The 113,459-nt window shown below is 62.7% G+C and carries 105 protein-coding genes, 1 tRNA gene and 1 other RNA gene (1 of these 107 running past the window's edge); 34 read left to right on the forward strand and 73 right to left on the reverse strand.

Going from position 1 to position 113,459, the window contains the following annotated elements; translation table 11 throughout:
* Window positions 1-111: 111 nt before the first annotated feature.
* A complete protein-coding gene (locus NKH37_RS13665) occupies window positions 112-573 on the reverse strand; it encodes a MerR family transcriptional regulator (protein WP_023719513.1) in 462 nt (153 codons plus the stop codon).
* A gap of 550 nt (window positions 574-1,123) precedes the next feature.
* Between NKH37_RS13665 and NKH37_RS13670 the strand changes: the two genes are divergently transcribed.
* The 4 genes from NKH37_RS13670 to NKH37_RS13685 all read left to right on the forward strand — a co-directional run bounded on the left by NKH37_RS13670 (window position 1,124) and on the right by NKH37_RS13685 (window position 8,248).
* The gene (locus tag NKH37_RS13670) at window positions 1,124-4,978 is read left to right on the forward strand and encodes a peptidoglycan-binding protein (protein WP_353005266.1); all 3,855 of its coding nucleotides are present in this window, start codon (window positions 1,124-1,126) and stop codon (window positions 4,976-4,978) included.
* Window positions 4,979-5,169: 191 nt separating this feature from the next.
* Entirely contained in the window at window positions 5,170-6,093 is a 924-nt protein-coding gene (locus NKH37_RS13675) for a sulfite exporter TauE/SafE family protein (protein WP_023719515.1), read from the forward strand.
* Window positions 6,093-6,884 (forward strand): TIGR02186 family protein, encoded by a 792-nt coding sequence (locus NKH37_RS13680; protein WP_023719516.1) that lies wholly within the window; start codon window positions 6,093-6,095, stop codon window positions 6,882-6,884. The genes NKH37_RS13675 and NKH37_RS13680 overlap by 1 nt, the downstream gene beginning before the upstream one ends.
* A 107-nt stretch (window positions 6,885-6,991) precedes the next feature.
* Window positions 6,992-8,248, forward strand: a complete 1,257-nt coding sequence (locus NKH37_RS13685) for an Hsp70 family protein (RefSeq protein WP_353005267.1) — start codon at window positions 6,992-6,994, stop codon at window positions 8,246-8,248.
* Between the two features lie 5 nt (window positions 8,249-8,253).
* Here the strand turns inward: NKH37_RS13685 and NKH37_RS13690 are convergent, their stop codons facing one another.
* The gene (locus NKH37_RS13690) at window positions 8,254-9,156 is read right to left on the reverse strand and encodes a LysR substrate-binding domain-containing protein (RefSeq protein WP_353005268.1); all 903 of its coding nucleotides are present in this window, start codon (window positions 9,154-9,156) and stop codon (window positions 8,254-8,256) included.
* A gap of 281 nt (window positions 9,157-9,437) precedes the next feature.
* Here NKH37_RS13690 and NKH37_RS13695 point away from each other — a divergent pair, with 281 nt between their 5' ends.
* From NKH37_RS13695 to NKH37_RS13705, 3 genes are read left to right on the forward strand one after another with little or no spacing between them, the layout of a single operon-like run.
* Complete coding sequence (locus tag NKH37_RS13695) at window positions 9,438-12,368, forward strand: molybdopterin oxidoreductase family protein (protein WP_353005269.1); 2,931 nt, start codon at window positions 9,438-9,440, stop codon at window positions 12,366-12,368.
* The gene (locus tag NKH37_RS13700) at window positions 12,365-13,099 is read left to right on the forward strand and encodes a 4Fe-4S dicluster domain-containing protein (protein WP_353005270.1); all 735 of its coding nucleotides are present in this window, start codon (window positions 12,365-12,367) and stop codon (window positions 13,097-13,099) included. Before NKH37_RS13695 ends, NKH37_RS13700 begins: the two co-directional genes overlap by 4 nt.
* Window positions 13,100-13,110: 11 nt before the next feature.
* Window positions 13,111-14,046: a dimethyl sulfoxide reductase anchor subunit family protein gene (locus tag NKH37_RS13705; RefSeq protein WP_353005271.1), complete on the forward strand. Its 936-nt coding sequence runs from the start codon at window positions 13,111-13,113 to the stop codon at window positions 14,044-14,046.
* A gap of 6 nt (window positions 14,047-14,052) precedes the next feature.
* Here the strand turns inward: NKH37_RS13705 and pdeM are convergent, their stop codons facing one another.
* The 5 genes from pdeM to NKH37_RS13730 all read right to left on the reverse strand — a co-directional run bounded on the left by pdeM (window position 14,053) and on the right by NKH37_RS13730 (window position 20,034).
* Complete coding sequence (gene pdeM, locus NKH37_RS13710) at window positions 14,053-14,751, reverse strand: ligase-associated DNA damage response endonuclease PdeM (protein WP_502895892.1); 699 nt, start codon at window positions 14,749-14,751, stop codon at window positions 14,053-14,055.
* A gap of 14 nt (window positions 14,752-14,765) precedes the next feature.
* Window positions 14,766-17,288 (reverse strand): ligase-associated DNA damage response DEXH box helicase, encoded by a 2,523-nt coding sequence (locus tag NKH37_RS13715; protein ID WP_353041088.1) that lies wholly within the window; start codon window positions 17,286-17,288, stop codon window positions 14,766-14,768.
* A gap of 67 nt (window positions 17,289-17,355) precedes the next feature.
* Window positions 17,356-18,216, reverse strand: coding sequence for a C40 family peptidase (locus NKH37_RS13720; protein WP_353005273.1), 861 nt, complete (start codon window positions 18,214-18,216; stop codon window positions 17,356-17,358).
* Window positions 18,217-18,246: 30 nt separating this feature from the next.
* Window positions 18,247-18,597, reverse strand: a complete 351-nt coding sequence (locus NKH37_RS13725; protein WP_023719526.1) for a MarR family winged helix-turn-helix transcriptional regulator — start codon at window positions 18,595-18,597, stop codon at window positions 18,247-18,249.
* Between the two features lie 69 nt (window positions 18,598-18,666).
* A complete protein-coding gene (locus NKH37_RS13730; RefSeq protein ID WP_353005274.1) occupies window positions 18,667-20,034 on the reverse strand; it encodes a leucyl aminopeptidase family protein in 1,368 nt (455 codons plus the stop codon).
* A 122-nt stretch (window positions 20,035-20,156) separates the two neighbouring features.
* Between NKH37_RS13730 and NKH37_RS13735 the strand changes: the two genes are divergently transcribed.
* Window positions 20,157-20,978 (forward strand): tetratricopeptide repeat protein, encoded by an 822-nt coding sequence (locus NKH37_RS13735; protein ID WP_023719528.1) that lies wholly within the window; start codon window positions 20,157-20,159, stop codon window positions 20,976-20,978.
* Between the two features lie 116 nt (window positions 20,979-21,094).
* Here NKH37_RS13735 and NKH37_RS13740 read toward each other — a convergent pair whose 3' ends face one another.
* The 9 genes from NKH37_RS13740 to NKH37_RS13780 all read right to left on the reverse strand — a co-directional run bounded on the left by NKH37_RS13740 (window position 21,095) and on the right by NKH37_RS13780 (window position 30,162).
* Entirely contained in the window at window positions 21,095-22,111 is a 1,017-nt protein-coding gene (locus NKH37_RS13740; RefSeq protein WP_352483228.1) for a type II secretion system F family protein, read from the reverse strand.
* Between the two features lie 11 nt (window positions 22,112-22,122).
* The gene (locus NKH37_RS13745; RefSeq protein WP_023719530.1) at window positions 22,123-23,136 is read right to left on the reverse strand and encodes a type II secretion system F family protein; all 1,014 of its coding nucleotides are present in this window, start codon (window positions 23,134-23,136) and stop codon (window positions 22,123-22,125) included.
* A 29-nt stretch (window positions 23,137-23,165) separates the two neighbouring features.
* Window positions 23,166-24,674 carry a TadA family conjugal transfer-associated ATPase gene (locus tag NKH37_RS13750; protein WP_023719531.1) on the reverse strand — a complete coding sequence of 503 codons (1,509 nt, stop codon included), beginning with the start codon at window positions 24,672-24,674 and terminating at the stop codon, window positions 23,166-23,168.
* A gap of 29 nt (window positions 24,675-24,703) precedes the next feature.
* Window positions 24,704-25,987: a CpaE/TadZ family protein gene (locus NKH37_RS13755; RefSeq protein WP_023719532.1), complete on the reverse strand. Its 1,284-nt coding sequence runs from the start codon at window positions 25,985-25,987 to the stop codon at window positions 24,704-24,706.
* Between the two features lie 54 nt (window positions 25,988-26,041).
* The gene (locus NKH37_RS13760) at window positions 26,042-26,776 is read right to left on the reverse strand and encodes a CpaD family pilus assembly protein (RefSeq protein ID WP_023719533.1); all 735 of its coding nucleotides are present in this window, start codon (window positions 26,774-26,776) and stop codon (window positions 26,042-26,044) included.
* A gap of 14 nt (window positions 26,777-26,790) precedes the next feature.
* On the reverse strand, window positions 26,791-28,317 hold the full coding sequence (locus NKH37_RS13765; protein ID WP_352493779.1) for a type II and III secretion system protein family protein: 1,527 nt from the start codon (window positions 28,315-28,317) through the stop codon (window positions 26,791-26,793).
* A complete protein-coding gene (cpaB, locus tag NKH37_RS13770; protein ID WP_023719535.1) occupies window positions 28,314-29,129 on the reverse strand; it encodes a Flp pilus assembly protein CpaB in 816 nt (271 codons plus the stop codon). The genes NKH37_RS13765 and cpaB overlap by 4 nt, the downstream gene beginning before the upstream one ends.
* 191 nt (window positions 29,130-29,320) lie before the next feature.
* Window positions 29,321-29,839 carry an A24 family peptidase gene (locus NKH37_RS13775; protein WP_353005276.1) on the reverse strand — a complete coding sequence of 173 codons (519 nt, stop codon included), beginning with the start codon at window positions 29,837-29,839 and terminating at the stop codon, window positions 29,321-29,323.
* Between the two features lie 149 nt (window positions 29,840-29,988).
* A complete protein-coding gene (locus NKH37_RS13780) occupies window positions 29,989-30,162 on the reverse strand; it encodes a Flp family type IVb pilin (protein ID WP_023719537.1) in 174 nt (57 codons plus the stop codon).
* A gap of 345 nt (window positions 30,163-30,507) precedes the next feature.
* On the opposite strand from NKH37_RS13780, the gene NKH37_RS13785 reads away from it, so the two are divergent.
* From NKH37_RS13785 to NKH37_RS13795, 3 genes are all read left to right on the forward strand, one after another.
* Window positions 30,508-30,930 carry a pilus assembly protein N-terminal domain-containing protein gene (locus tag NKH37_RS13785; protein ID WP_023719538.1) on the forward strand — a complete coding sequence of 141 codons (423 nt, stop codon included), beginning with the start codon at window positions 30,508-30,510 and terminating at the stop codon, window positions 30,928-30,930.
* A 150-nt stretch (window positions 30,931-31,080) separates the two neighbouring features.
* Window positions 31,081-31,641 carry a TadE/TadG family type IV pilus assembly protein gene (locus NKH37_RS13790; RefSeq protein ID WP_031194173.1) on the forward strand — a complete coding sequence of 187 codons (561 nt, stop codon included), beginning with the start codon at window positions 31,081-31,083 and terminating at the stop codon, window positions 31,639-31,641.
* Window positions 31,642-31,671: 30 nt separating this feature from the next.
* Window positions 31,672-32,292, forward strand: a complete 621-nt coding sequence (locus NKH37_RS13795; protein WP_023719540.1) for a TadE/TadG family type IV pilus assembly protein — start codon at window positions 31,672-31,674, stop codon at window positions 32,290-32,292.
* Window positions 32,293-32,320: 28 nt separating this feature from the next.
* Here NKH37_RS13795 and NKH37_RS13800 read toward each other — a convergent pair whose 3' ends face one another.
* The gene (locus tag NKH37_RS13800; protein ID WP_353005277.1) at window positions 32,321-33,247 is read right to left on the reverse strand and encodes a phosphate/phosphite/phosphonate ABC transporter substrate-binding protein; all 927 of its coding nucleotides are present in this window, start codon (window positions 33,245-33,247) and stop codon (window positions 32,321-32,323) included.
* Window positions 33,248-33,406: 159 nt separating this feature from the next.
* Between NKH37_RS13800 and NKH37_RS13805 the strand changes: the two genes are divergently transcribed.
* The 9 genes from NKH37_RS13805 to NKH37_RS13845 all read left to right on the forward strand — a co-directional run bounded on the left by NKH37_RS13805 (window position 33,407) and on the right by NKH37_RS13845 (window position 42,956).
* A complete protein-coding gene (locus NKH37_RS13805; protein ID WP_023719542.1) occupies window positions 33,407-34,648 on the forward strand; it encodes a phosphopentomutase in 1,242 nt (413 codons plus the stop codon).
* On the forward strand, window positions 34,641-35,531 hold the full coding sequence (mutM, locus tag NKH37_RS13810) for a bifunctional DNA-formamidopyrimidine glycosylase/DNA-(apurinic or apyrimidinic site) lyase (protein ID WP_352493778.1): 891 nt from the start codon (window positions 34,641-34,643) through the stop codon (window positions 35,529-35,531). The genes NKH37_RS13805 and mutM overlap by 8 nt, the downstream gene beginning before the upstream one ends.
* Before the next feature lie 23 nt (window positions 35,532-35,554).
* Complete coding sequence (locus tag NKH37_RS13815; protein WP_023719544.1) at window positions 35,555-36,328, forward strand: enoyl-CoA hydratase; 774 nt, start codon at window positions 35,555-35,557, stop codon at window positions 36,326-36,328.
* Window positions 36,329-36,488: 160 nt separating this feature from the next.
* On the forward strand, window positions 36,489-36,755 hold the full coding sequence (rpsT, locus tag NKH37_RS13820; RefSeq protein ID WP_023676922.1) for a 30S ribosomal protein S20: 267 nt from the start codon (window positions 36,489-36,491) through the stop codon (window positions 36,753-36,755).
* A gap of 838 nt (window positions 36,756-37,593) precedes the next feature.
* Complete coding sequence (dnaA, locus tag NKH37_RS13825; protein ID WP_031194174.1) at window positions 37,594-39,141, forward strand: chromosomal replication initiator protein DnaA; 1,548 nt, start codon at window positions 37,594-37,596, stop codon at window positions 39,139-39,141.
* 199 nt (window positions 39,142-39,340) lie between these two features.
* On the forward strand, window positions 39,341-40,459 hold the full coding sequence (gene dnaN, locus NKH37_RS13830) for a DNA polymerase III subunit beta (protein WP_023719546.1): 1,119 nt from the start codon (window positions 39,341-39,343) through the stop codon (window positions 40,457-40,459).
* Between the two features lie 25 nt (window positions 40,460-40,484).
* Entirely contained in the window at window positions 40,485-41,633 is a 1,149-nt protein-coding gene (recF, locus tag NKH37_RS13835) for a DNA replication/repair protein RecF (protein WP_352493777.1), read from the forward strand.
* A 76-nt stretch (window positions 41,634-41,709) separates the two neighbouring features.
* Window positions 41,710-42,471 carry a molybdopterin-synthase adenylyltransferase MoeB gene (locus tag NKH37_RS13840; protein ID WP_352641448.1) on the forward strand — a complete coding sequence of 254 codons (762 nt, stop codon included), beginning with the start codon at window positions 41,710-41,712 and terminating at the stop codon, window positions 42,469-42,471.
* Window positions 42,468-42,956, forward strand: coding sequence for a GNAT family N-acetyltransferase (locus NKH37_RS13845; protein WP_352549140.1), 489 nt, complete (start codon window positions 42,468-42,470; stop codon window positions 42,954-42,956). Before NKH37_RS13840 ends, NKH37_RS13845 begins: the two co-directional genes overlap by 4 nt.
* Before the next feature lie 64 nt (window positions 42,957-43,020).
* Here NKH37_RS13845 and NKH37_RS13850 read toward each other — a convergent pair whose 3' ends face one another.
* A complete protein-coding gene (locus tag NKH37_RS13850) occupies window positions 43,021-44,022 on the reverse strand; it encodes a 2-hydroxyacid dehydrogenase (protein WP_352470076.1) in 1,002 nt (333 codons plus the stop codon).
* Between the two features lie 157 nt (window positions 44,023-44,179).
* Between NKH37_RS13850 and NKH37_RS13855 the strand changes: the two genes are divergently transcribed.
* The gene (locus tag NKH37_RS13855) at window positions 44,180-44,737 is read left to right on the forward strand and encodes an SH3 domain-containing protein (protein ID WP_023719551.1); all 558 of its coding nucleotides are present in this window, start codon (window positions 44,180-44,182) and stop codon (window positions 44,735-44,737) included.
* Window positions 44,738-44,819: 82 nt separating this feature from the next.
* Here the strand turns inward: NKH37_RS13855 and NKH37_RS13860 are convergent, their stop codons facing one another.
* Both NKH37_RS13860 and irrA read right to left on the reverse strand, forming a co-directional pair.
* The gene (locus NKH37_RS13860) at window positions 44,820-45,179 is read right to left on the reverse strand and encodes a DUF4260 domain-containing protein (RefSeq protein WP_352846966.1); all 360 of its coding nucleotides are present in this window, start codon (window positions 45,177-45,179) and stop codon (window positions 44,820-44,822) included.
* Window positions 45,180-45,189: 10 nt separating this feature from the next.
* Window positions 45,190-45,621 carry an iron response transcriptional regulator IrrA gene (gene irrA, locus NKH37_RS13865; RefSeq protein WP_023676913.1) on the reverse strand — a complete coding sequence of 144 codons (432 nt, stop codon included), beginning with the start codon at window positions 45,619-45,621 and terminating at the stop codon, window positions 45,190-45,192.
* 240 nt (window positions 45,622-45,861) lie between these two features.
* On the opposite strand from irrA, the gene fabA reads away from it, so the two are divergent.
* From fabA to fabI, 3 genes are all read left to right on the forward strand, one after another.
* Window positions 45,862-46,380 carry a 3-hydroxyacyl-[acyl-carrier-protein] dehydratase FabA gene (gene fabA / locus NKH37_RS13870; protein WP_352483234.1) on the forward strand — a complete coding sequence of 173 codons (519 nt, stop codon included), beginning with the start codon at window positions 45,862-45,864 and terminating at the stop codon, window positions 46,378-46,380.
* A 121-nt stretch (window positions 46,381-46,501) separates the two neighbouring features.
* Complete coding sequence (gene fabB, locus NKH37_RS13875; protein WP_023719554.1) at window positions 46,502-47,722, forward strand: beta-ketoacyl-ACP synthase I; 1,221 nt, start codon at window positions 46,502-46,504, stop codon at window positions 47,720-47,722.
* A gap of 13 nt (window positions 47,723-47,735) precedes the next feature.
* The gene (gene fabI / locus NKH37_RS13880; RefSeq protein ID WP_023719555.1) at window positions 47,736-48,548 is read left to right on the forward strand and encodes an enoyl-ACP reductase FabI; all 813 of its coding nucleotides are present in this window, start codon (window positions 47,736-47,738) and stop codon (window positions 48,546-48,548) included.
* Window positions 48,549-48,584: 36 nt separating this feature from the next.
* Here the strand turns inward: fabI and NKH37_RS13885 are convergent, their stop codons facing one another.
* The 10 genes from NKH37_RS13885 to rimP form a co-directional block, all read right to left on the reverse strand.
* A complete protein-coding gene (locus NKH37_RS13885; protein ID WP_352846969.1) occupies window positions 48,585-49,598 on the reverse strand; it encodes a class I SAM-dependent methyltransferase in 1,014 nt (337 codons plus the stop codon).
* Window positions 49,599-49,702: 104 nt separating this feature from the next.
* Complete coding sequence (gene pnp, locus NKH37_RS13890) at window positions 49,703-51,850, reverse strand: polyribonucleotide nucleotidyltransferase (RefSeq protein WP_023719557.1); 2,148 nt, start codon at window positions 51,848-51,850, stop codon at window positions 49,703-49,705.
* 409 nt (window positions 51,851-52,259) lie between these two features.
* The gene (gene rpsO, locus NKH37_RS13895) at window positions 52,260-52,571 is read right to left on the reverse strand and encodes a 30S ribosomal protein S15 (protein ID WP_280940423.1); all 312 of its coding nucleotides are present in this window, start codon (window positions 52,569-52,571) and stop codon (window positions 52,260-52,262) included.
* Between the two features lie 140 nt (window positions 52,572-52,711).
* Window positions 52,712-53,806, reverse strand: a complete 1,095-nt coding sequence (gene corA, locus NKH37_RS13900; protein ID WP_023719558.1) for a magnesium/cobalt transporter CorA — start codon at window positions 53,804-53,806, stop codon at window positions 52,712-52,714.
* A gap of 146 nt (window positions 53,807-53,952) precedes the next feature.
* The gene (gene truB, locus NKH37_RS13905; RefSeq protein ID WP_352846973.1) at window positions 53,953-54,912 is read right to left on the reverse strand and encodes a tRNA pseudouridine(55) synthase TruB; all 960 of its coding nucleotides are present in this window, start codon (window positions 54,910-54,912) and stop codon (window positions 53,953-53,955) included.
* Complete coding sequence (gene rbfA / locus NKH37_RS13910) at window positions 54,912-55,337, reverse strand: 30S ribosome-binding factor RbfA (RefSeq protein WP_292653998.1); 426 nt, start codon at window positions 55,335-55,337, stop codon at window positions 54,912-54,914. Before rbfA ends, truB begins: the two co-directional genes overlap by 1 nt.
* Before the next feature lie 124 nt (window positions 55,338-55,461).
* Entirely contained in the window at window positions 55,462-58,029 is a 2,568-nt protein-coding gene (infB, locus tag NKH37_RS13915; RefSeq protein ID WP_023719561.1) for a translation initiation factor IF-2, read from the reverse strand.
* Window positions 58,026-58,676, reverse strand: a complete 651-nt coding sequence (locus tag NKH37_RS13920) for an RNA-binding protein (protein ID WP_023719562.1) — start codon at window positions 58,674-58,676, stop codon at window positions 58,026-58,028. Before NKH37_RS13920 ends, infB begins: the two co-directional genes overlap by 4 nt.
* A gap of 38 nt (window positions 58,677-58,714) precedes the next feature.
* Window positions 58,715-60,310, reverse strand: coding sequence for a transcription termination factor NusA (nusA, locus tag NKH37_RS13925; protein WP_023719563.1), 1,596 nt, complete (start codon window positions 60,308-60,310; stop codon window positions 58,715-58,717).
* Between the two features lie 46 nt (window positions 60,311-60,356).
* Window positions 60,357-60,989 carry a ribosome maturation factor RimP gene (rimP, locus tag NKH37_RS13930; protein WP_353005280.1) on the reverse strand — a complete coding sequence of 211 codons (633 nt, stop codon included), beginning with the start codon at window positions 60,987-60,989 and terminating at the stop codon, window positions 60,357-60,359.
* A gap of 283 nt (window positions 60,990-61,272) precedes the next feature.
* Between rimP and NKH37_RS13935 the strand changes: the two genes are divergently transcribed.
* Window positions 61,273-61,437, forward strand: coding sequence for a hypothetical protein (locus NKH37_RS13935; protein ID WP_023719565.1), 165 nt, complete (start codon window positions 61,273-61,275; stop codon window positions 61,435-61,437).
* Between the two features lie 46 nt (window positions 61,438-61,483).
* On the opposite strand, the gene trmB is transcribed toward NKH37_RS13935, so the two are convergent.
* From trmB to NKH37_RS14025, 18 genes are all read right to left on the reverse strand, one after another.
* Window positions 61,484-62,185 (reverse strand): tRNA (guanine(46)-N(7))-methyltransferase TrmB, encoded by a 702-nt coding sequence (gene trmB, locus NKH37_RS13940; protein ID WP_353005282.1) that lies wholly within the window; start codon window positions 62,183-62,185, stop codon window positions 61,484-61,486.
* Between the two features lie 11 nt (window positions 62,186-62,196).
* A complete protein-coding gene (gene metK, locus NKH37_RS13945) occupies window positions 62,197-63,486 on the reverse strand; it encodes a methionine adenosyltransferase (protein ID WP_352908610.1) in 1,290 nt (429 codons plus the stop codon).
* Between the two features lie 300 nt (window positions 63,487-63,786).
* Window positions 63,787-64,206 carry a helix-turn-helix domain-containing protein gene (locus tag NKH37_RS13950; RefSeq protein ID WP_352493770.1) on the reverse strand — a complete coding sequence of 140 codons (420 nt, stop codon included), beginning with the start codon at window positions 64,204-64,206 and terminating at the stop codon, window positions 63,787-63,789.
* A 137-nt stretch (window positions 64,207-64,343) separates the two neighbouring features.
* Window positions 64,344-65,930 (reverse strand): apolipoprotein N-acyltransferase, encoded by a 1,587-nt coding sequence (gene lnt / locus NKH37_RS13955; protein WP_353005283.1) that lies wholly within the window; start codon window positions 65,928-65,930, stop codon window positions 64,344-64,346.
* A 93-nt stretch (window positions 65,931-66,023) separates the two neighbouring features.
* Complete coding sequence (locus NKH37_RS13960; protein WP_352846975.1) at window positions 66,024-66,494, reverse strand: VOC family protein; 471 nt, start codon at window positions 66,492-66,494, stop codon at window positions 66,024-66,026.
* A 17-nt stretch (window positions 66,495-66,511) separates the two neighbouring features.
* Window positions 66,512-67,585, reverse strand: a complete 1,074-nt coding sequence (locus tag NKH37_RS13965; RefSeq protein WP_352483241.1) for a hemolysin family protein — start codon at window positions 67,583-67,585, stop codon at window positions 66,512-66,514.
* A gap of 28 nt (window positions 67,586-67,613) precedes the next feature.
* Window positions 67,614-68,111: an rRNA maturation RNase YbeY gene (gene ybeY, locus NKH37_RS13970; RefSeq protein WP_352483242.1), complete on the reverse strand. Its 498-nt coding sequence runs from the start codon at window positions 68,109-68,111 to the stop codon at window positions 67,614-67,616.
* 17 nt (window positions 68,112-68,128) lie between these two features.
* Window positions 68,129-69,121 (reverse strand): PhoH family protein, encoded by a 993-nt coding sequence (locus tag NKH37_RS13975; protein WP_502895897.1) that lies wholly within the window; start codon window positions 69,119-69,121, stop codon window positions 68,129-68,131.
* A gap of 83 nt (window positions 69,122-69,204) precedes the next feature.
* Window positions 69,205-70,614, reverse strand: a complete 1,410-nt coding sequence (gene miaB, locus NKH37_RS13980; RefSeq protein WP_353005285.1) for a tRNA (N6-isopentenyl adenosine(37)-C2)-methylthiotransferase MiaB — start codon at window positions 70,612-70,614, stop codon at window positions 69,205-69,207.
* 63 nt (window positions 70,615-70,677) lie between these two features.
* Entirely contained in the window at window positions 70,678-71,478 is an 801-nt protein-coding gene (gene olsA / locus NKH37_RS13985) for a lyso-ornithine lipid O-acyltransferase (RefSeq protein WP_023719575.1), read from the reverse strand.
* Window positions 71,479-71,499: 21 nt separating this feature from the next.
* Window positions 71,500-71,994: a ribosomal protein S18-alanine N-acetyltransferase gene (gene rimI / locus NKH37_RS13990; RefSeq protein WP_023719576.1), complete on the reverse strand. Its 495-nt coding sequence runs from the start codon at window positions 71,992-71,994 to the stop codon at window positions 71,500-71,502.
* Window positions 71,994-72,671: a tRNA (adenosine(37)-N6)-threonylcarbamoyltransferase complex dimerization subunit type 1 TsaB gene (tsaB, locus tag NKH37_RS13995; protein ID WP_023719577.1), complete on the reverse strand. Its 678-nt coding sequence runs from the start codon at window positions 72,669-72,671 to the stop codon at window positions 71,994-71,996. Before tsaB ends, rimI begins: the two co-directional genes overlap by 1 nt.
* A 160-nt stretch (window positions 72,672-72,831) precedes the next feature.
* Window positions 72,832-73,938 (reverse strand): DUF1513 domain-containing protein, encoded by a 1,107-nt coding sequence (locus NKH37_RS14000; protein ID WP_353041090.1) that lies wholly within the window; start codon window positions 73,936-73,938, stop codon window positions 72,832-72,834.
* Between the two features lie 2 nt (window positions 73,939-73,940).
* The gene (locus NKH37_RS14005) at window positions 73,941-75,017 is read right to left on the reverse strand and encodes an imelysin family protein (protein ID WP_353005287.1); all 1,077 of its coding nucleotides are present in this window, start codon (window positions 75,015-75,017) and stop codon (window positions 73,941-73,943) included.
* The gene (locus NKH37_RS14010) at window positions 75,017-76,540 is read right to left on the reverse strand and encodes a di-heme oxidoreductase family protein (protein ID WP_502895898.1); all 1,524 of its coding nucleotides are present in this window, start codon (window positions 76,538-76,540) and stop codon (window positions 75,017-75,019) included. Before NKH37_RS14010 ends, NKH37_RS14005 begins: the two co-directional genes overlap by 1 nt.
* A gap of 96 nt (window positions 76,541-76,636) precedes the next feature.
* Window positions 76,637-77,122: a bacterioferritin gene (gene bfr, locus NKH37_RS14015; protein WP_023719581.1), complete on the reverse strand. Its 486-nt coding sequence runs from the start codon at window positions 77,120-77,122 to the stop codon at window positions 76,637-76,639.
* Complete coding sequence (locus tag NKH37_RS14020; protein ID WP_254816251.1) at window positions 77,088-77,399, reverse strand: (2Fe-2S)-binding protein; 312 nt, start codon at window positions 77,397-77,399, stop codon at window positions 77,088-77,090. Before NKH37_RS14020 ends, bfr begins: the two co-directional genes overlap by 35 nt.
* A 55-nt stretch (window positions 77,400-77,454) precedes the next feature.
* Window positions 77,455-78,747 (reverse strand): imelysin family protein, encoded by a 1,293-nt coding sequence (locus NKH37_RS14025; protein WP_502895899.1) that lies wholly within the window; start codon window positions 78,745-78,747, stop codon window positions 77,455-77,457.
* A gap of 423 nt (window positions 78,748-79,170) precedes the next feature.
* Between NKH37_RS14025 and NKH37_RS14030 the strand changes: the two genes are divergently transcribed.
* A complete protein-coding gene (locus NKH37_RS14030) occupies window positions 79,171-80,424 on the forward strand; it encodes an NAD(P)/FAD-dependent oxidoreductase (protein WP_353005289.1) in 1,254 nt (417 codons plus the stop codon).
* 1 nt (window position 80,425) lies between these two features.
* On the opposite strand, the gene NKH37_RS14035 is transcribed toward NKH37_RS14030, so the two are convergent.
* The 12 genes from NKH37_RS14035 to ffs form a co-directional block, all read right to left on the reverse strand.
* A complete protein-coding gene (locus NKH37_RS14035) occupies window positions 80,426-81,703 on the reverse strand; it encodes a 4-aminobutyrate--2-oxoglutarate transaminase (protein WP_353005290.1) in 1,278 nt (425 codons plus the stop codon).
* A gap of 142 nt (window positions 81,704-81,845) precedes the next feature.
* The gene (locus NKH37_RS14040; protein WP_352483249.1) at window positions 81,846-82,595 is read right to left on the reverse strand and encodes an ABC transporter ATP-binding protein; all 750 of its coding nucleotides are present in this window, start codon (window positions 82,593-82,595) and stop codon (window positions 81,846-81,848) included.
* Window positions 82,592-83,425 (reverse strand): ABC transporter ATP-binding protein, encoded by an 834-nt coding sequence (locus NKH37_RS14045; protein WP_353041092.1) that lies wholly within the window; start codon window positions 83,423-83,425, stop codon window positions 82,592-82,594. Before NKH37_RS14045 ends, NKH37_RS14040 begins: the two co-directional genes overlap by 4 nt.
* Entirely contained in the window at window positions 83,422-84,342 is a 921-nt protein-coding gene (gene nikC / locus NKH37_RS14050; RefSeq protein ID WP_292653972.1) for a nickel transporter permease, read from the reverse strand. Before nikC ends, NKH37_RS14045 begins: the two co-directional genes overlap by 4 nt.
* A gap of 30 nt (window positions 84,343-84,372) precedes the next feature.
* Window positions 84,373-85,440: an ABC transporter permease gene (locus tag NKH37_RS14055; protein ID WP_352483252.1), complete on the reverse strand. Its 1,068-nt coding sequence runs from the start codon at window positions 85,438-85,440 to the stop codon at window positions 84,373-84,375.
* 18 nt (window positions 85,441-85,458) lie between these two features.
* Window positions 85,459-87,102: an ABC transporter substrate-binding protein gene (locus NKH37_RS14060; RefSeq protein ID WP_353005292.1), complete on the reverse strand. Its 1,644-nt coding sequence runs from the start codon at window positions 87,100-87,102 to the stop codon at window positions 85,459-85,461.
* 201 nt (window positions 87,103-87,303) lie between these two features.
* Window positions 87,304-88,581, reverse strand: a complete 1,278-nt coding sequence (locus NKH37_RS14065) for a lytic murein transglycosylase (protein ID WP_353005293.1) — start codon at window positions 88,579-88,581, stop codon at window positions 87,304-87,306.
* Window positions 88,582-88,778: 197 nt separating this feature from the next.
* Window positions 88,779-89,384: a recombination mediator RecR gene (gene recR, locus NKH37_RS14070; RefSeq protein ID WP_023719591.1), complete on the reverse strand. Its 606-nt coding sequence runs from the start codon at window positions 89,382-89,384 to the stop codon at window positions 88,779-88,781.
* A gap of 382 nt (window positions 89,385-89,766) precedes the next feature.
* Window positions 89,767-90,720 carry a cell wall hydrolase gene (locus NKH37_RS14075; RefSeq protein WP_023719592.1) on the reverse strand — a complete coding sequence of 318 codons (954 nt, stop codon included), beginning with the start codon at window positions 90,718-90,720 and terminating at the stop codon, window positions 89,767-89,769.
* Between the two features lie 185 nt (window positions 90,721-90,905).
* On the reverse strand, window positions 90,906-91,229 hold the full coding sequence (locus NKH37_RS14080; RefSeq protein ID WP_023719593.1) for a YbaB/EbfC family nucleoid-associated protein: 324 nt from the start codon (window positions 91,227-91,229) through the stop codon (window positions 90,906-90,908).
* A gap of 32 nt (window positions 91,230-91,261) precedes the next feature.
* On the reverse strand, window positions 91,262-93,103 hold the full coding sequence (locus tag NKH37_RS14085) for a DNA polymerase III subunit gamma/tau (protein ID WP_352815777.1): 1,842 nt from the start codon (window positions 93,101-93,103) through the stop codon (window positions 91,262-91,264).
* Between the two features lie 104 nt (window positions 93,104-93,207).
* Window positions 93,208-93,304, reverse strand: an RNA gene (gene ffs, locus NKH37_RS14090) — signal recognition particle sRNA small type.
* A 355-nt stretch (window positions 93,305-93,659) separates the two neighbouring features.
* Between ffs and NKH37_RS14095 the strand changes: the two genes are divergently transcribed.
* From NKH37_RS14095 to NKH37_RS14105, 3 genes are read left to right on the forward strand one after another with little or no spacing between them, the layout of a single operon-like run.
* A complete protein-coding gene (locus NKH37_RS14095) occupies window positions 93,660-94,079 on the forward strand; it encodes an HIT family protein (RefSeq protein WP_023676868.1) in 420 nt (139 codons plus the stop codon).
* Between the two features lie 38 nt (window positions 94,080-94,117).
* Window positions 94,118-95,059: an NAD(+) diphosphatase gene (nudC, locus tag NKH37_RS14100; protein ID WP_352918008.1), complete on the forward strand. Its 942-nt coding sequence runs from the start codon at window positions 94,118-94,120 to the stop codon at window positions 95,057-95,059.
* 25 nt (window positions 95,060-95,084) lie between these two features.
* Window positions 95,085-95,387: a Dabb family protein gene (locus NKH37_RS14105; protein WP_352483257.1), complete on the forward strand. Its 303-nt coding sequence runs from the start codon at window positions 95,085-95,087 to the stop codon at window positions 95,385-95,387.
* Window positions 95,388-95,412: 25 nt separating this feature from the next.
* On the opposite strand, the gene NKH37_RS14110 is transcribed toward NKH37_RS14105, so the two are convergent.
* The 9 genes from NKH37_RS14110 to NKH37_RS14150 form a co-directional block, all read right to left on the reverse strand.
* Window positions 95,413-96,354, reverse strand: coding sequence for a 2-hydroxyacid dehydrogenase (locus NKH37_RS14110; RefSeq protein ID WP_352493750.1), 942 nt, complete (start codon window positions 96,352-96,354; stop codon window positions 95,413-95,415).
* A gap of 95 nt (window positions 96,355-96,449) precedes the next feature.
* On the reverse strand, window positions 96,450-98,078 hold the full coding sequence (locus NKH37_RS14115) for an ABC transporter ATP-binding protein (RefSeq protein WP_352918006.1): 1,629 nt from the start codon (window positions 98,076-98,078) through the stop codon (window positions 96,450-96,452).
* A complete protein-coding gene (locus tag NKH37_RS14120; protein ID WP_352918004.1) occupies window positions 98,075-98,329 on the reverse strand; it encodes a hypothetical protein in 255 nt (84 codons plus the stop codon). Before NKH37_RS14120 ends, NKH37_RS14115 begins: the two co-directional genes overlap by 4 nt.
* Window positions 98,329-98,562: a hypothetical protein gene (locus tag NKH37_RS14125; RefSeq protein WP_352493748.1), complete on the reverse strand. Its 234-nt coding sequence runs from the start codon at window positions 98,560-98,562 to the stop codon at window positions 98,329-98,331. Before NKH37_RS14125 ends, NKH37_RS14120 begins: the two co-directional genes overlap by 1 nt.
* Window positions 98,563-98,682: 120 nt before the next feature.
* A complete protein-coding gene (locus NKH37_RS14130; protein WP_352640535.1) occupies window positions 98,683-99,822 on the reverse strand; it encodes an ABC transporter permease in 1,140 nt (379 codons plus the stop codon).
* Window positions 99,822-100,916, reverse strand: coding sequence for a microcin C ABC transporter permease YejB (locus NKH37_RS14135; protein ID WP_352488119.1), 1,095 nt, complete (start codon window positions 100,914-100,916; stop codon window positions 99,822-99,824). The genes NKH37_RS14130 and NKH37_RS14135 overlap by 1 nt, the downstream gene beginning before the upstream one ends.
* Before the next feature lie 30 nt (window positions 100,917-100,946).
* The gene (locus tag NKH37_RS14140; RefSeq protein ID WP_352791800.1) at window positions 100,947-102,815 is read right to left on the reverse strand and encodes an extracellular solute-binding protein; all 1,869 of its coding nucleotides are present in this window, start codon (window positions 102,813-102,815) and stop codon (window positions 100,947-100,949) included.
* Window positions 102,815-104,698, reverse strand: a complete 1,884-nt coding sequence (locus NKH37_RS14145; RefSeq protein WP_353041095.1) for an extracellular solute-binding protein — start codon at window positions 104,696-104,698, stop codon at window positions 102,815-102,817. The genes NKH37_RS14140 and NKH37_RS14145 overlap by 1 nt, the downstream gene beginning before the upstream one ends.
* Window positions 104,699-104,873: 175 nt before the next feature.
* Window positions 104,874-105,527 (reverse strand): c-type cytochrome, encoded by a 654-nt coding sequence (locus tag NKH37_RS14150; protein WP_352483264.1) that lies wholly within the window; start codon window positions 105,525-105,527, stop codon window positions 104,874-104,876.
* Window positions 105,528-105,719: 192 nt separating this feature from the next.
* Between NKH37_RS14150 and NKH37_RS14155 the strand changes: the two genes are divergently transcribed.
* Together NKH37_RS14155 and NKH37_RS14160 are read left to right on the forward strand one after the other, a co-directional pair.
* Window positions 105,720-106,448 (forward strand): 3-deoxy-manno-octulosonate cytidylyltransferase, encoded by a 729-nt coding sequence (locus NKH37_RS14155; RefSeq protein WP_352493745.1) that lies wholly within the window; start codon window positions 105,720-105,722, stop codon window positions 106,446-106,448.
* Window positions 106,449-106,481: 33 nt separating this feature from the next.
* Window positions 106,482-107,345, forward strand: a complete 864-nt coding sequence (locus tag NKH37_RS14160) for a prephenate dehydratase (RefSeq protein ID WP_352548789.1) — start codon at window positions 106,482-106,484, stop codon at window positions 107,343-107,345.
* Window positions 107,346-107,352: 7 nt separating this feature from the next.
* Here NKH37_RS14160 and NKH37_RS14165 read toward each other — a convergent pair whose 3' ends face one another.
* Together NKH37_RS14165 and NKH37_RS14170 are read right to left on the reverse strand one after the other, a co-directional pair.
* Window positions 107,353-107,709: a hypothetical protein gene (locus NKH37_RS14165; RefSeq protein WP_352548791.1), complete on the reverse strand. Its 357-nt coding sequence runs from the start codon at window positions 107,707-107,709 to the stop codon at window positions 107,353-107,355.
* A 55-nt stretch (window positions 107,710-107,764) separates the two neighbouring features.
* Window positions 107,765-108,709: a class I SAM-dependent methyltransferase gene (locus NKH37_RS14170; RefSeq protein ID WP_353005295.1), complete on the reverse strand. Its 945-nt coding sequence runs from the start codon at window positions 108,707-108,709 to the stop codon at window positions 107,765-107,767.
* A gap of 108 nt (window positions 108,710-108,817) precedes the next feature.
* Between NKH37_RS14170 and NKH37_RS14175 the strand changes: the two genes are divergently transcribed.
* Both NKH37_RS14175 and NKH37_RS14180 read left to right on the forward strand, forming a co-directional pair.
* On the forward strand, window positions 108,818-109,828 hold the full coding sequence (locus NKH37_RS14175; protein ID WP_352857398.1) for a ligase-associated DNA damage response exonuclease: 1,011 nt from the start codon (window positions 108,818-108,820) through the stop codon (window positions 109,826-109,828).
* Window positions 109,829-110,054: 226 nt separating this feature from the next.
* Window positions 110,055-111,656: a cisplatin damage response ATP-dependent DNA ligase gene (locus NKH37_RS14180; protein WP_352548794.1), complete on the forward strand. Its 1,602-nt coding sequence runs from the start codon at window positions 110,055-110,057 to the stop codon at window positions 111,654-111,656.
* Between the two features lies 1 nt (window position 111,657).
* Here the strand turns inward: NKH37_RS14180 and NKH37_RS14185 are convergent, their stop codons facing one another.
* A complete protein-coding gene (locus NKH37_RS14185) occupies window positions 111,658-112,827 on the reverse strand; it encodes a hypothetical protein (protein ID WP_353005296.1) in 1,170 nt (389 codons plus the stop codon).
* Between the two features lie 382 nt (window positions 112,828-113,209).
* Here NKH37_RS14185 and NKH37_RS14190 point away from each other — a divergent pair.
* Window positions 113,210-113,285: transfer RNA gene (locus NKH37_RS14190), tRNA-Thr, on the forward strand.
* Between the two features lie 34 nt (window positions 113,286-113,319).
* Here the strand turns inward: NKH37_RS14190 and NKH37_RS14195 are convergent.
* Window positions 113,320-113,459, reverse strand: the end of a protein-coding gene (locus tag NKH37_RS14195) for a LysE family translocator (RefSeq protein ID WP_353005297.1). The gene runs 487 nt beyond the window's last position; the window shows 140 of its 627 coding nt (coding positions 488-627); the start codon falls outside the window, past its right edge; its stop codon occupies window positions 113,320-113,322.

Consider the following 113,459-nt stretch of genomic DNA (forward strand, 5'->3'; position numbering starts at 1 on the left):
AATATTACCCCCCCCCCCCCCACCCCCCCACCGCCCCCCGCCCCAACCCCCCCCCCCCCCCGCCCCCCCCCCCCCCCCGGTTCTCATTCGTCAGAAATCGGCAGGTTTAGTTTAGCTCGCCACGCTGGCCTGCGGCGCCGAGCGCTCGATCAGCATTTGCCGGACGGTCGACATCGAGGCACTCAGTTCGCTGATGGCGTCATCGATCAACGCCCGCTGCTTCTGCAGGCGGGCAAGCTGCTTCTCCGACTTGTCGAGCGCCAACCGCAACTGCTTGGTGTTGGAGCCGTTCGGATCGTAGAGGTCCATCATCTGCTTGACGTCACGCAGCGAGAACCCGACCTTGCGGCCGAGCAAGATCAGTTTCAGCCGGGCCCTGTCGCGGCGTGTATAGAGACGGGTTGAGCCGTCACGCTGCGGGTTGAGTAGACCCTTGTCCTCATAGAAACGCAGCGTGCGCAGCGTCACTCCGTATTTCTTGGCCATTTCGCCGATGCGGACAAGCTCTTCACCGGCTTCGCTCGACATATCGTTGGTATTGGCCGCGGCTTGGCCGGGCGAAATAAGTTTCATGGTCACTGGCTTTCCCCGTCTGGTGGCGTCGCGGTCGCGGACCTTGCGTCGCCTGAGTGAAAGCGGGGGCGTGCTTCCACTCGTGGTTTCAACAAACAAATCACAAACGGCGTAATCCGCTCGTTTACGTTTACGTCAATGCTATATCGATAGCCGCCTTACGACGCAAGAGCGTTCTGGGCTTGGAACTTTATGCCGCAGCGCCGGTGGATAACCTAAAAAGTCGTGGCCGATTTCGGGAGCGATCATGCGGCTGATCAAAATTCTACAGCGTCTTTTGTGCGTCCAAAAAGACACCCGGCGCCGTCCGCAGCCAGTCGACAAAGTTGCAACTTCTTAAGCTTGGTTAACGCGTTGTTTACCACGTTGGTGCGAAATGTGCGCATGTCGGTTACCCGTGTTTATCCTGTATTGAATTTTTCACGGTTTTTCGGAGCGCGGTGAGACCCGGGAAGCTCGTCTTCCACTGCAACAAGCCAAGCAGTCGCCTTCGTCCCGGCAGGACTTTGGGAACCTGGTGAAAGCCAGCAATTCTGAAACGGGCGCATTGATGAACAGCAAGCGGTCCTACCTCGATACACTCAACGCCGGCAGGCAGCGCAGGCCGCACACGACGCTTGAAGAGCTCAACCGTTCCCTGGAAACGCTGGAGCAGCGACTGGAGCGGACGCGCGAGGAGACTGCAAGCCATCCCGGTCCACGCCGACCAGCGGCAGAACCGCGCTATCCTAGTGCCCAACCCTATGGCCAGCAGCGCCGGTACGAGGACCCACGCGACGCGCAGCGGCCGAAAGGTCCAGCGGCGGCCGTCGACCAGAACTACCAGGCGATCGCCCGCGATATCGACCGGGTGCGCGGCCAGGAGGACGGCGTCGCCCTAGCCGGCAAGATCGCTGGCGAATTGCGCGGCCTGCGCGAAGAGCTTCGCCAGCAGATGACCTCCGGCCTGCAACGCGAGTTCGACGCACTGCGCAAGAATATCGAGCGAGCCTACCAGTCAAATGGCGGCGGCAAGGGCAGCGCCGAACTCGGCGTCGAATTCGAGCGGCTTTCCGGCGCCATCCAGACGCTGGCCGAAAAAAGCGACGACAGAAGCGTCAATATGTTGCGGCTCGAGCTTGAGCAGGTCAAGGCAGCTCTCGATACGCTGGCGCGCGAGGAGAGCGTGCAGGCAGTGGGCCGCCGCTGGGACGATTTCGACCGCCGCTGGAGCGCCTTCGAGGACCGCGTCGACGCCGATCAGCGCAAGCGCTCCGACGCGCCCGGCCTGGCGGCGCTGACCGAGCGGCTCGAACAGATCAGCAATGCCGTCAGCAATCTGCCGGAATCGCTGTCGCTGCGCTCGCTGGAGGAAAAGGTCCGCATGCTTGCCGGAGCGGTCGACCATTTCGCCCGCCAGCAGGACAATCGCGGCAGCGACACATTCAGTCAGATCGACGAGCGGCTCGACGAGATTTCCCGCGCGATCGTCGCCTCGACGGTTGCCGCGCAAGCCAATTCGTTCGACCCCGAGCCCTTCGAACGCATCGAGAAGCGGATCGATTCACTGGCCCAGCAAATCGAAGAAGTGTCGCAGGATCGTCCGGGCCGGGAGGTCATCGACCGTCTCAACACATTGTCGAGCCGCGTGGATGAGCTGGCCGGCCGAGCCAATCTGCCGGAACAAGCTATGGAGCGCCTTGCCAGGCAAGTCGCGCTTATCGCCGACAAGATCGACCATGCACCTTCCATGCCCGACGCCGACTACATCTTCCAGGGGCTCGAGCAGCGCTTCGATGTGCTGTCCAGCATGATGGAACGTCGCCAGGGCGACGCCATCGAACAAGGCAACATGCTGTTTCGCGACCTTGAGCGCCGGTTGGACGAAGTCGCCGACAGGCTGGATCAGCGCATGCCGCAGGTCGACAGCGCCGGCATCATGGATGCCATCGACGCCCGCTTCACCGCGCTGGCCAAGCGGATGGAGACGCGCGTTCCAGATCCCGCCAGCGAGGCGGCGATCCGCGGCCTGGAGAGCCGGCTCGAAGACATTTCAAGCCGGCTGGATTCGTCCGCGGCACAGGTCGCCAGCATCGACCCGGCGTTGATCCGCAGCCTCGAAGCGCAGGTCGCGGGCCTGACGGCGCATCTTTCCAAGCCCGGCACGCCGCTGCCGGAATTCGACGACATCAGCCCGCGCCTCAACGAGATCGAGAAGTCGCTGGCCGGAACCCGCGATTCCATCCTCGGCGCGGCGCGCGAGGCGGCCGAGAGCGCCGTCCGCTCGCTGGCCGGATCAAGCGCCAACACGGCGGCCGTTACCGGCCTCGCCCAGGACCTGAAGACGCTCGAGGCGCTGACGCGCCGTTCGGACGAGCGCAATTCAAGGACGTTCGAGGCTATCCACGACACGCTGCTCAAGATTGTTGACAGGCTAGGTTCACTGGAGACCGGCGAACCGGCAAGCGCAGAGTTGAGCAAACGCTTCGGCCGGGCATCCAAGATCTCGGTGCAGGACGCACCGTCGATGGACATCGACCAGCCGCTGCCGTTAACGGGCAACATGGCCGATCTGGACGGTCGCACCGCGGCGCTCGTGCGCGACGAGCCAGGTCCGCGTACGCCGGCCGAGGCGGCCGCGGCAGCCGCCCTGGCGGCCCTCGGTTCAGACACGACGCATGAAAAAACCGAGCAGGGCGGCGGCAGGAAATCGATGTTAGGCGGGCTGGCGCGCGCCTTGAAGGGCAAGAAGGAGGCCGAGATGCCGCCGCTTGCCGGCTCGGCGTCGAGCGTCGAAATACCGAGCGTCGATCTCGACGAGCCGCTCGACCCCAAGGTCGCCAATCGGCCATTGGAACCCGGCTCCGGCGCCCCCGACCTCAGCGCCATCATGAAACGTGTGCGCGACGAGCGCGGGCAGCCGGCCCGCGAAGGCGGCGCCGAAGCGGCGAAATCGGACTTCATCGCGGCAGCCAGACGGGCTGCGCAAGCGGCGGCCGCCGAGGCGGACGCCCTTAAGCGCCAGTCGACGATGAAAGGCCCGGTCAAGGCGCTCAGGATAGGCGACCTGCTCAAGGCGCGGCGCAAGCCGATCCTGATGGGGGCAATTGCCATCATGCTGGCGCTTGCCGGCCTGCAACTGGGCAAAGCCTTCTTCCCCGATCCGGTCGAAGTCGCCAACAATGACGCGGCGCCGGCTGTGGCCGCACAGCCGGTGGAGACTGCATTGGCCAGCGTTGCCAGCGAACCGAAGGCGGACGCGCAGACGGCAGCGCAGGATAGCGCGCCGTCCTCCATCGTCAGGCAGGCAGAGCCGTCCGCAGCGACGACCAAGGACGACACGGCGGCGCAAACCGGCCCCGCCACACCGGCAACCGAGGCATCGACAGCCCCCGCGGCAGCCCCTGACATGGCGGCGCCAGACGCCACGGCCGCAGTGCCCGCACCGGCAGCGGCGACGGCCAGCGACGCCGAGCCAATGGCTGCCGCGCCTGCTACCACCACAGCTGCGACGCAGGACACGACGGGCACGGTGCCGCCGGCAGATGCTGCCGCGGCAAGCGTTGCCAAGATCGAGGTTCCGGCCGGTGTCGGTCCGGCCGCCCTGCGCGATGCAGCGGCCGGCGGCGACGCCAAGGCACTGTTCGAGATCGGCTCGCGCTACGCCGAGTCGCGCGGCGTCAAGGAAGACATGGCAGCGGCGGCCAAATGGTACGAGAAAGCTGCCGATCTCGGTTTCGCACCGGCAGAATACCGCATCGGCAATTTCTACGAGAAGGGCATCGGCGTCGCACGCGACATCAAAAAAGCGAAGACCTGGTACCAGCTTGCCGCAGAGCAGGGCAACGCCAGCGCCATGCACAATCTGGCCGTGCTGTTTGCGATGGCGGCGGATGGCGTGACCGACAATGAATCGGCAGCGCGCTGGTTCCAGGCGGCGGCGGACCTCGGCGTCAAGGACAGCCAGTTCAATCTCGGCATCCTTGCGGCGAAGGGCGTCGGCATGAAGCAGAACCTCGAGGAGAGCTACAAATGGTTCGCGCTCGTCGCCAAGACCGGCGACAAGGATGCGGCGGCCAAGCGCGACGAGATCGCCAAAGCCCTGAGACCCGAGCAGCTGGAGCGTACGCGTGCCGCGGCCGAGCTGTGGAAGGCCAAGCCGCTCGATCCAGCCGCCAATTCGGCCGACATTCCTGAATCGTGGCAGGACGGCACACCGCAGACGACGGCCGGCATCGACATGAAGAAAGCGGTCCAGAACATCCAGCGCATCCTCAACAAGAACGGCTACGAGGCCGGCAATCCCGACGGCATGATGGGCCGGAAAACCAAGAACGCGATCATGGCCTTCCAGACCGACAACGACATGAAGGCAACCGGCGCGATCGACGAAAAGCTGGTCAAGGCGTTGCTCGCGCGCAAATAACGGCGGATGCGTCGTTTCCGCGACGCCCTTGCCACAGATTTCCCTGTTAACTGATTGAGTTGTTTTTTGTTTCGGCGGTGCGACGAAGTTTGACTTCACCGCCCGGCCGGCGCAAGAACGAGATAGCCTTCTGACGCAAAATGCCCGCAACGGTTGCATTCGCCAGGAGGCAAACTGATCGAGACTGACGGGTGGGCATCTATCTCCCGATCGCGGAAATTTCCGTTAACGTCTTCGTGCTGCTGGCCATGGGCGCAGCGGTGGGTTTCCTGTCGGGCATGTTCGGCGTGGGCGGCGGCTTTCTCATCACGCCGCTGCTGATCTTCTACAACATACCGCCCGCGATTGCGGTCGCCACCGGCGCCAACCAGGTCATCGCTTCCTCCTTCTCCGGCGCCCTGTCGCACATGAAGCGCGGCACGCTCGACTTCAAGCTCGGCGGCGTGCTTTTGGCCGGCGGCATCGTCGGCTCGACCGGCGGCATCTATGTCTTTGCGTTCCTGCGCCGACTCGGCCAGCTCGATCTGTTCATCTCGCTGCTCTACGTCGTGCTGCTCGGCACTGTCGGCGGGCTGATGCTGGTCGAGAGTATCAATGCGCTGCGCGTCACCCGCAGCGGCGCCGCACCGGTGTTGAAGAAATCCGGCCAGCACAACTGGATCCACCGCCTGCCGCTGAAGATGCGGTTCAGGGCCTCGAAGCTCTTCGTCAGCGTCATTCCGGTGCTTGGGCTGGGCGCGGCGATTGGCTTCCTATCGTCGATCATGGGCGTCGGCGGCGGCTTCATCATGGTGCCGGCCCTGATCTACCTTTTGAAAGTGCCGACCAACGTCGTCATCGGCACCTCGCTGTTCCAGATCATCTTCACCTCGGCTTACACCACGCTGGTCCACGCCACCACCAACCAGACGGTCGACGTCATGCTCGCCTTCCTGTTGATGGCAGGCGGCGTCGCCGGCGCACAATATGGCGCCAAGGCCGGTCAGAGGCTGCGGGGCGAACAACTCAGGGCGCTGCTGGCGCTGCTTGTGCTGGCGGTCGCCATCCGGCTCGCCATCGATCTTTTCGTCACGCCTCCCAATCTCTATTCGCTGTCCGGCGTGGGCCTGAGCTGATGGCTGGCTTGAGGACGCTCGCGGCCGCCGCCTTGCTGTCGCTGCTGGCCGCGGCGTCAGCGGCGAAGGCACAGACGCCACTAACCGAAAACATCCAGATCGGCCTTTCCACCGACAATGTCTCGATTACCGCCGGCTTTTCCGGCGCCGACCTGACCATCTTCGGATCGCTGGAAAATGCCGATCCGCTTGTCGCACGGCAAGGGCGCTACGACGTGATCGTTGTGCTGGAAGGCCCGGCCCGACCGGTCGTCGTGCGCCGCAAGGACCGGGTGCTCGGCGTCTGGGTCAATCTGGAGTCGGAGACCTTCGAAAACGTACCTGTCTCCTATTCTGTGGCGACGACGCGGCCGCTGCAGGACGTCACCGATCCGAACAGCTACAAGCAGCTGTCGCTTGGCGCCTCCAACCTCTATTTGCAGCCGGCCGACGCCGAGGACAGCCCGGCGACAATCGAGGAGTTCACCGCCGCGCTGCGCGAGCGCAAGGCGGCAACAGGCCTCTACAGCGAGAATGTCGGCGGTGTGCAGTTCCTGTCGCAGAACCTGTTCCGCGCCACCGTCAGGCTCGCTCCCAACGTTCCGGTCGGCACCCACAAGGCGCGCGCCTTCCTGTTCAAGAGCGGCCTGTTCATCAAGGAAAGCTCCGCCCAGCTCGAAATCCGCAAGTCCGGTTTCGAACAGTCGATCTTCCGCGTCGCCCACGACTACTCCTTCCTCTACGGTGTCTTTGCCGTATCGCTGGCCATGCTGACAGGCTGGCTCGGAAGACTGGTCTTCAGGAAAGACTGAACTCTCGTAAAAGTGGTTTCCCTTTCCGAGGGTATGGGCTAGACCGCGATCCCCGGTCCGACCGGGCACGAGCTGCTGCTCCCCAAATCAGAATATAGGAACGCACGATGCGACCAGCATTTGCCGGTATCGACTTCGGCACTTCGAATTCCACCGTGAGCGTGGTCAGGAACGGGCAGCCGCGGCTGGTGGCCTTGGAAGACGGCCAAGTCACTCTGCCCAGTGCGGTGTTCTTCAATTTCGAGGACAACCGCACCTATTTCGGGCGACGCGCCATCGCCAACTATACGGACAGTATCGAAGGCCGCCTGATGCGCTCGCTGAAGAGCGTTCTCGGCAGCTCGCTCGCTCACGAAAAGACGCGCATCAAGGCGCGCTCGATCGGCTTCATGGAAATTGTCAGCCTATTTGTCGGCCACCTGAAAAAGAAGCTCGAAGAAAACGCCTTCGACACAGTCGAAAGCGTCGTAATCGGACGGCCGGTACAGTTCGTAGACGACGACGCCGGGGCCGACGCCGAGGCCGAGCACGAACTCGAAAATGCCGCTCGCGCTCAGGGCTTCAAGCACATCGCCTTCCAATTCGAGCCGATCGCGGCGGCACTCGACTACGAACAGAAGGTGACGCGCGAGGAACTGGCGCTGATCATCGACATGGGCGGCGGCACGTCCGATTTCTCGATTGTGCGGGTCTCGCCCGAGCGCGCCCGCTCGCTCGACCGCAAAGACGATATCCTGGCCAGCCGCGGCATCCACATCGGCGGCACCGACTTCGATCGGCTGCTGAGCATCGCCCATGTGATGCCTCAGCTCGGCTATCTGACGTCAACCAAGGACGGCAAGCGCAATCTGCCGGCGAGCTACTTCATCGACCTGGCGACATGGCAGCGCATCAACCTGGTCTACACCGCAAGGGCGATGACGCATCTGCGCCAGATCCGCTACGAGGCGGAGCGCGCAGACCTGGTCGAGCGCTTCATCCATATCGTCGAGCATCGTTACGGCCACGCGCTGGCGGCGCTGGTCGAAAGGGCCAAGATCGAGCTGACGGACCGATCGTCGGCCGATATTGAGGTCGCGCTACCGGAGGTGAGGTTCACGGCAGAGATCACGCGCGAAGGTCTCGAAGCCACTATCGCTCGGGATATTGAGCGCGTTGCAGGTACCGTCGAGCAGACCGTCCGCGACGCGCAGGTGAAGCCCTCCGACATCACGGCGGTGTTCCTGACCGGCGGATCGACCGCGATCCCGCTGGCCAGGCAGCAGATCCTGGCTCTGGTGCCGCAGGCGTCGGTTATCGAAGGCGATGTGTTCGGCTCAGTCGGGCTTGGGCTGGCGCTCGACGCACAGCGGAAATTCGCCTGATCGGCTTAAAGCGGCGCGGCTCTCTCAGCTTTGCCGCCGAGATGCGCCTTGAGCGCCATCTGGGCCAGGCTTGGCTGCCGGTCACGATGCGTGATCATTGCAAATTCGCGCTTCGGCAGATCGATCGGCACGGAACGCAGGCTGCCTTCGGCGAGCGCGCGCGCGACGACGAGTTCCGAAATGATGGTGGCGCCGGCGCCGGCCTCGACTGCTTGGCGAATAGCCTCATTGCTCGGCAATACCAGGAATATCTGTAGGTCCGCGAACGAAATCCCGTCGCGTCGGGCAAGGTCCTCCAGCGCCTCGCGCGTGCCCGACCCGCCTTCGCGAATGATCCAGCGAAGCCCGCCAAGGTCGGGATGTCCAGGCGAAACTTCCGCGATCTCAGGGTGCGAGCGCGCCACGACCAGCATTATGCGATCGATATCGACCTTAGCACGCCGCAAAATGTCGGATTCGGTGCGCCCCTCGACTAGGCCAAAATCGGCTGCGCCATCAAGTACATTGGTCTCGACCTGCCTGGTGTTGCCAATGCTCACGCTCAGCCTGACGGCAGGATAGGCTTCGTGGAAAGAAGCGAGCCGGCGCGGCAGCCAATAACTGGCGATGGTCTGGCTGGCAGCGATCGAGAGACTGCCTGATATCGTCTGCGAGACATGCTCCAGCACATTGTTGGCGGCCGCAGCCCGCTCGAGGACCGCCTTGGCCTCGGGCAAGAATCGGCGTCCGGTCTCGGCGAGCTCGATATTGCGGCCCACTCGGTTGAACAACTGGACGCCGTGTTGCTGTTCGAGCGAGCGGATGGCGGCGGACGCGGCCGACTGTGAGATGCCTAACAACTCGGCCGCTTTGGTCATGTGCGCCCGTTCGGCGACGGCGACGAAGATCCGCAATTGGTCCAGAGTCATGCCAGCATTGAGAAGCAACTCCTATTGGAATTACAAGAACAAGTTGTTAGACAGATCGATTGCTTTGTTCTAAATTTTGGCCCGAAATCGGAAAAAAGTCGCGCCAGGACAGTCGAGGGTAGAAATTTGGTGAGGCTGTTCAAATCCGTGTTCACGCACTGGTCCCGCAGCCTGCGGTGGCGGTTCGTCGGTGAACGCTATCGTCCGGAACAGCATTACATGCGCGGCCCAGGCCCGAAGACGAGAGCCAAGGCCGCGGAACGCAAAAACATCGCCGGATCATGACCAACAAACCGCTACGCGGCGCCAACTCAGCACCATCCCAACGGCCGCTTGCCGATACGCGCGCGCCCGCCGAAGGTGACGGCGTCGATACTTCGCCTGATGTCTCCGACAGCATTGCCAAGACCACCTGCTATATGTGCGCCTGCCGCTGCGGCATCGACGTCCACATCAAAGACGGCAAAGTCCGCTACATCAACGGCAACAAGGACCATCCGGTCAACCGCGGCGTGTTGTGCGGCAAGGGCAGCGCCGGCATCATGCAGCACTACAGCCCGGCCCGGCTGAAGAAGCCGCTGCTGCGCACCGGCCCGCGCGGCTCGGGTGAGTTCCGCGAGATCGAGTGGGAGGAAGCTTTGTCGATCGCGACGAAGCGGCTTTCGAATATCCGCCGAACCGATCCGAAGAAACTCGCCTTCTTCACCGGGCGCGACCAGTCGCAATCGCTGACCGGCTGGTGGGCGAGCCAGTTCGGCACGCCGAACTTTGCCGCCCATGGCGGCTTCTGCTCGGTCAATATGGCGGGCGGCGGCCTCTACACGATCGGGGGCTCGTTCTGGGAGTTCGGCGAGCCCGACTGGGACAACACCAAATACTTCATGCTGTTCGGGGTTGCCGAGGATCATGATTCCAATCCGATCAAGATCGGTCTCGGCAAGCTCAAGGCACGCGGCGCCAAGGTGGTCTCGATCAATCCCTGCCGCACCGGCTACAACGCGATTGCCGACGACTGGATCGGCATCCGGCCCGGCACCGACGGCCTGTTCGTGTTTGCACTCATCCACGAATTGCTGAAGGCCGGCCGTGTCGATCTCGACTACCTCTTGCGCTACACCAACGCCCATCTTTTCGTCATTCAAGAGCCTGGTGCTGCCGATGATGGGCTGTTCATGCGCGACGGCGACGGCAATCCGCTGGCTTGGGACAGGGTGGCGAAGATGCCAGTCAATGCCAGTGACGCCGGCGCGAAGCCCGCACTGACCGGCAGCTTTCTCGTCGACGGCCGCCGTTGCGTGCCGGTCTTCCAACTCGTCGCCGACCGCTATCTGGACGAGAGCTATTCACCCGAGGCGGTCACTGACCGGTGCGGCATCTCCGCCGACACCATCCGCAGGATCGCCGCCGAACTCGCTCATGTCGCCTTCGAACAGCAAATCGAATTGCCGGTGGCCTGGACGGACTGGGCTGGCCGCCGGCACGAGACCATCAAGGGCCGGCCGGTGTCGATGCATGCGATGCGCGGCATCTCGGCCCATTCGAACGGTTTTCACTCTTGCCGCGCCATCCATCTGCTTCAGGTGCTTCTCGGCACCGTGGACGTGCCGGGCGGCTTTCGCTTCAAACCGCCTTATCCGCGGTCTGCACCGCCGGGGCCGAAGCCCGCCGGCAAGAATGTGAAGCCGATGACGCCACTGGACGGCATGCCGCTCGGCTTCGTCTGCGGACCGGAGGATCTGCTGATCGACGAAGGCGGCAAACCGATCCGTATCGACAAGGCCTACTCCTGGGACGCGCCGCTGGCCGCACACGGGCTCATGCACACGGTTATCCGCAATGCCTGGGCCGGCGATCCCTACACGATCGACACTCTGTTCATGTACATGTCCAACATGGCTTGGAACTCGTCGATGAACACCGTCGAGACGATGGCCATGCTGACCGATATTGATGCGTCGGGTGAGTACAGGATCCCGTTCATCATCTACTCCGACGCTTATTATTCCGAGACCGTACCTTTTGCCGATCTGGTGCTGCCGGACACGACCTATCTCGAGCGTCATGACTGTATCAGTTTGCTCGATCGGCCGATCAGCCACGCCGACGGGCCGGGCGACGCCATCCGCCATCCCGTCGTCGAGCCGGATCGCGACGTCAGGCCGTTCCAGACGGTGCTGATCGAACTCGGCGCGCGGCTCAGCCTGCCCGGCTTCGTCGACGACGATGGTTCCGCCAAATACCGCGACTATGCCGACTACATCGTCAATCACGAGCGCACGCCAGGTGTCGGTCCGCTCGCCGGCTGGCGCGGCAAGGACGGGGCCTCGGTCGGCAAGGGCGACGTCAATCCCGACCAGTTGCAGCGCTACATCGATAATGGCGGCTTCTGGCACCAGGATTTCGCCGCCGATCAGCGCTACTACAAGATGGCCAACCGCTCCTATCTCGAATTCGCCGAGAGCATGGGCTTCATCCCGAAGGCCGAGCCGATCGTCTTCCAACTCTATTCCGAGCCGATGCAGCGCTTTCGCCTTGCGGCGCGCGGCCATGGCGGGGTGCTGCCGCCGGAGGCGGAGCGCAGCCGTATCGAGACCTATATGGATCCGCTGCCGTTCTGGTACGCGCCCTTCGAAGAGGCTGCAGTCGATAGCCAAGCCTATCCGCTCCACGCGCTGACGCAGCGGCCGATGCACATGTACCATTCCTGGGGCGCGCAGAATGCGTGGCTAAGGCAGATCACCAGCCAGAACCGGCTGTTCGTGCATAATCGGACCGCCGCCGGCCTCGGGCTTGTCGATGACGACTGGGTGTGGATCGAGAGCATCAACGGCAAGGTCAAAGGACAGATCAAGCTGGTCGACGGCGTCAACGCCGATACGGTGTGGACCTGGAATGCGATCGGCAAACGGCGCGGCAGCTGGGGGCTCAAGGATGACGCGGCCGAATCCAATCGCGGCTTCCTGCTCAACCACATCATCGGCGACCAGACCTCCGCCGATACCAGCGGCAAACGCTATTCGAATTCCGATCCGGTGACCGGCCAGGCGGCGTGGTTCGACCTGCGCGTGCGCATCGTCAAATGCGCGGCCGAGGAAGCTGGCTTCACCGAGCCGCAATTCGAGCGGTTCCGGCAGCCGCCACACTTCGAGCCCTCGCCCGACAAGCTCAGTTTCGGCGCCGAATTCCGTCGGGAAAGAGAAGCTGCCAAATGACTTGCCTTCCCGCCCATACCGACAAGAAGCTCGGCCTTGTCATCGATCTCGACACCTGCGTCGGCTGCCAAGCCTGCGTTACCGCCTGCAAAGAATGGAACACCGGCGGCCATATGGCGCCGCTAACCGACATCGACCCCTATGGCGGCAATGCCGACGGCGTGTGGTTCAACCGCGTGCACAGTTATGAGCACATCACGGAGATGGGTGGGCGCACGGTCAACTTCCCGCGCTCCTGCCTGCATTGCGAGACACCGGCCTGCGTCACCGTCTGCCCGACCGGCGCCTCCTACAAACGGGCGTCGGACGGCATCGTGCTAGTCGACGAGGACAAATGCATCGGCTGCAAATTATGCAGCTGGGCCTGCCCCTACGGCGCGCGCGAATTCGACACTGATGTCGGCGTGATGAAGAAATGTACGCTGTGCGTCGACCGCATCTACAACGACAATCTGGCGGAAGAAGATCGCGTGCCGGCCTGCGTTGCCGCCTGCCCGACCAGCGCGCGGCATTTCGGCGATCTGGGCGATCCGGCATCGGCGGTGTCGCAACTGGTGGCCGAGCGCGGCGGTGTCGACCTAATGCCGGAGATGGGCTACAGGCCGACCAACAAATATCTGCCGCCACGCGCCCACACCACCCGCGCCGCATCGGTGCCGGCACAGGCGCTCCAGCCGGTGCGAGCCGAAGGCGGTTTCCTTGGCTGGGTCGACCGCATGCTTTCGAACTGACCCGCGCCTTCATGCATCCAGCCTTCTCCGTCGTCTTTTTCACCACCGCCACGGGCGCCGGTTACGGCCTGCTCGCGCTGCTTGGCGTGTTGGCCGGACAGGGCTTTATCCCGCCCGATTTCTGGCTTGGCCTCACCGGCATGGGGCTGTCGCTCGGCCTGATCTCGGCAGGCCTGCTGTCCTCGGCCGGCCATCTCGGCCGGCCCGAACGCGCCTGGCGTGCCTTCTCGCAATGGCGTAGCTCATGGCTGTCGCGCGAAGGCGTTGCCTCGGTCGCCACCTTCGTGCCGGCGGGACTGTTCGGTATTGGCTGGGTGGTCCTCGGCCGTACGAGCGGCTGGGTGGCTGTCGCCGGGCTGCTGGCTGCCATCGGCGCGGTCGCAACCGTCTGCACCACCGGCATGATCTACGCGTCGTTGAAGCCGATCGCCCAATGGCACAGCCGCTTCACCCTGCTCGGCTATCTGATCTTTTCGGCGATGACCGGCAGCGTACTGCTCAACGCCCTGCTGCAGGGATTTGCGGCAGGCTCGAATATGCTTCTGGCGGCTGCCCTGTTGCTGACCGCGCTCGGCTGGGGTTTAAAGCTGGCGACGTGGCGATACAATGATAGGCTGGAGATCCCGACCAATGCCAACACTGCAACCGGGCTTTCCGGCGGCACGGTGCGGTCGATGGAATGGCCGCATACCGAGGAAAACTATCTGCTCAAGGAAATGGGCTTTCGCATCGCACGCAAGCACAGCGCAAAGCTGCGGCTGATCACCCAGGCTCTGGCCTTTGCCTTGCCCGCTTTGCTGCTGATTGCGGCGTTTGCCTTGCCGTGGCCCTTTGCGGCGGCTTCGTCGATACTCTCCGCAATCGCCCAACTCGCCGGCATGCTGGTGGAGCGCTGGCTGTTCTTCGCCGAGGCCAAGCACACTGTTACCCTCTATTACGGACGATAGGGCAGCTCAGCCCGGCCTGAGCATCGAGTGGGAAATCGCGAAGATGCGCTCAGTGCCAAGCATATAGGCCATCAGCGTTTCGCGGCGGAACAGCCCGGCATAGGCGCGGTCAAGGAGATTGAGCGAACCGGTGTAGGCGCCGAAGGCCGGCATGATCATGCGGCCGCCATCGCCGGCAAAGCAGCGCCGCCGCACCGAACGGCCTTGCTGGACGATGCGGGCGCAAGGATGCAGATGGCCTGATATCTCGCCCTCCACCCTTACCGCCGAAGGCTCGTGCCGGAAGAGCAGAGAGCCGATGGCCAGCTCGCGCACGGTGTCGCCCGGCAGGTCGGCCGGTGCTTCCGGGTCATGATTGCCGGCGACCCAGAACCAGTCGCGCCCAACCATCAGCCCTTCCAGCCTTTCGCGAAAGCTTGCGTGCATGCGCGCGGCGCCGCCGCCATCGTGAAAACTGTCGCCCAGGCTGATGACGATCGCAGGCTGATAATCGGCAATCACCGTCTGCAGCCGGAGCAGCGTGGCGCCGGTATCGTAAGGCGGAACCAGCGTGCCGCGCCTGGCCAGTGAGGAGCCTTTTTCCAGATGCAGGTCGGATACGGCCAGAAGCCGGAATTCGGGAAAATAGAGCACGCCGCGGCGGTCGCAGATCGCGCGTTCGCCAGCGATACGGACGGCGCCCGTATCCGCCAGAGTCGCAGCCATTGCCAGCGCCACAGTCATTTCGTCCCCATGGCCTCCTCGACCAGCGTGGCTGCATCCATCAGCAGCGTCTCATCGGCCTCGCCGTGCACCGGCATCTTGCCGATCTCAAGCATGATCGGCACGGCGAGCGGCGATATCTGCTCGAGATTCTTATGCATGATTCGACCCTGGACGCGCGAGAGCATCTCGGCAAGTCTGCTGACATCCAGCAGACCGGTCGCGGCATCGGCCCGCGTCGCCTGCAAAAGGATGTGGTCGGGCTCATGGCTGCGCAGCACGTCGTAGATGAGGTCGGTCGACACGGTCACCTGGCGGCCGCTCTTCTCCTGCCCCGGGTGGCGTTTCTCGATCAATCCCGAGATCAGCGCGCAATTGCGAAAGGTGCGCTTCAGCAGCCAACTGCCGGCGAGCCAGGCTTCGAGGTCGTCGCCCAGCATGTCCTGATCGAAGAGCTGAGCCAGCGACGGTTTCTTCGCCCTGAACATGTGGCCCATATCGGCCAGCGACCATATGGCAAGCGCATAATCGGTGGCGACGAAGCCGAGCGGCCTGGCTCCCGCCCTGTCGAGGCGGCGGGTGAGCAGCATGCCTAGGGTCTGGTGCGCCAGCCTGCCCTCGAACGGATAGGCCACCAGGTAGTAGCGGTTGCCGCGCGGAAAGGTCTCGATCAGCAGATCGTCGCGTTTCGGCAGCACCGACTTGTCGGCCTGGAAACGTAGCCAGTCGGCGACCTGCTCCGGCAGCTTCTTCCAGCGCTGCGGATCGTCCAACATGGCGCGGACCTGTTCGGCGAGGTACGTCGAAAGCGGGAATTTGCCGCCGCCATAGTACGGCACCTTGGCGTCGCTGCCCGGCGCGTTCGAGACGAAGCACTCATTCTCGCGGATGCCTTCGAAGCGCAGCACCTTGCCGGCGAACATGAAGGTGTCGCCATGCGTCAGCGTTTCGAGGAACGCCCCCTCGATCTTGCCAAGAACCCGGCCGCCACGCGAAGCCGCGCCTCTGCTGCCGGCCTGGACGTAGCGGACGTTAAGCGCCGGCACTTCAATGATGGTGCCGACATTCAGCCGGTATTGCTGGGCGACGCGAGGATTGGACACCCGCCACAGCCCGTCCTTGTTGAGACGAATACGGGCGTAGCGTTCGTAGTTCTTCAGCGCATAGCCGCCAGTGGCGACGAAATCGATGACGCGATCGAATGTCGGCCGGTCGAGATCGGCATAGGGTGCTGCCGTCCGCACTTCCTCGAACAGCGCATCGGCCTGGAACGGCGCACCGCAGGCGCAGCCCAGCACGTGCTGCGCCAGCACGTCGAGCCCGCCATTGACCAGTGGCGGCGTATCCTGGGCGCCAAGATAATTGGCGTCGAGCGCCGCCCTGCATTCGAGCACCTCGAAGCGGTTGGCCGGGATCAGGATCGCCTTCGACGGCTCGTCCATACGGTGGTTGGCGCGGCCGATACGCTGTGCCAGCCGGCTGGCACCCTTCGGGGCGCCGACATGGACGACCAGGTCGACGTCGCCCCAGTCGATGCCGAGGTCGAGCGTCGAGGTGGCGACGATGGCACGCAAGGCGTTCTCGCCCATCGCTTTCTCGACGCGCCGGCGCTGGGCGACGTCGAGCGAGCCATGGTGTAGCGCGATCGGCAAGGTGTCCTCGTTGACCCGCCACAACTCCTGGAACAGCAGCTCCGCCTGGCTGCGCGTGTTGACGAACAGCAGGGTTGTCTTGTGGCGCTTGATCTCGTTGTAGATCTCCGGCGTTGCGTAGCGGGCCGAATGTCCCGCCCACGGCACGCGCTCCTCCGAATCGAGAATGGAGATCTCGGGCTTGGCGCCGCCAATGACGACGATCAGTTCGGCCATCGGCCCCGGTGGATTCTGGCTGACCAGCCAGCGCCGCAATTCGTCGGGCTCGGCGACCGTCGCCGACAGGCCGATCATCTGCAGGGCGGGCACAAACGAGCGCAGCCGGGCCAGGCCAAGCGACAGGAGGTGCCCACGCTTCGAGGTCACCAGCGAATGCAGTTCGTCGAGTACGACATAGCGCAGGTCCTCGAAGAAGCGCCTGGCGTCGGGCGCGGCAATCAGCAGCGCCAATTGCTCGGGCGTGGTCAGCAGAATGTCGGGCGGCGCCAGCTTCTGCCGCTGGCGCTTGTGTGCGGGCGTATCGCCGGTGCGCGTCTCGACAGTAACCGGCAGCCCGATCTCTTCGACGGGTTTGCCGAGATTGCGCTCGATGTCGACGGCCAGCGCCTTCAACGGCGAGATGTACAGCGTGTGGATGCCGCGATGCGCCTGCCCTGGCCTTCTCCTTGGCCGGCCGGCCAGTTCGGTCAGCGATGGCAAGAACCCGGCCAGCGTCTTGCCGGCGCCGGTCGGGGCGATCAGCAATACCGACTGCCCGCCCTGAGCCTTGGCCAGCAATTCGATCTGATGGGCGCGCGGCGACCAGCCTTTTTCCGCAAACCATTTGACGAATGGCTCGGGCAGGACGACGGCGGCTTTCTGTTCGGCAAGGCGCGGCTGCTCTGTCACGCGTCAGAGGTAGCGCGGCGGCGCGCGATCGCCAAGCAGAATCAGAACAAAAGGTGATCGATTCGCGTTACGGCCGGCGAAACCCCGTCGGATCGCCATAGAGATAGCCGATACGGGCGATCGCTTCGCTCAGTCCTTCACGCGATACCAGCATGGTGTGGCCATTGGCGTGGATCATCGTCTCGGCGTCGGTCATGATAGCGACGTGGCCTTTCCAGAACACCAGGTCGCCGCGCTGAAGCCCGGAAAAGTCCGGCCCCGGAACGAGCGGCTCGCCGATGGTTGCCGCCTGCATGTCGGAATCGCGCAGCATCTGCCTGCCGGCCATGCGCATCGCCAATTGCACGAGACCGGAACAGTCGATGCCGAAGCCCGAGGCGCCGCCCCACAAATAAGGCGTGCCGAGAAAGCTCTCGGCAACAGCAACGTAGTCGGCGGCCGCCTCGGCGACAGGCCTGAGATGACCCGAGATGACCGCTTGACCGGACGGCAACAGCGCATAATGCGTGCCGCGTGTTTCGGCTGAGCCCGTCACCGTCACCAATGATCCCATCGACAATTGCCCGCTCACCGGAAAGCGCAAGTCGGGTCCTGGATAGAGAAAGGTGCGCGGCACCGAAACGATATGGGTCGGCGCATGGTCCCGAGCGCCCAACGCCGTGTCGGCGACATAGCCGACATAGCCGTCGCATTCGCCCTGGATCCAGGCCCAGCCTTCTGCGTCCTCGAAGACGAGAATGTCATCGCCGAACAGAAGCTGTGTGTTGACACCGGCATTCGGCCGTGGCGCCTTGCGGATGTCGGCCACGGAAGCGGTGATGCGAGCCGGCCGGCCGGCGACGAACCGGTCGGCGGCGACCTCGCCTCTCAGCCTGGCATCGGCGAGATCGGAGCGGAAGGCATGGAGGCGGGCATCCCTGGCGGTCAAATCGGCAACTCGTTCAAATGGACAATTTGGTCAAATCGGCAGCTCTTGGGCTCTGGCAATGATAACATCGCCGAAGCGTTCGACAAAGAGCGCACCTTCGACTGTGCGCCTGACCAGCACGTTGCGCTTGTCGAGCTCGTCGCGGTGGCGCGACACCAACTTCAGCGCCCCCATCGTGTCGAGCGCACGGGTGATCACCGGCTTGGTGACATTGAGGCGGGCAGCCAGACCGCGCACCGTGTGCGGCGGCGGATCGAGATAGATGGTGAACAGGATCGCCGTCTGGCGCATGGTGAGATCGGGTGCGTCGTCGCGCACCTGCGACAGCACCACCTGCTGCCACAGTCGCAAGGCCTGACTTGGACGCATGATAATCGACATCCGTCCAGCATGACGGAAAATTGTTTCGGTTCCGTTTCAGTCAACACCTTCGTCGGCTATGCCGAGACATCATCCGCCGAAGCGGTTCGAAATGACACGCTCCAGCGCCCGGATGCCTTGCGCCTCGCCGCCGGCAAGGCCGTGCGGGCGGTCCGACGGGTTCCAGGCGAAGATGTCGAAATGCGCCCAGCTGGCGGTCTTTTGGACGAAGCGCTTCAGGAATAGCGCCGCGGTGATCGAGCCGGCGAGACCATCCGACGTGACGTTGTTGATATCGGCAATTTTCGACGCCAGCTTGGCGTCATAGGGCTTCCACAACGGCATGCGCCATAGCGGATCCTCGACCGCAACGGAGGCGTCCGCCAGCTCGGATGCAAGCGCCTCGTCACCGGTGTAGAAGGGCGGCAGGTCGGGGCCGAGCGCAACACGGGCAGCGCCTGTCAGTGTTGCCATATCGACCAGCATCTGCGGCTCCTCGTCGTCGGCCAAGGCTAAGGCGTCGGCGAGGACCAGCCGCCCTTCAGCGTCGGTGTTGCCGATTTCGACGGTGATGCCTTTGCGGCTCACCAGCACATCGCCTGGACGGAAGGCGTTGCCGGCTATCGAATTCTCGACAGCGGGGATGAGCACGCGCAGCCGGACCTTCAGCCCGGCGGCCATGATCATGGAAGCGAGGCCCAGCACGTTGGCAGCGCCGCCCATGTCCTTCTTCATCAAAAGCATGCCCGAGGACGGCTTGATGTCGAGGCCGCCTGTGTCGAAGCAGACGCCCTTGCCGACCAGCGTTATCTTGGGGGCATTCTTCGGCCCCCAAATCATGTCGATCAGGCGCGGCGCGTCGGCCGAAGCGCGACCGACGGCATGAATCATCGGAAAGTTGGCGGCGAGAAGATCGTCGCCCTTGGTCACCGATATTTCAGCCTTGTGCGTCGCGGCCAAGGTCCGGGCGGCATTCTCCAGCTGGCCGGGACCCATATCGCTGGTCGGCGTGTTGACCAGGTCGCGTGCCAGGAAAACGCCATCGGCGATGCGTCTGACGCGAGCGGCGTCGGCGCCGGACGGCAGCGCGAAGCGAAGCGTCCTGCCGGGCTTCTTGCCATAGCGGGTGAAGACATAGCCGCCGAGTGCCAGCGCGAGTGCCGTAAGCTCCGGCTTGGCCGGTGCGGACGCAAGACGCCACTCGCCTTCGGGCAAGGCTCTCGCCAGTGCCCCGACGGCCATTGCACCCTCGGCGTCGCCGGTGCCGAACAGGGCTCCGGCAATCGCACCGTTGTCGCCAGGCACAACCAGCGTCCTGCCGGCCTCGCCGGAAAAGCCGTTGGCCTTGGCCCAGGCGACTGAGGATGGCTCAAGGCCCGCCGCCGCCTGCGCATCCTTCGCCACCAGATGGACCGGCAGCGCATTGCTCAATTTTTTCTCGACGAGTTCAACAGGCATTCGCTGGTCTCCGGCTTCTGAGTCGGCATTTCTTAACTCTCCGTTAGGGTTAACAGAATATTTCTGCGGGAGGGAAGATGACCACGCAAATGGTCACGCGCATGAACGGAGCCCTGGTGCCGATGCCGACCGACCGCAGGATGAACGCCAGCGCAAATAGGCTGATCACCACGGCGTTGATGATGGTGCTTGCCGCAAGCGTCGCTGGCTGCGGAACCAGCAAATTGACGACTGGCTCGATTTCTCGCCCAAGCGGCAAGCCGCTGGAAACAATGTCGGCGGGCGAACTGCACAACGCCACGATGGCGCTCGGGCAGTCCTACTCGAAAAGCCCCAACGACAAGCGGATCGCGACAAACTATGCCGCGGCGCTGCAGATGGACGGTGACGCCGACCAGTCGCTTGCGGTGATGCGCAAGCTGGCGATTGCCTTGCCGAAGGACCGCGACGTGCTCGCCGCCTATGGCAAGGCGCTTGCCGCCAACGGACAGTTCGAGCCAGCTCTCGATGCCGTGCGCCGCGCGCAGACGCCCGAATATCCTGACTGGAAACTTGTATCGGCGGAAGCTGCCATTCTCGACCAGCTCGGCCAAAAGGACGAGGCGCGTCAAGACTATCGCAAGGCGCTGGACCTCAAGCCGAACGAACCGTCGATCCTTTCCAATCTCGGCATGTCGTATGTGCTGGAAGGCGATTTGCGCACGGCCGAAACCTATATGCGCTCGGCCGCCCAGCAGCCGAATGCCGACAGTCGCGTCCGCCAGAACCTAGCGCTGGTCGTCGGTCTGCAAGGACGTTTCGACGAGGCCGAGAAGATCGCCTCACAAGAGCTGTCGCCGGAACAGGCGCAGGCCAACGTCGCTTACCTTCGCCAGATGCTGGCGCAGCAGAATGCCTGGAGCCAGCTCAAGGAGCAGGACAAGGCAAAGCCTGCCACCAACTGACCGCTTCGAGCGCCGAACCGGCGCGAGAATTCCGCAACATGTCAAACGCAAGGAGCCGCGCGACACCGGCAGCGCGGCTTTGAATCGTAGCAGCGTTTGTGGCGACGCCGCTTGGGCTACTGGCTGCTCGATTTCGGCTGGTCGCCAAAGATGCCGCGCTGACTCACCTGGATGCCGGCGGGACCCAGAATGATGGCGAACAGCACCGGCAGGAAGAACAGGATCATCGGCACGGTAAGCTTCGGCGGCAGCGCGGCCGCCTTCTTCTCGGCGGCATTCATGCGCATGTCGCGGCTCTCAGCGGCAAGCACGCGCAGCGCATGCGCCACGGGCGTACCGTAGCGCTCGGCCTGAACCAACGCCTGGGACACCGACCTGACGGATTCGAGGCCAGTGCGGCTTGCAAGGTTCTCGTACGCCTGCTTGCGCTCCTGCAGATAGGAAAGTTCGGCATTGGTCAGGATGAATTCTTCCGCCAATGCCACCGATTGCGCGCCGATCTCGTCGGCGACCTTGCGAAGCGCTGCTTCCACCGACATGCCGGACTCGACGCATATCAGCAACAGGTCGAGCGCGTCCGGCCACGCCATCTGAATCGACTGCTTGCGCTTGGTCGCACGGTTGTTGACGTAGAGCACCGGCGCGTAGAACCCCGCATAGGCAACCACGATGCAGACGAACAGCTTCACGAAAAGCGGCTGCTCGGGCAGTCCTCCAAGCACGAACAGATATATGGCCGCCAATGCAAAGCCGATGAAGGGCAGGACGAGGCGGAAAAAAAGGAAGCGCGTCAGCGGATTTTGGCCGCGAAAACCCGCCACTTTCAATTTCTGCAAGGTACCTTCGTCCGCCAGCGCACGCCTGAGATCCAGGCGATCGACAATATTGCGCATGCCGACCGACTGCTCTTCGCGCAGGCCCTTGCGGCGGCGGTCGGCTTCGACTGCCAGCCGCGCGCGCTGTTTGGCGCGCAGCTCATCGCGCTCCAGCGCCACGGATTTCATGCGCGCCTTGAGCTGGTTCCCGCCAAAGGCGGGCAGCAGCGTGAAGACCGTCGCAAACACCGCGATGCCGACCAGCAGTGCGATCAGCAGGGACGGGTCGGTGAGAGTTCTGATGACGTGATCGGTCATACGCGCGAATCCTAGACTTCGAAGTTCATCATCTTGCGCATTACCAGGATACCCATCGACATCCAGACGCCGGAACAACCGAGGATCAGATGGCCGGTGCTGGTGGTAAAGAGGGGCATGATGTAGTTCGGGCTCGTCAGATAGACGAGAAAGGCGACGACGAAAGGCAGCGCGCCGATGATCACGGCGGATGCCTTGGCTTCCATAGACAACGCCTGGACCTTGGCCTTCATTTTCTTGCGGTCGCGAAGCACGCGCGAAAGATTGCCCAGCGCTTCGGAAAGATTGCCGCCGGCCTGAGACTGGATCTGGATGACGATGCCGAAGAAGCTCGCCTCGGTGCACGGCATCGTTTCGGGCATGCGCATGGCCGCGTCGGGGATCGACAAACCCATTTGCTGCGAATCGACGATGCGGCGGAACTCGGTCTTGACCGGCTCGGGGGATTCATTGGCGATCAGGCGCACGGCGTCGTTCAGCGGCAGGCCAGATTTTACTGCACGCACGATGATGTCGAGCGCGTTCGGAAATTCGTTGAGAAACGCCTTGACGCGGCGTGCGCGGCGAAACGAGACGAACCAGCGCGGCAGACCCAAGACACCGACCAGCAGCGCAGCCGGCAAGACCAGCAGCGGTGCGCCGATGAAATAGACCAAAGCCGTCAAGACGACGCCGCAGACCGCCGAATAGACATAGAAGCGCTCAATCGAGACCTTCATGCCGGCCTGGCGGATTTGGATCTTCAGCGGTGGTTTCTTGACCAGGCTCTGGTTGGACTTTTGCTTTTGGTCGAGATCCTTCAGCGAATCCTGGACGGATTTGCGACGCTTGGCCGCTTCCGCCACGCGATCGCGCGAAGCCTTGACGACGGAACGATCCGTCTCGGCGGTCTTGATCGATTCAAGCCGCTTGCCGACCTGCTTCTCGGTGCTGATCCGATTGAACAGGAAAGCATAGGCCACTGCGCCGGCGCTGAAGCCGGCGAGCACGACGAATGCCAATACGGTGCTGTCAATCCCGAACATCGACCCTGGCCCCCACGCTTCCAGACGGATCAGTCAGCGCGTTTCTCCATCGCCTCGAGTGCAACGGCTAGGCGCTGCTCCTCGCCATAGTAGCGGGCGCGCTCCCAGAAATGCGGACGGCCGATGCCGGTCGACACGTGCTCGCCCAGCAACCTGCCGTTCGCATCCTCGCCCTTGATGTTATAGAGAACGATGTCCTGGGTGATGATGACGTCGCCTTCCATGCCGATCACCTCGGTGATGTGGGTGATGCGCCGCGATCCGTCGCGCAGGCGTGCAGCCTGTATGATCACGTCGACGGAGCCGACGACAATTTCGCGTACGGTTTTTTGCGGCAGCGTGTAGCCGCCCATGGCGATCATTGACTCTATACGGTTGAGGCATTCGCGCGGGCTATTCGAGTGGATCGTTCCCATCGAGCCGTCATGGCCGGTGTTCATCGCCTGCAACAGGTCGAACACTTCGGGTCCACGCACCTCGCCGACGATGATGCGCTCGGGCCGCATGCGCAGACAGTTCTTGACCAGGTCGCGCATGGTCACTTCGCCCTCACCTTCAAGGTTGGGCGGACGTGTTTCGAGACGCACCACATGTGGCTGCTGCAATTGCAGCTCAGCCGAGTCCTCGCACGTAATAACGCGTTCCTCGCGGTCGATATAGTTGGTCAGGCAATTGAGCAGCGTCGTCTTGCCGGAGCCGGTACCGCCCGAAATGACAATGTTGCAACGGACGCGGCCGATGATCTTGAGAATCTCGGCGCCTTGCGGCGAAATCGAGCCGAACTTGACCAGCTGGTCGAGCGTCAGCTTGTCCTTCTTGAACTTGCGGATGGTAAGGGCGGTGCCGTCGATGGCCAGGGGCGGTGCGATGACGTTGACACGGGAACCATCAGGAAGACGCGCATCGCAGATTGGGCTTGATTCATCGACGCGGCGGCCAACCTGGCTGACGATACGCTGGCAGATGTTGAGGAGCTGCTGGTTGTCGCGGAAACGGATGCCGGTCTGCTCGACCTTGCCGTTGACCTCGATGTACACGTTCTTGGAGCCATTGACCATGATGTCGGCAATATCGTCGCGGGCAAGCAGTGGCTCCAGCGGCCCGTAGCCCAAGACGTCGTTGCAGATATCCTCGAGAAGCTCTTCCTGCTCGGCGATGGACATCGCGAAGTTCTTGATCGCGATGATGTCGTTGACGATGTCGCGGATTTCCTCGCGCGCGCTTTCGGGATCGAGCTTGGCGAGCTGCGACAGATCGATCGTGTCGATGAGTGCGGAGAAGACCTGGCTTTTGGTGTCGTAATAGCTCTCGCTGCGCTCACGCTGAATCCTTTTCGGCTCCGGCGCCAATGGCGGCGGCTCGACCGCACGGCGAACCGCCGGCCCTGCAGGCGCGCCGGATGGCGGCAGCGCCCCGGGCCTGGCAGCTACCGCCGCTTCCACAGGGTTCGCGGCCGCCGGCGCGGCAGGTGCGGGTGCTGGCTGACGGAATTCCGGGATGGTCCGGTTGCCGTCGTCGCTGCCTCTTTTACCAAACATGATTGCTTACCAATTCCACCGCTGCGGCATCACTTCTTGTTGCGCGAAAGCTTGCCGAGCAGGTTGCCGAGGCCAGCCTTTTTCTTCACCTTGATTTCGCTGCGCCCCGTCAGCACATGGGCAATCTCGTTGATCGTGGCGACGACGGGGCTCTTGGCATCCATCTCACCGAGCATACGTCCGTTGTTGGCGGCATTTCCGAACAAAAGCGGCTCGAACGGGATGACCGACATCGGCGAAAGGCCGAGCGATTCGGAGAAATCGGACGGCGTAATCTCGGGACGTTTCGGCACACCGGCCTGGTTGATCACAAGCTTTGGCGCAGGATCGTTTGGACGAAGCCGCTTCAGCATGTCGACCAGGTTCTTTGTGTTTCGCAGATTGGCCAGTTCGGGCGTCGCCGTGATAACGATCTCGTCGGCCTTGACCAGCGTGTTCTTGGTCCAGCCGGCCCACACATGGGGGACATCGAGCACGAGGAGCGGCGCGCTACGCTGGGCTATGTCGATAAGCTGGGTGAAGGCGTCGGGCTCGAAATCGTAGACCCGCTCCAGGGTCGAAGGTGCCGCAAGCAGCGACAGGTGCTCGGCGCATTGGGCGAGCAGCCGGTCGAGATAGACCTCGTCGACGCGTTCCGGCGAGAAGACCGCCTCGGCAATGCCCTGCGCCGGGTCCTGGTCGAAATTGATGTTGGCCGTTCCGAAGGCGAGGTCGAGATCGGCGACAACCACTTCGGACTTGAAAAGGGACGACATGGCCCAAGCCACATTATGGGCTATTGTCGAGGAGCCGACGCCGCCCTTGGCGCCGATGAAGGCAATCGAGCGGCCGATCGGCTCAGCTTCCGGATCAACGAAGATCGAGGACACCACGCTGACGATGTCGGCCATCGATACCGGGGCGATGACATATTCGGAAATGCCCGAACGGATGAGTTCGCGATACAGGCCGACATCGTTGTAATGGCCGACAACCACCACCTTGGAGGTCGGATCGCAGTGCTCGGAGAGCTGGGCGAGTTGTTCCAGCAACAGCTTCGGCTCGCTGCGCGATTCAAGCAGGATCAGGTTCGGTGTCGGCGCAGACTGGTAGAATTCGATAGCGGTGGGGATGCCCCCCATATGCACCTTCAGATGGGCCTTGGCCATACGGCGATCCTCGCCAGCGCGCTCGACCGGATTGGCTACGCCTTCGGTCTCGCAGAACGCCTGGATCGAAATGCGCGGGATCGGCCGCAACGCCTGCATCGCGGCAATATCCTGCTCCGAGGTTTCGCCGCCTGCTACCTCTGTGTCATAGGCAAGATTGCTCATTGTCATCTCTTTCAGTGACTTGCGCGGCTTAGGTCTGTTGAGCCTCAACACTCGTTAATATTCGACTTCCGAATTGCCGAGGAGTTCGTCCGAAATTCCTCTGTCGCGATAGACGTCGATCACCGCGCTCCGATTTGCCGCGTCGATGGGAGTCTGTTTGCGCGGCCCGATCAGATCGGCCGGATTGGCCATCTGGGCGGCAAGGTTGTTTTGGTACGAACAGCCGAAATCGGCATAATGCTTGTTTTCCGAAGTCTCCAGAAGGTCTTCCGGCCAGCGCCCGCATTTGTCCGTCTGAGCCTTCACCGAGACGTAGGCGACACGGACCGGGGCGGACGCTTCGGCCGAAACGGATTGATAGGACCGCACGGCGATCCGCTTCCGGCTGATGCCGCTGGCTATGGCAAGCCTGGCGAAATCGCGGCCGGCCGCGGCCGCTGCGATTTCGTTAGCCGAGCCGCTCGGGACCTCAATCGTCAGCACCGGAGCCGCGCTCCTGTCGTATCCGTCCAGAAAGCCCAGGAGCGTGTCGCGCTGGAATCTGGTCATGCCACGGTCGCCGGCGCCGACCGGAAGGTCGATCTTCTGGATCTTCTCGGCGATGACGATCGGATGGGTGGTGCGATAGTCGTCCGGTATGGCACCGACCGTGACGCTGTCGCGATTGGCGCAGCCGGCCAGTGATGCCGCCATCACGACCGCCATGATGGGAACGGCGGGCCGCCAGATTCGCAAATGGACCGACCGCATCGCGGTGATCGCCTTTGTCTTCGATGCTGACTGAGACATGTCCGCTTCCCCGCTTACTTGTAGATGAAGCCGATAACGCCGTGATAACGGCCGTTGGGCTTGTCGGTCTGCATGGTGCCGTAGACGCGGTTGACGCGTCCAAGGAACATGGCGGCCCCGTCGCTGGCGGCGTTGAAATTGTCGTCAGGCTTGGCAAGGTCGTTGCGCGCCACCGGCTTCACCAGATAGGGCGTGATGATGATGACGAGCTCGGTCTCGTTGCGAACGAAATCCCTGCTGCGGAAGAGCGCGCCGAGCACTGGAATCTTTGTCAGGCCAGGCAAGCCGTTGACGGCTTGCCTGACATCGTCGCGGACGAGCCCGGCAATCATCATCGAGCCGCCCGAAGGCAGTTCCACCGTCGTGTCGGCCAAGCGTTTGCGAAGCGACAGGGCGTTCATGCCAAGGCTTTTTACGCCTTCGGAATAAGATACTGACCCTTCCGTTGTCGGCTCGGAGACCGACGTCCTGACTTTCAGGCTGATGCGGCCGGGAGACAGCACCACCGGCTGAAATTCCAGGCCAATACCATATTCGATCTTCTCGACTGAATAGGTTTTCAGACCTGTCTGGTTATCGTTGGAGACGGCTTCGGAAACGCCGGTCACCATGTTATATTCACCGCCGACCTTGAAGGTCGCCTTCTCGCCGGATACGGCCGTCAATGTTGGCTCGGCGAGAGTCTTCATGACGCCGGACTGTTCCATGGCGTTGATATAGGCCTGCAGCGTCGAGCTGCTGATAGAGAGGCCCGAGTTCGACAGCGACTTGCCTAAACCGGTGAAATTGTCGCTTAACGCGCTCCAGCTGATGCCGTTGCTGCTGCCGCTGCCGATCATGTTGACGCCGAGCTGCTTCATCACCGAGCGGCTGACTTCGGCAACCGTCACCTTGAGCGTCACCTGGTCGTCGCCGATAATCTGCAGCAGGTTGACGATCTTGCTGACGCGGCGCTCGGTGTCCGGATTGTTGATGTCGACGCCGGCATCGGCGGAGCCGCCGGCAGCGGTCTGCGAATATTGACCCGTGGTCGCTTCGCCGCCTGAGACGAAGATCTCCGCCAGGTCTTGCGCACGCTTGGCGTCCAGCGGAGTGTCAACGGTTCCGGTCAGGACGACATTGTCGTTCAGCAACTCGACCTTGATCTCCGATGACGGGATGAAGCGCTTGATATAGTCCTCCAGCCCGGCAACATCGCGTTCGACCGCCAGATCAAGGCTGACGATCTGTTCGCCATTCGGGCCAAAGACGAAGATGTTGGTCTCGCCGACCGCCTTTCCGAATAGATAGATGCGCCTGGCGGTGCGGGTCACCGCATCGGCTACCGCGGGGTTGGCAACGAGAATATCGTAGGCATCGCTCGGCAGGTCGATGACCACCGATTTGTTGAGCCCGAGCTTCACTCGCTGGGTGGCCGTCGAGGCTGTGACCCTGGCATTGTTCGCCGCATGGGCATCGAGAGTGCCATACGCATTCGTTCCAAGGAGAAACAGGCCGATCGCCGCAGCCAAGGTGACCGGCAGTTTGGTTTTTAGCTTCATTTCCTCGCCCCCACTTCGGAAACTTCGCCCGACTTGATCAACCGCACCGTTCCGCGCCGACCATTGCCGGAAACCAGGTAGTCGGCCTCCCCCACATTCTTGTCCTGGCTGTCCTTGATTGAGCGCAGTGCCAATGTCAGGCGATCCGCCATCTGCTGAGCGACGGTGATGATCTCGGACTGCTGCGGCGTCAGTTCCAGGGTGGCGGTCTGGCCGACCCTGGTCTTCTTGCCTTCCTCATCCTCCTGAATGGTCTGGTCGATCGCCAGGACGCGAATGTTCTTGAGGATAGTCTCGGTCGTGAAGCCCGGACTACCGCCATTGGCGGTATCGGCTCTGCGGGTCATGATGACGTCGACGAAATCGTTGGGAAGAATAAAGCCACCGGCCGAAGTGTCGGCCGAGATGCTTGTGGCGACAGCCCGCATGCCGGAGGGCAGGATCGACGACATGAAGCTTTGCCCCTCACCGATCAACTTCGAGCGCCGCAACGGCTCGCCGGCATACAGCGCCACGCGCGCGACGCCGCCCTTCAGCTTATCCAGCGCTTCAGGCTCGGCGGCGCGGGTGATGAAATTTGCGTTGATGCCGGCGGACGGCCATGACTCCCAGGAAATGTTGTTCTCTAGCGGACTGCCCATCGGAACATCGCCGGAAAGGACAAGCACGTCCTGCAGCGCGATCGCCGGCGCTTGGGGGCCGGAATCGACAACCGGAGGCGGCGGAGGCGCGACCATGTTCTTCGCGACATAGCCTGCACCTCCGGCCGCGGCTATCGCCACGCCTAGAATAATCAATCGGGATGCTGGCATCTGTCCGAACCTCGCCCTTGGCAAACCACCTGGCCAAGCCGGACTTTGCAGCGGCAATCGTCAAAACAAGGTTAATGTTATACTTACGATCGTGATTAATTTAACGTTTACATAAATTAGAGCGACCAAGCGCGGCCCGAAGGAAAGACGTCGCCAACTCGCCAGGCCCGGCGCAAACGGAGTAACGCAAATCAGCCCGCCAGCCTGGCGAGAGCCCAGGCCATTAACGGCGAGTCCGGATAGGTAAGCAGACCGCCAATGCCAAGCGCAATGCCGTACGGAACACCGTTCGCGTCATCGGCGAAATGGCGCAGGAACGGATTGTGGCTTGTGACGGCGGCAAGCAGCGATTTTCGATAGGCGAGAATGGCAAGCGTCAGCAAGCCGCCTATGAATGTCGAGGCGACGAGATATTCGATGAGATGGACATTCAGTCCCATCCACATGGCAGTGGCGGCCAGGAGCTTCGCGTCGCCGCCGCCCATGCCGCCAAGCGCGAACAGGCCGAACGTCACCGCGAGAACCAAGCCGGCGGCGGCGAAATGCCAGCCATAGGTGGCCCAATCCATGCCGGTCAAAGGCGCTACCAAGGCGAAGACAACCACAAGCAGCACAGGCACGCGATTGGCGATCGTCATCGACAGCATGTCGGAGATCGCGGCAAAAAGCATGCAGAACGGAAAGACGACGAAGATCACGGCTTCAAGCATGGACGAACGCCTGTGGTCAAATTGTACCTGGCCTAACCTAGGCACATTCTATTAACGACTGATGAGACTTCAAAGTGTTTTGTTACTATAATGCAACAGGGGCCGCAACGGAGCGGCCCCTGTTCTTGAAAAGTGACTGGCCGCGTAGCTTAATTGACGCCGTTGACCTTGCTGGCGATCTTGTCGAACTTGGCGTTCAGCGCGTTGCCGAGCGAGCCGGCGCCAACCATGATGGCGAGCGCGATGAGGGCGGCGATCAGACCGTATTCGATAGCGGTCGCGCCGGATTCGTCCTTCACAAAACGTGCGATGAGGTTAGACATTCGAGCTCCTACTCCAATTGTTACAGCACTTCCGTCAACTTCTCTTGATGGCTGATCGGATGCTGCGAATGTAAGCGGAAGCTGTTTCGATCGGCTTAATAAACAGGCTTACCGATTCCTTTCCCGCTTCGATGACATTGCGTAGTTAACCCAGGACTAAAATACCGGCCACTGGGTCCACAGGCTAACAAAGGGCGCAAAAGGCGCAATTCGGCAAAGAGGTTTGAGCCGTGCCTGCTAGCCCAATGACGGTTCCGGCTTAATCCTGAACTCCAGCCGCTTAACGGTTGGTTCACCAATCTCGTTCATGTTCTGTTGAACAGTTTGTTGCCGGGGAGCGCCTCAATGGCCGGGCCGAGATCGTCATTTCCAATTGCCGTGGTTCTTGCCGCAGCGGCTTTCGCCGTTCCAGCCAAGGCAGGCGCCGGCATCGAGGTCACGATGAACCAGGCAAAGATCGTCAAATTGTCGCGCGCCGCCGATACGATTGTCGTCGGCAATCCGGCGATCGCTGACGCCTCCGTGCAGGACGCATCGACGATCGTACTGACCGGCAAGGGATTTGGCGTCACCAATCTTGTCGTCCTCGATCAGGAGGGCAACCCGATCGTCGATGAGCAAATAACGGTCGTGCGCCAGGCAGCGTCGTCGGTGCGCATCTATCGGCGTGCCGAAGTACAGACCATGTCCTGCGCGCCATATTGCGAAAGCTCGTACAAGAGCGATGCCGAGAAGGCCTCTGAGGCCGAGATGAGCGCCGGGCATTAGCTAGCCGACTTCTCCACCTTTGCGGGAACGCTTCGGTTATTGCCTGGTTAAGGCCTTTCCGCCGAATTTAACGGTCATTCCAACCGGACTTCAATCGGTTCCGACTAATGGTGGGATCCGATGCAGAACTGGAATCGGCGGGTAGAGGACATGAGCAAGGCAGGACGAGCAGGTTTTCCCGGAAGGTTTTTGGGCGACCGACGCGGAAGCACGGCGATCGAATTCGCCATGCTTGCAATTCCATTCGCGCTTCTTGTCTTCGCCATCCTGGAGAGCTGTATTTCATTTGCCGCACAAGAAGTGATGGCAAACGCCACAGACGACATCGCGCGCCAACTGCGTACCGGCCAATTAAGACCGGCCGATGTGTCCGGGACCAAGCTGCGGGATATGATCTGCACCAAGTTGGAGATCATGGTCGCCAAGACCTGTCCCGGATTGCTGGTGGATTTGCGCGAATATCCGACCTTCGCCGATGCGGCGCTGGCCGGTTTCAAGATCCAGGATGGCGACGTCGTGTTGACCAAGGGCACGAGCACACAGACCTTCACCGTCGCACCAGGCCTGGCAGAGTCGAGAAACATGCTGCGGGTTTTTTACAAATGGCCGGTGATGACCGACTTCATGGCCAAGTCGATGGCCAATCTGAAGGACGGCAAAACGCTGCATTTCGCTTCGATCACTTGGCAGAACGAGCCGTTCGACAACTGAACCACCTAGTCGCTTGAAAAGGGCAAAGCCATGATTCGTGCGGGGGCACAGCTGGGCATCGCAGAGATTTGTACAAGAGCAGTCCGGCTTTGCTCGGACCGCCGCGGTATTGCGGCTGTCGAGTTTGCCCTCATCGTGCCTGTCCTGTTGATCATGTACTTTATGACCATGGAAGCCTCGCAAGCCATCGAGACCAGCAAGAAGGTCAGCCGCATCGGCAGCATGGTAGCGGACCTTGTCACGCAGCAGCAGACCATCAAGGCGGCCGATCTCGATGCCATCATCGCGATCGGCAGTTCCACGCTTCAGCCCTATAATCGTTCGAAACCGAAGATCATCATTACGGCGATACAGGTCACGGACGAGACGACGCCGAAAGTCTTGGTCGTGTGGTCGCGCAAAGTAGTCGATGGTGTCTCTAGCGTCGACGCCATCAAGGATTCCGCCACAACGGTCCCGAGCGCGCTCAAGATCAAAGGCACTTTCCTCATTCGGGTCGAAAGCGATCTCGCCTACAAGCCAATCATCACCTGGTCGGCGGATGGCCAAAGCCGGTTCGGGTTGAGCTCGGCCTTCAATTCGATATCGATGGCGGAAACTTATTATCTACGGCCGCGAAGGAGCCCGACCATTCCGTGCAGCGATTGCTGACGCCTGAAGCCCGCTAACCGGGCTGTAGCTATTGCGTGCGGCCGCGGGCCGAGACCAGGTGCACGATGGCCGCAGCCAGCACATAATCCCTCGGACCGGCAACGGCGAACCCGCCGGAGTGTCTCGGCTCCAGAAGATCGTAAATGTCCGGCGCGGCTGATCTGAGATTGGTGAGAAAGATGGTGAGCCGGCGCTTGGCTTCGGGGTCCAGATCGCTGCGGACGGCGTGCGGACCATACCTCAGCAGGCCTGAGGTCCATACGACCTGAAGCGACGATTTCGAGAGCCCTGCGGCCTCGAGCCTCGCCACCGTGCCGCCAGGAGGATTTGGCCGTCCCTCTGCCACAGCCGGGATCCAGCCGAATATGGCATCGGCCTCGCCCTCGACCAGCATTGCTTCAGCTGCGGCAGCCGAATTGGCGTGGGTCAAAAACGGCGCATCTTCCGCCACGTTGACCCCGTCTGCAGCCAGCCCGGCAAGCGGCAACAAAGCACCACCGACGCTGTCGAAAGGCGCCATGACGACCCGATGGACTGCCATGGCCATCAGATCGGGAACCCTCCCGTCGCGCGTCAGCAGTACGGAGCGGATGCCGATGGCGCCGCCGGAATCGAGCGGCGCCGCGAGAGGTTCGACACATCCGCACCGTTCGGAGGCGGCGGCGTAGGCGGTTGCCGAATAGATTGCATATTCGATCCGCGCATTGGCCTGCGCCTCGATCAACGACGTATAGTCGCGGGCAACGACAAACTCCACCTTCATGCCGAGCGCTTTGGTATAGGCGTCGGTCAGCAGCGCCAGACCTGGAACGGTGTTGCCGGCGCCAGGCTCGGCGACGATACCGATACGGAACGTTCCGATATCATCGCGCCAATCGGCACGCGCCAGGTTCGCGCAAGATGCATCCAGCAGCAAGGCCAGTACGGCAGCGAATGCTTTCAGGGCAGGCCTCATGCGAGCTCCATGCCGCGCATTTCGATCGGCAGATCGACCATGCCGCGATTCGTTTCTCCCGGACCAGCACGCCAAGCCGTGCCGTTCGGGTTTCCGAATTGCCAACGGCAGCGCGGAACCCTATGTCTGAGTCAACACCCAGGCAATGATGAACCTTTGATGGCACGCGCCTCCCTTTTTGTCCTTGACTCCTTCGGCATCGGCGGCGCGGCCGACGCCGAACGCTATGGCGACACTGGCTCCAACACGTTCGCACACATCGCGCAGGCCTGCGCGGAAGGCCGCGCCAATCGCGAAGGCCTGCGTGGCGGACCGCTTCTTGTACCAAACATGCTATCGCTCGGCCTCGGCCATGCCGCGGCAACGGCGACGGGTTTCAGGTTCGAGAATGGCGGCAGCGTCGAGTTTGCCGCCGCCTTTCACGGCGCGGCACAGGAGGTTTCGAGCGGCAAGGACACGCCATCGGGCCATTGGGAAATAGCCGGCCTGCCGGTCCGTTTCGACTGGGGTTACTTCCCCGACACGATTCCCGCCTTTCCAGCCGAGTTGACCGAAGCAATGGTGCGTGAAGGGAAGGTGCCCGGCATTCTCGGCAATTGTCATGCCCCCGGCACCGAGATCATCGAACGGTTCGGCGAAGACCATATCCGCACCGGCAAGCCGATTTGCTACACCTCGGTCGACTCCGTCCTGCAGATCGCCGCGCATGAGGTTCATTTCGGCCTGGAACGGCTTTACGACTTCTGCAAGATAGTGCGCGGGCTGGTCGATCCGCTGAATATCGGGCGCGTCATCGCACGACCGTTTATCGGTGAAACCGCCGCCACGTTCGCGCGAACGCATAATCGTCGCGACTATGCCGTACCGCCGCCGGAACCGACGCTGCTCGACCGGCTGACGGCGCGCGGCAGCCGGGTTATCGCAATCGGCAAGATCGGCGACATCTTCGCCCATCGGGGGATCTCGGAAGTCCGCAAGGCTGCCGGCAACATGGCGATGTTCGACAAAGCGCTTGGCGCCATGGAAGATGCCCGCGACGGCGACTTCGTCTTCGCGAACTTTGTCGACTTTGATACCGAGTTCGGACATCGGCGCGACGTCGCGGGGTATGCCGCCGCACTCGAAGCTTTCGACCGGCGCCTGCCGGAGGCATTCGCGCGGCTGAGGCCAGGCGATCTGCTCATTTTGACCGCCGATCACGGCAACGATCCGACGTGGCGCGGCACCGACCACACACGCGAGCGTATTCCGGTTATCGGCACACGGCCGGGTTTCAAAGGCGCGGACATTGGACTGAGGACGACATTTGCCGACATCGGCGAAACCGTGGCCGAACATCTCGGGCTGGCGCCCGGCCCATACGGCACCTCCTTCCATGCCACGATAAGCGGCCATGCCTGAGCTGCCGGAGGTCGAGACAGTCAGGCGCGGTCTGCAGCCGGTCCTTGAAGGTGCCCGCATCGTCGGTGTCGAGGCACGCCGGCCCGATTTGCGGTTTCCATTCCCCGAGAGATTTTCGGAGCGGCTGACCGGCAAGACGATTGCAGCGCTCGGCCGCCGCGCCAAATATCTGACGATGCACCTGGACAACGGCCCGGTGCTGATCTGCCATCTCGGCATGTCGGGTTCGTTTCGCGTCGAAACGGCCGACGAGAGTGCAACACCCGGCGCGTTCCACTATGAACGTTCGAAAAACACCGCTCACGATCACGTCGTCTTCGACATCACATCACCTGCCGGCGTCCGCTCTCGCGTGATCTTCAACGACCCGCGCCGCTTCGGGTTCATGCTGTTTTCGGAAGACGAGCCAGACATGCATCCGATGCTGGCGGGATTAGGTGTCGAGCCTACAGGCAATGCACTGGACGGCGCTCTGCTCGCTTCGCTGCTGAAAGGTCGCAAGTCACCGCTGAAGGCGGCACTTCTCGACCAACGGCTGATCGCCGGGCTAGGCAATATCTACGTCTCGGAAGCGCTTTGGCGGGCCGGCCTGTCACCGCTGCGCAAAGCGGGCACGCTCGCGAGAGCCGGCAAGAAAGCCAGAGAACAGAGCGAACGCCTGGCCGAAGCAATCCGCTCGGTCGTCGCCGACGCGATCGCCGCCGGCGGCTCGTCGTTGCGCGATTATATGCAGACCGATGGATCGCTGGGCTACTTCCAGCATTCCTTCGCGGTTTATGATCGCGAGGGCGAGGCCTGCCCCAAGCCTGGTTGTGGCGGACACATCGAGCGTATCGTGCAAAGCGGTCGCTCAACCTTCCACTGCCGGACCTGTCAGGCTTGAAACACAAGCGAGGAGGAGCAAGCATGGGCTATGAAACCATCATCGTCGAGACCCGCGGCAAGGTCGGGCTGATTACGCTGAACCGGCCGCAAGCGCTCAATGCGCTGAATTCACAAGTGCTGGCGGAACTGGTTGCGTCGGTGAACAGCATGGGCGCAAATGCCGACATCGGCGCTATGGTCATCACTGGTTCGGAAAAGGCTTTCGCCGCAGGTGCCGATATCAAGGAAATGCAGTCGATCTCCTATGTGGATGCCTATCTGCAGGATTTCTTCGTCGGCTGGGAAGAATTTACGCGGGCACGAAAGCCGATCATCGCGGCGGTGGCGGGCTACGCTCTGGGCGGCGGCTGCGAACTGGCGATGATGTGCGATTTCATCATCGCCGCCGATACCGCCAAGTTTGGCCAACCCGAGATCACGCTGGGTGTCATGCCCGGCATGGGCGGATCGCAGCGCCTGACCCGCTTCGTCGGCAAGTCGAAGGCGATGGATATGTGCCTGACGGGGCGAATGATGGACGCAGCCGAGGCCGAGCGTTCCGGCCTGGTCTCGCGCGTCGTGCCAGCCGGCGAGTTGATCGAGGAAGCGCTTAAGGCAGCGGCCAAGATCGCCGGTTTTTCCTTGCCATCGGTGATGATGGCGAAGGAGGCCGTCAACCGCGCCTATGAGACGACGCTCACCGAGGGCCTGCGGTTCGAGCGCCGGCTGTTTCATTCGCTGTTTGCGCTGGACGACCAGAAGGAAGGCATGGCGGCCTTCACCGGCAAGCGGAAGCCGAATTTCACGAACCGATGAGATGACGAAGGCACCGGCCAAAAAGAAAGCGCCGCAGCGTTGACGCGCCGGAAAAGCTGAACTATAAGCCGCACCAACCGAGGCGGCCCTGTGGCTGCCCGTTTGTTTTTTGCGCCCCGCGGTATCCCGCAAGCGCCCACCAGATCAGAAGAGAGGCACCATGGCCAATACCTCCTCGGCCAAAAAGGCAACGCGCAAGATCGCCCGTCGCGCAGCGATCAACAAGAACCGTCGCTCCCGCGTCCGGACCTACATCCGCCAGGTCGAAGAGGCGCTCGCGGCTGGCGACAAGGCGGCCGCACAGGCTGCCTTCAAGGTGGCCGAGCCGGAATTGATGCGGGCCGCGACCAAGGGCGTGGTGCACAAGAACACTGCATCGCGCAAGGTGTCGCGGCTGGCCCAACGGGTCAAGGTGCTGTCGGCCTAATATACCTTTTCCTGAACTGCGCTTCTTCAAACCCGGCCGATCGCGCCGGGTTTTTTCGTTTGCCGGCAAGTACTTAAAAGAAAGCCCGCAAAACGGCGCTCCGCGTGCATTTCAAAGTTCGAAATGCTTTGCCGGCATATACATGCCCGCTGATATTCGCAGCCTTCGAAACCGCCAATGCGAAAATTTCCGAGCGTCACAGATTACCGTTTCTTTTCAGCAGTTTACAGATGGTGATCCACAGCTTGTTCACATCGGCTGCGGTCGATAGGCGACAATTGGCTGTCAAGTGAATTATTTCAGAAAATTTCGCGTTGTGTGGCCTTTTTCATATTCGCCGGAAAAGGGTTTGAATCACAATGGCTTTGTCAAAATCAACTGTTGCGGCATGGCGTCCGAACCGTCCCTTGCTAGTCAGATTCCTTAAAAATCCGTTAGGGGTGGCCTTGCCCTATCCACAGCGATTTCGGTAATGTCTGTCCATCGAAGGGACGGGCCCTTGGCCCTTGACCAGCCTGAAACCGGCCAGCTCAAATTGGCAGAGTTTACAACGCGGATTCAACTCCGCGGACGGGGTTGGTTTGTCTTTTTGATACGGTAGGGGACTGGCGTAATTGTACATGGCAGGTCGACGGTGCGCCGGCGTTTTTCGCCGGACGGCATTTTATTGCCCTGACATGACCAAGGCGGATCGGCACTTCGGCGCCGGACCGATAACGAGGCGATTCATCAGCCGGCGGTGGCGATGGTGTCGCAGCGAAGACACGGTCGCCGGAAACATGGATGCAGGAGGCGCATCCCCGGCGGAAAACAGGTACAAGAGACAAGGAACTCGATCATGCAGAGCGGCGGCATCGAAAGGGAGCTTACGGGCGACCTCCCATTTCCTGGAACGTTAATCGGAAGGAACGACATGGCGGCTTCCAATGAAGCTGAACAGAAGTTCGATCGGGTCAAGGCCCAGCTGAAGGCGCGTCTGGGAACCGAGGTCTATTCGAGCTGGTTCGGGCGCATGAAGGTCGCTGAATCCTCCAAGGGCATTGTCCGCATCTCGGTGCCAACCGCATTCCTGCGTTCATGGATCAACGGCCACTATCTCGATCTCATCGCCGAGTTGTGGAAGCACGAGGATCCGGAGATCCTCAAGATCGAGATCGTCGTTCGCACCGCCACACGCCAGGGCCGCAACAGCGTCGAGCCGGAAGTGGCCCCGGCACGCAAGATGACCAGGCAGACGCAAACCGCCCTCTCTGCGGGCACGGCGAGCCCCAGCAGGGTCGAGCGGGTCCCGGCACCCCGCCCAGGAATGCCGGCAGAGACAGAGTTCCGGCACAATGTGCTCGGTTCGCCGCTCGATCCACGCTACACTTTCACCTCCTTCATCGAGGGACCATCGAACCGAGTGGCTTTTGCCGCTGCCAAGGCGGTCGCGGAATCACAGTCGAGCGCGGTGCGCTTCAATCCGCTCTTTCTTCACGCGACGGTTGGGCTGGGCAAGACGCATCTGTTGCAGGCGATCGCCGCAGAATCGCTGAAGCAGAACCCGAAATCGCGGGTCGTCTATCTGACGGCTGAATATTTCATGTGGCGGTTCGCCACCGCGATTCGCGACAACAACGCACTGACGCTGAAAGAACAGCTTCGCGACATCGACCTTCTCATCATCGACGACATGCAGTTCCTGCAGGGCAAGTCGATCCAGCATGAATTCTGCCATTTGATCAACATGCTGCTCGACAGCGCCAAGCAAGTGGTGGTCGCTGCCGACCGGCCGCCGTCGGAATTGGAGTCGCTGGAGCCGCGCGTCCGCTCGCGCCTCAACGGCGGCGTCGCGCTGGAAATGTCGGCCCCGGATTTCGCCATGCGCATCGGTATGCTCAAGCTCAGGCTTGCCACCGCCAAGCTCGACGATGTGTCGCTCGATATTTCCGAAGAGATCCTCAATCACGTTGCCCGCACGGTGACCGGCAGCGGGCGCGAGCTCGAAGGTGCCTTCAACCAGCTTTTGTTTCGCCAATCCTTCGAACCGCAGATCACCATCGACCGCATCGACGAGATCCTTGGCCACATCTATCGTTCCGGCGAGCCGAAGCGGGTGCGTATCGAGGACATTCAGCGCATCGTCGCACGCCATTACAACGTGTCGAAGACTGAACTTCTGTCCAACCGGCGCACACGCACCATCGTCAAGCCACGGCAGGTCGCCATGTACCTGTCGAAGGTGATGACGCCGCGCTCGCTGCCGGAGATCGGGCGGCGTTTCGGCGGCCGTGACCATACGACGGTGCTGCATGCCGTGCGCAAGATCGAGGATCTTTCAGGCGTCGACAACACACTGGCGCAGGAACTCGAATTGCTGAGAAGGCTGATCAACGACCAGGCCTGACGGCGCGAAAAACGCCGGCTCGCGGACTTCGGCCTTTTTATCCCCAGAAAGCCCGTGCAGCCGGCCCGAACCGGTGGCGCGGGCTTGCGTTTGCCGGGTTTTTCCTGTCAGTTTACGCAGATTCTGAGCCTGTTCAGACCTTTCGCGGGGCGCCGCTTGCCGGAGACCCGTTCATTCATTCAAGCGAGCCTGTTTCGTCATGCGTGTTATCCTGGAACGGTCAAATCTCCTGAAGTCGCTCAACCATGTTCACCGCGTGGTCGAGCGGCGCAACACCATTCCGATCCTGTCGAACGTGCTGCTCAGCGCCGAGGGGGCCAGCCTTGAAATGAAGGCGACCGACCTCGACCTAGAGGTGACCGAAGCAACGCCGGCAAAGGTCGAGCGTGGCGGGGCGACGACGGTTCCGGCGCATCTGCTCTACGACATCGTGCGCAAGCTTGCCGACGGCGCGGAGGTGGCGCTGAAGACCGACGAAGACGGCAACGCCATGACGGTGACGTCGGGGCGCTCGAGCTTCCGCCTGCAGTGCCTGCCGCAGTCCGACTTTCCCGAGCTTTCAGCCGGGTCGTTCTCGCATATTTTCCGGCTCGATTCCCTCGGGCTAAAGGGCCTCATCGAGAAGACCCAGTTCGCCATCTCGACCGAGGAGACGCGCTATTATCTGAACGGCATCTATCTGCACACGCACGAGGCTGGCGGCAAGCTGAAGCTGCGCTCGGTCGCGACCGACGGCCATCGGCTGGCGCGCGCCGAGATCGACGCACCAGCGGGCTCCGAGGGCATGCCTGGCGTCATCATCCCGCGAAAGACGGTCAGCGAGTTGCAGAAGCTGGTCGACGACCCCGACATTGCGGTGACCACCGAGCTGTCGGACACCAAGATCCGTTTCACCATCGGCAGCGTCATCTTGACCTCCAAGCTGATCGACGGCACTTTCCCGGACTACCAGCGCGTCATTCCGACCGGCAACGACAAGAAGCTGATCATCGATCGTCAGAGTTTCGCCGCTGCCGTCGATCGCGTTTCGACCATTTCGTCCGAACGCGGCCGGGCTGTAAAGCTTTCGATCGCCGAAGGCCAGGTCACGCTTGCAGTCAACAATCCGGATTCAGGCAGCGCCACCGAAGAACTGGCAGCCGACTATTCGTCCGATCCGATCGAAATCGGCTTCAACGCCAAATACCTGCTCGACGTTGCCGCGCAACTGACCGGCACGGAGGCGAAGTTCATGCTGGCGGATGCCGGATCCCCGACACTGATCCACGACATGGCCGACGAGACCGCGCTCTACGTGTTGATGCCGATGCGGGTGTAGGGCCCGAACGAGGCCATCTGCTGTCGTGACCAGATTTGCAAACCCGCGGCAGACTTACATAAGTAAGCTTACACTTACGAATTTCCGCAATTATGCGGCGTTGGCAATCGACCTTGATCCCGGCGCTGTGGTTTTCTCCGGCGACAATGGCGCCGGCAAGACCAATCTGCTTGAAGCGATCTCGCTGCTCACGCCAGGCCGCGGCCTGCGCCGCGCACCCTATGCCGAGGTGGCGCGCGAAGGCGGCGACGGTGGCTTTGCGCTGCATGCCCGGCTTGACGGGCCGGACGGCCAGGTCGAGATCGGTACCGGGATTGCAGGCAGCGACAGCGAAGGCGGCAGGCGGGTGCGGATCAACGGCGCGGCGGCGCGCTCAGCCGAAGACATGCTGGAATGGCTGCGTGTGGTCTGGCTGACACCGGCCATGGACGGCCTGTTCCCCGGGCCGGCGGCCGATCGTCGGCGCTTCCTCGACCGACTGGTGCTGGCGATCGATCCTGGCCACGGCCAGCGCGCGCTTGACTACGAAAAGGCAATGCGCGGCCGCAACAGGCTGCTCGCCGACGGTTCGCGCGACGGTGCCTGGTTCGATGCGATCGAGATGCAAATGGCCGAGACCGGCGTGGCAATTGCCGCGGCGCGTGCCGAACTGGTGCGTCTGCTCGCCGCCATGATCGACCGTCTGCCCGGCGACGGACCGTTTCCGCAAGCCGACATCGGCATCTCGGGGGAACTGGAAGGCGAAGTCGGCATTTCGCCGGCCGTCGACGTCGAGGAACGGTTCCGTCGTGCGCTTGCCCAAGGGCGCGACCGTGACCGCACCGCCGGACGCACGCTCGACGGCCCGCACCGTTCCGATCTCGTGGTGCGCCACCGGCCCAAGGCAATGCCGGCCGAACTCTGCTCGACCGGCGAGCAGAAGGCGCTGCTGGTCGGCATTGTCTTGTCGCATGCACGGCTAACCGGCGAGATGTCGGGCATGACGCCGATCCTGCTGCTCGACGAGATCGCCGCCCATCTCGACGGCGGCCGGCGCGCGGCCTTGTTCTCGATCCTGGAGGAGCTGAACTGCCAGGCTTTCATGACCGGGACCGATGCCGCGTTGTTTGACAGCCTCAAGGGACGCGCGCAGTTCCTGACCGTCGATCACGGCAAGGTCAGGCCGACCATCTGAACTTCGTCCATGACGCATTTCTGAGCCGCATGCATTGACGCCTGACAAGTTTTTTCCTCCGTTATATGGTCCGGCGATGATCACAGCCGCCCTCACCGACGAAGAGCTCGAACGCTACGCCCGCCACATCGTGCTGCCCGAAATCGGCGGCGCCGGCCAGCAGCGGCTAAAGCGGGCGCGGGTGCTGGTCATCGGCGCCGGCGGATTGGGAGCGCCGGTGCTCGAATATCTCGCCGCCGCAGGGATTGGCACACTCGGTATCGTCGACGACGACATCGTTTCGCTTTCCAACCTGCAACGACAAGTGATCCACGCCACGGGCGATGTCGGCATGGCGAAAACCGACAGCGCCAAGGCGGCGATCATCCGCATCAATCCAAACGTCGTCGTGGAAGAGCACAATTTCAGGCTGACCGCGGACAACGCCCCTGCCCTCATCGCCGATTATGACATCGTCGTTGACGGCTCCGACAATTTCGAGACGCGCTACGCCGTGGCCGACGCCTGCGCCGCCGAAAGCCGGCCGCTCGTCCATGCCGCCGTTGGCCGCTTCGACGGCTCGGTCACGGTGCTGAAGCCGTTCGAAACCGGTCCGGACGGCACGTTGAACCCAAGCTACCGCGATCTTTTTCCCGAAGCGCCGCCGCCGGGACTGGTGCCGTCCTGCGCGGTGGCCGGCATTGTCGGTGCGCTGACGGGGGTCATCGGCACGCTGCAAGCCATGGAAGCGATCAAGCTGATCACCGGGATTGGCGAGCCGCTGGTCGGGCGACTGCTGCTCTACGATGCACTGGCGGCACGCTTCGACACGATCCGCTACAAGCGGACTCACCGGTGAGCCTGCCTGCCGACGTTTCCATTGTGCAGCTTGCGGCCGATTTCGACCGTTGGGACGAGGTCTTGGCACTGGTCATGCGCGCCTTCGCCTTCATGGAAGACGTTATTGATCCGCCGTCCTCGGCGCATCGGCTCACTGTCGAAAATCTTAGGGCTAAAGCGCTGGAGGAGACAGGATTTCTGGCGCTGAAGGAAAGCGAGATCGTCGGTTGCGTCTTCATCCTGGAGCGGGCAGACGACCTCTATGTCGGAAAGCTCGCGGTTGTGCCGGCTCTTCAGGGACAAGGCATCGGAAAGCGGCTGATGCAGGCTGTCGAAGATCTTGCCCGTAGCCACAACCGGGCCGCCATCGAGCTCCAGACCCGGGTCGAACTGACCGGAAACCACGCTGCCTTCGCCCGCCTCGGCTTTCGCGAAACCGAACGGACAGCGCACAAGGGCTACGACCGGCCGACCTCAATCACCATGCGCAAGGCGCTTTCGTAAGCCAACACTATCCAAAGACGAACGCGTGGTTGCCGCGGCAAGGCCATGCCGGCATGATGGCAGGTCACGCCCGCAGCGGCAGCACGCGGTCGGGCGGACGATGGCCATCGAAGAAGGCGCGGATGTTGATGATCACCTTCTCACCCATGTCGATGCGGCCTTCGAGCGTCGCCGAGCCCATATGCGGCAACAGCACGACCTTGCCTTTGTGGGCGAGCTTCAGAAGCTTGCTGTTCAGCGCCGGCTCGTGCTCGTAGACGTCGAGGCCGGCGCCGGCGATCTTGCCGTCATGGATGAGCTTGACCAGCGATTCCTCATCGATGATATCGCCGCGCGCGGTGTTGACTATGTAAGCGGACGGTTGCAGAAGCGCCAGCCGCCGCGCCGAAAGCAGGTGGAAGGTTGCCGGTGTCGATGGGCAATTGACCGAGATAATGTCCATACGGGCAAGCATCTGGTCGAGGCTTTCCCAATATGTGGCTTCCAACTCGTCCTCGATTGCCGGCAGCACGCGGTGGCGGTTGTGGTAGTGGATCGAGAGGCCAAAGGCCTTGGCGCGCCTGGCGACGGCGGTGCCGATGCGACCCATGCCGACAATGCCGAGCCGTTTGCCCCAGATGCGACGGCCGAGCATCCAGGTCGGCGACCAGCCCGCCCATTTCTTGTCCCCGGTCAGCACGTTGGCGCCTTCGGCCAGCCGTCGCGGCACGGCCAGCATCAGCGCCATGGTCATGTCGGCCGTATCTTCGGTCAGCACGTTCGGCGTATTGGTGACGGTGATGCCTTTCTTGGCCGCTGCCGCAACGTCGATCTTGTCGACGCCATTGCCGAAATTGGCGATCAGCTTAAGGTTGTCGCCGGCTTGGGCAATCAGCGCCGCGTCGATATTATCGGTCACGGTCGGCACCAGCACGTCAGCCTCCTTGACCGCCGCCACCAGTTCCGGCTGCGTCATCGGCCTGTCCTCGACATTCAACCGGGCGTCGAACAACTCGCGCATGCGGGTCTCGACCGGGTCGGGCAACTTGCGCGTGATGACGACGAGGGGCTTCTTTTTGCCTGCCATTGTTTCCTCGAACCCGATCTCGTTGAGACCTCTTTAACCAAGAACGGCGAAACTGAGAGCCGATCGCGGTACCGGTCATCCATGTAACAAGTGGTTCCGCCGAAGACAAAGAAAAAGGGGCGCGAAGGCCGATGGGCCGGCGCCGAAAGGAACGAAAGTGTCTGGTTTCGCGTCGCTCCGCCTGACCCTCAGTGCAGCATTCCTCGGCGCTCTCATCCATAGCCCACTGGTGATGGCGCAAAGTGCCGCGGCCCCCGCCCAGAGCGTCACGCTCGGACCAAGCGGCTTGCCGCTGCCGCGCTTCGTCAGCCTGAAATCCGGCCGCGTCAACTCGCGCGTCGGGCCGGGCGTCAACTATTCCGTCGATTGGATGTACATGAAACCAGGCCTGCCGATGGAGATCATCCAGGAGTTCGATACATGGCGCCGCGTGCGCGATGCCGACGGCTCGGAAGGCTGGATCAATCAGTCGCTGCTTTCGGGCCGCCGCACGGCGATCGTCGCCCCCTGGCAGCGCGGCAAGGACGCCCGCATCAACCTCCTCGACGACCCGGCAAAAGATGCAAGCGTCATCGCGATCCTCGAACCGGGGGTGATGGGCACGATCAAGTCCTGCGATGGCCAATGGTGCGAAATGACCTTCGACGGCCATACCGGCTGGCTCGCCCAGTCGCTCGTCTGGGGCGCCTATCCCGGCGAAAAGGTCAAGAACTGACGCTTCCGAACCGGAGGTCAGGCCAGCGCTGCAAGCACCGGATCCGGCATTTTGTTTCGCTGTTCTTCAATTCGGGGATGATCTAGCCGCCGATGCGGCCGAGATGGGTATCCTGGAAACTGCTCGACAGCTTCAAGCCATAGCCCAGGGCGCGGTCGATGGCGATGTGGGCGATCCAGATCAGCGCAACGGATGTCGCCAATGCATTGTCAAAGACGCTGCCGAAAAGCGCCAGCAGAACGGGCAAGACCAGTATGTGCAAGGTGTTGTAGGCGACGGCCCCGACGCGCGGCCCGGCCATGTAACCCAGGATCGACAGGTCGGGCGCCAGAACGAGCACTGCAAATAGCCACCAGGAAGCACCGGCAATTGCATAGAAGACAAGAGCCGCCACCGCGACGGCGACCCATTCGAGCCGGAGCGTCAAATCCAGGAAATTCATAAGGCGCCGGTCAGTCGCAGCGTTTCGGACGCAGTCTCACCACGATATCGACATTGGCGATCTCCATGCCTTCCGGCGGTTCCGGCAGGTTGGAAACCGTCACCGGGCCGCTGTCGATATCGAAGATCCTGTTTTCGCCCTCAATATAGAAATGATGGTGATCGGAGGTGTTGGTGTCGAAATAGGTCTTCGATCCCTCGACGGCAAGGATGCGCAAAAGGCCAGCCTGGGTGAACTGGTGCAGAGCATTGTAGACGGTGGCCAGAGACACCGGCACGCCGGCGGCAAGCGCTTCCTCGTGCAGTTCCTCGGCCGAAAGGTGGCGGTCGCCCTTGGCGAAAAGCAGATCGGCCAGCGCGATACGCTGGCGTGTCGGCCTCAGACCGGCTTCGCGAACCCGCTTGTCCACAGCGACATTATCCTTCCGGCAACCCAGATCCATCTATCCGTCGCGCCCACAGTTCCGTCTCAGACACGTCCAAAATGGCAGAAATAGAGCATCTGCCGAAATTGGACGTGTCCTGACATATATTCTGTCGGCCGAATGCGATCAATAGCGCGCATTGACCCGGGCAGACGGGCAGGTTAAGCGCAAACGCCGGTTTCCGGCCTGAAACAGATTGTGTTAGGAAACCACCAGCATGGGCGCCTATCGCCCGGGACGATCACGGGGACGAGATTGATGGCGGGTTCGAAATCCAGCTACGGTTACGAGGAATTGCTTGCCTGCGCCCGCGGCGAGCTGTTCGGACCGGGAAATGCGCAACTGCCCTATCCGCCGATGCTGATGTTCGACCGCATCACCGAGATCAGCGAAACCGGCGGTGCGTTCGACAAGGGTTTCATCCGCGCAGAATTCGATATCAAGCCGGATTTGTGGTTTTTCGCCTGCCATTTCATCGGCAATCCGATCATGCCGGGATGCCTGGGCCTGGACGCCATGTGGCAGTTGACGGGTTTCTACCTTGGATGGCTCGGCGAACCAGGCAAGGGAATGGCGCTGTCGACAGGTGAGGTGAGATTCAAAGGCATGGTCACGCCTTCGGTCAAGAAGGTGGAGTATGGCGTCGACTTCAAGCGAGTGATGCGCGGTCGGCTTGTGCTTGGCATCGCCGATGGCTGGCTGAAGGCAGATGGCGAGCCCATATATGCGGCAACGGATCTGAAGGTCGGTCTGTCCAAGCAATCGGCCGCCGGCTGAGCGAAGACCAACAGTGCCACGTCTTGGACATCTAAAGGACGCTGTAGCACTTTAATTTGCGCATGGTTCCGTTCCGGAAACTTAATCAGGTTTCGGAGGTCCGTGCTGGAAGGAGTTGCGAATGAGACGGGTCGTAGTCACAGGTCTCGGCATCGTGTCGTCGATCGGCAACAATGCCAACGAGGTGCAGGCCTCCTTGCATGATGCCAGGTCCGGCATCAGCTTTTCCGACTCTTTCGCCGAGCATGGCTTCCGTTGCCGGGTGTGGGGAGCGCCGACGCTGGATCCGTCGGGAATGATCGACCGTCGCGCCATGCGCTTCCTGTCGCAAGGTGCTGCTTGGAACCATGTCGCGATGGACCAGGCGATCGCAGACGCCGGCCTCGACGAGACCGACATCACCAACGAGCGCACCGGCATCGTAATGGGCTCTGGCGGACCGTCGACCCGTGCAATCGTCGAAGCGGCCGAGACGACGATCAAAAACGGCAGCCCCAAGCGGATCGGCCCGTTCGCGGTGCCAAAAGCGATGTCGTCGACCGCTTCAGCGACGCTTGCCACTTGGTTCAAGATCCACGGCGTCAACTATTCGATCTCATCGGCCTGCTCGACGTCAGCGCATTGCATCGGCAATGGCTACGAGCTGATCCAGTGGGGGAAGCAGGACATCGTCTTCGCCGGCGGTCATGAGGATCTCGACTGGACGATGTCGGATCTGTTCGATGCCATGGGCGCCATGTCGTCCAAGTTCAACGACAGGGCATCAGTCGCCTCGCGCGCCTACGACGTCGATCGCGACGGTTTCGTCATTGCCGGCGGCGCCGGCGTGCTGATTCTTGAAGAGCTCGAGCATGCCAAGGCACGCGGCGCCAAGATCTATGCCGAGATCGTCGGCTATGGCGCCACCTCCGACGGCTACGACATGGTGGCGCCGTCGGGCGAAGGCGCGGCTCGCTGCATGAAGCAGGCGCTCGCAACGGTGTCCTCGCCGGTCGACTATATCAATACGCACGGCACTTCGACGCCGGTCGGCGACTCCAAGGAAATGGGCGCCATCCGCGAGGTGTTCGGCGAGAAGATGCCTTTCATCACGTCGACCAAATCGCTGACCGGTCATTCGCTGGGTGCGGCCGGCGTGCAGGAATCGATCTACTCGATCCTGATGATGCAAGGCGGCTTTATCGGCGAGAGCGCCCACATTGACAACCTCGATCCGGAATTCGAAGGCATGCCGATCGTGCGCAAGCGCATCGACGAAGCCAGGATCGACACCGTTTTGTCCAATTCGTTCGGTTTCGGTGGCACCAACGCTACGCTGATTTTCCAGCGCTATTCCGCATAAGGATTTGCCGACCATGGACGGATTGATGAAGGGCAAGCGCGGGCTTGTCATGGGCGTCGCCAACGATCATTCGATCGCCTGGGGCATCGCCCGCAAACTGTCCGAACATGGCGCGGATCTCGCCTTCACCTATCAGGGCGAGGCCTTCGGGCGCCGCGTCAAGCCGCTCGCCGAGAAACTGGGCGCATCGCTGGTGGTGCCTTGCGACGTCGAGGACAGCGCATCGGTCGCCGCGACTTTCGAGACTTTGGGCAAGGCGTGGGGCGGGCTGGATTTCGTCGTCCATGCCATCGGCTTTTCCGACAAGAACGAGCTGAAAGGCCTCTACGCCGACACCAGCCGCGACAACTTCATCCGCACCATGGTGATCTCCTGCTACTCCTTCACCGAGGTCGCCCGTCACGCCGCCACGTTGATGAAGGATAGCGGTTCGATGATCACGCTGACCTATGCCGGTTCGGTCCGCGTCATGCCGAACTACAACGTCATGGGCGTCGCCAAGGCCGGGCTGGAGGCCAGCGTCCGCTATCTAGCCAACGACTACGGCCCGCGCGGCATCAGGGTGAACGGCATATCGGCTGGACCGGTGCGGACGCTTGCCGGCGCCGGGATTTCCGACGCACGCCACATGTTCTCCTACCAGCAGCGCAACTCGCCGCTACGTCGCACGGTGACAATCGACGAAGTCGGCGGCTCAGCGCTCTATCTGCTGTCCGATCTGTCCTCCGGCGTCACCGGCGAAATCCACTATGTCGATTCCGGCTATCACATCGTGTCCATGCCGACGCTTGACGAGTTGAAGCAAACCGACGGCGGGCGGGAATAGCGCGAGCGACGTGTCGCCGGCTTGCCCCGCAGCGTTTCAGCGTCGCGCCGAGAAGACCTTGAACATGCCGTCGCGGGCGAGCTCCGCATGGCTGGAGAAGGCGGCCGCCAGCACGGGTTCGTAGGGAAGCTGACGGTTCGCCACCATGAACAGCCGGCCGCCCGGCTTCAGCGCCTTGCCTGCCGCGCGGATCATGCCGGCACCGATTTCGGGCTCAGTCGCCCGGCTGCGGTGAAAGGGCGGGTTCATGGCGATCACATCGTAGCGGTGCTCGACCGGCTCGCTCAAAAGATCTATCCAGAAGAAACGTGGCTCCAGGCCTGTGTTGCCGACATTGACCTTCGCCGCCTCCAGCGCCTCGAAATCCGCTTCGTAAAGGTCAAGCGCCGATATGCCGGGTGAGCGGGCGGCGACTTCGGCGGCGACATAGCCCCAACCGGCACAGAAATCCGCAACGCTGCCACGCAGATCGTTGGGCAGATTTTCGACCAGCAGCTTCGATCCGGCATCGATCTTGTCGAACGAAAACATGCCTGGGGCCGTGCGGAAGCGGTCCTCGACCACCAAGTCCGGATTGGCGGCGCGAAGCGTTGCCGCGGCAACGGTATCGGCCGGCCGGCGAAACCAGAAGGCAATGCCGTGATGCTTCGGCAGGTGGCCTTCGGGCGGCACAAGGGCGCCGACATGCTTGCGCAGGCTGGCGATACCATCGTCCTTACCGCCGGCGACGACGATCAACCCGCCTGATGCCACGTGCTCGATCGCTTCTGCGACGCGCAACTCGTTTTGTCCGCGATGGCGGCCAGCGAGCACTAGCGCCGCGTCGAAAGCCTTGCCTTCCACTTGCGGCGTGACGGTGAAGCCGGACGCCTGCAAGGCGCGAAAATGCGGCCTGAAGCCTTGGACGAGATGAAGCTTGGCATCGAAGCCTTCGAGCAAGCGAAAGCCGGGCTCGGCACCGAGAAAAAGAATACGTTCATCCTTTCGCGGCAGGGAAACGGTCCCGGTCTCGAAAGGATGGAAAAGCGTCTTCAGCGGCTCGGCGGACATTCACCACTCTTGAACTGCAAGGCTGTTGTTGAAATGCAAACGGGCGCGACCTTCCGGCGCGCCCGCTTCGATTGCTTTATGCGTTCGACGGAACGCAACCCCGCTTAGGCGGCGTTTTCTTCGCCTTCGCTCTTCTTATCGCGGGCGATTTCCTTGCCGGTGGCCTGGTCGACGACCTTCATCGACAGGCGGACCTTGCCGCGCTCGTCGAAGCCCATCAGCTTGACCCAGACCTTGTCGCCTTCCTTGACCACATCGGAGGTCTTGGCGACGCGATCATTGGCGAGCTGCGAGATGTGGACGAGGCCGTCACGCGGACCGAAGAAGTTGACGAAAGCGCCGAAGTCGGCGGTCTTGACGACCGTGCCTTCGTAGATTTCACCGACTTCCGGCTCGGCGACGATGGTGTGGATCCACTTCTTCGCCGCCTCGATTTCCTTGGCGTTGGCCGAAGCGATCTTGACCGTGCCGTCATCCTCGATGTTGATCTTGGCGCCGGTCTTTTCGACGATCTCGCGGATGACCTTGCCGCCCGAGCCGATCACGTCGCGGATCTTGTCGGTCGGGATGTGCATGACCTCGATGCGCGGCGCGAACTCGCCGAGCTCGGCACGCGCGCCGGACAGCGCATGGGCCATTTCGCCGAGAATGTGCTGACGGCCATCCTTGGCCTGGTCGAGGGCGATCTTCATGATCTCCTCGGTGATGCCCTCGATCTTGATGTCCATCTGCAGCGAGGTGATGCCGTAGGCGGTGCCGGCAACCTTGAAATCCATGTCGCCGAGGTGGTCCTCGTCGCCGAGGATATCGGAGAGCACGGCGAAGCGCTCGCCTTCCTTGATCAGGCCCATCGCAATGCCGGCGACCGGCTTGGCCAGCGGCACACCGGCATCCATCAGCGCCAGCGAGGTGCCGCAGACGGTAGCCATCGAGGACGAGCCGTTGGACTCGGTGATCTCCGAAACGACGCGCAACGTATAGGGGAACTGGTCGGCGGTCGGCAGCATCGGCCGGATGGCGCGCCAGGCGAGCTTGCCGTGGCCGATTTCGCGGCGGCCGGGCGAACCCATACGGCCCGTTTCACCGACCGAATAGGGAGGGAAATTGTAGTGCAGGAGGAACTTCTCCTTGTACATGCCGGTCAGCGAATCGACATACTGCTCGTCCTCGCCGGTGCCGAGCGTGGCGACGACCAGCGCCTGGGTCTCGCCGCGAGTGAACAGCGCCGAGCCGTGTGTGCGCGGCAGGACGCCGACTTCCGAGACGATCTTGCGGACCGTCTTCAGGTCGCGGCCGTCGATGCGCGAGCCGGTGTCGAGGATGTTCCAGCGCACGACCTTGGCCTGGAGTTCCTTGAACACGGTGCCGATCTGTTCGGACGTGTATTTGGCCTCTTCGCCTTCTGCCGGCGCAAACGCGGCCTTGACCTTCGCCTTGACGGCGTCGACGGCGGCATAGCGCTTCTGCTTGTCGGTGATCTTGTAGGCATCGCGAAGCTCGCCTTCGACGATCTTGAGCATCTCGGCTTCAAGCGCGGAATAGTCCGGCGCGGTGAAATCGCGCGGGTCCTTGGCGGCGACTTCGGCCAGCTTGATGATCGCGTCGATTACCGGCTGGAAACCCCTGTGACCGAACATGACGGCGCCGAGCATCAGATCCTCGCCGAGTTCCTTGGCTTCGGACTCGACCATCAGCACGGCGTCGGCGGTGCCGGCGACGACCAGGTCGAGCTTCGATTCCTGCATCTCGTCGACATGCGGGTTGAGCACGTATTCGCCGTTAATGTAGCCAACGCGGGCGCCACCAACCGGGCCCATGAACGGCACGCCGGACAAGGTCAGTGCGGCGGAGGTGGCGACGATCGACAGGATGTCCGGATCATTTTCGAGATCGTGCTGGACGACGGTGACAACGATCTGGGTGTCGTTCTTGTAGCCTTCGGCGAAGAGCGGGCGGATCGGGCGGTCAATCAGGCGGGAAACCAGCGTTTCCTTCTCGCTCGGACGGCCTTCACGCTTGAAATAGCCACCCGGGATCTTGCCGGCGGCGTAAGTCTTTTCCTGGTAGTTGACCGTCAGGGGAAAGAAATCGAGGCCGGGCTTCGGCTCTTTCATCGAGACGACGGTGGCGAGAACCTTGGTTTCGCCATAGGTGGCCAGCACCGCGCCGTCAGCCTGACGTGCGATCTTGCCGGTTTCGAGAATGAGCGGACGGCCGCCCCATTCGATTTCCACTTTGTGGTAATTGAACATATCTTGTCCTTCGTATGCGGAAAGGGCCGCGCCGTTGCAGCGTGCGCGGATGCCCCTTTCCCTTGGCTTCCTTTCTCGGGCAGCCACGGGCAAGACAACGGGAAGCTCGGCTATTCGGCGCATTTGCCGCGCGAGCGTCCTGCAATCCTGCCCCATGACCGTCCATGGGCGGTTTCGAGTGGCCCTCTGCTGTTTCGAAACCGGGTTGGCCAATCGATCCGACTGGCCTTGCGCGTGAACCCGAAAACCAGGTTTTCGGAAAGTATCCTGCGCAAATCTAAAACTTCAGAGCGTCCTTTGCGCATCCAAACCGGTGCGCGGCGCTCTGCTTTCTTCATTGGAGCCTTGGATGATCCGATGCTCCAATGCGCGACCGGCGGGCTCTCGAAAGAACCCGCCGGTCAATTCGTCAACGGCGCAGACCGAGCTTCTCGATCAGCGTCTGATAGCGCGCGTCGTCCTTGCGCTTGAGATAATCAAGCAGGCTGCGGCGCTGGGAAACGAGAGCGAGCAGGCCACGGCGGGAATGGTTATCCTTCTTGTGGTCCTTGAAATGATCGGTCAGGTTCTTGATGCGCTCGGAAAGGATGGCCACCTGGACTTCCGGAGACCCGGTATCGCCCTTGGCGGTTGCGAATTCGCCCATCAATTCCTTCTTGCGTTCGGCAGTAATCGACATCGTGTTTTTCCTTGTCTGTTTGAGGAAACGGGACGCCCTCAGCCGGGATGTCGTCCAGCAGGGGCCGGTGCAAGCAACGCGTCAAAGCGCGAAGCTGCGGCGCATATAGTGCAATTCCGACAAAAAGGCCAGCCCAATTCACAAGCCGGCTTTTTGCTGCATAAACGGGCACTTCCGCATGGTCAGAGCCATTTCTTCCATTTGAAGTATGCGTAGAGCCCGACCGCAACAATCGCCATGAAGACGAGCGACAGGGGATAGCCGTAATAGGCTTTCAGCTCCGGCATGTTCCAGGGCGAGGTGTCGGGGTCGAAATTCATGCCCCATACGCCGACGAGAAAGGTGAGCGGCATGAAGATCACCGAGACGATGGTCAAATAGCTGATGACGTCGTTGGTGCGCGCCTGGCTGAGCGACAGGTGCATCTCGATCAGGCCGGTCAGCATATCGCGCTGGGTTTCGACCAGTTCGATCAATCGCAGCGAATGATCCAGCGTGTCGTTCAGGAATAATTTGGTTTCGGCCTTCACATAAGAGACGTCGTTGCGGATCATGGTCGCCAGCGCGTCGCGCATCGGCCAAAGCACGCCCTTCAGCACATTGGCATCGCGCCGCAATTCGTGAAGCTGCCGCATCTGGTGCTTGTGCGCCTGGTTCAGCATCTGGTCCTCGATGCTGTCGACCAATTCGCCGGCAGCCTCGATCGGCGGGAAATAGCTGTCGACGATGGCGTCGATCAAAGCATAGGCGAGATAGTCGGCGCCGCGCGAGCGCAAGCGGTTGGGCACCGAGCTCGCGATCCGCTTGCGCACGGGATCGAACGGGTCGCCTTCGCGCTCCTGGAAGGTGACGACGAAGTTCTTGCCGAAGAAGACGGCGATCTGTTCGTAACGATGGGCGGTGACATCGTCGATCATCCTGACGACGACAAAGGCATGGTCCTCGAAGAAATCCACCTTGGGCCGCTGACCGGTGTTGACGACATCTTCCAGCGCCAGCGGATGCAGGTTGAAGATCCCGCCGATCTCCTCGATCAGCTGGATGTTGGCGAGGCCTGTGCAGTCGAGCCAGATGATCGGCCAATTGTGGCAATGGGTGTTGACATCGTCGATGCTGGCATTGTCGATCGTCTTGAACTTCTCAGGCGAGATCAATGTCAGCCTGAGCTCGGAGCGGCGCGCCGCCGGGTCGGCGATCAGCGTGCCCGGCGAAGCCCCGACCGGTGGCCGCCGTGTTTTGAGCGCCGCTCGCTTGTTGACCGTGTCAGCCTTTGCCATGTGCCCCCTCGAGTGCAGCGTCGAACGGCACTACAGCACAGCGCATCCTTTCGGACGACAAACGACGCCGTAGCCCTGTTGATTTAGCGCATGATCCTTTCCCAAAATAGAATCCGGTTTGGAGATCATGCGCCGGGCGACAGCTGTTACCCGACAAAGACCCGCTTTGGCTTGAACATGCCTTGCTCGATGGCGCCGATGGCGACCAGCTTGCCGCGCGCGGTGGCGCAGGCCTCCTCAGCTTCTACCGGCGCGTCACGGCCGCGAATGATGACCGGATTGCCGAGGCGGATTTTGGTTGCCGCATCGTCGCTGATCGCAACCTGCGGCAAGCATTCGAGCGCCGCGGCGGTGTCGACCAGAAGTGCATCGATGGCGCCGAAGTCGATCGGCGCGTCCGCTGCTTGCGAAGCGTCCTCGCTCTGTTCGCCGAAGCGGGCGGCCTCCAGCTCGGCCAAGGTGACGAAATCTTCCTGCGTGAACGGCTCGACCTCGACCCGCCGCAGCTCGGCGATGTGACCAAAACAGCCAAGGTCGCGCCCCATGTCGCGCGCCAGCGAGCGGACATAGGTGCCCTTGCCGCATTCGACCTCGAAGATGGTGCGATCGGCCATGTGCTCGACCAGGTCGAGCCGGCCGATCTCGACCTCGCGTGCCGGAATGTCGACCGTCTCGCCGTCGCGGGCAAGGTCGTAGGCGCGCTCGCCGGCGATCTTGATCGCTGAGAATTGCGGCGGTGTCTGCATGATCACGCCGGTATATTTCGAAAGCAGCGCCAGCACTTCGGATTCCGCCGGACGGAGGTCTGACCTTTTGGTCGCCGCGCCTTCGAGGTCGTCGGTCGAACGCTCCTCGCCCCAGGCAACGGTGAAGCGGTAGACCTTGGCGCCGTCCTGGACGTAAGGCACAGTCTTCGTCGCCTCGCCAAGCGCGATCGGCAGCATGCCCGACGCCAGCGGGTCGAGCGTGCCGGCATGGCCGGCCTTTTCCGCCTGGAACAGCCATTTGATCTTGGAGACGGCTTCGGTCGAGCCCATGCCGACCGGCTTGTCCAGTACCAGCCAGCCCGAGATCGGCCGGCCCTTCTTCTTGCCGCGGCGCGCCACTATTCGCTATCCTTCCGGTCGTCTTTGTCTTTGTCGTCGGCGCTGAGATCGCGCGCCACTTCGGGCGAGTGCAGCAATTCGTTGATCTTCTGGAAATTGTCGTAGCTGGTATCGAGCCGGAAGCGGAATTCCGGCATGTACTTCATCTGCCGAAGGGCGCCGGAGACGCGGCCGCGGACGAACTTCGCATGCTTGTTGAGCGCTTCGACCACCGCACCGGCATCCTTGGCGCCGAGCGGCGAGACGAAGGCGGTGGCGATCTTCAGATCGGGCGACATGCGCACTTCGGAGACCGAGACCACTGTGTTCTCGATCAGCGGATCAAGGATCTCGCCGCGCTGCAAGGTTTCGGATAGCGCATGGCGCACCTGCTCGCCGACGCGCAGCATGCGCTGGGATGGGCCTGACGGGGTCGAACGGGGCATTTTCCTCGGTCCTGAAATCGTGAAGCGCGGGATGGAACCGCGCCGCATGTCTCATATGGTTTGGGCGGCGGCCTTTCGACCACCGCCCGGTCTCAATAGATGCTCGAACTCAAGACGCTCGAACTCAGAGCGTCCTGGTTACCATCTCGACGCGGAAGCACTCGATGACGTCACCGACGCGCATGTCCTCGTAGTTCTGGAAGGCCATGCCGCATTCCTGACCGCCCGGAACTTCCGAAACCTCGTCCTTGAAGCGCTTCAGGGTCTTCAGCGTGCCTTCGTGGATGACGACGTTGTCGCGGATCAGGCGCACGCCCGCACCACGCTCGACCTTGCCTTCGGTGACACGGCAGCCGGCGATCTTGCCGACCTTGGTGATGTCGAAGATCTCGAGGATCTCGGCATTGCCGATGAAGGTCTCGCGACGCTCCGGTGATAGCAGGCCGGAGAGCGCCGCCTTAACGTCATCGACGAGATTGTAGATGATCGAATAGTAGCGGATCTCGATGCCTGCCGCAGCCGCGGCCGCACGCGCCTGCACATTGGCACGAACGTTGAAGCCGATGATCGCAGCCCCCGAGGTCTCCGCCAGCGACACGTCGCTTTCGGTGATGCCGCCGGCGCCCGCATGGACGATGCGGGCGCGCACCTCGTCGGTGCCGAGATTGTCGAGCGCCGCGTTGATCGCCTCGATCGAGCCCTGCACGTCGCCCTTGATGACCAGCGGGAATTCCTTCAATCCGCTGGTCTGCAATTGCGACATCATCTGTTCAAGCGAGCCGCGCTGGCCGGCATGCCTGGCCACCGCCTTCTCGCGCGCCAGACGTTGGCGATATTCGGTGATCTCGCGGGCGCGGGCTTCGTTGTTGACAACGGCGAAGCGGTCGCCGGCCAGCGGCGTACCTTGCAGACCGAGGACTTCCACCGGCATTGCCGGCGGCGCTTCCTTGACCTGATCGCCGCGATCGTTGACCAGCGCGCGCACCCGGCCCCACTCGTTGCCGGCGACGAGAATGTCGCCCGGCATCAGCGTGCCGGTCTGCACCAGCACGGTTGCGACTGGGCCGCGGCCCTTGTCGAGCTGGGCTTCGATGACAACGCCTTCGGCGGTGCGGTCCGGATTGGCCTTCAGGTCGAGGATTTCGGCCTGCAGCAGGATCGCTTCGAGCAACTTGTCGAGATTGATGCCCTTGGTCGCCGACACCTCGACATCCAGCACCTCGCCGCCCATGGATTCGACGAACACCTCATGGCGCAGCAGTTCCGAGCGCACCTTCTGCGGGTCGGCGTCGTGCTTGTCGATCTTGTTGATCGCCACGATGATCGGAACGCCGGCCGCCTTGGCGTGGTTGATCGATTCGATCGTCTGCGGCATCACGCTGTCGTCGGCCGCCACCACCAGGATGGCGATGTCGGTCGCCTGGGCACCGCGGGCACGCATCGCCGTGAAGGCGGCGTGGCCGGGCGTGTCGATGAAGGTAATCTTGTTACCGTTCTTCTCGACCTGATAGGCGCCGATATGCTGCGTAATGCCACCGGCTTCGCCGGACACCACGTTGGCATTTCGGATGGCATCGAGCAACGAGGTCTTGCCGTGATCGACATGGCCCATGATGGTTACCACCGGCGGACGCGGCTGCAGGTCCTCGGGACGATCGGCGATGTTGAACAAGCCCTCTTCGATGTCGGACTCGGCGACGCGGCGGACCGTGTGGCCAAATTCGGTCGCGACGAGTTCGGCCGTGTCGGCGTCGATGACGTCGCCAGGCTTCAGGATCTGGCCCTGCTTCATGAAGAACTTGACCACGTCGACAGCGCGCTCGGACATGCGCTGCGCCAGCTCCTGGATGGTGATGGTTTCGGGCAGGATCACTTCACGCATGACTTTCTCGCGTGGCTCATTATGCAACGCGCGCTTGAATTTCTCCTGACGGCGGCGCATCGACGACAGCGAGCGGGCGCGCGCATCCTCGTCGGAAAGCGCCGAATTCAGCGTCAGCTTGCCGCGGCGGCGGTCTTCCTCGCCCTTGGTCGGTTTGGCCGGACGCGCCACTTCGGGCGTGACCAGACGGCGCACTGGTGCGCCGGCACCGGTCCGCTTCGGCTTGACCTCTTCCTCGTCATCGACTGTCGCCAGTTCGGCGGCCAGCGGCGCACGGCGGCGTGCCTCTTCCTCGGCACGGCGGCGGGATTCAGCCTCGGCTTGCAGCCGTGCCTCTTCCTCGGCCTGACGGCGAGCCGATTCCTCGCGCTCGCGGCGGCGGCGCTCCTCGTCCTCGCTGCGGCGCTTGGCCTCCTCGATGGCGCGTTGGCGATCCTCGACGTCACGGACCTTCGAGCCCTCGAGAGCCCGGCGGCGTGCTTCCATTTCCTGGCGCGATAACTCGTTCAGCACCATGCCGCCGCGTTCGACCGGCGGCGGAGGCGGCGGCGCCTTGGGGGCTTCCTGCACGGCAGGCGCTGCCGCGACCGGCTTCGGCGTGAAGACGGATACAGGCGCTGCCGCCGGCTCCGGCTTGTCGCCGGGCAGCGAGAACTTGCGCTTCTTGGTCTCGACGACCACCGACTTGGTGCGGCCGTGCGAGAAGTTCTGGCGCACCGTGCCCTGTTCCATACCGGGGCGCTTCAGCGTCAAGGTCTTCTTCGGCGTAACACTCAGCGTCTTGTCGTCGCCCGATTTCGTATCGCTCATTCCATATCCTCTGCGGCATCATCTTCGTCAGCAACGGCCGCAAGCATTGCCAGATCGTCCGGGGAACCGCCCCGATATCGGTCGAGCGCAACCATGCGCTTCTGGACCGCCCTGCCCGCGTCTCCCGCGAGAACGGCAGCATGTATCACATTTGTACCCCCCAATGCCAAGCTCAACTCGGCCTCGGAGAAAAGTTTGTAAGCGCGGATCGCAGGCCCGCCGAGGTGGACGGTTGCCCGTCGCGCCTGGCTTATCTTGCGGACGCCATCGTCGGAAGCCTCGGTCGCGTGGAGCACGAAAAGTGCAAGTCCGCCGCGCACGGCGCTCTCGACCTTGGTCGCTCCGAGCGCTATGGCGCCCGCCTTGCGGGCCAGGCCAAGCATGCCCAGAGCGGACCTGGAAAGCAGCGCGTCGACCATGCCGCCAAGATCGGCTGGCACGGTCACCTGCGCCTTAAAAGCACGGGCAAACAGGTTTTTCGCCGCTGCCTTGTCTATATGTAGGCGGTCGGCGGTCACCCAGCAACCGCGGCCGGGCAGGTTTCTCTTGATGTCCGGAACGACGGCCGAATCCGGGCCGACGACGAAACGGATCAGCTCATCCGGTTCGGCTTGCCTGCGGGTGACGATGCAGGTGCGATCGTTCATCTCGTCCAAGGGCGGGTTCGGTGCGATGCGGTTTCACCTCACGCACCGACGGTTTCGTCAGCCGGCACGCCCTCGGCGGCAAGCTCGTCTTCGGTGATCCAGCCAGCCTTCAGGCGAGCGGCCAAGACCATTTGCTCGGCATCGGCGCGCGACACGCCGTGGTTGGCGAGCACACCCGGGAATACCTTCGTCTCGCCGTCCTTGCGTTCCTTCCAGCCGGTCAGGTCGTCGGCGGCGTAGCCGGCGAAATCCTCGATCGTCTTCACGCCGTCCTCGCCGAGCGTCACCATCATGGCGGTGGTGATACCGGGAATCTCGCGCAGCTCGTCCTTAACGCCGAGCGCCTTGCGCTTCTCGTCATGCTCGGCTTCGATCTTCTCCAGATATTCGCGGGCGCGGGTCTGGATCTCCGAAGCCGTGTCCTCGTCGAAGCCGTCGATCGACGCGATTTCGCCGGAATCGACATACGCGACCTCCTCGACGCTGGTGAAGCCTTCGGAAGCGAGCACCTGGCCGACCATCTCGTCGACGTCGAGGGCTTCCATGAACAGCGACGACCGTTCAACGAATTCCTTCTGGCGCCGTTCGCTCTCTTCCTGCTCGGTCAGGATGTCGATATCCCAGCCGGTGAGCTGCGAGGCAAGACGGACGTTCTGGCCGCGGCGACCGATGGCCAGCGACAGCTGGTCGTCGGGGACGACGACCTCGATGCGCTCGGCATCCTCGTCGAGCACGACCTTGGCGACTTCCGCCGGCTGCAATGCATTGACGATGAAGGACGCGGCCGAGGGCGACCACGGAATGATGTCGATCTTCTCGCCCTGCAATTCGCCGACGACCGCCTGGACGCGGCTGCCGCGCATACCGACGCAGGCACCGACCGGATCGATGGAGCTGTCACGGGAGATGACAGCGATCTTGGCGCGCGAACCCGGATCGCGGGCGACCGACTTGATCTCGATGATACCGTCGTAGATTTCCGGCACTTCCATGGTGAACAGTTTCGCCATGAACTGCGGATGGGTGCGCGACAGGAATATCTGCGGGCCGCGTTGTTCGCGGCGCACGTCATAGACGTAGGCGCGGACGCGATCGCCATATTTATAGTTTTCGCGCGGGATCAGCTCGTCCCGGCGGATAATCGCCTCGCCGCGGCCGAGATCGACGATGACGTTGCCGTATTCGACACGCTTGACGGTGCCGTTGACGATCTCGCCGATACGGTCCTTGTACTCGTCATATTGCCGGTCGCGCTCGGCCTCGCGCACCTTCTGCACGATGACCTGCTTGGCCGACTGGGCGGCGATGCGACCGAAATCCATCGGCGGCAGCTGTTCGGCGATGAAATCGCCGAGCTGGGCGTCCGGATTGCGCTCGCGCGCCGAGGAAATGGCAATCTGCGTCGCGTAGTCGTCGACCTTCTCGACCACTTCCATCAGCCGCTGCAGCTTCATCTCGCCGGTATTCGGATTGATATCGGCCCGGATATTGGTTTCCTGGCCGTAGCGCGAGCGCGCGGCCTTCTGGATCGCATCGGCCATAGCGGCGATGACGATCGACTTGTCGATCGACTTTTCACGCGCGACCGCATCGGCGATCTGCAGCAGTTCAAGCCTGTTGGCGCTTACAACCATCTTCTTTCTCCCGAGCTTGTTGCCGACCTTACGGCCGGCAGCCCAATCACATTTCCTGTTCGGTTTCGTCTTCCGCACCCTCTGGTGCGTCTTCGGGTTCGCCGCGGCGTTTTCTGGCTTCCTTGCGCGCCCGGTTATCCTTCGACAGCGCATCGCGGATAAGATCATCGGTCAGAACCAGCCGCGCTTCGGCAACCGCATCGTAGGGAACACGCACCGTCGGCTCCTCGCCGTAAGCGGCCTTGTCGCGCTCGATCAGCACACCGTCCGCGTCGCTTTCGGCGATCTTGCCCTTGAAGCGCTTGCGGTCGGCGACGAGAACCGACGTTTCCATCTTCACCAGATGGCCGGTCCAGGCTGCAAAGTCCGATTTGCGGACCAGCGGCCTGTCGATGCCCGGCGACGACACTTCGAGATGATAAGCCTTCTCGATCGGATCATCGACATCGAGCGCCGGCGATACTGCCCGGCTGACCTCTTCACAATCCTCGACAGTCATCGTGCCGTCCTCGCGCTCGGCCATGATCTGCAGCGTCAGCCCGTTCTGGCCCGACAGATGCACACGTACCAAGCGGAAACCGATGGCGCGCAGTACCGGCTGAACGATCAGCGCGATGCGCGCATCGATGCCGCTTTCGCGGATGATGCGGTCGTCGCCTTCGCTTGCCGTCACTGTCATTCGGTCCCTGTCGTTCGATTCCTGCTTGGCCGGCAGGTAATAAAAAAGAGCGGGACCGGGTGGACCCACTCTTCGTCCTACTGACCAAGAATTTGAAGCTGATATAGACGATCGTGGCCGTCGTTTCAAGCCCGTCGTGCATGACGGCAAGGCTCCGAGTCCGCAGCGCTGCGCCAAATGCATGGCGCCCATGCAGTAATCCTCCTTTGAGCACCGGCAACGCACGACTATCTATGTTGCATTGCACAATTGGAGCGCTCACTACGCTCGGAAGGATCCGATCATGAACAATCGTGGATTTTTTTCAGCCATAGGCGACTTTTTTAGCGTGTTTGGCAGCGCCGTAGCAGCGTCGCGTGCTGTGGAAAACGGTCGCAAGCCGCGTGCGAATGATCTGCGCAATCTGGGCATGGAGCCGGCAGCCTTCGATAAAATCCGCCGCTTCTAAGCCAAGTGAACAGGAGAGCCTTCGGCCGCTCAGCTCGGACTTCCTGCTATTTCCGCACAAAGGTGAAATAGGCGGGCCGTCGGCCCTCGCGAATGGCCTTGGCCTCATAGCGCGTCCCCGGCCAGCCATCATAGGGCCGACGCCAGTCGGCTGCTTCGTTTGCCTGCCACGTGAAGGCGCCATGCGCCCGGCAATGCAGCAGCGTCCAGTTCACATAGCTGTCGATGTCTGACGCAAAGTGGAACTTTCCGCCGTGCTTCAAGACGCGCGCGAAGCGGTCGAGATTGACCGGGCTGACGAAGCGCCGCTTCCAGTGCTTCTTCTTCGGCCACGGATCCGGGTAGAGAAGGTCGATGCCGTCAAGCGAAGCCTGCGGCAGCCAGTCAAGCAGGCGTGTGGCGTCGTCGTCATAGACGCGCAGATTAGCAAGCGGCCGCTCCCGGACCGCCATCATCATCTTGGCCATGCCGTTGACGAAAGGCTCGACGCCGATAAAGCCGGTCGCCTGGCTGGCCGTGGCACGGTGCAGAAGATGTTCGCCGCCGCCAAAACCGATTTCGAGCTGGACAGCGGAAACTTCGGCTTCGAAAAGGCTGCGCAGATCGGCTGGCGGTTCAACCGTCAGATCGAGCCTGTAGGCGGCGAAGCCGCTCTCCAGCGCCGCCGCCTGCTGCGGTCGGATGGTCTTGCCGCGCCGGCGACCGAAAAACGCCTCGGTCGCACGGCTTGGCCGGTCCTTCGGGTCCATAGGCGCCGTTGTTAGGCGGCGACTGCTTCGGCGACCGGTTCGGCGAGAGCGTCCTTGAGCGCCTTGGCGAGATCGGTCTTCTCCCAGGAGAAGGATCCGTCGCGGCCGGCCTTGCGGCCAAAATGGCCGTAGGACGACGTCTTGGCATAGATCGGCTTGTTGAGATCGAGGTGGCGGCGGATGCCGGACGGCGATAGGTCCATCACAGTGCGCAGTGCACGCTCGAGCTTTGCCTCGTCGACCTTGCCGGTGCCGTGGAGGTCGACGTAGATCGACAGCGGCTGGGCGACACCGATCGCATAGGAAAGCTGGATAGTGCAGCGATCGGCAAGCTTCGCGGCAACCACGTTCTTGGCGAGATAGCGCGCCGCATAGGCGGCCGAGCGGTCGACCTTGGTGGTGTCCTTGCCGGAGAAGGCGCCGCCGCCATGGGGCGCAGCCCCACCATAGGTGTCGACGATGATCTTGCGGCCGGTCAAGCCGGCGTCGCCGTCAGGTCCGCCGATGACGAACTTGCCAGTCGGGTTGATGTACCAATTGCAATTGTCGGCGATCTTCAGGTCGCCTAGTGCTTCGCGGATATAGGGCTCGACGACGTTGCGCACCTTCTTCGAATCCCACGTCTCATCGAGATGTTGGGTCGACAGCACGATCTGCGTCACTTCCGCCGCTTTGCCGTCGACATAGCGGACTGTCACCTGGCTCTTGGCATCCGGCCCGAGCCTGCCGGCATCACCGCTGCCCTCATGGCGCGCAGCGGCCAGCAATTCGAGGATCTTGTGGCTGTAATAGATCGGCGCCGGCATCAGGTCCGGCGTTTCGCGGCAGGCATAGCCAAACATGATGCCCTGATCGCCGGCTCCTTCCTCGCCTTGCCGGTCGGAAGCGTTGTCGACGCCTTGGCCGATATCCGGCGATTGGCCGTGCAGCAGGACCTCGATCTTGGCCGTCTTCCAGTGGAAGCCGGCCTGCTCGTAGCCGATTTCGCGGATTGCCTTGCGTGCGACCGACTTGAACTTGGCCGGGTTGACAATCGGATGGCCGGCCGCATCCTTCAGGATGTTGCCCTCCTTGTCCTTCTTGAGCAGCGTCTCGGGGACGCGCACTTCACCGGCGATGACAACGCGATTGGTCGTCGCGAGCGTCTCGCAGGCGACGCGGACTTTCCACGGGTCCATGCCGGTCTTTCTGGCCTCGCGGTAGACGAGATCGACAATCTCGTCGGAGATACGATCGCAGACCTTGTCGGGATGGCCCTCGGCAACGGATTCCGAGGTGAAGAAATAATTGTGCCGCGTCACGGGTGTCCCCTCTTGAAAAAATATCGGCAGGCCGCCGATTTTGGCGCGCCAGTTGTTAACGGTGCCGGGCGCCGCTCGTCAAGTCGTGCAGCCGTTCTAGCATGAATTTTGACGTTATTATCTTTGCGTCCAGAAGACGGCGGCAGGGCGCACTACCCTCATCTCTTGCACTCACAGGCTGAAGAGAACGGTTTCGTGGAAGCATGTCGAGCAAAATCGATCCGCGCGTCGGCGCATCTGCGGAATGCACATCCCACGGTGCACTCAGCCACGAGAAATTGCATGCCCGGCTACGGCCAGTCAATCGACCTCGTCGGCGGAGAGCGACTTCACAAGCTCGATGATCTTGCGACGCACTTTCACGTCGGCGATCTTGACGAAGGCGCGGTTCAGCTGGAGGCCTTCCGGGCTGCCGCAGAATTCGACGGCGGAGGTCATCGACGCATCCTCGGCAAATCCACGGTTGCCCACGGCCTCCTGACCGGGCGCATCCTCGAAAAAGAAGGCGACGGGAACGCCGAGTATCGAGGCGATTGCCTGCAAACGACTGGCGCCGACGCGATTGGTGCCTTTTTCGTACTTTTGGATCTGCTGGAACGTTATGCCGAGGTTTTCGCCCAGTTTTTCCTGACTCATTCCCAGCATATTGCGGCGAAGCCGGATGCGGCTTCCGACGTGGATGTCGATCGGATTCGGCTTTTTCTTGTTTTCTTCTGTCATTTTTTCCTCGCCGAATTTTTCCGGCTTTTTCTATTTTGCTGCCCAAACGACGCCGCGGCCCGTGCCCCAACAGAACGACCTTATCGACTTCGAGAATTTTCAGGCGCTTACAGTATGAGTTTCTAATGTGTCGGCTGTCAATTCGCCCGTAGCCTTTGCCTTACGTTCAAAATGCATGCCGCAACGGCAAGCAAAAACATGATCAGCATTCCGTTAATGCGTCGTTGGCCGGAGGAAACGATGGCTTGGTTGGAGATCGGCACACGCACATCGATGGCGCCGCGTGCGTCGATAGCCAGCGCGTCGACGATGCGTCCTCGCGGGTCGACAACGGCCGAAATGCCGTTATTGGCCGCGCGCAACAGGGGCACCCCATTCTCCACCGCCCGGATCTGCGCCTGCCTGAAGTGCTGGTACGGCCCTGGCGTGTCGCCGAACCAGGCGTCATTGGTGACGTTCACAATAAGCTCGGCTGACGTAGCGTCAACCGCGACCAGATCGGGAAAGATGACCTCATAGCAAATAAACGGCAGCGCCCGGATGCCGCCCGGCAGCGTGATCGGGTGCCGCTCATTGCCGGCCGCGAAGGTCATTGGGCCGGCGACAAGCTGCTCAAGCCCGAAGCGGCCGAGCAGATCGGCGAAAGGCAGGTATTCACCAAACGGTACCAGATGAACCTTGTCGACGGCATCGACGATTTCGCCCCTTTCGTCGATCGCCACGACCGAGTTGTAGTAACGGCTTCCGGTCGCCGAGCCGCCTTCCTCGCGAACGACGCCGGCGACCAGCATCTGGCCATCGCCGAGCATCTCTCCGATGGCAGGCAAGGCATCCGGACGTTCGGTGAACAGAAACGGCACGGAGGTCTCCGGCCACAGGATCAATTGCGGCCTGTCATGGCCGGGTTCCGGCGCTTTGGCCGAAAGCCCCATCATGGTGGCGAAGATGCGGTCACGCACCGAGGCATCCCATTTTTCCGTGAGGTCCACGGCAGGCTGCACGATACGGACGTCGAGGCTGCGGGCGGCCGGCTTTTCGGGGGCGGCGAGCCTGATATAGCCGAAGCCGGCATGGGCAACGACCAGAACGACAAGCAATGCCACGCCGAGGCGAAGATGCCGGCGCGCCGCAAGCAGGGCCGGCAGTGCAAAGACGAAGACTGCAAGCGCATTCATGCCGATCATGCCGGTCACCGACACGCTCTGCATCAGCAAAGGCACCGGCATCGCCGCATAGCCGACGGCATTCCAGGGAAAGCCGGTGAACAGGAAGCCGCGCAACCATTCCGCCAGCGCAAAGCCGAAGGCGAGCGCGGCGATGCGGCCGATGTCATTGCTCCACAACAGCCGGGCAACCACGGCGGCGAAGCCATAGAAGAAGGCCAGCGCGAGGGGGATGCCAACCACCGCGAACGGCAAGGCCCAGGCGAAGCTGTCGGCCTCGACCAGAAGCGCCGAGCCAACCCACCACAGACCGGCAAGAAAGTAGCCGAAACCGAACCACCAGCCGATGGCGAAAGCCGGCCGCAAGCGCCGCAGAAAACCGTCCGAGGCTTCGCCGGTCGCGCCGTCGAGAAGCCACACCAGCAGGGGGAACGAAATGAAACAGACGGCGAAGAAATCGTAAGGCGCCTGAGCAAGAACCGCCAGCGCGCCGGCAAGAAACGCCACCAGCGCGCGCCGCCAGCCCCAAAGCAGAATTATCCGGCCGGCCTGGCGCTCCATCTATGCTTCCGAGTCGTGCGAATCAGGAAGCAAGATTTATCAGGCCGCGGCCTTGGCTCCAAACCGGATAAGAGCGAACAAGTCCGCTCATAGCTATCGATGCCAGCCTTCGATCTTCAGTCCGCCCAGCCGCTCAGCCTCTTCGCGTGGGACGGAGCGGACAGTCTGGGAAAAGGTCCAGACATGGCCTTCAGGATCGCGCGCCCTGTACTGCCGTTCACCGTAAAACTGGTCGGCAGGCTCCTCGACGATCTCGGCTCCCGCCGCCCTTGCACGATCACAGTGGGCATCTATCCCGTCCTTGAGGCGCGCATAGACCGACTGCGTGTTCTTGCCTGCAACTGAAGCCGGGCTGGCTATATGGTCGGCCCATTCGGAATCGATGATGATATAGCCGTCGCCGAACCGCATCTCGGAATGGACGAGCCTGCCATCGGTATCGCTGACCACCATGCTCGGCTCGAAGCCGAAAGCCTTTTCAAGCCATGTCAATGCGGCCCGCGGATCCTGGTAGAAGACGCCGGAGCCCAGTGTCGAGTGCTTGAACGGGTCCTCAATCGGCATCGGGCGAGCCGCGTCCTTCAAGCCTGCTCGGTGCGGGCGGCGCGGCGGCGGCGCTCGCCCTTCAGGGTTTCGACTATGCGCACGCGCTTGACGCGGCGTGGGTCGGCGTCGAGCACATGGAACTCGAAGCCGGGTATGGCCTGCACCACTTCGCCGCGCGCCGGCACCCGGCCAAGCGTGTTGAAGATCATGCCGCCGATCGTGTCGACATATTCGCCGTGCTCGCCGGCGGCGAAATCCTCGCCGATCATCTTGGCGACATCGTCGATCTCGGCCTTGCCGTCGACGATGAAGACGCCTTCGCCGGCCTGGGTGATCATCGGCTCGTCGTCGTCGTGCTCGTCCTCGATGTCGCCGACCACCATCTCGACGATATCCTCGAGCGAGACGAGACCGTCGGTGCCGCCATATTCGTCGATGACCAGCGCCATCTGGGTCCGTGTCGTCTGCATCCGCCCCATCAGGTCGGAGGCGAGCATCGACGGCGGCACGAACAGCACCGGTCGGATCAGGTTGAGATCGCCGATGGTGCGCGCCAGATCGACCTGGGCGAGATCGAGAACCGTTGCGACCGCGGTTTTCCTGGTCGTCCTGCCCTTTCGGACGCGGGCGACCTTGGTGATGTGCGCCAGCACGTCGCGGATATGGACCATGCCGCGCGGGTCGTCGAGCGTCTCCGAATAGACCGGCATGCGGGAATGGCCGGACTGTTCGAAGAGCCCCAGAAGATCACCCAGCTTCGTGGTGATCTCGACCGCCTCGATGTCGGCGCGCGGCACCATGACGTCCTCGACGCGCACTTCGCGCAGACGCAGGATATTGTTGAGCATGGCGCGTTCGCCGGGCGAGAAGGATTCCGCATCGCTCGCCGTTTCGGCAAGCGCACCGGCAATCTCCTCGCGCAGGCTGGTGCCGTTGCGGTGCCTGAAAAGCCCGAGCACGCGATCGAACAGGGAAGGACCGGCAGGCGATGCCTCGCTGGCGAAGCTGCCGGTCGTGGTACTCGGACTCGAGCCCTCTTCCGTCGTTTCGGAAGGCTTGATCGCACTGCCGGCATCGGGGCGGGCGGCAGTCTCTGGTTTGTCGTTCATCATCGTCCGGTCAATTGATCTTTTGTAATTACGTGTAGGGATCGGGAATGGCAAGCCTCGCAAGTGCTGCGCGCTCTGTCGCTTCCATCAGTTCCGCTTCGGCGTCGGTTTCGTGATCGTAGCCCAGCAAATGCAGCAGGCCATGGATAACGAGATGGGAGATATGGTCCTCGACCGGCTTGTCTTCCAGTGCCGCCTCGCGCGCGACCGTCTCGGCGGCCAGCACGATGTCGCCGAGCATCGGCGGCAGCGGCCCGCCCCGGGCAAACGGAAAAGCCGGAAAAGACAGGACGTTGGTCGGCTTGTCCTTGCCGCGCCAGCCGGCATTGAGCGTGCGGATATGGGCATCGTCGGAAAAGAGGATGCTGAGCTCGGAACGCCCGTCCGCACCGGTTTCGGCAAAGGCGGCCGAGACGGCATGGTCGACCAGCCGCGTCAGCGTCGTCTCGGCGGGCCAATCTCCGGCCTCGATCGCGATATCGATCTCGACGGGAAGCGGCCCCCCCGCCTTTTGCTCCTCAGCCATGCGGCCGCATAATCATATCAGCCTTCGACACCCAAGCCCCTGGCCAGCTTGCCGTCGCGGTCGTAGGCCTTGACGATCTCGGCGACCAGCGGATGCCTGACGACGTCGCCTTCGTTGAAGCGGACCGTCACCATGCCGGTGACGCCGTCGAGGATTCTCAGCGCCTCGACCAGGCCGGACTTGGTGTTTGGCGGCAGATCGATCTGGGTCGGATCGCCGGTGACGATCATGCGCGAGTTCTCGCCGAGCCGGGTCAGGAACATCTTCATCTGCATGGGCGTGGTGTTCTGCGCCTCGTCGAGGATGACGGCAGCGTGCGCCAGCGTACGGCCGCGCATGAACGCCAGCGGCGCGATCTCGATGACCTCGGCGGCAATCGCCCGCTCGACCTTGTCGGCCGGCATCATGTCGTAGAGCGCGTCATAGAGCGGCCGCAGATAAGGATCGACCTTCTCCTTCATGTCACCCGGCAGAAAGCCAAGCCGTTCGCCGGCCTCGACCGCGGGGCGCGACAGCACGATGCGTTCGACCATGCCGCGTTCGAGCAGCATTGCCGCGTGCGCCACCGCCAGATAGGTCTTTCCGGTGCCGGCCGGGCCGATGCCGAAGACGAGTTCCGACCGCTCCAGCGCGCGCATGTAGGCGTCCTGGTTCAGCGAGCGGGCATAGATCGTTTTCTTGCGCGTCGATATCTGGGCGGCGGACACCTTGCCCTTGCGCTCCAGTGTCGGCAGCGTCAGTTGGTCGTCGGCGGCGATCGCCATGCGTACGGCGCCGTCGACATCGGACTGGCCGATATCGGTGCCTTTCTGCAGAATTCCGTAAAGATTGTCCAAGGCGCGGCGTGCCTGCTCGGCGGCCGAGGAAGTGCCTTTGATTGTCAATTGATTGCCGCGCGAGCGGATATCGACGCCGAGCTTCTGCTCGAGTCGGGCCAGATTCTCGTCGAATTGGCCGTAAAGGGCGCTGGCAAGCTTGTTGTTGTCGAAAGTCAGTACGATGTGCGCCATATCCGAGGCCCCCGAGGGTAGGTTCTGGGGCAGGTTCTTCACTTCAGCAGCGCTCAACCGTCTCTCCTCATCTGCCGAGACCTTCAGGCCAATTCGGCGAACAGGCTGTTGTAGCCCGTCTTCGTGATTCGTACCTGGATAATGTCACCGATTTCGCCGGCCATTTCATCAACAATAACCGGCTGCAGCCAGGGCGAGCGGCCAACCTTCTGACCGGCCTGGCGGCCCGGCTTTTCGATCAGCGTGTCGATGGTCCTGCCGATCAGGCTTGCGCCGAAATCCTGCTGCTGTTTCAGCAGTAGCGCCTGCAGCCGCTGCAGGCGCTCGTCCTTGACGGCCTCCGGCACGTGATCACTCATCTCGGCGCCCGGCGTGCCGGGGCGCGGCGAATATTTGAACGAAAAGGCCGAGGCATAGTTGACGTCTTCGACCAACTGCATGGTCGCCTCGAAATCGGCTTCCGTCTCGCCGGGAAAGCCGACGATAAAATCCCCCGACAGCGCAATGTCGTTCCGTGCGGCACGGATGCGGTCGATCAACGTCAGATAGTCCTTGGCCATATGTCTGCGGTTCATCGCCTTGAGTATGCGGTCGGAGCCGGATTGCACCGGTAAATGTAGATAGGGCATCAGCGTAGGCAAATCACGATGGGCGGCGATCAATTCATCGTCCATGTCGCGCGGATGACTTGTTGTGTAGCGCAGGCGCGCCAGGCCCGGAATCTCGGCCAGCCTGAAGAGCAGCCGGCCAAGGCCCCATTCCGCGCCGTTTTCACCTCTTCCATGCCAGGCATTGACGTTCTGGCCAAGCAGCGTCACCTCGCGCACGCCGGCATCCGCCAGGCGCTCGGCCTCGGCGACGATCTGTGCCACCGGCCGCGAGACTTCCGAGCCGCGCGTATAGGGCACGACACAGAAGGTGCAAAACTTGTCGCAGCCTTCCTGAACGGTCAAGAACGCCGTCACGCCGCGCCTGATCAGTTCAGCGCGCTTCGGCTGCGGCAGATGCTCGAACTTGTCCTCGACGGCATAGTCGGTCTCGACGATCTTTTCGCCGCTCCGCGCCCTCGCCAGCACACCGGGCAGCCGGTGGTAGGTCTGCGGGCCGATGACCAGGTCGACGGCCGGCGAGCGGCGGATGATCTCGGCACCCTCGGCCTGCGCCACGCAGCCGGCGACGCCGACCAGCATTTCGCGCCCGGCCTTAGCACGTTCCGCCTTCAACTCACGGATGCGCCCAAGTTCCGAATAGACTTTTTCCGCCGCTTTCTCGCGGATGTGGCAGGTGTTGAGCAGCACCAGATCGGCCTCGCCGATAACGTCTGTCGCGGCATAGCCGTCGGCCGCCAGCGCATCGGTCATGCGCTGCGAATCGTAGACGTTCATCTGGCAGCCATAGGTCTTGACGAAGACCTTTCTGGTCGCGGCAGGCAGAACGACTAGGTTTTCGGCGGCAGCGCCGATGTCGTCGCGTTCTATCGTGTTCAATTCCATTTCGCGGCTTCTAGCGCCTTTCCCTGACAAAAAACAGACGAATCTGGCCGGAACCTGCGCGGCTTACCGGCTTGGGCGCGGTTCGGCGAGAGCCGCCTGTACCATCTCGCGCACCTGGCGTTCCATCTGCTTTGCCGTTTCCTTGCGGCTGGAGCCCTTGGAGAAAGCAATCGCCTCGCCAAAATGCACCTCGACGTCGAGGGCGCCCTCGGCCATCAGCACCTTCAGATGCGGCATCAGCTCTTCATCGCCGATCCAGGCGGCAACCGGCCGATGCCGGCGGCCGAGCGGCACGCCATGCAGGCGCGTATAGACGATCGCCACCGGCTGGATGAAGACCTGTTCGGCCGCCCCTTCCGCAATCGCCATTGTAGCGGCGCCGAACAGCGTACTCTTGAACGGCAGGATCATGTTGCCGTCGCCGGTCGAGCCTTCGGCAAACAGCACCATGGCGTCGCCCTTGGCCATGCGGCCGGCGATCTCGCTCGCCTGGTCGCCCGACGAACGTTTGCGCTCACGTTCGATGAAGACAGTGCGCTGCAGCTTCGACAGCATGCCGATCAACGGCCAGCCGGCCATGTCGGCCCTGGCGATGAACGTCACGTCGACCATCGACCCCAGTACCATGATGTCGGTCCAGGAGATGTGGTTGGCGGCAATCAGCAATGGGCGCTGGCCGGACAGCGCCCCCTTGACATGGATGCGCAGCCCCAGCGCCCTGACGATCATCCTGTGCCAGATCTTCAGGATGAAGGTCTCGCGCCAGAGCCCGGTCCTCATCGACAGGACCTGCAGCGGCACAAGCACCAATGAGCCGACGACAACCAGCCCCAGCGCCAGGAAAATCCTGATTTTTCCGATCATCCGCACCATCCCGGCGTTTGGCTAGCGAAGATCGCGGCGCATGACAAGCGCGCCGGTCGGGCCGTGTTCCGGCGATTTGTAATAGTTGGCGCGCTTGCCGACCTCGCGGAAGCCAAGCCGCCGATAGAGCGCGATCGCAGCGACGTTGGTCTCGTCGACCTCGAGGAAAAGTGCCTCGGCGCGCTGTGCGTGCAATTCGCGCAGCACCGCATCCATCAATTGCCAGCCGAGCCCCCGGCGCCGATGCGAGCGTGCCACCGCGACCGTCAGGACCTCCCCCTCGCCGGCCGCCAGCCGCGCCAGCACGAAGCCGACCGGCGGCTTGGCGCCCTGTCCGGTCTCGCGCGCGGCATAGCCGAACACGGTGTCCTGCTCGAGCAGTGCGGCGAATTCGTCGTCGGTCCACGGCCGCGCGAAATCCTCGCGATGCAGCACCGACATGGCCGCGCTGTCGGCAATTGTCAGCGGCTCGAGCGCATAGTCCCTGCGGCGCGGCTGGAGGAACGGAATGCGCATCAGTTTTTTTGCCTCGATAAAACAAAGCCGGCCTGCGGCTTGGCGTCGGCGCCGCGCAGATAGAGCGGTTTCGGCTTTTCGCCCTCGCCCTTGGCTGCGGCCCGATGGGCATAGACGGCGATGTCGGCGGTGGCCGCCGTCCCGCCGAGATCGAAGCTGCGCCCGGCCGCCGCGGCAATTTGGGTTGCCGCCGTGCCCGCCAGAACCGGAGAGATGTCGGTCGCCATGGCTGCGGCTTGCGAGAGCGTGGTCACAGCCGGACCATAGATCAGAACCGACCTCTCATCGTAAAGCGCCGCATGGATCTCCTCGCGGCCTGCATCGAGCGCGGCGAGCACGGCGCGGCGGGGAAATATCGCTGCGGCCTCTGCGGCCAACGCCTCCAGAGTCGTCACGCCGATCGCGGGGATTTTCAGCGCCAGCGCAAGGCCGCGCGCCGCCGAGACGCCGACGCGCAGACCGGTGAAGGAGCCCGGACCGGTCGCAACGGCAATGGCGCCGAGGCCGGTAAAGTCCGTTCCGGCCGCCTTCAACGCCCCTTCGATGACACCCATCAGATGCTCGGCATGACCCTTGCCGAGATCGAGCACCGAACGGCCGAGTTCTTTCCCGGCCGCCGCGTCGTAGACGCAGGCGGCGCAGAGATTGGCGGCACAGTCGATGGCAAGCAACTTCATGAAGCGCCCGGTTGAGACAGTTTCGAAAGCAGCCTCCCTCTGCCCGCCAGGGCTGATCCCCGCAAGGGGAATATCCACAAATCTTCAGGCGACTTGCTTGGAGTGTGGGTCCAAGAAGGTAAGTTTCGACGAACGCAACTGCCACAAACCGTTGCCAGGATTAGCCGATCTGCTCGATACGCAGCACGTGATTGTCCCAGACATAGTCCGGCTCGGAACGGATCGTGCCACCGCCCTCGACAATTTCGCCGGCGCCCGTCGTCGCCATGAAGCTTTTCCCATCGGGCGCCACGCCACAGACCTCGACCAGCGCCTTGGTAGCGACGATGCGGCTGCTGGCGGTGTCGATCACGGCAAGCGAATTCCCCTCAGGCGACGACACGGCGATGGTGCCGGCGGCAGGGTTGGCGGCGACCGAGCCGATATAGTTCCTGAAGCCGGAGAGCACGTCTTGCGACATGTCGAACAATTGCAAGTCCTTGCCGCGCGGCGCGCGGCCGACCAGCGGGGGACGATCGGTACCCGGCCCCCTGTATTGGCAGCCGAACCAGACGGTGCCGGACCGGTCGGCATCCATATGGCGGATCGACAGTTGGTGCAGCGCCGGCGGCAATTCGTGCTTTTCGGTGAGATCGCCGGTAAGGCGGTCGACCAGAACATAGGAAGGCTTCATCGTTGCGATATTGAGCTCGGCGCGGCCATAATCCGGATGCGTCTCGATGCCGCCATTAGCCACAGCAATCGTCCTGCCATTGGAAAGCAGCAAAAGCTCGTGTGCTCCCATGCCGTAGGTCGGGAACTCGCCGATGCGCTTGAATTTCGCATGCGCGTCATAGACGCCGACCACGCCGGCGGCATTGTCGAAATCGTTCTCGGTGGCATAGAGCAGCGTGCCGTCGGCCGAGAACACGCCATGGCCGAAGAAATGTCGGCCGGCAACGCTGGCAATGGTCTGCGGTTCATCGCGGCCGGTATGGTCGAAGACGACAGCAAAGGTGCCCGGCTGCCTGGCAAACACCACCGAACGCTTCGACACCGGGTCGAAAGTAACGTCGTGGCCCCGATCGGGCAGATCTATCGTGTGCAACAACTTGCCGGCCTCGGACAGGACGGCCGCGCCATAGCTGCCGTCGCGCTTGACGAAAGCGGTGGCGAAGACCGCGTCGGCGTCGAGTGTCTTTGCCCAGGCCGACGGCGCCATCGCCGCTACGAAACCAGCGCCTGCGGCCCTCAGGAAATCGCGCCGATCGATCAGCGGCGTCCTCATGATCAGTCGCCGTCCAGTGACGAGAACCCGGCGGTCAGGCCAAATTCGGCGGTCAGCCTGGTTCCGATCAGGGTCGTCAGGCTGGATGTCACCAGCGAGAAATAGTCGAGCTTGCGGCGCAGCGCCGGATCGGCAAGTGCCTTGTCGATCGGACCCCTGATCGCCTTGGCCGCCTCAATCCCGTTGGTGAGCTGGATGTGGACCGATTCCGTCATCCAGCGCGCATCGGGCGCCAGCGCGTCGCCAAGCTGCGAGGCCTGGAACAGCGCGTCCATGCCCGCCAGATTCCCTGTCAGCGAGCGGGCGGTGTTTTGCGAGCGCCAATAGATCGCCTGTTTCGGTTTGTCGGCCTCCGGCTTGGCGCCCAGGAATCCTTTCAGGCGCACATCGCGCACCATTTCCAGCTCGTTGATGAAAACGCCGACCAGTTCGGTCACCGCTTCGGTGCCGTTGTGGTAGAGCGCGTTCTGCGGGCCCGGATTGGCCCAGAGCGCGGCAAAGCCGTCGGGCTTATTCCAGGCATCGCTGACCTCGCTGGCGATCGTCTCGACATTACCGGCGATGGCCGCACCGTAAGCGCAGCGATAGCCATCGTCCTTGCCGGTCAATTGATCGGCGCCGTCGCCATGGAGCACGAATTCCAGTGCGCCGAGCCCTTGCATGGCGACGCTCTTTGTCGCCAGCTGGGCCGGATCGGCAGCGACCGGATCCTTGCCGGCAAGTGCTGCCTGCACCTGCTTCAGGCCGATGCTCTTGCGGTCCGGCCAAAACAGCATGCGCTCCAGCCGGTTGTTTTCCGCGATCGGCCCGAAACGGATGATCTCCACTACCGACCAGGCATCCACGACGCCCGAGAATTCGGCGCGAGCCGCATCGAGATTGTCTTGCGAGGGCGCCTGGCAAAGCGCGTGCATGATCTTCGCCAAGCTGTCCGCATGGTCATGCAGCCTGGCATAGGCCGGGCGGACGAAGCCGTCGGTCGCCCGCTGGATCACATCCGAAGCCTTCACCGCCGCGGATGCCGGCAGCGCACCAGCGAGGACCAGCAGAGCGAGCGCAAGCGCAAGACGCTTCGGCATCAGAGCGACTCCAGAAATTTGATCAGCGCATCGCGATCGGCCGCATCAGCGGCGGCAAAGCGGTCACGCGCCTTCTGGCCCTCGCCGCCATGCCACAGGATTGCCTCGGCCAGGCTGCGCGCGCGCCCGTCATGCAGGAAGAAGGTGTTGCCGCTGACGGTCTGGGTGAGCCCGATGCCCCACAGCGGCGGCGTGCGCCATTCGCTTCCCGTGGCCTCGCCCACCGCCTGCCCGTCGGCAAGGCCTGGTCCCATGTCGTGCAGCAGGAAATCGGAATACGGCCAGATCAGCTGGAAGGCCTGCGCCTTATTCGGGGTGCCGCGACGGGTGACGAATTTCGGCGTATGGCAGGAGATGCAGCCCATATCGTAGAACAGTTTTTTGCCGGCGAGCACGTCCGGTCTGTCGAGACCGCGCCGGGCCGGCACGGCAAGGTTTTGCGAATAGAAGGTAACGAGGTCCATGATCGGCGGCGGCGCTTCGACCGGACCGAGGCGCTCCTGCACGCCGTTAGGCAGGGCAAGGCAGGTCTTTTCTCCGGAGGTGCAATCGCCCCAGTGCTTCGGCACCTCGGGCGTCGAAATGCCGATATCACCGGCAAAAGCATCCGCCGATTGCTGGCGGATCGATGCCGCCTGCGCCTTCCAGCCGAAACGGCCGAGCGTCAGTTCACCGCTGCTGCCGTCACGTATTATGTTGGGCCTGCCGGAAATCCCGTCACCATCGCGGTCGGCCGCATCGGCACGCGCAAGGATGTCGGCAGGAGCGATCTGCTCGACCAGGCCGAGGCCGATCATCGGCGGCGTCATGCGCGGCGACAGCGTGGTGTGCGGGTCGAGCGGCCCGTAGGCGAGGCCCTCGACCGAATAGCTCGGCTTGCGCAGCGACACCGTGCTGCCATCCGCCAATTTCACCTTCTCGTCCTGATAGTCGACATGCATCCTGCCCTCGCCCTGCAGGCCGGGTACCGCCAATTCCTGCAATTGCGTGCCATAGACCGGGTCGGGGAAGTTGAGCACCTTGTGATCGGCGAGCGCGGCTTCCTCCTCCTCGGTACTGGCTTGCCTTGCCAGGCGCAGGAACATCGAGGTGGTGCCACTGTCGCCTTCGGGCGGATGGCCGCGGCCGTCCTTCAGATGACAGTTCTGGCAGGCGCGCTCATTGAACAGCGGACCGAGCCCATCCGAGGCCTGTGTCGAGGATGGCGAGGACACCCAGTTCTTGCGGAAGATAGCGTTGCCGAGCTTGAAGGTGCCCTCTTCCTCGAAGCTGATGTTGGCAGAGGATTGCGAGAAGGCGTCCTTGTTGACGTCCTTCTTCGAGGTGCCGGCGCCGCCCTGCATTAGCTCGAATTGCTCGGGCTTGGAGAAATCGCTGGTCGGCCTGGTAATGGCGATGACGCGCGCCAGATCCTTCGGCGTCAGATCGGTGCGGCTGGCAGCAAGCCCCGCCGGTTGCGGCGCTCCGGCCAGCGCCGAGGCTGTGAGCGTCGCCACCACGGCAAGAAAAGCGCCGCGAACCATTCCGTATCGCGGTTTCTTCTGAGGCGGCAGGCCGCAATGCTCGGCCGGCCGCAAGCGGCGCATGAAATCTAGGGGGCGCCGCATTCCTGCATGTCCTTATTCCGCCTCGTCGGCCGATGCCGCGTTGAGCTGGCCGTATTTTTCCTCGCCGATCGAGGCCAGCAGATCGAGTTGCGTCTCGAGGAAGTCGATGTGACCTTCCTCGTCAGTCAGCAATTCCTCGAACAGCTTCATCGTCACGTAGTCGCCTGCCTCGTTGCAGATCTCGCGCGACCGCTTGTAGGCAGTGCGCGCGTCATATTCGCCGGCAAGATCGGATTCGAGCACTTCCTTGACATTCTGCCCGATGCGCAGCGGCGCCACGGACTGCAGGTTCGGATGGCCCTCGAGGAAAATGATGCGCGCCACGAGCCGGTCGGCATGGTGCATTTCCTCGATCGATTCGGCGCGTTCCTTCTTCGCCAGCTTGGCGTATCCCCAGTCTTCCAGCAGCCGGAAATGCACCCAGTACTGATTGACCGCTCCAAGTTCCAGAAACAGAGCCTCGTTAAGCCGCTCTATGATCTGCTGTTCGCCTTTCATGGGTTCTGCTCCCGTATTGGACGCGCAGGCCTCTGACGCGATCCAGGTGTGAAACAATGTCCACGCCGCTCGCCGCCGAGCGGGTGTGGTAATTTTCGGTGACCCGAATGATCGTTTCGACCACATTTGGGAAGCAGCCGCAACAGCGACCGCGCTTGTGCATGGCATGATAGACCTTCGCCGGCACGATAAGCTGCCAAGGGTCCTCATCCAGCAGTCCGACGATCGTCTGCTCTATCTCCTTTTCGGTGATGATGTTGCAATGGCAGATCAGCATTTGGCGCTCTGGCTGACGGCGCTCATTGCGCCGCGTGGCTGGTGGTTTCGATAGTTTACTGGAACACCTTGTCCGGTGAATCGAGGCTGTCCGATCCCTCGAAGGCTATGGCATTGAGCTTCAGGGTACCGACGGCGCGTTCGATCGACTTGGTCTGATCGACCAGCGCCTCGATCGCCGCCTGCACGGTGGCATTGCCTTCCGTGTTGCCCTCTCCGATCTGCTGGTCATAGGCCTCGCCGGCAAGCGCCCGCGCCTTGATGGCCTCCATCTTGGCGACGGTGACATCCAGTTTGTCCGACAATTCCTTGTCGATCGCCGGATCGGCCGCCTTGACCATGTCGGCCACAGACGGGCCCTCGACGACAGTGCCGTCAAGCCGCGTGTAGCTGCCGCGATAGGCGGCGCGGATGCCGACGGCGTCATTGAGATGGGAGTTGTAAGTGTTGTCGGAGAAACAATCGTGCTCCTCTTCCGGATCGTGCAGCAAGAGGCCGAGCTTCATCCGCTCGCCGGCGAGCTCGCCATAGGACAGCGAGCCCATGCCGGTGAAGATGGTCGAAATGGCGGCGTTCGGCTCGCCATCGACAAGGTTCTTGCGGGCGGCGCCGCCTTCCTTCCAGTCGTAGACCATGTCCTTGAGATCGGAAACCAGAAGGTCGCTCGCCGATTTCAGGTACTGCGCGCGACGGTCGCAATTGCCGCCGGTGCAATTGGCAAGATCGTAATCGGTGTAGCGCCGCTCGCCGGCGCCCGGACCAGTGCCGTGCAGGTCCTGGCCCCATAGCAGGAATTCGATGGCGTGATAGCCGGTCGCCACATTGGCCTCGATGCCGCCGGCTTCCTGCAGGGTGCCGGAGAGGAACTCCGGCGTCAGATTGGTAGCGTCGACCTTCTTGCCGTTGATCTCGATCGACTTGTTGGCGATCACATTGGCGGTATAGAGCGCGTTGGCGTCCGACTCGGTGCCGTAGCCCTTGGCGACATAGTCGATCAAGCCCTCGTCGAGCGGCCAGGAGTTCACCTTGCCTTCCCAGTCGTCGACGATCGCATTGCCGAAGCGATAGATCTCGGTCTGCTGATAGGGAACGCGCGATGCCTTCCACGCCTCGCGGGCGGCGTTCAGCGTTTCGGCCGATGGCTTGGCGAGCAGTGCATCGACAGCCTTGTCGAGCGCCTCGGCCGTGATCAGCGAATCCTCGTATTTGGCAAGCGCAATGTCGGAATAGGTCTTGATGACCGCCTTGGCATCGGTTTGCGCCTTGGCCGGCAGTACGAACACCGCCGCCGTGAGCATCGCGGTGGCGCCGATCGCCGCAAGCCTGCCGCCATACCGCGCCGTGATCATCGTTCTCATGACTGTCTCTCCTCGGGAATCAATGAAATGCCGGCGCCGCGGCTGGCAGTTGCCAGCGGGCAAAGAAGGGTCGCGCCATCGCGCGGTTCGCGGAAGAAAGACACCGAAATGCCTCCAATCGAAAGGGTTCAAGGCCCAGACATCAAAGGGATGCGCTGACGCGCGAGCTTCCATAAAACGGCGAAGACGCGGGATGTCAACTGGTGGCGTAGAAAAAATTCAATTGAAACAATAGTTTATAATTATTCTAAACTAGAACTGTCAACTTTAACACCGATCTATCAGGAATGCCGCCGCATGAAGCGATTGACAGGCGGCCGTTCCGGGTGCGACCCGGATCGGCACTCTTGCGGCGGCACCGGACAATCGCCACCTGGCGGGACGTCCTAGATTTGGATGAGGAATCGGGCTGTTATGAAGAACGGGGTTGTCATTGTCGGTGCGGGTCATGCGGGCGTGCAAGCGGCTGCCAGCCTGCGCGAAGAGGGCTATGACCGGCCGGTGATCCTGATCGGCGACGAAAACGAATTGCCCTACCACAAGCCGCCGCTGTCGAAGACCTTCATCAAGGATCAGCAAGCAAAGCCGCAGCCGTTGCGCGGCGAGGCTTTTTATACCGGCAGCGCCATAGACTACCGGCCAGGCCTCCGGATCGAGCGCATCGATGTAGGCGGCCGCCGGCTGGAGATATCGGGCGGCGGCGTGCTGCCGTTCGAGCGGCTGGTCCTCGCCACCGGCGCGCGGCCGCGCCTGCTGCCGCTGCCGGGTTCGGAGCTTTCCGGCGTTGTGTCGCTGCGCTCGCTCGGCGATGCCCGCCTGATCCGCGAATTGAGCGCGCAAAGCGAGGAGGCCGTCATTCTCGGCGGCGGCTTCATCGGCCTGGAGATTGCCGCGACGCTCACCGCCGCCGGCCGCAAGGTTGCGGTGGTCGAGGCGGTCGACCGGCTGCTCGGCCGCGCCGTGGCGCCGGTCATCGCCAGCCATGTGCGCCAGCGGCTGGAAGCGACCGGGGTGCGCATCCTTACCGGCACCACCATCGAACGGCTGGAGGGCGAGAACGGCCGTGTTTCGGCTGCAATCACCTCGTCCGGCGAGAGATTGCCGGCACAGATGGTCGTCATCGGCATTGGCGTCGTGCCGAATGTCGAATTGGCCGAAGCCGCCGGTATTGCCATCGCCGACGGCATCCGCGTCGACCAGCAGATGCGCACGTCGGTGCCGGAAATCCTCGCCATCGGCGACGCCGCCTCCTACCGGCACTGGTTCACCGGCGGCGATGTGCGGCTGGAATCGGTGCAGAACGCCACAGACCAGGCGCGGCTCGCCGCGCGCACCATCATCGGCCATGCCGACAATTACGCGGCGGTGCCGTGGTTCTGGTCCGATATCGGCGACATGAAGCTGCAGATGGTCGGCCTGATTGCGGGCGGCGACAGCCATGTCGTGCTGGGCGACGTGGCCGAAAACAAATTCTCGATCTACCACTACGCCGCAAGCCGGCTGCTCGGCATCGAATCGGTCAACCGGCCCGGCGACCATATGCTTGGCCGCAAGATGCTCGGCGCCGGCTTTTCGCCGTCGCCGCAGATTGTCGCGAGCGGGCCCGACGGGCTGAAGGCGGCGCTCGCCGCCTTCCAGCAGGCAGAGCCTGCAAGAGCGGCCGGATAGCTCAGGCGGCGCGAACTTCGCGGATCGAGCTTTCCAGGATGTCGAGCGCCTCGTTCATGACGCCATCCTGGATGGTGATCGGCGCGAGGAAGCGGATGACGTTGCCGTAGACGCCGCAGGTCAGCAGGATCAGGCCCTTGTCGAGCGCCTTCAGCCGCACCGCATTGGCGATTTCCGGCGACGGCAGCCCCTTCGTCACATCGTTGAACTCGACCGCGTTCATGAAGCCGGGGCCTCTGATATCGACGATCTCAGGCGCTTCGTCGCGGATCGATTGCAGGCGCTGCTTCAGACGGTTGCCCAGCGTGTTGGCGCGGTCGCAGAGCTTCTCCTCATCGATGACGTCGAGCACGGCATGCGCCGCGGCGACGCCGATCGGGCTGCCGCCATAGGTGCCGCCAAGCCCGCCGGGGCTCGGCGCATCCATGATCTCGGAACGCCCGGTGACCGCCGCCAGCGGGAAGCCGCCGGCCAGGCTCTTGGCCATGGTGGTGATGTCGGCCGCCACCTCGTGGTGGTCCATGGCAAACATCTTGCCGGTGCGGGCAAAGCCGGTCTGCACTTCGTCGGCGATCAGCAGCATGCCGTGCTGGTCGCAGATCTTGCGCAATGCGGTCATGAAGTCGCGCGGCGTCTCGTAGAAGCCACCCTCGCCCTGCACCGGCTCGACGATAATCGCGGCGACTCGGGCCGGATCAACATCGGCCTTGAACAGCCGGTCGAGCGCGGCCAGCGAATCGGCGACCGAGACGCCGTGCAGCGCCATCGGGAACGGCGCATGGAAGACATCCGCCGGCATGGCGCCGAAGCCGACCTTGTAAGGCACGACCTTGCCGGTCAGCGCCATGCCCATGAAGGTGCGGCCGTGAAAGCCGCCGGAAAAGGCGATGACTGCCGGCCGGCCGGTGGCATTGCGGGCAATCTTGATGGCATTCTCGACCGCCTCGGCGCCGGTGGTGACGAAAATCGTCTTCTTGTCGAACTTGCCGGGGAGCATGCCGTTCAGCCGTTCGGCCAGCCTGATATAGCTCTCATAGGGCACGACCTGGTAGCAGGTGTGGGTGAAACGGTCGAGCTGCGCCTTGACCGCTTCGATCACCCTGGGGTGACGGTGGCCGGTGTTGACGACAGCGATGCCGGACGAGAAATCGATATAGCGGCGGCCTTCGACGTCCCAGATCTCCGAATTTTCGGCGCGATCGGCATAGATCTGCGTGGTCATGCCAACGCCGCGCGAAATCGACTGGTTCTTGCGTTCGGAAATGGCTGAATTTGTCATCGTACCCCTCGCCGGGCCGGCGCCCGCTCTCGTTTGATGGCTGTTGAGACTCTTCTGGGCTTATTTCAGTTTTTCCTCAAGTTGGCACCGCCGCCGGGCGATTGGGCCTGCCGGTCGGCGTCAGCAACCGAACGCCCGTCGCTCATGCCGTCCTGACAAACCCCTCGCTGGCCCTCAGCAAATTGCGCGTATAATCCTTGGTGACACGGCGTTCGACAAGATCGTCCGCCGTCAGATTCTCCATCGCTTCGCCGTTCTGCATCACCATCAGCCGCTCGCACATGTGAGTGATGATAGCGAGGTCGTGGCTGACCATCAGGAAGGTCAGCTTGCGGCGCCGCCGGATCTCCTCCAACAGGTTCAGCACTTCGGCCTGCACCGAAGCGTCGAGCGCCGAGGTGGGTTCGTCGAGCAGCAGGATCGAGGGTTCGAGGATCAGGGCGCGCGCGATCGCGACGCGCTGGCGCTGGCCGCCCGACAATTGATGCGAATAACGGAAGCGGAATCCAGTGCCCAGGCCGACCTCGTCCAGCGCCCGCTGGATGCGCTTTTCACCGTCAGCGAAGCCGTGAATGGCGAGTGGCTCCTGCAGCAGGCGGTCGACGGTCTGGCGTGGGTGCAGCGAGCCGTACGGGTCCTGGAACACCATCTGCACCTCGCGATAAAACGCCTTGTCGCGGCGCGCGCCGAGCGTTTTGCCGTTGACGGTAATGGTGCCTGATGCGGCGGGCGCCAGGCCGGCGATTGCCCTGAGAAGGGTCGACTTGCCTGAGCCGGATTCGCCGACGAGGCCGAACGATTCACCGGATTGCACCTCGAGGCTGACGCCTTTCAGCGCGCGGAAGCGGTCGAACATCACCTCCAGCCTGTCGACGGAAAGGGCTGCCGTCATGCCGCCCACTCCGGCTTGCGGTCGAGTACCGGCAGCGGGTGGCGGTCGGCGCCGATCTTCGGCATGCAGTTGAGCAGGCCGCGCGTATAGGGATGCTGGGCGCGGCCGAGCTCGGAGGCCTTGAGCTGTTCGACGACCTTGCCGGCATACATGACGATGACACGATCGCAGAAGGACGAGACCAGGCGCAGATCGTGCGAGATGAAAATCAGCCCCATGCCGCGCTCGCTGACCAGCCTGTCGAGGATGCCGAGCACGTCGAGCTGCACGGTGACGTCGAGCGCCGAGGTCGGCTCGTCGGCGATCATCATCTCCGGCCCGGCGATCAGCATCATGGCGATCATGGCGCGCTGGCCCATGCCGCCGGAAACCTCATGCGGATGCAGGTCGAAGACACGGGCCGGATCGCGGATCTGCACAGCCTCCAGCATGGCAAGAGCGCGCTCGCGGGCTTCGGCCTTGGAGACCTTCTCATGCGTGCGCAGCGTCTCGACGATCTGGCGGCCGATGCTCATCACCGGGTCCAGCGAATATTTCGGATCCTGCAGGATCATGGCGATACGCTTGCCGCGCAGCGCGCGGCGCTCGCGCGGCGAGGCGGCCAGCAGGTCGATGCCGTCGAAAGCGAGCGTCTTCGCGGTCACCTCGGCCTGCGGCGGGGTGACGCCCATGATGGCGCGGCCGGTCTGCGACTTGCCCGAACCGCTCTCTCCGACGATGCCGAGCCGCTCGCGGCCGAGCGAGAAGGAAACGCCGCGCACCGCCTCGATCAGGCCGGTGCGCGTCGGGAAGGTAACGCGCAGGTCGTCGACGTCGAGAAGCGTGCTCATTGGTCACCGCTTCGGGGATCGAGCGCGTCGCGCAGGCCGTCGCCGAGCAGGTTGAAGCCGAGGCTGACGATGAGGATGGCAAAGCCCGGCGCGCCCGCCACCCACCACTGGTCGAGCACGAAGCGGCGGCCCGATGCGATCATCGCGCCCCATTCCGGCAGCGGCGGCTGCGCGCCGAGACCGAGGAAGCCGAGACCGGCGGCGGTCAGGATGATGCCGGCCATGTCGAGCGTCACCCTGATGATCAGCGAGGAGATGCAGAGCGGCATTATGTGGCGAAGCACGATGCGGAACGGCGAGGCGCCCATCAGCTGCACCGCCTTGATGTAATCGGAATTGCGCACCGTGAGCGTTTCGGCGCGCGCGATGCGGGCATAGGGCGGCCACGAGGTGATGGCGATGGCGAGCACGGCGTTTTCGATGCCGGGGCCGAGCGCGGCGACGAAGGCCAGCGCCAGGATCAGCTTCGGAAAGGCGAGAAAGATGTCGGTGATGCGCATCAGGATCGCATCGGTCCAGCCGCCGGCATAGCCGGCGACGGTGCCGACCAGCAAGCCGATGGGCGCGGCGATGATGGCAACCAGAATGACGACGTACAGTGTCCAGCGCGAGCCGAAGATGATGCGCGAATAGATGTCGCGGCCGAGATCGTCGGTGCCGAACCAGTGCGCGGCACTCGGCGCCAGCAGCCGCGAGCCCTTGAGGTCGCCGAATGTCGGCGAATAGGGCGCCAGCACATCGGCGAAGGCCGCGACCACCAGTAGGGCGATGATGATGAGCAGGCCGGCAAACGCCAGCCGGTTGGCGGAGAAGCGCCGCCAGGCCACGTAGGCGCGGCCGAGCCTTGCCTGCACGCGCGACGCCGGCCGCTCGCTGAGCAGCCAGTCGCGGCGGGTTTGAATCGCTTCCGTGCTCATCCTGCCTTGGTCCTCATCCTGCCTTGGTCCTCATCCTGCCTTGGTCCTGGGATCGAGCACCCGGTAGAGCAGGTCGGAGAATAGATTGATGGCGATGAAGACCGAGCCGATGATGATGGTGCCGCCGAGCACGGCATTCATGTCGGCGTTCTGCAGCGAGTTGGTGATGTAGAGGCCGATGCCCGGCCACGAAAACACCGTCTCGGTCAGCACCGAGCCTTCGAGCAGCCCGGCATACGACAGAGCGATCACCGTAACCATCGGCACCGCGGCGTTGCGCAGCGCGTGACCCCAGATGATGCGCGTTTCCGACAGGCCCTTGGCTCGTGCCGCGACGATATATTCCTGGGTGAGTTCGTTCAGCATGAAGGAGCGCGTCATGCGGCTGATATAGGCGAGCGAGAAATAACCGAGCAGCGAGGCCGGCAGGATGATATGGCGGAAGGCATCGGCAAATACGTCCCACTGCCGCTGCCAGAGTGCATCCAGCAGGTAAAAGCCGGTATTCGGCGTGAAGGTGTATTCGTAGACGACATCGAGGCGGCCGGGAAAGGCGACCCATTGCAGCTTGGCGTAGAACAGCACCAGCGCCAGCAACCCCAGCCAGAAGATCGGCACGGAATAGCCGACAAGGCCGATGATCCGCACGACCTGGTCGATGATGCTGCCGCGCCGCACCGCGGCCAGCACGCCGAGCGGCACGCCGATCACCGAACCGATCAGCGTCCCCAGCGTCGCCAGTTCGAGCGTCGCGGGAAAGGCGCGGCGGATATCGGTCATCACCGGATTGGTGGTCAGCACCGAGGTGCCGAAATTGCCGTTCAAGGCGTTTTTCACATAGATGTAGAACTGCTCGACCAGCGGCAGGTCGAGGCCCATCTCGCGGCGCGTGCGTTCGACGACATTGGCCGGCGCCCGGTCGCCGAGCACCGCCAGAACGGGGTCGATCGGGATGACACGGCCGATGAAGAAGGTCACCGCGAGCAGACCGAGATAGGTCGTTATCGCGATGACCAGGAACCGGGCGATCGATGAGGCCACGGCAACAGCACGGGCGCCGCCGCGCCCTGCCGTCACTTCGCTATCAGCCACACTCATACGGCGCGTCCGCCGGCGTCACTCCTTCGAGACGGGGCCGACGAAGTTGGTGTCGAAGCTCGGGCCGAGCGCAAAACCCTTGAGGTTCTTGCGCAGGCCGGCCACTTCCAGCTGCTGGTGGATGATGACGAACGGGCTGGTATCGAGGATCTTCTTCTCGAGATCCTGGTACATTGCGGCGCGCTTGGCCGCGTCCTTCTCGAGCAGGGCGGCTTCGGTCTGCTTGGTCAGGTCCGGGATGTCCCAGGCGTTGCGCCAGGCCAGCGTCTTGGTCTTGCCTTCATCCGAATTGTCCGGGTTGCTGGCAAAGGTCTGCGCATTGGAATTCGGGTCGAAATAGTCCTGGCCCCACTGGCCGATATAGATGTCGTGGTTTCGGGCGCGGTATTTGGTCAGCGTCTGCTTGCCGTCGCCGGGGATGATCCCCAGCTTGATGCCGGCCTGTCCCAGCGTCTGCTGGATCGATTCGGCCATGCCTGTCTCCGGCTGTCTGCTGCGCACGTCCATGGTGACACTGAAGCCGTCGGCGAGACCCGCCTTGGCAAGCAGTTCCTTGGCCTTGGCGACATCGAATTTGAACGGATTCTCGTCCAACTCGCCGAGCACGCCCTTGGGCAGGAAGGTCTGATGGATCTCGCCGATGCCCTTGAGGATGGTCGAGCTCAATGCATCATAGTCGACAAGATATTTGAAGGCCTGGCGAACCTCGGGCTTGGCGAGGTTCGGATTCTTCTGATTGAGGCTGATGTAAAAGACCGTGCCCTTGGGGGCTGAGGTGGTGGTGAGGTCGGCATTCTTGGCAATCGCGTCGAGGTCGTTCGGCTCGAGATTGCGGGCGACGTCGATATCGCCGGCTTCCAGCGCCAGGCGCTGGCCCGAGCTTTCCTTCATGTTGCGATAGATGACACGGGCAAGCTTGGCCTTCTCGCCGTAGTAATTGTCGTTGCGCTCCATAACAACGGCCTCGTTGGCCCGCCATTCGCGCAACTTGAAGGCGCCGGAGCCGGCATAGCCGGTCTTCAGCCAGGCATTGCCGAAGTCATTGTCCCATTTGTAGTCGGCGCTGGGCGTGACCGCGGCGACATGCTCCTTGACCAGCTTGGCGTCGACGACCGAGGCGACAGTCGCCGACAAGCAGTTCAGCACGAAGCTCGGCGCATAGGCCTTGTCGACGGTGAACTGGAACGTCGTATCATCAACAGCCTTGGCCTTCTCGGTGACGTTGCCGCCATCGATGCCGAACTGGCCGATAATAAAGGCCGGGCTCTTGTCGAGCTTGATCGCGCGCTCGAACGAATAGGCGACGTCCGCCGCCGTGATCGGATTGCCGGAAGCGAATTTGAGGCCGGGCTTGAGCTTGAATGTGTAGGTCAGGCCATCGTCGGAGACGCTCCAGCTTTCCGCGAGATCGCCCTTGACCTTGGAGGTGTCGCTGAGGTCGAGGCGCACCAGAAGATCGTAGGTGTTGCCGGTGATTTCGGCGGTCGACAATTCGAATGCCTCGCCCGGATCCATGGAGATGATGTCGTCGATGGCGAAACCTTCGACCAGCGTGTCGGCGGGCGTGACCGCGAAGGCAGGCGCAGCGGCCAGAAGCAGCGCGGACATGGCCGCGCCCGCGAGCAAGAAGCGGGAGCGTAGAGCAAACTTTTCCATCATCATTTTAACTGTTCCCTGTTATTGTTGACCTGAGTTCCCGGCTCAGGGTTGTGGCATTTTCTTGCCGCGTCGAACGGTGATCCCCGGACCATTGTCTTGGCAATTTTTGTGCAGTTCCGGCTCACCATATCCGGCGGTTTCGAGCGCGGCAACGAGCATTTGCAGAACGGTCGATTGGGCCAGACCGGCGGTGCGAAAACCCGGCTATTTCAGCGCGGTAACCAGGTCGGCGTCGGGAAAGCAGGTAGCGGAACGGCCGTTTCTGGCCTGCCATTTGCCGATCGAGCGGCGCGTCTTGAAGCCGGGCAGGCCGTCGGCGCTGCCGACATCATAACCCTTTGCCTCCAGCGCCCGCTGCAGGGCGGCGATGTCGGAGCGGTAGAGCCCGCCGACCGCGCCCCAATTGCCCGAGAAATTGCTGTCGCCATGGGCGATGCGATCGGCGCCATGGCCGATGAACAGGGCATAGAGATCGCTGGTGTTGTACTGCTTCAGCACGTAGAAATTGGGGGTCACGATGAAGGCCGGGCCGCTGCGCCCGGCCGGCATCAAAAGAAAACCTTCTGCCTTCAGTTCACTCGCCGGGAATGGTTTACCCGACACACGCCTGATACCCATATCAGCCCATTGCGAAATCTTCTTGCCCTGGTCGGGACCTTCGAGCGAGCACGAGACGCTGTCCGGTATCGTCACCTCGAAGCCCCAGCCGCGGCCCCTGACCCAGCCATAATGCACGAGATAATTGGCGATCGACGCCAGTATGTCGGGCCTCGAATTCCAGATGTCGGTGCGGCCGTCGCCATCGAAATCGACGGCATGCTTCAGAAACGACGTCGGCATGAACTGCGGCTGACCGAGCGCACCGGCCCAGGACGATTTTATCGCGCCGACCGGGGCAAGCCCGCGCTCGACGATCTCGAGCGCCGCCAGCAGCTCGGTGCGGAAGAATTCTTTCTTCGTCGACATGAACGCCTTGGTGCCCAGCACCTCGAAGGCGTCGTAGGGCAGCTTTGCCGCACCGAAGCCGCTCTCACGGCCCCAGATCGCCAGCAGCACTTCGCCGGGCACGCCATAGCGCTTCTCGATCGCCGCAAGGGTCCTAGCGTTGGCCGCCTCGCGGGTGCGGCCGCCGGCGGTGACCGCGCGAACTATCTTTTCGGCGAAATAGGCGCCCGGCGAACCGAACTCGGCCTGATGCTGCTTCCGCGGCGTCGTCGCCTTCTCGCCCGGCAGCACCAGGTCGGGCAGCTTGAGGTTCGGCTTGACGCCGTCGAAGGCGGCATCGAAGGTTTTCCTGGAGATGCCTTTGGCATTGGCTTCGGGCCAGAGGTCGTTGCCAAGCCAGGCGCGGAACTGGTCGTCGATTTTTGCCGCGGAGACAGGGGTGGCGAGGAGGAAGGCGGCAAGTGCGGCGAGAAGAAACGCGACGGCTATTTTGTGAAAGCAGCGATCCGTCCCACCCCCCTCTGTCCTGCCGGACATCTCCCCCGCAAGGGGGGAGATTGGCTGTCGCCTCTGCTTCCGCCAATTTTCGACGTTGAAAGATTGGCGGCGAGATTGACGCTGCCGATCTCCCCCCTTGCGGGGGAGATGTCCGGCAGGACAGAGGGGGGTGTGACAGAGTGCCCGCCTTAAAAAATGCGCAGCAGCCATCATCCGCACCCTCCCCGCAACTCGCCTCAAAACGCGGTTCGCGAGCGCAACGCGGCGGCCAGCGTGCCTTCGTCGAGATAGTCGAGTTCGCCGCCGACCGGAACACCATGCGCCAGGCGCGTCACCTTGATGTCGAAGCCGGAAAGCTGGTCGGTGAGGTAGTGCGCGGTGGTCTGGCCCTCGACCGTGGCGTTGACGGCGAGGATCACTTCCTTGACTTCGCCGCCGGCGACGCGATCGACCAGCGAACGGATGTTGAGCTCATCAGGACCAATGCCGTCGAGCGGCGACAGCGTACCGCCGAGCACATGGTAGCGCACGTTCATGGCGGTCGCCCGCTCCAGCGCCCATAGGTCGGCCACGTCCTCGACGACGATGAGCGTGGTGGGGTCGCGACGCGCGTCGGTGCAGATCATGCATGGGTCTGAGGTGTCGACGTTGCCGCAGGTCGAGCAGATGCGCACCTTGTCGACCGCCTCGCCCATGGCGGCGGCGAGCGGCGCCAGCAGCTGTTCCTTCTTCTTGATGAGGTGGAGCGCGGCGCGGCGTGCCGAACGCGGGCCAAGCCCCGGCACCTTGGCCAGCAACTGGATCAGGCGTTCGATCTCGGGACCGGCGATTCGCTTCGACATCGCACCGGTTTAGACCATGATCCCGAAAAGTGGAAACCGGTTTTCGGAAAAGATCATGGTCAAACAAGACGATAGAGCCCCATTCCGATCTATCGGAATGGATCAGGCTCTAGGATTTTTCAACGGGTTTTGGAACACTGCTGAGGCGCGGGATGTTCGATGCGCAAAGAGGCAATCGCTTTAGGTTTGCGCCGCCCCTCATTGCCCTGCCGGGCATTTCTCCCCGTATAGCGGCGGGGAGAAAGGGCTGACCGCAACCTCGGTCCCTTTTTTTGCGACGCCGGAAATTGGCGAAATCCTTGGCAACAGCGTCCTTCTCCCGTCACTATACGGGGAGAAGATGGCGGCAGCCAGATGAGCGGCGGCGCCGACGTTGACCGTCTCAGTTTTCTTCCAGCGGCCGGGTCTGGCCGGCGATCATCGCGCCGATGGCGTCGGTGTTCTCGGGCGTCGCCTCGAACGACATTGTCGGCTCTGCCGGCGCTGCCTCGAAGGAGGTGACAGGCCGTGCGCTCGCGGTCCCACCGAAACGGGCCGCATCGGGCTCCTGCATTGGTTCTTGCAGCGCCACCAGCACCGGCTTCTCCTGGGTGGGCTTCTCTGGGGCCGCCCTCTCCGGGGTCGCCATCCCGGCAGTCACCCTTGTCTGCTTTGCCGGCTGCGATGCGGCGGCGGTCACATAGGTCGCCTTGGCGAATGTCGGCTTGGCGTCGCGCGCCGGCTCGGCCGAGGCGACAAGTATGGCCTGAGCGGCAGGCGCTTGCGGCTTGGCCTGGGCCACGGCGACCACCGGTTCGTCCGGCAGCGGCTGCCAGTTGCGGCCGCGCTTTTCATAGAAGGCATTGCCGCCGGCGACCATGGTGTAGTGCATGTTCTTGTAGGGGAAGCGCAGGCCGGCGGTGTGGAAGTACATCGTGTTCTTCAGCTTGGCTTTGCGCTCGCCCTTGAGCACCGCCGCGGCGGCTTCCTCGACATCGGGCATCGCCTTCGAATTCATCGGCCGCGTCATGACGCCCGGCGCGAATTGGCCGCGCTCGCCAACGACCTGGCAGATGGTGTTGCCATGCTTGCCGGACCGCAGCCGGTTCATCACCACCGTGCCGACCGCAATCATGCCGTCACGGCTCGACCGGTTGGACTCGAAGAACATTGCCCGCTCCAGGCACTCCTTTTCCTTCGGCGTGGAATTGTAGGAGCGCGAGCTCAGGAAACCCGGCGTAATGGCATCGGTCAGGCTGGACATGCCGTGCGAGGCGGTCTGACTGCAAGCAGCCAAAAACAGCGGCGAGATAACGACGCCGAGCCGCAACGGCGTCTTCCATCGGGTAGAGATCAACAGGCGTCCCCTCATTCTGCTGCCAGCCCGCCCCTGGTTGCGGCAAGAATGAGACACTTTCAGGCAAAAAGATGGCTAAAGCGTTATTAAGTGTGGGGAGTTGCCTAATAGACACAGCCGGCGGAAGAGCAAGCACTGGCTGTTGCACTCTTCGGCCACTGTAACGGCATACCGATTGACTAGCCTTAGAAGGGCAGTTTCATTCCCGGCGGGATCGGCAGTCCCGCGGTCAGCGCCTTGGTCTTTTCCTGCATGGTTTGCTCGACCTTGGTCCTGGCGTCGTTGTGGGCAGCGAGAAGCAGATCCTCGAGAATCTCGACCTCGTCCTCCTTGAACAGCGACGGGTCGATCTTCAACGACTTCATCTCGAATTTGCCGGTCAGCGTCACGCTGACCAGGCCGCCGCCGGCCTGTCCGGTGGCTTCCAGCGTGGCGATCTCATCCTGCATGGCCTGGAACTTGGCCTGCATTTCCTTTGCCTTGCCCATCAGGCCGAGAAGATCTTTCATCGCACGGTCCTTTGCAGTTGGTGCCGGTTGTTTCAGGTTTCGTCGTCGTCTGCCGGCGGCTCGACCGGCACTTCGCCCTCGGCCGCATCGGCTTCCGGCGCGTCGGGAATGCGCACGTCGATGATCTTGGCGCCGGGAAAGCGCGCCAGGATGGCGGCGACCGTCGGATCGCTCTTGGCATCGAGGAAGGCATTTTCGCGCTTTGTCGATTCCATCTCGGCCAAGGTCTGGCCGCCCTCTTCCTTCGACAGCGACACCAACCAGTTGCGGCCGGTCCAGGCGCGCAGCTTGGCGGTCAAATCGTTGAGCAGCATCTTCGGCGCATCGTCGGTCAGGCTGACGTCGATACGGCCGGGCTCGATGCGCACCAGGCGCACGCAACGCTTCACCAGCACCTTGAAGGCCATGTCGCGCTGGGCGTCGGCAAGGGCGACAATGTCGGCTAGCGACTTCACCGGCACCGGCGGCGCCTCGACCACCGGCCCCGGCGGAGCAACGAAATTGGTCGGCACCGGCTCGGGCTCGACCAGGCGCATCGACTGCGCGCCGCCATTGGCCGTCGGCATCCGCGTCTGCGCCACGGCACCGGCACCACCGCTTGCAGGCCCATGGCTTGCGGGGCCGGGGCTTGCGGGGCCGGGGCTTGCCGGCGCGCCATTCGCGCGCGGCGCGGAGCCGGGCAGCGAAACGCCGCTCTCCAGCGATCTCAGCGCCTCGTCCAGCGTCGGCAGGTCGGCGGCATGCGCCAACCGGATCAGCACCATCTCGGCGGCGCTGACTGGACGGTTGGAAGTCTGCACCTCGGGAATGCCTTTCAAAAGCATCTGCCATGTCCGCGACAGCACCTTGACCGACAGCGTCCTGGCGAAATCGGCGCCGCGCCGGCGCTCGTCCTCGGACAGCGAGGCGTCGTCGACAGCAGCCGGCACGAAGCGCAGACGGGTGACCAGATGGTTGAACTCGGCAAGGTCGGTCAGCACCGCGGCAGGATCGGCGCCGGTATCGTACTGGGCACGGAATTCGGCAAGCGCGGCGGCGACGTCGCCCTTCATGACATGTTCGAACAGGTCGACGATGCGGGCACGGTCGGCCAGGCCCAGCATGGCGCGGACCGCTTCGGCGCTGACCGCGCCGCCGCCATGGGCGATCGCCTGGTCGAGGATGGACTGCGCGTCACGCATCGAGCCTTCGGCCGCGCGGGCGATCATCGCCAGTGCATCGTCTTCGACTTCGATGCCCTCCAGACCCGCTATCCTCGCAAGGTCGGCCTTGATCATTGCCGCATCGATGCGCCTGAGGTCGAAACGCTGGCAGCGCGACAGGACGGTGATCGGCACCTTGCGGATTTCGGTGGTGGCGAAGATGAACTTGACGTGCGGCGGCGGCTCTTCCAGCGTCTTCAGCAGGCCGTTGAAGGCCTGGTTGGAAAGCATGTGCACTTCGTCGATGATGTAGACCTTGTAGCGCGCCGATACCGGGGCGTAGCGCACGCGTTCGATGATGTCCCTGATGTCGTCGATGCCGGTATGCGAGGCGGCGTCCATCTCGATGACGTCGACATGGCGGCCTTCCATGATCGCCTGGCAATGCTCGCCGAGCACGGCAAGGTCGACGGACGGCTGGTCGACGGTCGATGTTTTGTAGTTCAGGGCCCGCGCGAGTATGCGCGCGGTCGTCGTCTTGCCGACGCCGCGCACGCCGGTCAGCATCCACGCCTGGGCGATGCGGCCGGTGGCAAAGGCATTGGTCAAGGTGCGGACCATCGGCTCCTGGCCGATTAGCTCGGAGAAATTCGACGGTCGGTATTTGCGCGCCAGCACGCGATAGGCGGCAGGCTTGTCCGATTTCCCGGCGTCGTTTCCGGCTTCGCTCATTCGCCCGTTAAGCTCCAAGGGCTGCCACTGGAGGCGGCCGATTCCTGCGCATAGTTTCGCCCGCACGGCTTGGCGCCGTCAATGTCGGGGCAAAAGGCGAAGAGGCGGGAGGCTGGAACAATGACCCGTTCCGGGCTCGTTAGGGCTGCTTCCTTCCGGACCTGACCCGGTTGGCGAGTGGACCGTCCACCACCAACCTCCCGGCCTCCATATCGGCAATCCGGCGATGAAATGCAAGTGCGGATGATAGGACGTGAGCGATGGCGAAAGCTGAAAGCAAAAACCCGCCTCGGCGGGCGGGTCGTTGGCGCGAATAGTCACCATAGCGAGATTAGTAGCATAGCTGCCGGCACAAAGCAAGAACAAAATGTGGCTGCGGTCAAAATTGTCGACCTCGGCGGGGCAGCGCCAACCTGATGCAATGCCTTGGTCCTCGGTTCTTCGCGCACAATCAGCGCCACGACGGCCAATGTTGCTTGCTGCCCCTTGCGGCCCCCCGGTAGCCGCTCTAGCGTCGATAAAGTTCAAAAAACGTCAAAATGCGAGGGAAACGCCGATGCTGCCGGGCCTCAAGGCCGGATTCACGCTTGACGCTCAGCTGGAAGCCGACAGCGAACAGCTGATGTGGCTCGGCCTGTGCGAATTGCGCGTCATGAACGACCGCCGCTGGCCGTGGCTGCTGCTGGTGCCGCAGCGGCCGGGCATCGAGGAAATCCACGACATGACGCCGCTCGACCAGGCGATGCTGACCTTCGAGACCAACATGGTGGCGCTGGCGCTGAAGCGGGTGACCGGCTGCACCAAGATCAACACCGGCGCGCTCGGCAACATCGTGCGGCAGTTGCACGTGCATGTTATCGCGCGCTCGGAAGGCGATCCCGGCTGGCCCGGCCCGGTGTGGGGGCACGGCCTGCGCGAGCCCTACCAGCGCTCCGACCTTCGCAAGTTTGCGGAAAAGATCAAGGCAGCGCTATAAACCTCTCCCGTGTCCACCTTGAACCTTCCCGAGTCCGCATGAGCTTTAGCCTGTTTGACGCGCCCTTGCGCGAGCCGAGCCAGTTCGTCGGCTTCGCCGGCAACATCATCGACCGGCAATCCGAAAACCGCGCCGACGATTCCGTCGAAAAGGCGCTCGCCGATCCGACGACTCGGCTTTTGCTGATGCATGGCGGCCGGCTCTATCTGAAGCTTGCGCAAGACGCATTCGATCCCTGGTTCGGCGTGGCCGAAAGCCGGCCGCTCGAGGCATCGCTCGAAAACGGCGTCCTGCTCGGTTTTTCGGAAAGCGGCCCGGTGCTGGCGGTGCCGGCGGCGGTCGAGCCCGAGCAGCTTCCCGAGACGATCAAGGCGATCGACTATCGCTCGGTCTATATGCAGGGGCTGATCGACGAAGCGGCGGCCGGCGCGCTGGCGCAAGGGGCGGCGCTGCTCGCTTGGCATGCCAGCCATCGCTTCTGCAGCAAATGCGGCACCGAAGCCGAGATGCGGGCCGGCGGCTACAAGCGGCATTGCCCGGCCTGCGGCACAGAGCACTTTCCGCGCACCGACCCGGTGGCGATCATGCTGACGGCAACGCCCGAAAAATGCCTGCTCGGCCGCGGCCGGCATTTCGGGCCCGGCATGTATTCGGCGCTGGCCGGTTTCATCGAGCCGGGCGAGACGATCGAGGCGGCGGTGCGCCGCGAAACGCTGGAGGAAGCCGGCATCCGGCTCGGCCGCGTCGTCTACCACGCCAGCCAGCCCTGGCCGTTTCCCTATTCGCTGATGATCGGCTGCTTCGGCGAACCGCTCAACGACGACATCCACCCCGACCTCAACGAGCTGGAAGACTGCCGCTGGTTCTTTCGCGACGAGGTGCTGTCGATGCTGGCCAGGGAACATCCGGGCGGCCTGGTGACGCCGCCGAAAGGGGCGATCGCCTATAACCTGATCCGCGCCTGGGCCGACAGCGCGTGACACGAAGACATCGCAGGAGCAAAAAATGATCCGTCACACCGTCGTGTTCACGCTAAAACACCCGCCGCACTCGCTTGAGGAAAAAAGGTTCCTCGCCGATGCCAAGAGGATCCTCACGGCGATAAAGGGCGTCACGCATTTCGAGCAGTTGCGGCAGGTCAGCCCCAAGAACGAGTACCGCTTCGGCTTCTCGATGGAGTTCGCCGATCAGCGGGCTTACTCCGGCTACAACGATCATCCCGACCACGTCGCCTTCGTCCGCGACCGCTGGATCCCCGAGGTCGAGGCGTTTATGGAGATCGACTACGTGCCGCTCGGCTGGGGCTGAGACGGGGAAGCGGCGCTCCAAAAAATCAATACCCCGCGTCGCGGTCCACCACATTTTCCAGCGCTTCGCCGCGCTCGAAGGCGTCCATCTGGCGCAGCATGATCGGCGCCAGATGGACCGGATCGGAAGTTGCCGCCGCATGCGGCGTCACGAACACTTTAGGATGGTTCCATAGTGGGCTGGTCTTCGGCAGCGGCTCGACCTCGAACACGTCGAGGCTGGCTTCCTTCAGCGTGCCGTCGTCCAGCGCGCGCAAAATGTCGGCGTCCTTCTGCAGCCTGCCGCGCCCGGCATTGATCAGCACCGAGCCGCCGAGACCGTTGCGCTTGCGTAGCTCCTTCAGCACGCCGTGGTTGACGATGCCGTGCGTCTGCGGCGTCAGCGGCAGAAGCACCACCAGGATGTCGGTAGCGTTGAGGAACGGGATCAGGCCGGCCTCGCCCGCATAAGTCGAGACACCTTGCATCGGCCGATCGCTGCGCGACCAGCCATTGACCGGAAAGCCGAGCGACAACAGCACCGACGCCGCCGCGCGGCCGAGCGTGCCGAGCCCCATAATGCCGACCGAGATGTCGCTGGCCGGCCGCTGCTGCGGTTCGTGCCAGATCTTCTTCTGCTGCTGGGCGCGGTAGAGCATGCCCTGGCGATGGTGGTCGAGCACCCGCCAGACGACGTATTCGGTCATGTACTGGGTCAGGTTGTCGGCCACCACCTTGACGACCGGTACGTCGGGCAAGGTGGGATCGGCGAAGATGTGGTCGACGCCGGCGCCGATCGAGAAGATGGCGCGCAGATTGGGCAGCGACGACAACAGGTTCGGCCGCTGTTTCCACACCACCGCATAGGTGATCGACGGATCGGCGGCGCCATTCGGCTCGAGCACCACTTCGCGCTCCGCCGACAGCAGTTCGCGCCAGCGCAGCGGATGAATACCGGTGAGGGCAAGCAGGATGCGGCCTTTTTCCATTGCGGATTGTTTTTCCTTTTTACCAACAGCGTTCGCGTCCCGACGTGCAAGGGCGCGGCAGCGTTTTGATTTTGTGCATGATCTCTGGCGAAAATCTACTCGCTAACGATGCCGACCGGCGCCGTTTCGATCTTGAAGGCGGCCGAGATCAACGCCTTTGTATAGTCGGTCCGCGGGTTGCCAAAAATCTGTTCGGAAGGTCCGGCTTCGACGATCCTGCCATTGCGCATGACGATGACTTCATTGGCGAGCGCGCGGATAACCCTCAGATCGTGGCTGATGAAGAGATAGGCGAGGTCGTGCTTGGCCTGCAGGCTGCGCAAGAGGTCGACGACCTGCGCCTGCACGCTCATGTCGAGCGCCGAGGTCGGCTCGTCCAGCATGACGAAGCGCGGGTTGAGCACCATGGCGCGCGCGATGGCGACGCGCTGGCGCTGGCCGCCGGAGAATTCGTGCGGATAGCGGTTGCGCGTCGCCGGATCGAGGCCGACTTCCTGCAGCACGTCGACGACACGCTCGTCGCGCTCATCGGGCGACAGTTTCGGCTCGTGGATCTTCAACCCTTCCTCGATGATCTCGGCGACCGACATGCGCGGGCTGAGCGAGCCGAACGGATCCTGGAAGACGATCTGCAGTTCGCGCCGCAGCGGCCGCATTTCGTTGAAGGATAGCTGATCGATGCCGCGTCCGTTGAACTGGATATTCCCGGTCGACGAGATCATCCTGGCCAGCGCCAGGCCGAGCGTCGTCTTGCCTGAGCCGGATTCGCCGACGACGCCAAGCGTCTGACCGGCCCGCACGGTGACGTCGATGCCGTCGACCGCCTTCACATTGTCGACGGTGCGCCGGAAGAAGCCCTTCTTGATCGGAAACCAGACCTTGACGTCGTTGCCGACCATCACTGGCTTGGCGGCCTGGTTGGCCGCCGGCGGCTTGCCCTTCGGCTCGGCGGCAAGCAGATGCCGGGTGTAGGCGTGCTGCGGATTGGCGAATATCTCCTTGGTCGGGCCGGTCTCGACGATCTTGCCCTTGGTCATCACGCAGACCCGGTCGGCGATCTTCCTGACGATGCCGAGATCGTGGGTGATGAACAGCATCGACATGTTCTTGCGGCTTTTCAGGCCGGCGAGCAATTCGAGGATCTGCGCCTGGACGGTGACGTCGAGCGCCGTCGTCGGCTCGTCGGCGATCAACAGTTCAGGCTCGTTGGCCAGCGCCATGGCGATCATGACGCGCTGGCGCTGGCCGCCGGAAAGCTGGTGCGGATAGGCGTCGAGCCGCTTCTCCGGTTCGCGGATGCCGACCTCGTGCAGAAGTTCCAGCGTGCGCGCCTTGGCGGTGCGATCCCCCAGGCCCTGGTGCAATTTCAGCACCTCGACGATCTGCTGCTCGATCGTGTGCAGCGGGTTGAGCGAAGTCATCGGCTCCTGGAAGATCATGGTGATCTTGTTGCCGCGCACACGGCGCAAGTCTCTCTCGTCCGTGGCCAGCAGGTCGGCGCCGAGGAACAGGATCTTTCCCGAGGGGTGGCTGGCGGTCGGATAGGGCAGCAGCTTCAGCACCGACAGCGCGGTGACCGACTTGCCGGAGCCGGATTCGCCGACCAGCGCCACCGTCTCGCCCTTGGCGAGGTCGAAGGAAATATGGTCGACGGCGATCGACTGGTTGCCGCCTTGCGTGAAGGCGACGCTGAGGTCTTGTATGGAAAGGAGAGGGGCGGTCATGGCTCAACTTCCGCGACAACCCTGTCCAAGGCGGAAATTTCCTGTCGCATGATCGAAATTTTGATTGCCATTTGAGGGGGGACGAGACGATTTGGTGCGATAGAATAGGTCTCTTTCAATCTCGTGTCCGCGGTCTGCTTTCTGCCGTCGTTCAGTGAAATGAGCTGAAGCAGTTTTTTTGCAAGCGCATCGTTGTTTTCAAAGGCATAGATGAAAATGTTGGTGTCGACATAAAGCCGGACTGCAGCCATCAATCCTCCCACTCATCGCGGAGGGCACGAACACGCGCGACAGCCTCGTCGAGGCTTGTTCCCGGCGCGTTGGCCTGAGCATTCCGCATGAGTTCAAGCAATTGTTCGCGGCCAAGAGGCCTGTTGGCCTCCTCTTCCACTGTCACTTTGACCGAGGCGCTCGGAGCTGTGCCCCTTCGCAGTTCATCCGGGAGCTTCGATGCCGGGTAGTGTTCAAGGATGACCTTATTCATAACCCTTTCCTTCCCCGACGTGCGGCTTGACGGACTGAACCGACGCCAACACCGTCATGGGTCCGGGTTCGCTCGATATCGGCCGGAATATAACATGCCGAATGCCAGCCCGCATCGCTCTCATCTGAACGTCTTGCGCGGATCGAAAGCGTCGCGGGTGGCCTCGCCGACGAAGACCAGCAGCGACAGCATCAGCGAGATGACGACGAAGCCGGAAATGCCGAGCCATGGCGCGTTGAGATTGCGCTGTGCCTGCTTCAACAACTCGCCGAGCGAGGCGGAGCCGGGCGGCAGGCCGAAGCCGAGATAGTCGAGCGAGGTCAGCGTCGAAATCGAGCCGCTAAGCAGGAAGGGCAAGAAGGTCAGAGTCGCCACCATGGCATTGGGCAGCAGATGCCGGAACATGATGGTGATATTGGACACGCCGAGCGCGCGCGCCGCATTGACATATTCGAAATTGCGGGCGCGCAGGAATTCGGCCCTTACCACGCCGACCAGTGCCACCCAGGAAAACAGCAGCATCAATCCGAGCAGGATGAAGAAGCCGGGCGGCAGGATGGCGGCGACGATCAAGAGCAGATACAGCACCGGGATCGCCGACCAGATCTCGATGAAGCGCTGGAACAGAAGGTCGGTCCAGCCGCCGAAATAGCCCTGCAGAGCGCCGGCCGCCACGCCGATCAGCGCCGAGCCGGCAGTCAGAACCAGGCCGAACAGCACCGAGATCCTGAAGCCGTAGATGACGCGCGCCAGCACGTCGCGGGCCTGGTCATCGGTGCCCAGCCAGTTCCAGTTGCCGACGTTGCAGTTGGGGTCTGCCTCGCCTTTCGGATACTGGTTGCAGCGCGTCTTCTTGTCGTAGAGCCAGGATGGCTTGGTCGGTGCTGCTTCGGGAATAGCGTTGTTGACGGTCTGATAGGAGTAGCGCACCGGCGGCCAGATCATCCAGCCATTGGCGTTGATCTCGTCCTGGATGACCGGGTCGCGGTAGTCGGTGACCGCATAGAAGCCGCCAAACTTCTCCTCGGGATAGGCGACCAGGACCGGAAACAGGATCTCGCCCTTGTAGGAGGCGATGATCGGCTTGTCGTTGGCGATCAGTTCGGAAACCAGCGACAGCACGAACAGGAACAGGAAAATCCACAACGACCAGTAGCCGCGCCGGTTGGACTTGAAGTTCTGCAGGCGGCGCTGGTTGAGCGGCGACAGAAAGGGCCGCGCGATCCGAGGCGGCGCCGTTTCGGCTGTGGCCTGCGCCATCAGACGTCTCTCCGCTCGAAGTCGATGCGCGGATCGACCCAGGTATAGATCAGATCGGACAGCAGCCCGACGAACAGGCCAAGCAGCGAGAAGATGTAGAGATTGGCGAAGACCACCGGATAATCGCGCTGCACCACCGAGTTGAAGCCGAGCAGACCGAGGCCGTCGAGCGAAAAGATGTTCTCGATCAGCAGCGAGCCGGTGAAGAAGGCCGAGATGAAGGCGCCGGGAAAACCGGCGATGACGATCAGCATGGCGTTGCGGAAGACGTGGCCGTAGAGCACCTGCCGCTCCGACAGGCCCTTGGCGCGGGCGGTGACGACATATTGCTTGCGGATTTCCTCGAGGAAGGAATTCTTGGTCAAAAGCGTCGTCGTGGCGAAGGCCGACAATACCAGCGCGGTCAGCGGCAAGGTCATATGCCAGAAATAGTCGACGATCCGCGCCGGCCACGACAGCTGGTCCCAATTGTCGGAGGTGATGCCGCGCAGCGGAAACCAGTCCCAGAACGAGCCGCCGGCAAACAGCACCATCAGCAATATGCCGAACAGGAAGCCTGGAATGGCGTAACCGACGATGACGACGCCGCTGGTCCAGACGTCGAAGGTGGAGCCGTCCTTGACCGCCTTGCGGATGCCGAGCGGGATCGAAATCAGATAGGACAAAAGCGTGATCCACAGCCCGATCGAGATCGACACCGGCATCTTTTCCAGGATCAAGTCGAGCACCGAAATGTCGCGGAAGTAGCTGTCGCCGAAATCGAAGCGGAGATAGTTCCACAGCATCATGCCAAAGCGCTCGAGCGGCGGCTTGTCGAAGCCGAACTGCTTCTCCAGCTTCTTGATGAATTCCGGATCGAGCCCTTGCGCGCCGCGGTATTTCGAGCCGACGTCGCCGGCCACATCGAAATTGGCGCCGCCGGCATCACCGCCGCCGCCACCGAGGCGATCGCTGCCGCCCTGGTTGGTCAGCCTGGCGATGACCTGCTCGACCGGCCCGCCAGGCGCGAACTGGATGACGGCGAAGGACACCGCCATGATGCCGAACAAGGTCGGGATCATCAGCAGGATGCGGCGCAGTATATAGGCGCCCATCAGGCTCTCTGCCTCGCTTGTGGGAAAATCTCAGGCTTTGCCAATCTTTGCCGCCTTGTCTTTGTCGAACCACCACGACGTCTCGACCGGAAAGTCGTAATCCGGCTTTTGAGCGGGAATGCCGAACATGTCCCAGAACGCCGCTCGGTGATTCGCCAGGTCATATGTTGGAATCCAGTCTAGCCGTGCGCGCAAGGCCCGATCGAGCGCCTTGAGCGCGGTGACGAGCTCGATCCGGCTCTGTGCCTTGCCGGCTGCCTCGATCAGCGCGTCGATGGCTTTGCTTTCCGTACCCGGATAGTTGCGCATCCCCGGCGTCTTCGCCATCCGCGAATCGTAGAGTATCTCGAGGCCGTCGGCGGTGGGCGTCGCCCCGATCGACCATCGGAGAAGGTTGAAATCGAAATCATAGTTGCTTTGCCGCGCTTCGAATTGCGTCGAATCGACCTGCCGGATCGAAGCATCGATGCCAATCGCCTTCATATTCTCGGACCACGGGGCGAAGATGCGAACGAGGCCCTCGTCCTCGGCGAGCATTTCCACCTGCAGTCGCTCGCCTTTGTCGTTGACGACGAATTTGCCCGCTCGCTTCCAGCCGGCTTCGGCAAGCAATCTCGACGCTTCGCGCAGCAGCTTGCGGTCATGGCCAGAACCGTCGGAGACAGGTTGTATCACCGGTTCGCCGAAGGTCTCCGGCGGCAACTCGGCTCGAAACGGCTCCAGCAGTTTCAATTCCTGGGGCGAGGGCAGGCCCTCGGCCTTGTAATCCGATCGTTCGAAGTTCGATTGCGAGCGATCGTAGGAGCCGAAAAACAGCACCCGTTTGGTCCATTCGAAGTCGAAGCAATAGGCGATTGCGCGTCTCACGCGTATGTCGCGGAATTGCGGCCGGCGCTGGTTCAGCGCGACAGCCTGCATGGATGGCGATTTCTCGCCGGGAAATTCCCGTTTGACCACCCTGCCGTCCTTCAGCGCAGGAAAGTCGTAACCGGTCGCCCATACCCGCGCGGTACCTTCCTCGCGAAAATGCGTGTCGCCTTTCTTGAACGCTTCAAACGCTGCCTGGCGGTCAAGATAAAAATCGATACGGATGCGGTCGAAATTATTAAGCCCGCGGTTCACGGCCAGATCGCGGCCCCAATAGTCGGCGACGCGTTCATATTCGACAGTCTGCCCGGCCACCACCCGTCCCACCCTGTATGGTCCGGAGCTAAGCGGTGGGGTTAACGTCGAGGCGTCGAAATCATTGGCGGTGTAGAAGGCCTTCGACACGATCGGCATAACGGCGATCGCGAGGATATTCTGCGCGGACTGTTTGCCGTTGAAGGTGAGATTGACCGTAAGCGGATCGATTGCGACCGCATCCGTCATATGCCGCAGCGCTTGGGAAAGGTTCGGATGCCCCCGGTCCTTGTAGAGATTCAAGGCGAAGGCAATGTCTTCGGCGGTCAGCGGCGAGCCATCGTGGAAGCGCGCTTGTGGCCGCATGCTGAAGCGGTAGCCGTTGCGGTCCTGCGACAAGGTAACGGATTCGGCAAGCAGACCGTAGACCGCATCCGGCTCATCGACTGCCCTCGCCATCAGCGTATCGAAACAGAGCTCGGTGCGCGGCGGCGAATCCCCCTTCAGCACCAGCGAGTTCAACGTGTTGAAAGTAAGAAAGCTCTGATTGAGGGTAGCGTTCGGCGGGGCGAAATTCATCCGGCCGCCCTTGGGCGCGTCCGGATTGACATAGTCGAAATGCGCGAAATCCGGTCCGTATTTGAGATCGCCGAAGGCCGACAGGCCGTGCAGTTTCACGCCGGTTGGGATCGCGGCGAAAGCCCGCCCGGGCAGCAGCGCTGCGGCCGCGGCTGCACCGCCAAGGGCGAGGAAGTCGCGACGGGGCAGCGCCGCCATCAATTGCCACTCTTGTATTTTGCCGCCAGCGCCTTTTCCTTGACCGGATCGACCCACCAGGAATCCGTGTCCACGCCTAAATAGGCAGGCTGCTTTTCAGGCATGCCGAACTTGTTCCAGTAGGCCAGCCAGACCACGGGCCTGTGCCATTGCGGCACGACATAGTAATTCCACAACAGCACCCGGTCGAGCGCATGGGTGGCAGCAACCAGATCGTCGCGGTCGGTGGCGTAGATAACGCGGTCGACCAGCGCGTCGACAATCGGATCCTTAATGCCCATCAGATTGCGTGAGCCAGGTGCGTCGGCGGCTTTTGAACTCCAGAAGTCGCGTTGCTCGTTGCCGGGCGAATCCGACTGTGGGAAGATCCCCGTCACCATGTCGAAGTCGAAGCTACGGGTGCGGTTCACATATTGACTGGGGTCAACAATGCGAAGTGCGGCATCAATACCGATCTTTCGCAAATTATCGACGTAGGGATTTGCGATGACTTCGTCTGTCGGGTCCCGTCCCAGGATCTCCAGCTTGAATTGCTGGCCCGTTTGGGCATTGACCATTTTGCCGCCCTTGATGACCCAACCAGCCTTGGCGAACAGGTCGACCGCGGACTTCAGGTATTTACGCTCCGCCTGCGGCGTGTCGTGGACCGGCAGTTTGAATTCCTCGGTGAACACTTCAGGCGGCAGCTTGTCACGATATTGCTCGAGAATCTCCAGCTCCTTGCCTTTCGGCAGGCCGCTGGACGCCAGGTTGGTGCCCTGGAAATAGCTGCTCGTGCGGGTGTTAAGACCGAAGAACAGCGTACGATTCATGCTTTCGAAATCGAGCACGTCGGTCAACGCCTCGCGTATGCGTCGATCCTGAAACTGCGGACGTCGCAGATTAAGCGCGAAACCCTGCATCGGCTCGGGCGACTCGGTCTTGAACTCCCTCTTGATGACGTCGCCTTGCTTGATCGCGGGAAAGTTATACGCCGTCGACCAGCGTCTGGAGCTGTTTTCCGCGTTGATGTCCTCAAGCCCACCCTTGGTGAATGCCTGCCAAGCCGCATTCTCATCGAGGATGTAGGTGTACCGCTTCGTGTCGAAATTCTCTCGGCCGATCTTCACCGGCAACTTGGCGGCCCAATAGTCAGGCACGCGCTGCCATACAATTTCCGAACCTGGCTTGAAGCTGGCGATCTTGTAAGCGGCCGAACCCAGCGGCGGCTCCAGCGTCGGCCGGGTGACGTCGCGCTTCTTGCCGTTGGCGTCAGTGCCATCCCACCAGTGCTTGGGCAGTACGACGAGGTCGCCGAGAATCTTGGGCAGTTCGCGATTGCCCTTCTGGCTGAAATGGAACTCGACCTCACGATCGGAGATTGCGACCGCATCGGTAACGTTCTCGAAATAACGGCTGTATTGCGGGCTGTTGGCCTTTAGCACCTGGAACGACCAGATCACGTCGTCGACGGTGATCGGCTGGCCGTCATGCCACTTCGCCCGCGGATCGAGCCGGTAGGTCGCCGAGGAATAATCGGCCGGATATTTATAGGCTTCAGCGACCAGCGAATGGCTGGTGCTGCCTTCGTCGGTCGCCTGCTCCATTAGCGTGTCGTAGAGCAGACCGCCGCCAAAAGGGACGAAGCCAGCGGCGGCAGAACCCTGGACGATGTAGGGATTGAAGCTGTCAAACGTGCCGGGCGCCACCGAATTCAGCGTGCCGCCCTTGGGTGCATCCGGATTGATGTAATCGTAGTGCTGGAAGTTGTCGCCATATTTGGATTCGCCGATCAGCGACGAGGTCGTGCGCCATTCGTCCGCGAGGGCCGCCTGCAGGCCGCCGGCAAAAGCAGCCAGCATAAGCACCGATTTCAGAAGCGTCCGCGCTCGGCCAACCGTCATGCGTTCTCCTCTTCGCGATATATAGCGCCGTCACCATAGCGTCTGGGCCCAATCTAGATCATTTGGCGGCGCTGAAAACCGCAACGGAGCGGCTTTGTCGTCGCATATGCATTTTTCCTAACGAAAAAGCCGGGCTGAACCCGGCTTTTTCAAGGATTATGTCATTACAGTTTTGTTATTTTGCGGGTGCAGCCGGAGCGGCTGGCGCCGCGCCTTCTGCCGGCTTGGCAGGGGCTGCACCTTCGGCCGGCTTGGCGGGCGCGTTTTCGGCCGAGGCGCCGGGCGCCGGCAGCGGCTTCGGATTGTCCGACAGCGTGCGCAGATAGGCGATGACGTTGGCGCGGTCCTCATCCTTCGGCAGGCCGGCGAAGCCCATCGCCGTGCCCTTCACGAACTTCTTCGGCGAGGTGATGAAGTGGTTGAGGTTGTCGTAGGTCCACTTCTCGCTGCCGCCCTTGGAGAACTCCTTCATGCCGGCAGAATAGGCAAAGCCCTCATGCTCGGCGACCGGACGGTCGATGATGTCCCACAAATCGGGGCCTACCTTGTTGGGGCCGCCCTTTTCGCCGGAATGACAGGCCTGGCATTTCTTGAAGACGGCGGCGCCCGCTTCGGCGTTGGCGGTGGTCAGCAGCTCGGCGATCGGCTTGGCCTCCGCGGCGGGAGCGGCCGGGCCGCCTTCGGCAGGCTCGGTCGCCTCGATGGCAAAGCCGGGCTTTTCCGGCGCCGGCGAGGCAAACAGCGCGTCGGACACGATGCCAACGGAAAAGACAATGAACACCGTGCCGAGGAAAGCGGCGAGCAGCTTGTTGACTTCGTTGGAATCCATACGCCCCAGGCTCCCTTTTCCGGCGGACCGATCCGTCCACTCCGTCCGTCGGTATCGTGAACCACCCTGCGAGGCGGTCAAATCGCGCGGAAACTAGGTCTTTTGCTCCGGCGTTGCAACACCTATAAGGGCGCTGCCAGTGAGACCTTTTGCCACTTTTGTCCTCCTCTTTTTCGAGCCCCTGCCCGCCTCATGTCCACCCTCATCCTGATCCCGGCCCGCATGGCCTCGACCCGCCTGCCGGGCAAGCCGCTGGCCAACATCGCCGGCACTCCGATGATCGTCCACGTCGCCCGCCGTGCTGCCGAGGCCGGGCTCGGCCGGGTCGTCGTCGCCACCGATACGCAAGGCGTTGCGGAGGCGGTGCGCGCGCATGGTTTCGAGGCGGTGATGACGCGGGCGGACCACGAAACCGGCTCCGACCGCATCTTCGAAGCGCTGACCATTCTCGACCCTGGCAACAGCGTCGAGACCATCGTCAATGTGCAGGGCGATCTGCCGACCATCGAGCCCCTTGTTATCGGCGCCGCGCTGAAGCCTTTCGAGAACGCAGCGGTCGACATCGCCACGCTCTGCGTCGAGATCGTCCGCGACGAGGAAAAGACCAATCCGAACGTCGTCAAGCTGGTCGGCTCGCCACTCTCGGCGACGCGGCTCAGGGCGCTCTATTTCACCCGCGCCACCGCCCCCTGGGGCGAAGGCCCGCTCTACCATCATATCGGCCTCTATGCCTATCGCCGCGCCGCACTCGAACGCTTCGTTGCGTTGAGGCCGTCGCCGCTGGAGCGCCGCGAGCGGCTGGAGCAGTTGCGGGCGCTCGAGGCCGGCATGCGCATTGATGCGGAGATCGTGCAGTCGGTGCCGCTTGGCGTCGATACGCCGGACGATCTCGAACGCGCCAGGGCACTCCTTTCCAACTAAGAAATTCTTCCCCCAATTCCCGAGACTCTGCGCATGCCTGAAAAGACCAACAAAATATCCTTCCAGGGCGAGCCGGGCGCCAATTCCGACACCGCCTGCCGCAACATGTTCCCGTCGATGGAGCCGTTGCCGTGCCCGACCTTCGAGGACGCCTTCAACGCCGTCGAGACCGGCAAGGCCGATCTGGCGATGATCCCGATCGAAAACACCATTGCTGGCCGCGTCGCCGACATCCATCACCTCTTGCCGGAATCGAAGCTGCACATCATCGGCGAATATTTCCTGCCGATCCACTTCCAGCTGATGGTGCTGCCCGGCGTCAGGCGCGACGAGATCAGGACCGTGCACAGCCACATCCACGCGCTCGGCCAATGCCGCAAATACATCCGCAAGAACGGCTGGAAGGCGACGGTTGCCGGCGACACGGCGGGCGCCGCCAAGATGGTCGCCGCGATGAAGGACCGCACCATGGCCGCGCTGGCGCCGGCGCTGGCCTCGACCCTCTACGGGCTCGACATCATCGAAGAGAATGTCGAGGACACTGACAGCAACGTCACCCGCTTCGTCGTGCTGACAAAGAACAAGCAATGGGCCGAACGTCCCTCCGCCGACGCCAAGATGATGACGACCTTCATCTTCCGCGTCCGCAACGTGCCTGCCGCGCTCTACAAGGCGATGGGCGGCTTCGCCACCAACGGCATCAACATGACCAAGCTGGAAAGCTACCAGCTCGGCGCGTTTACAGCGACGCTGTTCTACGCCGACATAGAGGGCCATCCAGACGATCCGCTGGTGAAGCTGGCACTCGACGAGTTGCGCTTTTTCTCGCGCGAAATGCGCATCCTTGGCGTCTATCCCGCCAGCGCCTCGCGCGAGCAGTGGAAGGTGGCGGACTAGGATCCGGTCAGGTCAGGCCGAGCTTGTTCTGCCTGGCCGGCTTGCCGCATTCGCGGCGGCTGATCGACCGGTTCATGGCGTCGATCTTGCCGCTTGCCTGGTCGGCGTCACGTTTGGCTTTTGAGCGCATGTCCGGCGTGAACGGGCCGAAGCCCGTCGCCGGGTTGGAGAAGGACGGCTTGGCGTCCACCGGCAAATGATATTGCTGCGCCAGGCCGTTTCGTTGCGCCAGCAATTGATCGCAAGGCACCTTGTCATATAGCAGCGAGGACTGGACGTTTTCGTCCTGCCGCTCGGACATCGAATTGCCGACGCAGCCGGCCATCGCCAGGCAAGATGCCAAGACCATCATGTTCCAGCGCATGAACGTGCTCCTTGTCTTTCGCAGTTGCGGCTTCTCTTGCGCAGCGGCAGGAGTCTTAGCCAGATTTTACGCTGCCGGAAAGCAAGCTTGCCATCACGGCCAACCCTTCGACCGGTTCGCGGCGATCCTGCCGGATAATCGTTGCCTGCAGCGACAGGACCGAAAAGCCGTTGGCGTCCAGAACCCGCTCTACATAGCTTTGCGAATGCGCATAGCGGCGCGACGGCTGCAAGGCGAAATCGCCGCTGCCAGATAGGTCGCCGCCGGAGAGCGTCTCGACGGAGAACGCAAACAGACCGCCGCCGGCAAGCATTCCGGCAATCTTGGTCACCACCTTGTCGAGTGCGCCGAGATAGATGAACACATCTGCCGCCGTCACCAGATCGGCTTTCGGGCCTGAATAGCAAAAATCCTGCAGGTCCGTCTTGACGAGCAGATCGTAGACGCCTTTGGCGCGCGCCTGCCTCAGCATGCCGGCCGAGATGTCGTAACCCTCCAGCCGATCGGCGATCGGCCGCAGTCTCTGGCCCATGAGGTCGGTGCCGCAGCCGAGATCGAGCACCAGCGAAAACCGGCCCGGCCGTGCTGCCCGGATGGCTCGGTCGAGACATTCGGGCAGACGATAGCCTAGCCTGTCGACCAGCTCACCCTCGAAGCTTCCGGCATAGTGGTCGTACAGCGTCTCGACAAAGGCGCTGGGCGGCGCCTGGGCGGCCGCTGCCTTGCCGATCAATTGCAGCTTGAGCACCGCGCCGAGCCTGTCCGCCGGGTCCAGCCGCAGTGCCGTCGTCCAGGCCTGCGCGGCGAGATCGGGCGCGCCCGCCGCCTCCTGCATCTCACCGAGGCGGAACCAGCCGGCCGGCCATTGCGGCGCCAGTTCGAGCGCGCCGAGCAGCAATTCCGACGCTGCCGCATGATCGCCGGACGCATGGAGCATTTCGGCATAGTCGGCGCGGCGGTCGGCGGTCGGATCGCCGGACGAAGTCTGGAGCGGTTTCATGGCGATCAGGTTCCGCCGGTGTTTTGCGGCCGGCCTGCGCTCTATGCTGGAGTCAGCAGTGACTTACAACAGGCTTCCCGCGCCGGAATTAGCGCCTATCTTGGGGCCATGCGCGCCAGCGACCTGCTTCATCCCCGGCCGGAAGGGCTGTATTGCCCGCCCGGCGATTTCTTCATCGACCCGGTGCGGCCGGTCAACCGGGCGCTGATCACACATGGCCATTCCGACCATGCCCGCTCCGGCCACCGCTCGGTGATGGCGACGCAGCAGACGCTCGACATCATGGGGCTGCGCTACGGCGAAGATTTTGCCGGAACGACGCAAGCCGCCGTGCTCGGCGAGACGATCACGCTCGACGGCGTCACCGTCAGCTTTCACCCGGCTGGCCATGTGCTGGGCTCGGCGCAGATCAAGGTCGCGCATCAGGGCACATGCATCGTCGCGTCCGGCGACTATAAGCGCCAGAAGGACGCGACCTGCGAGCCGTTCGAGCCACTCAAATGCGACGTCTTCATCACCGAGGCGACGTTCGGCCTGCCGGTGTTCCGCCATCCGCCCGATAGCGAAGAGATCGCCCGGTTGCTGAAATCGACCGAGCAGTTTCCCGAACGCACGCATCTGGTCGGCGCCTATGCGCTTGGCAAGGCGCAGCGCGTCATGCGCCTGCTGCGCGATGCCGGCTACGAAAAGCCGATCTACATCCATGGCGCGCTGGCCAAGCTCAGCGAGTATTTCCAGAGCCAGGACATCGATCTCGGCACACTGGAACCGGCGACCGTCGAGAGCGGCGCGAAAAGCGACTTTGCCGGCGCCATCGTCGTCGGCCCGCCATCCGCGTTCGCCGATCGCTGGGCGCGGCGTTTTCCCGATCCGATGTCGTGCTTCGCCTCAGGTTGGATGCGCATCCGCCAGCGCGCCAAACAGGGCGGCGTCGAGCTGCCGCTGATCATCTCCGATCACTCCGACTGGGACGAGCTGACAGCGACGATCAAGGAGACCGGCGCCGAGGAAATCTGGGTGACGCATGGCCGCGAGGAGGCGCTGGTGCGCTGGTGCGAACTCGAAGGCATCGCCGCCAGGCCGCTGCATCTGGTTGGCTATGAGGACGAGGGCGATTGATGGTGGAAATCGCCGGTATGGCGTTCTGTCGCGCCCCCCTCTGGCCTGCCGGCCATCTCCCCCACGAGGGGGGAGATCGGCAGCTTTGGCGCCGCGCTCGTTCCCTCAACGCTGGAGATTGGCGAAACCAGTGGCGACATCCAATCTCCCCCCTCGTGGGGGAGATGTCCGGCAGGACAGAGGGGGGCGCGAAGGATCGCAAGCTTCCCCCCTTGGCGCTCCTCCCATGAACCGCTTCGCCGAGCTTCTCGACCGGCTGGTGCTGACGCCGTCGCGCAACGGCAAGCTGACGCTTTTGACCGATTATTTCCGCAGCGTCGAGGATCCTGACCGCGGGCTGGCGCTGGCGGCCATCACCGGCGATCTGTCCATCGCCGCGGTCAAGCCGGCGATGCTGCGCACGCTGGTCGTCGAGCGCATGGATCCGGTGCTGTTCGGCTATTCCTACGACTATGTCGGCGACCTGGCCGAGACCGTGTCGCTGGTCTGGCCGCAAGCGCCGGTCGACATTGCGAACCACGAGCCGACGCTGGCCGAAGTGGTGGCGAAGCTGCAGGCGGCGAGCCGTTCGGACGGGCCTCAGGTGCTGGCCCGGCTGCTCGACAGCGCCAGCACTTCGGCGCGCTTTGCCATCATAAAGCTGGTCACCGGCGGCCTGCGCATCGGCGTCTCGGCGCGGCTGGCCAAGCAGGCGCTCGCTGATTTCGGCAGGGTCGAAATCGCCGAAATCGAGGAACTCTGGCACGGCCTGACGCCGCCCTATATCGCGCTGTTCGCCTGGCTGGAGGGTAAAGCGGAAAAACCCAGGAAGACGGCGCTGGCGCTGTTCAGGCCGGTGATGCTGTCGAATGCCGTCGGTGACGGCGACCTCGAAAAGCTCGACCCGGCCGACTACGCGGCCGAATGGAAATGGGACGGCATCCGCGTCCAGGCGGTTTGCGAAGGCGGCATTCGCCGGCTCTATTCGCGCACCGGTGACGATGTCTCCGGCGCCTTTCCCGATCTTGCTGAGGCGATGGATTTTTCCGGCGCCCTCGACGGCGAGCTTTTGGTCGGAGACCCCAGGCAGGCGACGGGCACGTTCTCGGACCTGCAGCAGCGGCTGAACCGCAAGAGCGTGTCACCCAAGATCCAGCAGCAATACCCGGCCTTCATGCGCTGCTACGATGCGCTGCAGATCGGCGACGAGGATGTGCGCGGACTTCCCTTCCGCGAACGGCGCGGCCGGCTCGAGGCCTTTGTGAGGACACTCGATCCGAGCCGCTTCGATCTGTCGCCGCTGGTCGAATTCACCAACTGGCAGGCGCTGGAGGAATTGCGCCGCAAGCCGCTGCATCCGGTCATCGAAGGCGTCATGCTGAAGCGCTGGGATTCGCCTTATGTGGCCGGGCGGCCGAAGGGCCCCTGGTTCAAATGGAAGCGCGATCCGCACACGGTCGACGCCGTACTGATGTATGCCCAGCGCGGCCACGGCAAGCGCTCGAGCTTCTATTCCGATTATACATTCGGCGTCTGGTCCGGGCCGGAAGGATCGGAAGAGCTGGTGCCGGTGGGAAAAGCCTATTTCGGCTTCACCGACGAAGAACTGAGGCAGATCGACAAATATGTCCGCGACAACACGATCGAGCGCTTTGGCCCGGTGCGCTCAGTGCGTGCCGACCGCAGACAAGGCCTCGTACTGGAGGTGGCATTCGAAGGGCTCAACCGCTCGACGCGGCACAAATCGGGCGTCGCCATGCGCTTCCCCCGCATTTCACGATTGCGCTGGGACAAGCCGGCGGCCGAAGCCGACCGCATCGAGACGCTGCAGGCGCTGCTCGACAGTTAACTTAAGGAAGGACTGAAACGCGGATCTCGTAGATGTCGACCGACTTGCCCTGCTTGTCGAAGTCGGAATTGATGGCGATGGTGCCGGCAGCGCCCGGACGCTTGTCGGGAAGGCGCACGTCGAACAGATATTCATTGCGCTCGCGACCGACCGCATAGCGCTTGCGGCCACAGTCGCCGAGTTCGCCGAAATTGCAGTCGACGGAAATCTGCGTCTCCTGCCCCTCCTCGGAGCGTGCGATGATGTCGAATGTGGCATGCTTGCCGGCGATCCTCTCCAGCACGCCTTGCCCGACGTCGAAGCTGATGGCCGAGCCGGATGCGCCCGAGCGGATGCGCAGGAAGGAACCGCTTTCGTCCTGGACAACGTCGGCCTTGGCGTCCGACGGCGCATTGACCTGCGTCGGGTCGCCCGGCGAAAACACGTTGATCCAGTCGCGCGCCTGGTCCTCCTCGCCCTGCTTTGGCGGCGAAGCGGTGTCATCCGGCGTGAAATCGTCGCCGTCGACCGTTGGCGGCACTTCCGGCGGCGCCGTGTCGAGTTCGGTTGCCGATTTGAAGACGCCGGTCTGGTTGGCGAAATAAAGGCCGATGCCGGCGGCTGCGAGCAGCGTCACACCGAGGAAGATCGCGGTCAAAGGCAGGCGCCGCCGCCTCGCCCGCCGGTCGTCGCGGTCGGGCGTCACTTCCGCATCGTCGGTTTCGACGTCGGCTTCGGTCGGAGCCGAGGCCCCCATGTCGATCACCGGCACTTCGGCAACAGGTGCATCGGGCATGATGTCGGGGACGACCGGCAGGACGCGCGACCGAGGCGCATCGGATTCGGGCGGCTGCGCCGGACCGTCAACGACGACATCGGGCGACGGCACGGGCTCGGCTTCGGTTTCGGTTTCGGTTTCAGCTGGAGGCTCCACCGCCGGTGCTGTCTCCAAACTGTCGGTCGGCGCGGCGACGTCGGGAACCGCCGGCAGGAATTCCGATTCGATTTCGGTGATCTTGGCCTGGACCGCCTTGCGGCGCTTGATGGCGACCTCCACGGTGACGTTTGGATTGGCCTGCAGGGCACGGTCGAGTGCCGCGAAAGCCGATCGATAGACCCGCTCGCGAAACGCCCGGTCGTCGGCATTGCCTTTCTCGAAGGCATTGCGGATCGCTTTTTCGATCGCGTCCAAGCAAATTCCCTCTGCAATTTCACTCACATTGTCATGATCGTTAGCCGCAGGCGACCAATCAATCAACAAGCGAGCGGCCGCATTCTGCCTTGCCGAGGGATGCAAAGCTCATTTCGGCGGTTTTCGGTAAAGGAATCAACATTTTTCGCTGCTTTTCCGGTCACGGCGGCAACGTGGCGGTCGGGGCGGCCTGCTGGTGCGGCATCGCGCGACCTAGGCGGATCGGCGCGGCTGCTGCCCTTGCGCCCGGCCTCGGACCGATACGAATTGCCAAGCCTCGTCCTTGAATTCGCTGCTGCCATCTTGAATTCAACGCTACCATCTTGAATTAAACGCTGGTTGCGTCTATCACCCAGCCGATCTTGGAAGCACGGCTTCCCGGGCCGCTTTAGCTCAGTTGGTAGAGCACATCATTCGTAATGATGGGGTCAGGTGTTCGAGTCACCTAAGCGGCACCAAACGATTTACCCGCGCGCCTCCTTCAACCAGCGCTCAGCCGAGTGGAAAGGCCGACGCCGCCGAGACGAGGGCGAGCATTGCCAGCACGACCCCCGCCGCCCGGCAGATGACCCGATGATGCCGCATCGCGGCAGCGCGCACGACCGGACGCGAAAGGGCGACGGCCAGAAATC

This window comes from Mesorhizobium sp. M1217, from assembly GCF_040318275.1.
Classification (GTDB): Bacteria; Pseudomonadota; Alphaproteobacteria; order Rhizobiales; family Rhizobiaceae; genus Mesorhizobium.

Excerpts from the sequence above, each read along its gene's own strand:
- NKH37_RS13795 (WP_023719540.1), top strand. The coding sequence starts at position 31,672 with ATGATTCGTGCGGGGGCACAGCTGGGCATCGCAGAGATTTGTACAAGA.
- tsaB (WP_023719577.1), bottom strand. The coding sequence starts at position 72,671 with ATGAAGTTGCTTGCCATCGACTGTGCCGCCAATCTCTGCGCCGCCTGC.
- NKH37_RS14110 (WP_352493750.1), bottom strand. The coding sequence starts at position 96,354 with ATGGAAAAAGGCCGCATCCTGCTTGCCCTCACCGGTATTCATCCGCTG.
- dnaN (WP_023719546.1), top strand. The coding sequence starts at position 39,341 with ATGCGTGTTATCCTGGAACGGTCAAATCTCCTGAAGTCGCTCAACCAT.
- NKH37_RS13785 (WP_023719538.1), top strand. The coding sequence starts at position 30,508 with ATGGCCGGGCCGAGATCGTCATTTCCAATTGCCGTGGTTCTTGCCGCA.
- NKH37_RS13745 (WP_023719530.1), bottom strand. The coding sequence starts at position 23,136 with ATGTTCGGGATTGACAGCACCGTATTGGCATTCGTCGTGCTCGCCGGC.
- olsA (WP_023719575.1), bottom strand. The coding sequence starts at position 71,478 with ATGATCGGAAAAATCAGGATTTTCCTGGCGCTGGGGCTGGTTGTCGTC.
- NKH37_RS14085 (WP_352815777.1), bottom strand. The coding sequence starts at position 93,103 with ATGAGCGAAGCCGGAAACGACGCCGGGAAATCGGACAAGCCTGCCGCC.
- NKH37_RS13765 (WP_352493779.1), bottom strand. The coding sequence starts at position 28,317 with ATGAAGCTAAAAACCAAACTGCCGGTCACCTTGGCTGCGGCGATCGGC.
- NKH37_RS14120 (WP_352918004.1), bottom strand. The coding sequence starts at position 98,329 with ATGGCTGCAGTCCGGCTTTATGTCGACACCAACATTTTCATCTATGCC.
- NKH37_RS13975 (WP_502895897.1), bottom strand. The coding sequence starts at position 69,121 with ATGGCGCACATCGTACTGACTTTCGACAACAACAAGCTTGCCAGCGCC.
- NKH37_RS13960 (WP_352846975.1), bottom strand. The coding sequence starts at position 66,494 with ATGCCGATTGAGGACCCGTTCAAGCACTCGACACTGGGCTCCGGCGTC.
- NKH37_RS14060 (WP_353005292.1), bottom strand. The coding sequence starts at position 87,102 with ATGATGATGGAAAAGTTTGCTCTACGCTCCCGCTTCTTGCTCGCGGGC.
- trmB (WP_353005282.1), bottom strand. The coding sequence starts at position 62,185 with ATGGACCCGAAGGACCGGCCAAGCCGTGCGACCGAGGCGTTTTTCGGT.
- NKH37_RS14180 (WP_352548794.1), top strand. The coding sequence starts at position 110,055 with ATGAACCGCTTCGCCGAGCTTCTCGACCGGCTGGTGCTGACGCCGTCG.
- NKH37_RS13755 (WP_023719532.1), bottom strand. The coding sequence starts at position 25,987 with ATGAGCAATCTTGCCTATGACACAGAGGTAGCAGGCGGCGAAACCTCG.
- cpaB (WP_023719535.1), bottom strand. The coding sequence starts at position 29,129 with ATGCCAGCATCCCGATTGATTATTCTAGGCGTGGCGATAGCCGCGGCC.
- NKH37_RS14135 (WP_352488119.1), bottom strand. The coding sequence starts at position 100,916 with ATGGGCGCCTATATACTGCGCCGCATCCTGCTGATGATCCCGACCTTG.
- NKH37_RS13700 (WP_353005270.1), top strand. The coding sequence starts at position 12,365 with ATGACTTGCCTTCCCGCCCATACCGACAAGAAGCTCGGCCTTGTCATC.
- NKH37_RS13680 (WP_023719516.1), top strand. The coding sequence starts at position 6,093 with ATGGCTGGCTTGAGGACGCTCGCGGCCGCCGCCTTGCTGTCGCTGCTG.
- NKH37_RS13705 (WP_353005271.1), top strand. The coding sequence starts at position 13,111 with ATGCATCCAGCCTTCTCCGTCGTCTTTTTCACCACCGCCACGGGCGCC.
- mutM (WP_352493778.1), top strand. The coding sequence starts at position 34,641 with ATGCCTGAGCTGCCGGAGGTCGAGACAGTCAGGCGCGGTCTGCAGCCG.
- NKH37_RS13780 (WP_023719537.1), bottom strand. The coding sequence starts at position 30,162 with ATGTCTAACCTCATCGCACGTTTTGTGAAGGACGAATCCGGCGCGACC.
- nudC (WP_352918008.1), top strand. The coding sequence starts at position 94,118 with ATGAGCTTTAGCCTGTTTGACGCGCCCTTGCGCGAGCCGAGCCAGTTC.
- miaB (WP_353005285.1), bottom strand. The coding sequence starts at position 70,614 with ATGGAATTGAACACGATAGAACGCGACGACATCGGCGCTGCCGCCGAA.
- NKH37_RS14035 (WP_353005290.1), bottom strand. The coding sequence starts at position 81,703 with ATGACAAATTCAGCCATTTCCGAACGCAAGAACCAGTCGATTTCGCGC.
- NKH37_RS13965 (WP_352483241.1), bottom strand. The coding sequence starts at position 67,585 with ATGAACGACAAACCAGAGACTGCCGCCCGCCCCGATGCCGGCAGTGCG.
- NKH37_RS13790 (WP_031194173.1), top strand. The coding sequence starts at position 31,081 with ATGAGCAAGGCAGGACGAGCAGGTTTTCCCGGAAGGTTTTTGGGCGAC.
- NKH37_RS13750 (WP_023719531.1), bottom strand. The coding sequence starts at position 24,674 with ATGTTTGGTAAAAGAGGCAGCGACGACGGCAACCGGACCATCCCGGAA.
- NKH37_RS14105 (WP_352483257.1), top strand. The coding sequence starts at position 95,085 with ATGATCCGTCACACCGTCGTGTTCACGCTAAAACACCCGCCGCACTCG.
- NKH37_RS13760 (WP_023719533.1), bottom strand. The coding sequence starts at position 26,776 with ATGTCTCAGTCAGCATCGAAGACAAAGGCGATCACCGCGATGCGGTCG.
- recR (WP_023719591.1), bottom strand. The coding sequence starts at position 89,384 with ATGTCGAAGCGAATCGCCGGTCCCGAGATCGAACGCCTGATCCAGTTG.
- NKH37_RS13690 (WP_353005268.1), bottom strand. The coding sequence starts at position 9,156 with ATGACTCTGGACCAATTGCGGATCTTCGTCGCCGTCGCCGAACGGGCG.
- NKH37_RS13775 (WP_353005276.1), bottom strand. The coding sequence starts at position 29,839 with ATGCTTGAAGCCGTGATCTTCGTCGTCTTTCCGTTCTGCATGCTTTTT.
- NKH37_RS13695 (WP_353005269.1), top strand. The coding sequence starts at position 9,438 with ATGACCAACAAACCGCTACGCGGCGCCAACTCAGCACCATCCCAACGG.
- NKH37_RS13920 (WP_023719562.1), bottom strand. The coding sequence starts at position 58,676 with ATGAACGATCGCACCTGCATCGTCACCCGCAGGCAAGCCGAACCGGAT.
- NKH37_RS13805 (WP_023719542.1), top strand. The coding sequence starts at position 33,407 with ATGGCACGCGCCTCCCTTTTTGTCCTTGACTCCTTCGGCATCGGCGGC.
- lnt (WP_353005283.1), bottom strand. The coding sequence starts at position 65,930 with ATGGAGCGCCAGGCCGGCCGGATAATTCTGCTTTGGGGCTGGCGGCGC.
- NKH37_RS14125 (WP_352493748.1), bottom strand. The coding sequence starts at position 98,562 with ATGAATAAGGTCATCCTTGAACACTACCCGGCATCGAAGCTCCCGGAT.
- NKH37_RS14010 (WP_502895898.1), bottom strand. The coding sequence starts at position 76,540 with ATGGTTCGCGGCGCTTTTCTTGCCGTGGTGGCGACGCTCACAGCCTCG.
- irrA (WP_023676913.1), bottom strand. The coding sequence starts at position 45,621 with ATGGATCTGGGTTGCCGGAAGGATAATGTCGCTGTGGACAAGCGGGTT.
- NKH37_RS14155 (WP_352493745.1), top strand. The coding sequence starts at position 105,720 with ATGTCCACCCTCATCCTGATCCCGGCCCGCATGGCCTCGACCCGCCTG.
- NKH37_RS13730 (WP_353005274.1), bottom strand. The coding sequence starts at position 20,034 with ATGCCTGTTGAACTCGTCGAGAAAAAATTGAGCAATGCGCTGCCGGTC.
- rimP (WP_353005280.1), bottom strand. The coding sequence starts at position 60,989 with ATGACAGTGACGGCAAGCGAAGGCGACGACCGCATCATCCGCGAAAGC.
- NKH37_RS14055 (WP_352483252.1), bottom strand. The coding sequence starts at position 85,440 with ATGAGTGTGGCTGATAGCGAAGTGACGGCAGGGCGCGGCGGCGCCCGT.
- NKH37_RS14145 (WP_353041095.1), bottom strand. The coding sequence starts at position 104,698 with ATGACGGTTGGCCGAGCGCGGACGCTTCTGAAATCGGTGCTTATGCTG.
- NKH37_RS13800 (WP_353005277.1), bottom strand. The coding sequence starts at position 33,247 with ATGAGGCCTGCCCTGAAAGCATTCGCTGCCGTACTGGCCTTGCTGCTG.
- NKH37_RS13735 (WP_023719528.1), top strand. The coding sequence starts at position 20,157 with ATGCCGACCGACCGCAGGATGAACGCCAGCGCAAATAGGCTGATCACC.
- NKH37_RS13935 (WP_023719565.1), top strand. The coding sequence starts at position 61,273 with ATGAACAATCGTGGATTTTTTTCAGCCATAGGCGACTTTTTTAGCGTG.
- rpsT (WP_023676922.1), top strand. The coding sequence starts at position 36,489 with ATGGCCAATACCTCCTCGGCCAAAAAGGCAACGCGCAAGATCGCCCGT.
- fabA (WP_352483234.1), top strand. The coding sequence starts at position 45,862 with ATGGCGGGTTCGAAATCCAGCTACGGTTACGAGGAATTGCTTGCCTGC.
- NKH37_RS14095 (WP_023676868.1), top strand. The coding sequence starts at position 93,660 with ATGCTGCCGGGCCTCAAGGCCGGATTCACGCTTGACGCTCAGCTGGAA.
- NKH37_RS14140 (WP_352791800.1), bottom strand. The coding sequence starts at position 102,815 with ATGGCGGCGCTGCCCCGTCGCGACTTCCTCGCCCTTGGCGGTGCAGCC.
- NKH37_RS13740 (WP_352483228.1), bottom strand. The coding sequence starts at position 22,111 with ATGACCGATCACGTCATCAGAACTCTCACCGACCCGTCCCTGCTGATC.
- infB (WP_023719561.1), bottom strand. The coding sequence starts at position 58,029 with ATGAGCGATACGAAATCGGGCGACGACAAGACGCTGAGTGTTACGCCG.
- NKH37_RS14045 (WP_353041092.1), bottom strand. The coding sequence starts at position 83,425 with ATGAGCACGCTTCTCGACGTCGACGACCTGCGCGTTACCTTCCCGACG.
- nusA (WP_023719563.1), bottom strand. The coding sequence starts at position 60,310 with ATGGTTGTAAGCGCCAACAGGCTTGAACTGCTGCAGATCGCCGATGCG.
- NKH37_RS13950 (WP_352493770.1), bottom strand. The coding sequence starts at position 64,206 with ATGACAGAAGAAAACAAGAAAAAGCCGAATCCGATCGACATCCACGTC.
- rimI (WP_023719576.1), bottom strand. The coding sequence starts at position 71,994 with ATGCGCATTCCGTTCCTCCAGCCGCGCCGCAGGGACTATGCGCTCGAG.
- NKH37_RS14160 (WP_352548789.1), top strand. The coding sequence starts at position 106,482 with ATGCCTGAAAAGACCAACAAAATATCCTTCCAGGGCGAGCCGGGCGCC.
- rbfA (WP_292653998.1), bottom strand. The coding sequence starts at position 55,337 with ATGCCCCGTTCGACCCCGTCAGGCCCATCCCAGCGCATGCTGCGCGTC.
- NKH37_RS14025 (WP_502895899.1), bottom strand. The coding sequence starts at position 78,747 with ATGATCACGGCGCGGTATGGCGGCAGGCTTGCGGCGATCGGCGCCACC.
- dnaA (WP_031194174.1), top strand. The coding sequence starts at position 37,594 with ATGCAGAGCGGCGGCATCGAAAGGGAGCTTACGGGCGACCTCCCATTT.
- NKH37_RS13860 (WP_352846966.1), bottom strand. The coding sequence starts at position 45,179 with ATGAATTTCCTGGATTTGACGCTCCGGCTCGAATGGGTCGCCGTCGCG.
- NKH37_RS14170 (WP_353005295.1), bottom strand. The coding sequence starts at position 108,709 with ATGAAACCGCTCCAGACTTCGTCCGGCGATCCGACCGCCGACCGCCGC.
- nikC (WP_292653972.1), bottom strand. The coding sequence starts at position 84,342 with ATGAGCACGGAAGCGATTCAAACCCGCCGCGACTGGCTGCTCAGCGAG.
- NKH37_RS14175 (WP_352857398.1), top strand. The coding sequence starts at position 108,818 with ATGCGCGCCAGCGACCTGCTTCATCCCCGGCCGGAAGGGCTGTATTGC.
- NKH37_RS13850 (WP_352470076.1), bottom strand. The coding sequence starts at position 44,022 with ATGGCAGGCAAAAAGAAGCCCCTCGTCGTCATCACGCGCAAGTTGCCC.
- NKH37_RS14080 (WP_023719593.1), bottom strand. The coding sequence starts at position 91,229 with ATGAAAGATCTTCTCGGCCTGATGGGCAAGGCAAAGGAAATGCAGGCC.
- bfr (WP_023719581.1), bottom strand. The coding sequence starts at position 77,122 with ATGAAAGGCGAACAGCAGATCATAGAGCGGCTTAACGAGGCTCTGTTT.
- fabB (WP_023719554.1), top strand. The coding sequence starts at position 46,502 with ATGAGACGGGTCGTAGTCACAGGTCTCGGCATCGTGTCGTCGATCGGC.
- NKH37_RS13665 (WP_023719513.1), bottom strand. The coding sequence starts at position 573 with ATGAAACTTATTTCGCCCGGCCAAGCCGCGGCCAATACCAACGATATG.
- NKH37_RS14130 (WP_352640535.1), bottom strand. The coding sequence starts at position 99,822 with ATGGCGCAGGCCACAGCCGAAACGGCGCCGCCTCGGATCGCGCGGCCC.
- NKH37_RS14150 (WP_352483264.1), bottom strand. The coding sequence starts at position 105,527 with ATGGATTCCAACGAAGTCAACAAGCTGCTCGCCGCTTTCCTCGGCACG.
- fabI (WP_023719555.1), top strand. The coding sequence starts at position 47,736 with ATGGACGGATTGATGAAGGGCAAGCGCGGGCTTGTCATGGGCGTCGCC.
- NKH37_RS14165 (WP_352548791.1), bottom strand. The coding sequence starts at position 107,709 with ATGCGCTGGAACATGATGGTCTTGGCATCTTGCCTGGCGATGGCCGGC.
- NKH37_RS14000 (WP_353041090.1), bottom strand. The coding sequence starts at position 73,938 with ATGAGGACGCCGCTGATCGATCGGCGCGATTTCCTGAGGGCCGCAGGC.
- NKH37_RS13885 (WP_352846969.1), bottom strand. The coding sequence starts at position 49,598 with ATGTCCGCCGAGCCGCTGAAGACGCTTTTCCATCCTTTCGAGACCGGG.
- NKH37_RS13840 (WP_352641448.1), top strand. The coding sequence starts at position 41,710 with ATGATCACAGCCGCCCTCACCGACGAAGAGCTCGAACGCTACGCCCGC.
- ybeY (WP_352483242.1), bottom strand. The coding sequence starts at position 68,111 with ATGGCTGAGGAGCAAAAGGCGGGGGGGCCGCTTCCCGTCGAGATCGAT.
- NKH37_RS14040 (WP_352483249.1), bottom strand. The coding sequence starts at position 82,595 with ATGACGGCAGCCCTTTCCGTCGACAGGCTGGAGGTGATGTTCGACCGC.
- NKH37_RS13815 (WP_023719544.1), top strand. The coding sequence starts at position 35,555 with ATGGGCTATGAAACCATCATCGTCGAGACCCGCGGCAAGGTCGGGCTG.
- corA (WP_023719558.1), bottom strand. The coding sequence starts at position 53,806 with ATGGCAAAGGCTGACACGGTCAACAAGCGAGCGGCGCTCAAAACACGG.
- NKH37_RS13725 (WP_023719526.1), bottom strand. The coding sequence starts at position 18,597 with ATGTCGATTATCATGCGTCCAAGTCAGGCCTTGCGACTGTGGCAGCAG.
- NKH37_RS13670 (WP_353005266.1), top strand. The coding sequence starts at position 1,124 with ATGAACAGCAAGCGGTCCTACCTCGATACACTCAACGCCGGCAGGCAG.
- NKH37_RS14005 (WP_353005287.1), bottom strand. The coding sequence starts at position 75,017 with ATGCCGAAGCGTCTTGCGCTTGCGCTCGCTCTGCTGGTCCTCGCTGGT.
- NKH37_RS14020 (WP_254816251.1), bottom strand. The coding sequence starts at position 77,399 with ATGCTGATCTGCCATTGCAACATCATCACCGAAAAGGAGATAGAGCAG.
- NKH37_RS13685 (WP_353005267.1), top strand. The coding sequence starts at position 6,992 with ATGCGACCAGCATTTGCCGGTATCGACTTCGGCACTTCGAATTCCACC.
- pdeM (WP_502895892.1), bottom strand. The coding sequence starts at position 14,751 with ATGGCTGCGACTCTGGCGGATACGGGCGCCGTCCGTATCGCTGGCGAA.
- NKH37_RS14030 (WP_353005289.1), top strand. The coding sequence starts at position 79,171 with ATGAAGAACGGGGTTGTCATTGTCGGTGCGGGTCATGCGGGCGTGCAA.
- NKH37_RS14065 (WP_353005293.1), bottom strand. The coding sequence starts at position 88,581 with ATGTCCGGCAGGACAGAGGGGGGTGGGACGGATCGCTGCTTTCACAAA.
- pnp (WP_023719557.1), bottom strand. The coding sequence starts at position 51,850 with ATGTTCAATTACCACAAAGTGGAAATCGAATGGGGCGGCCGTCCGCTC.
- NKH37_RS14115 (WP_352918006.1), bottom strand. The coding sequence starts at position 98,078 with ATGACCGCCCCTCTCCTTTCCATACAAGACCTCAGCGTCGCCTTCACG.